This is a genomic window from Pseudomonas sp. PDM31 (assembly GCF_019218965.1).
Classification (GTDB): Bacteria; Pseudomonadota; Gammaproteobacteria; order Pseudomonadales; family Pseudomonadaceae; genus Aquipseudomonas.
Genome location: NZ_JAHUWS010000002.1, coordinates 1 through 113918 on the forward strand (window position 1 = coordinate 1; position 113918 = coordinate 113918).

A 113918-nucleotide genomic window follows, 5' to 3' on the forward strand; every position below is an offset into this window, starting at 1 on the left:
TTTCAAGGAATCCTTAACAACTTCAACCACTTGCGCTTTCGATCTCTCGTCAGCGGGAGGCGAATTCTACAGCGTTACACGCTGCTGTCAACACCTCTTTTTCAACTCCCTTTCGGCTTCGATGAACTGAAGCAACTTGCTGTCGAAAACTGCGTAACTCATTGTTTACCAAGGAGTTTTCCGTTTCGACTGCGCCGGAAGTGGGGCGAATTATAGGCTTCCAGAATCTGCCGTCAAGCGCTGATATTGCTTTTCTATCAATAACTTGTGAAAAGGGGCGAAACGGCCGGTTTCCCTCGTAGAAGGATGCCAAAAACACCTCTCTATATAGAAGGAGCCAATCAAAGTACCCCCGACTCCCTTAATGCAGCCACTTCGGCAACTCCCACTCCCAGGACTCGCTGCAAAACCTCCAGCGTATGCTCACCCAGCAAAGGAGGCGCATGTCGGTATTCCACCGGCGTCTCGGACAGTCGAATCGGGCTAGCCACCTGGGGCACCATTCCAGCCAGTGCATGGGGCAGCTCGATCGCCAACCCGCGCGCCTTGACCTGAGGGTCGGCAAACATCTGCGCCAGGTCATTGATTGGCCCGCACGGCACCCCGGCCTGCTCCAGCTGCGCCACCCATTCTGTCGTAGTCTTGAATACCGTTGCCTGGCGGATCAGAGGTATCAGCACCGCCCGGTTCGCCACCCGCAGCTTATTAGTAGCGAAACGCGGATCGTCAGCCCATTGCGGCTGGCCGGCCACTTCAGCGAACTTGCGGAACTGGCCGTCATTCCCGACCGTAAGGATGAAATCACCATCCGCTGTAGGAAAGTCCTGATAAGGCACGATATTCGGATGTGCATTGCCCAGTCGCTTTGGGGCATTGCCCGTCGTCAGGTAGTTCATGGCCTGGTTAGCCAGGCACGCCACCTGAACATCCAGCAGCGCCATATCAATATGCTGACCGCCACCATCGTGATCCCGGTGCGCGAGCGCCGCGAGGATTGCCACGGTCGAATAGAGCCCGGTCAGGATATCCGTCAGCGCCACGCCAACTTTCACCGGCCCCGCGCCGTCTTCGCCCTCAGGTCGCCCCGTCAGGCTCATGAGCCCGCCCAGCCCCTGGATCATGAAGTCATAACCCGCGCGCCTGGCATAAGGGCCGGTCTGGCCAAACCCGGTGATCGAGCAATAAATCAGGTCCGGGTTGATCGCCTTCAGTGATTCATAGTCCAGACCATAGGCCGCCAGACCTCCGACCTTGAAGTTTTCAATCAGGATGTCCGACTTGGCCGCCAGCTCACGCACTAACTTCTGCCCCTCGGGGCGAGTGAAGTCGATGGTGACCGATTGCTTGTTGCGATTGGCCGACAAGTAATAAGCAGCCTCGCTGGTGTTCTCGCCATAAGCGTCTTTAAGGAAAGGCGGGCCCCAGGCGCGCGTGTCATCGCCATTGCCCGGGCGCTCGACCTTGATCACCTCGGCGCCAAGGTCGGCCAGGATCTGTCCCGCCCATGGCCCGGCCAGCACCCTCGACAAATCCAGTACCCGTAGATGCGAAAGCGCGCCCATGCCCGTTCTCCTTAATAGAACGCCTGGATGCCGGTTTGCGCACGCCCCAGAATCAGCGCATGGACGTCATGAGTACCTTCATAGGTATTCACCACTTCCAGGTTGACCAGGTGGCGGGCGACGCCGTATTCGTCGGAGATGCCGTTGCCGCCCAGCATGTCGCGGGCCATGCGCGCGATGTCCAGGGACTTGCCGCAGGAGTTGCGCTTCATCATCGAAGTGATTTCGACGGCCGCGGTGCCTTCATCCTTCATGCGACCCAGACGCAGGCAGCCTTGCAGCGCCATGGTGATTTCGGTCTGCATGTCCGCCAGTTTCTTCTGGATCAACTGAGTGGCGGCCAGCGGGCGGCCGAACTGTTGACGATCCAGGGTGTATTGGCGAGCGGTGTGCCAGCAGAACTCGGCCGCACCCAGCGCACCCCAGGAAATGCCATAACGCGCCGAGTTGAGGCAGGTGAACGGACCTTTCAGGCCACGGACATCCGGGAAGATGTTTTCTTCCGGCACAAATACGTTGTCCATGACGATCTCACCGGTGATCGATGCCCGCAGGCCGACCTTGCCGTGGATCGCTGGAGCGCTCAGGCCTTTCCAGCCCTTCTCCAGCACGAAGCCACGGATATCGCCGGCGTCATCCTTGCCCCAGACCACGAACACGTCGGCGATCGGGCTGTTGGTGATCCACATCTTGCTGCCGGTCAGGCTGTAGCCGCCTTCCACTTTGCGTGCACGAGTGATCATCGCGCCCGGGTCGGAGCCATGGTCGGGTTCGGTCAGGCCGAAGCAACCAATCCATTCGCCCGAGGCCAGTTTCGGCAGATATTTCTGCTTCTGTGCTTCGGTACCGAACTCATTGATCGGAACCATCACCAGCGAGGACTGCACACTCATCATCGAACGATAGCCGGAGTCGATACGTTCGACTTCACGGGCAATCAGACCGTAGCTGACGTAGTTCAGGCCGCTGCCGCCGTACTGCTCGGGGATAGTTGCACCCAACAGGCCCACTTCGCCCATTTCCCGAAAGATCGCCGGATCGGTCTTCTCATGACGAAAAGCTTCGAGGACACGCGGTGCGAGCTTGTGCTGAGCGAATTGCGCGGCAGTGTCGCGAATCATCCGCTCTTCTTCGGTGAGCTGTTGATCCAGCAGAAGGGGATCGATCCAGTTGAAGCTAGCTTTACCGCCCATGAGTGTGTCCTCTCGAATCGGGTCAAATAACGTGGACTGATCCTAGGCCTGGCAAACCGTTACCGCAAACGAGGATTTTGCATACTGTTGTGCTAATTTCTCACTCCGTAACATCGTAAATGCGCGTTTGTGCGCTGTATTAGTGAGGCAGGAGTACATGCGCAGGAAGATACCCAGCACTACCGCCCTTATCAGCTTCGAAGCTGCGGCTCGACACGAGAGCTTCACAAAGGCTGCCCAGGAACTTTCGTTGACCCAGGGAGCGATTTGCCGGCAGATCGCCAGCCTGGAGGAATTTCTCGGCGTGGAACTGTTTCGACGCTCACGACGCGGAGTCAAGCTGACGGAAGCAGGACTTTCCTATAGCCGCCGCGTAGCCACGCAACTCGATGCCGTGGAGCGAGACACCCTCTCGGTGATGGGCCAACAGGGGACCAACGTGATCGAACTCGCGGTGGTGCCGACCTTCGGTACTCAATGGCTACTGCCCCGCCTCAAGGACTTCCAGCACAAGCATCCGGAAGTGACGGTCAACCTGACCAACCGCACCCGCCCCTTTCTGTTTGCCGATACCGATTTCGACGCCGCGATATATTTCGGGGACGCAGACTGGTCAGGTACCGAATCCCACAGGCTGATGGGCGAAAATCCGATGCCCGTGTGCAGCCCCAACCTGCTGGGGAACAAAGCAGCCCTGACGCCCGGTGAAATCGCCGATCTGCCTCTGCTGCAACAAACCACCCGCCCCTACGCCTGGCGCCAGTGGTTCGACTCCCAACATCTAAACGTCCCCCGCGACATGACAGGCCCCCGTTACGAGTTATTCTCAATGCTGGCCCAGGCAGCCATGCACGACATGGGCATCGCCCTGATCCCGCCCTTCCTGATTCAGAGAGAACTGACCGAGAAACGACTGGTGATCGCCAACCCCCAAGCCCTGTCGAGCATCAAGGCGTATTACCTGATGATTCCCGAAAGAAAGGTCGAATCAGCATCATTGAGGGCTTTCCGTGACTGGCTGGTGCATCAGGCACACAGCTACAGCCTAGAAGGATAAAGGCGCGCAACAGTTACTTGACCTCGTAGTCAGTAAAAAATGACACCTACAGATGTACGTATATGTCGCATAAACCTAACTGTGCGAAATCATCCTGAAAATCTCCTGGAAGCTACGGTAGGCACGGCTTTGAGCCACTATTACGCAGCAATGCCGCATCATTCATATGGCCGATGCGTAAAATCCACAAATCACCCAATATTCCCTGTAGCCCTTGATCTGCAAGGGATTGACCCGGGTAGTTGCGACATTCGGTCACGGGGTGACTTGTAGTTAATTTTCCGTCACCCATCATAATTCCTTGAAGGGTGCAAAGTTCGCCTGCAAAATGCCGCGCCCCGCCCTTTATTTGTGCGGGATCGTGCTGATCGGCCGCCCCAGCTGCGCCATCCGTAGTGCCTGGGTTTACTCAATAAGATCACGCAGGAGATTTGACGTGCACATTGGTGTTCCTCTCGAAACCCAGACCGGTGAAACTCGGGTTGCTGCAACCCCGGAAACCATCAAGAAGCTGATCAGCCAGGGTCATAAGGTCACAGTCCAAAGCGGCGCCGGCGTTAATGCCAGTGTTGTAGACAGTGCCTATGAAGCGGCAGGCGCAACCATTGGCAGCGCCAGTGATGCGTTTGGTGCAGAGCTGATCTTGAAAGTAGTCGCTCCCAGCGACAGCGAACTGGCGCTGATCAAAAGCGGCACCGTTGTGGTGGGGATGCTCAATCCTTTCAACAATGAAACCATCGCCAAGATGGCCGAATGCGGCATCACCGCCTTTGCCCTGGAGGCTGCGCCACGCACTTCCCGCGCTCAGAGCCTGGATGTGCTGTCCTCGCAAGCCAACATCGCCGGCTACAAGTCCGTATTGCTGGCCGCTCATTACTACCCTCGTTTCATGCCGATGCTGATGACAGCTGCGGGCACCGTAAAAGCGGCGCGCGTACTGATCCTTGGCGCCGGTGTCGCCGGCTTGCAAGCCATTGCCACGGCCAAGCGCCTGGGTGCGGTGATCGAAGCCTCGGACGTACGCCCTGCAGTAAAAGAGCAGATCGAATCCCTCGGCGCCAAGTTCGTCGACGTGCCTTACGAGACCGATGAAGAGCGTGAGTGCGCTGTCGGTGTCGGCGGTTACGCGCGACCAATGCCGGCCAGCTGGATGCAGCGCCAGGCCGTGGCCGTGCACGAACGCGCCAAGCAGGCCGACATCGTCATCACCACCGCCCTGATCCCGGGCCGTAAGGCACCGACGCTATTGAGCGCGGAAACCGTGGCACAGATGAAACCCGGCTCGGTGGTCATCGACCTCGCGGCGGCACAGGGCGGTAACTGCCCGCTGACCGTGGCCGATCAGGTGGTCGTCGAAAACGGCGTGACCATCGTCGGCCCGACCAACCTGGCGGCCGCGGTTGGCGCCGATGCCTCGGCACTGTACGCACGCAACCTGCTGGACTTCATGAAACTGTTGTTCGATAAAGAAGGACAACTGGTGATCAACCTTGAAGACGATATCGTCGCCGCGTGCCTGATGTGCCGCGACGGCCAGATCGTGCGCAAGAACGGCTGAGGATAAAAACAATGGAAGACATGCTGATCTCTCACGGTATCTACAACCTGATCATCTTCGTGCTGGCTATCTATGTGGGCTACCACGTGGTCTGGAACGTGACACCTGCACTGCACACACCACTGATGGCCGTGACCAACGCCATCTCGGCCATCGTCATCGTCGGCGCCATGCTGGCTGCCGCCCTTACTGTGACGCCGCTGGGCAAGACCATGGGCACCCTGGCCGTGGCCCTGGCCGCGGTCAACGTGTTTGGTGGCTTCCTGGTTACCCGGCGCATGCTGGAAATGTTCAAGAAGAAAGCTGCGGCAAAAGCTCCGGCAGCCAAGGCCGACGCAGTCAAGGCTGAGGTGCAGCAAGCATGAGCATGAATCTGGTTACCTCCCTGTATTTGATCGCCTCGGTCTGCTTCATCCAGGCGCTCAAGGGACTCTCGCACCCAACCACGTCGCGTCGTGGCAACCTGTTCGGCATGCTCGGCATGGGCCTGGCGATCCTGACCACGGTCGGCCTGATCTATAAACTGGGCTCCGAACTGGCCCAGGACGGCATCGTCTACGTGATCGTCGGCCTGCTGATCGGTGGTACCGCCGGTTCGATCATGGCCAAGCGCGTTGAAATGACCAAAATGCCGGAACTGGTCGCCTTCATGCACAGCATGATCGGCCTGGCTGCCGTGTTCATCGCCATTGCCGCAGTGGTTGAACCGCAGTCCCTGGGCATCGTTCAACAGCTGGGTGATCCGATTCCGGCGGGCAACCGTCTGGAACTGTTCCTTGGCGCCGCCATTGGTGCAATCACCTTCTCAGGCTCCGTGATCGCTTTCGGCAAGCTGTCGGGCAAGTACAAGTTCCGCCTGTTCCAGGGCGCACCGGTGCAGTTCCGCGGCCAACACAAACTGAACCTGTTGCTGGGCATGGCCACACTGGCCCTGGGCATCACCTTCATGCTGACCGGCGACCTCAACGCCTTTGCCCTGATGCTGGCCCTGGCCTTCGTCATGGGCGTGCTGATCATCATCCCGATCGGTGGCGCGGACATGCCGGTCGTCGTGTCGATGCTCAACAGCTACTCCGGTTGGGCTGCGGCGGGTATCGGCTTCTCGCTGAACAACTCGATGCTGATCATCGCTGGCTCGTTGGTAGGCTCCTCCGGTGCGATCCTCTCGTACATCATGTGCAAGGCGATGAACCGTTCCTTCTTTAACGTACTGCTAGGCGGTTTCGGCAATACAGCCGAAGCAGGTCCTGCAGGTGCCCAGGAGGCCCGCCCGGTGAAATCCGGCTCGGCCGACGACGCCACCTTCCTGCTGACCAACGCCGACACCGTGATCATCGTTCCGGGCTACGGCCTGGCGGTAGCACGGGCGCAGCACGCGCTCAAAGAGCTGACCGAGAAGCTGACCCATCGCGGCGTGACCGTGAAGTACGCCATCCACCCGGTTGCCGGTCGTATGCCTGGCCACATGAACGTATTGCTGGCCGAGGCTGAAGTGCCTTATGACCAGGTGTTCGAGATGGAAGACATCAACTCCGAGTTCGGCCAGGCCGACGTGGTGCTGGTGCTCGGCGCCAACGACGTGGTCAACCCGGCCGCCAAGAACGATCCGAAATCGCCGATTGCCGGCATGCCGATTCTCGAAGCGTTCAAGGCCAAGACCATCATCGTCAACAAACGCTCGATGGCCAGCGGCTATGCCGGCCTGGACAACGAACTGTTCTACCTGGACAAAACCATGATGGTGTTCGGCGACGCGAAGAAAGTCATCGAAGACATGGTCAAAGCCGTCGACTAAACCTCAGCGGCATACAGAACGCCCCGACTCGTCGGGGCGTTTTTGTTTGCGTAAATCGTCGGACAAAACTACGCTTTTGTTACCGATCCGGTAACGGTGTTTTGCTCTAAAGGCCCGGAATAGACACCTCTATTGCGACCTTGGTAGCGGGACAGAAGCCGGCGTAATTCACTAGACTGCACGCCCTGCTACCTGTTTCCCGAGATAACCATCCATGTACCGTGACCGAATTCGCCTGCCTTCCTTGTTGGACAAAGTGATGAGCGCTGCCGACGCTGCCGCCCTGATTGAAGACGGCATGACTGTCGGCATGAGCGGTTTCACCCGCGCGGGCGAAGCCAAGGCTGTACCTCAAGCACTGGCCGAGCGCGCCAAGGTCACACCGCTGAAGATCAGCCTGATGACCGGCGCCAGCCTGGGCAACGATCTGGACAAGCAACTCACCGAAGCCGGCGTACTGTCGCGACGCATGCCGTTCCAGGTCGACAGCACCCTGCGCAAGGCAATCAATGCCGGCGAAGTCATGTTCATCGACCAGCATTTGTCGGAAACCGTAGAGCAACTGCGCAACCAACAGCTGAAACTGCCCGACATCGCCGTCATTGAAGCCGTGGCGATCACCGAGCAAGGGCACATTGTGCCGACCACCTCGGTGGGCAACTCGGCCAGTTTTGCGATCTTCGCCAAACACGTGATCGTCGAGATCAACCTTGCCCACAACCCCAACCTGGAAGGTCTGCACGACATTTACATTCCGACCTATCGTCCGAGCCGCACGCCGATTCCATTGGTCAAGGTCGATGATCGCATCGGCAGCACCGCCATTCCGATTCCACCGGAGAAGATCGTTGCCATCGTGGTGACCAATCAGCCGGACTCGGCTTCCACCGTGCTGGCGCCGGATGCCGAGACCCAGGGGATCGCCGAACACCTGATCGGCTTCCTCAAGCAGGAAGTGGCCGCCGGGCGCATGACCAACAAGCTCGGTCCGCTGCAAGCGGGTATCGGTAATATTGCCAACGCGGTGATGTGCGGCCTGATCGATTCGCCATTCGAAGACCTGACCATGTACTCCGAGGTGCTGCAGGACTCGACGTTCGACCTGATCGACGCCGGCAAGCTGAGCTTCGCCTCGGGCAGCTCGATCACCTTGTCAAGCCGGCGCAATGCCGACGTGTTCGGCAACCTGGAGCGCTACAAGGACAAACTGGTGCTGCGCCCACAGGAGATCTCCAACCATCCTGAAGTCGTGCGCCGCCTTGGCATCATTGGCGTCAACACGGCGCTGGAGTTCGATATCTACGGCAACGTCAACTCCACCCATGTCTGTGGCACGCGGATGATGAACGGCATCGGTGGCTCGGGCGACTTCGCACGAAATGCACATCTGTCGGTGTTCGTGACCAAGTCGATTGCCAAGGGTGGGGCAATTTCCAGCGTGGTGCCGATGGTCAGTCATGTCGACCACACCGAACATGACGTCGACATCCTGGTGACCGAAATCGGCCTGGCGGACTTGCGCGGCCTGGCCCCAAGGGAGCGCGCGCGGGTGATCATCGATAACTGCGTACACCCGGACTATCGCCAGGCATTGAACGACTACTTCACCGCCGCCTGCGCTATCGGCGGGCATACCCCGCACATTCTGCGCGACGCCCTGAGCTGGCACATCAACCTGGAAGAAACCGGGCACATGCTCAAGAAGTAATTGGTACAGATAGCAGCTGGCACAAACACAGTTTCGTCAGCTGACTGTTACTAGCTCGAAACTCGCAAAAAACTGTACTTCTGTACTGGTCTTTTCCTACAGTAAATACCTACCACCTGAGCTAAAAACATCAAAAATGCACCATATAAGTGCAGACAGGTACAGTTGCCTCAATTTTGACCAGCACACCCCTCATAAACAGTTAACTGAGCTCTCACAATACAAATGAACTGTATCTACAGAGACTAGGCAAACAAGAGGATCATGGGCACCAGTTAACCACTACCTGATCCCGCCACAAGCGGAAGGATGCCCACCATGGAACGTACACTCAGTTCCGAACTGTTCTTCGAAGACACCGCTGCAAAATCCCAGGCTTCGATGCCTCTTCGCGTAATTGCCAGCCTGATGCTGTGGCAGCGCCGTATCTCCAGCCGCCATCAATTGGCTCGTCTGGATTCGCGTCTGCTGGCTGATGCCGGGATCAGCGAAGCACAACGCTACGAAGAGCTGAGCAAGCCGTTCTGGCGCTAAGTAAGCGTCGCTGGCTCTGACCTCAGGGTCCCTCGCCAGCAGCCCGAATTGAACAAACAAGACCCGTCGTGGGAAACCACGACGGGTTTTGTCGTTATGGGATCTATAACTGGCGGATAGTACAGTTTTCACAGGACCATATATCGACCAATACAGTTTCGTTGTAGACTCAGAAAACGACCGGTTCGTTGTATTTAATTCACGACTAGACTGTCGTAACCGGTTCACACGGGCCTAATATCACCGTAGACCGCGGGGAAGAGCGTTCGGGCTGACCCCAATTTGCTATATCTCTATCAAGCCTTCCAAAGGAGTTACACCATGTCCCGTCTTCGTCTGCTCAGCGCTGCAGCCCTGCTTGCCGTGGCTGCCAATTCCCACGCCACCAGTTTCGTCGTGACCACCGACGCTGTCGTCAACGCACTTAAAGCAACCTCCGATGCGACATCTAACGTCACATCTTCCTTCAAGGATGACAAAATTGTCCTTGCTGCCCGCGATGACGCTGCCAGCTATGTCGCCAGCGAAGGAGACATTCGTGGCGTCAAACTGGAAAGTGCTTTCGAACATATCCGCCAGCAGGCACCTCAACTGAATGCGACGGACGCTCAGTTGGCGCAGGCGATCCTGACCCTTTAAGCCAAACAGCGACATGGGACACGCTGGTCGTGTCCCATGCCTGGTGATCTGCGCACCCTCGACCATAAAAAGCTGCTTGCCGCCCAGGATGTCGTCACGGCGCTAATACCTGTGACGACCAACGCACAGACGCAAACTGGAATCGGCCCAGCAGTGCCTGCCCCGGACCAACCGAAACTTCGTGCCGGCAATCTTGAACTGGCGCAGGCTAATCTCGTCCAATAGATATCCTTTTTTTCTCCGGAGTCGTTCCATGCGTAACCCGCTGATTGCTGCCACCCTTGGCCTGTTGTTGTTAGCCGACATGGCCCAGGCACAGACCCTGGTTGCTACCAGTAACATATTGATCCGCGCCACCCAGCGCACACTGGATTTCACCTCCGACACCACCACTTCCATCCGCGATTCGAAAATTGTCCACGAAGCCCAGGACGATGCCGCCAGCTTCGTAGCCAGCAATGGCGACATACGTGGCGCCCACCTGGAATCCGCTTTCGACTTGTTGCGCACTCGGGTACCAGAAGCACGCGACGCCAGTGATCAGGATCTCGCCGAAGCCATCCTCGCACTGTGAGGCGCCCACGCACCTGGCTGCTGGCCGGGGCCTTGTTGCTGATCGGCAACATGGCCCACGCCGGACTTCAACTCAAGCTCAAGACCGAAGGCCTGAGCCCCGCACAACAGCATGCCAGCCAGGCATTGCTCGATGAAGCCATGCAGGCGCTACCGCCGCGCTTCATCGAGCAATTGGACCGGCGCATCGACGTCGGCTGGACCGATGACATGCCCGCCAACGCCTACGGCCAGGCGTCGCTGGTATCCGAGCTCGATCTGAACCACAACCTGTTGGCCAGCCTCACCGACGGCAGCGCGGCAAGCAAAAAAACCTATCGCCCCCATGGCACCGTCCGCCGGGAAATGCTGGCGACCGTGCTGCACGAATTGACGCACATCTACGATCGCTCGCGCCTGTGGCCGGATGAAGAACGCAGGCTCATCCAGCGTTGCACCCAGCGCAGCAGCACCTCAGGCTTGGTCGGCCTCCCGGACCAATGCCGCAGCCAGGCCGACCGGCGCTTTACGCTCAGCGACGATCCGCGCTTGCTCGACCTCGCGGGTTGGCAGCAATACGTCGGTCGTCGCGGTGAACGCGAACAGCACAACCGCCAGATCGCCCGCAGCCCGGACATCTATGAGATCAGCAGCCCGAAGGAGTTTGTCGCGGTCAACATGGAGTATTTCCTCCTTGACCCAAGCTATGCCTGCCGGCGTCCTGCACTGTACCGCTACTACAAAGAGCACTTCGGCTGGGCGCCCGCCGCCAAGGATAACTGCGGCAAAACCTTCGCCTTCCTCAATGCCGGCAGCGACTTCGCCAAAACACCTCTTGGGCAGGTAGATCCGGAACGGGTCTATGCCGTCGATTATCTTCTGGCCGAGGCCAACCAGAACTGGGTCAGCCGCTGGGGCCATAGCATGTTGCGGCTGGTGATCTGTGCACCGGGCCGCCCCCGGGGGCCAGACTGCCGACTGGATCTGGACCAGCACCTGGTATTGTCTTATCGCGCCTTCGTCGGCGATGTACAGCTGTCGAGCTGGGACGGGCTTGTGGGTAAATACCCGTCGCGCCTCTTTGTTCTACCGCTGGCCCAAGTGATCGACGAATACACCAAGACCGAACTGCGCAGCCTGGCCTCGGTGCCGCTGAACCTGTCGCGCAGCGAGATTGAAAACGTCGTGGCACGTGCCGCCGAAATGCACTGGAGTTACGACGGCAACTACTTCTTCCTGTCCAACAACTGTGCGGTGGAAGAGCTGAAACTACTGCGCAGCGGCACTGACAATGCGCGTCTGGTAGCACTCGACAACATCATGCCAAATGGTCTGCTCGAAGTGCTCAAAGGACGCGGACTGGCGGATACCAGCGTGCTGGACGACCCCCGGGAAGCCCTGCGCCTGGGTTATCGCTTCGACTCCTTTCGCGATCGCTACCAAGCCATGTTCGAGGTTCTGAAAAAGCAGTTGCCGATCAAACAGGAAACCGTCGAAGGCTGGCTGGACCTCAAAGCCGAGGAGCGGCGCAAATGGTTCGAGCAGGCTGATTTGCGTACCAGTGCGGCGTTGCTACTGCTGGAGCAGGCAAGCTACCGTCAGCAGTTGCTGCTGGCCCAGGATGAAGTGAAACAGCGTTATCTGGGTGCCCGCGAACTGAAAAACGGCGGCATGGACAAGGCCAATGAAACACTCAAGCAGATACTCGCCAATAGCGGCTTCCTCAGTCGTCCCGCGGAACTGCTCGGCAGCGGCGGTTATGGTTTGCCGCAACCGGGCGAGTGGCAGCATCTGGAATCAGAAAGCAGCGAGCGACAGAAGCAGCTGCTGGCGCTGTCCGGAGATCTCGACAAAGAGGTGAGGGCGCTGCTGGAACCGAGCCGCGCAGCCGAGATCGCCGCCAACGAAGCCAACGTGAAACAGATTGGCGGACATCTGCGCAAGTTACATAAGGCAGCGGGTGGGCTGGAGCTGCCCTGAGACCTCACGACACAGACAGCGAAAAGGGCCTCAAAACGTAGTCTTGAAGCCCTTTTTTGCTTTTCAGTCTTGTCGCAAGGCTCTGATTCCCTGTAGCAGGAACTTCACCCTCAGCTGACGCGAGCCTTGCGCACGCCTTCAGCCAATGCCGAGCACAGGCTCAGCACGCCATCCACGGCCTGCTCCGCTGTGGTGGCATTGGCAATGTGATCAATCAACGCCGATCCAACCACCACACCATCGGCCAGGCGGGCGATGGATGCTGCCTGCTCTGGCGTGCGGATGCCGAAACCGATGCTGATCGGCAGGTCGGTATGACGACGCAGACGGGCGACGGCCTCTTCAACGTGCTCCAGAGTGGCGGCGCCAGCACCGGTCACACCGGCCACCGACACGTAATAAACGAAGCCGGAGCTGCCATTGAGCACGGTTGGCAGGCGCACATCATCGGTGGTCGGCGTGGTCAGACGGATGAAATCCAGTCCCGCAGCCTGGGCCGGGTCGCACAGTTCGGCGTTATGCTCGGGCGGCAGGTCGACCACGATCAGCCCGTCAACGCCGGCCTCTTTGGCCTCGGCAATGAAGCGCGGCACACCGTACATATGGATCGGATTGAAATAACCCATCAACACCAGCGGCGTCTCGGTATTGCCCTGGCGGAACTCGCGGACCATTTGCAGGGTTTTCGCCAGGTTCTGTTTGGCACCCAGGGCGCGAATGTTGGCGAGCTGGATTGCCGGGCCGTCAGCCATCGGGTCGGTGAAGGGCATGCCCAGTTCGATCACGTCGGCGCCAGCGGCAGGCAAGCCTTTGAGAATCGCCAGGGACGTGTCGTAGCTCGGGTCGCCTGCAGTGACGAAGGTCACCAGGGCGGCGCGATTCTGTTCCTTGAGTTCGGCAAAACGGGTTTGCAGGCGGCTCATCAGTGTTTCTCCTGCTTCGACTGCTCTTGTTGAGAGTGTTCCATGTGGTGCATCACGGTCTGCATGTCTTTGTCGCCACGGCCGGACAGGTTGACCACCATCAGGTGATCCTTCGGCAGGGACGGTGCGCGTTTAAACACTTCAGCCAGGGCGTGGGCGCTTTCCAGGGCTGGAATGATCCCTTCCAGGCGGCAGCATTGATGGAACGCGGCGAGGGCTTCGTCGTCGGTTACCGAGGTGTACTGCACGCGGCCGATATCATGCAACCAGGCGTGTTCCGGGCCGATACCCGGATAGTCGAGACCAGCGGAGATCGAGTGGGCGTCGATGATCTGGCCATCGTCGTCCTGCAGCAGGAAAGTGCGGTTACCGTGCAGCACGCCCGGTACGCCGCCGTTCAGGCTGGCTGCGTGCTTGCCGGTCTCGATGCCGTAGCCAGCCGCTTCAACACCAATGATCTCGACGCTCTTGTCGTCGAGGAACGGATGGAACAGGCCCATTGCGTTGGAACCACCGCCGATGCACGCCACCAGGCTGTCTGGCAGGCGACCTTCCTGGGCTTGCAGCTGATCACGGGTTTCCTTGCCGATCACCGCCTGGAAGTCGCGAACCATTGCCGGGTACGGGTGCGGACCGGCCACGGTGCCAATCAGGTAGAAAGTGCTGTCGACGTTGGTAACCCAGTCGCGCAGTGCTTCGTTCATCGCATCCTTGAGGGTGCCGGTGCCGGCCACCACCGGGATCACTTCAGCGCCCAGCAGCTTCATGCGGAACACGTTGGCCTGCTGACGCTCGATGTCAGTGGTACCCATGTAGATCACACAATCCAGGCCGAAACGCGCAGCCACGGTAGCTGTCGCCACCCCATGCATGCCGGCGCCGGTTTCGGCGATGATGCGCTTCTTGCCCATGCGCCGCGCCAGGAGGATCTGGCCGATGCAGTTGTTGATCTTGTGCGCGCCGGTGTGGTTCAGCTCTTCGCGCTTGAGGTAGATCTTCGCGCCCCCGCAGAACTCGGTCAGACGCTCGGCGAAATAAAGCGGGCTTGGACGACCTACGTAATCGCGCTGGAAGTAGGCCAATTCTTCCTTGAATGCAGGATCTTCCTTGGCCACTTCGTATTCACGGGCCAGATCGAGGATCAACGGCATCAGGGTTTCAGCGACATAGCGGCCACCGAACGAGCCAAACAGGCCGTTGGTGTCAGGGCCGTTGCGCAGATTAGTCTGGGTCATGGGGCGCTCCAGTTGAATGCGATAAGTGATACGTAAAGAGACAATGGGCTTCACTGTACCCCTGCCGCCCCGGACTGAAAACCGATAAGATCGCCACAACCTGTCAGGAAAACTCACAGATAATGAGCCACGATCTTCCCCCGCTCAATGCCCTGCGCGCCTTCGAGGCCACTGCCCGATTGAACAGTGTCAGCCAAGCCGCCGACCAATTGCACGTCACCCACGGCGCGGTTAGTCGACAACTGAAATTACTGGAAGAACACTTGGGTGTGAGCCTGTTCATCAAGGAAGGCCGCGGCTTGAAACTCACAGATGCAGGTATGCGCCTGCGTGACGCCAGCAGCGAAGCGTTCGAACGCTTGCGCAGCGTCTGCGCCGAGCTCACACAAAGCACTGCAGATGCGCCATTCGTGCTGGGCTGCTCTGGAAGCTTGCTGGCTCGCTGGTTTATTCCGCGATTGGGGCGGCTGAATGCCGATCTGCCGGACTTGCGACTGCACTTGTCTGCCGGAGAAGGTGATCTGGACCCGCGCAGACCCGGCCTGGATGCCTTGCTGGTGTTTGCCGAACCACCGTGGCCAGCAGACATGCACGTCTTCGAACTGATCAGCGAACGCATAGGGCCAGTCATGAGCCCCCGCTTCGAAGGCTATGACAGGCTCAAAGGAGCGCCTGACACCGTGCTGGTGACGCAACAGCTACTGCACACGACCTCCCGCCCACAAGCCTGGCCCAGTTGGGCACAACAGCGCGGCCTCGACGCCAAGGCGTTGAATTACGGCCAGGGTTTCGAGCATTTGTATTACTTGCTGGAGGCTGCTGTCGCAGGCTTGGGTATTGCGATCGCTCCAGAGCCCCTGGTGGCGGAAGACTTGAAGGCCGGTCGCCTGGTTGCGCCATGGGGTTTCAGCGAAACCCCGGCGCAACTGGCATTGTGGTTACCCAAGCGCGCAGCGGATGGGCGCGCCCGGCAATTGGCGCAGTGGCTCAAGAACGAATTGTTTCGGCGGGATTAGTCACGCTTGCATAACAGATAAGCGGCCAGCAGGCCCAGCGCGCCCACGGCGACACCCGCTGTAGTCCAAGGGTGGTCCTGGGCGTAGTCCCGGGTCGCAATTCCGGTTTCGCGGGTTTTGACCTTGACCTCTTCATAGGCATCGCTAAGCAGATGACGAGAATGCTTGAGGGCATTTTCGGCATTGCTTTTCAGGTTTTTCAGGGTCTTGCGCGACTCGTCCGAGGCGTCGTCCTTCAGACTTTCCAATGACTTGAGCAGACTCTCGATCTCCGCTTCCATGCTTTGCAATGAGGCTTTACGTAACGAGGTGTTGGCCATGGTGGCTCTCCTGCATTGATGATCAGTGGCGTGTGTTGGTTGGGACTTCAGGGCGCCGAGAAAGTGCAGTAAATCTGAACTGCACCCAGGATCAACCAACACAAGAAATACGAAAAATCACTGCTAGGCTGTAATTCACACGCCCGAGGAGTACGCCATGTCTGACCACCACACCTACAAGAAAGTCGAACTGGTTGGCTCGTCCACCAGCAGCATTGAAGATGCGATCAACAACGCATTGGCCGAAGCCAGTAAAAGCCTCAAGCACATGGAATGGTTTGAAGTGATTGAAACCCGAGGCCATATCAAGGATGGCAAGGCGGCGCACTTTCAAGTCACCCTCAAGGTCGGATTCCGGATTGCCAGCAGCTGACGTTGGTCTAGTCTTCTGAACTTGCGCACTGGCCGAGTGCCGTAGGGATTGGCAAAGCGCTATTTGATAGCGTCCGGCTGACCGCTGGACCCAGTTGATCCGACCAGAGAAGGCAACCGATGAAGAAGTTTATTTTGGCGGTAGGTTTGTTGAGCCTTGCAGGTGGTGCGCTTGCGGGCGGCAAACCATGCGAAGAGCTGAAAGCCGAAATCGCAGCGAAACTCGATGCCAAAGGCGTATCCGGTTATTCACTGGAAATCGTCGATAAAAGCCCCGCAGTCAACGGAAAAGTAGTCGGCACCTGCGAGGCCGGTGCCAAAGTGATCGTTTATAAGAAGTAGGCAGATATGAAAGAAAAAGCCGACGCCCAAAGCGTCGGCTTTTTTGCCGCTGCCGTTGGGACGGTCAGCCTTGCATGACCTGCGCCAGCAACTCGTAGGAGTGCACTCGATCCGAGTGTTCGTACAAGTCGCAGGTGAAAATCAGTTCATCAGCCTGGGCTTGCTCGATCAGCACCTCCAGCTTGGCGCGAATTTTCTGCGGGCTGCCGACCATGGCCAAGCCAAGGAAATCGCGCACGGCATCTCTTTCATGGGGCAGCCACAGGCCGTCCATGGACTCCACCGGCGGGCGTTGCACCAGGCTCTGGCCTCGCATCAACGCGAGAATCCGCTGGTACACCGAAGTCGCCAGGTAGTCGGCCTGCTCGTCGGTGTCGGCAGCCACCAGCGGCACACCGAGCATGACGTAGGGTTTATCCAGCACCGCTGATGGCTTGAAGTGGTTGCGGTAGACGCGAATAGCTTCATGCATGTAACGCGGAGCGAAATGGGACGCGAAGGCGTAGGGCAAACCGCGTTCGCCCGCCAGTTGCGCGCTGAACAGGCTCGAACCCAACAGCCAGACAGGCACATTGGTACCGGTGCCTGGCATTGCGATAATCCGTTGGTCGGCAGTGCGCGGGCCGAGGTAGCGAATCAGTTCAGCCACATCGTCCGGAAAGTCGTCGGCACTGCCGGAGCGTTCGCGGCGTAATGCGCGGGCAGTCATCTGATCGGAGCCGGGGGCACGACCAAGCCCCAGGTCGATTCGGCCCGGATAGAGACTTTCCAGCGTGCCGAACTGCTCGGCGATCACCAGGGGTGCATGGTTGGGCAACATAACCCCACCCGAACCGACACGAATGGTTGACGTGCCACCGGCCAGATACCCAAGGAGCACTGACGTCGCGGAACTGGCGATACCGTCCATGTTGTGGTGTTCAGCGACCCAGAAGCGGTTGTAGCCGAATTTCTCGACGTGTTGCGCCAGGTCCAGGGAGTTGCGTAGCGACTGGGCCGGGCTGCCATTTTCGCGCACGGGTACCAGGTCGAGGGTCGAGAACTTGATATCGGACAGTCGTTTCATGAACCTGCTTCTCCAATGGCGGGGCGCAGGTTGGTCCTTGCGAACGGAAACCTGGCGAATTCAAAAGCGTGGTTAATGCAATGTGGGCATATACCCGAGTTTCAATAGCCGAGTAAAAATTCGTCGCAAAAAAACTGCCTGATCAGACCAGATGAACTTTGAGGCACCGTCTATCCTCACAACCCTGGTAATCGAAAACCACAAAGGCGCGATCTTCGCGCCACTCTTGAGGAGACAGGCATGGCTATCACAAAGAAAGCATCGGCTCATTGGGAAGGTGATCTGAAAACCGGCTTAGGCTCGATATCCACCGAAACCGGCGTACTCAGAGACGCGCCCTACGGCTTCAAGGCACGCTTCGAAGGGGGCAAGGGCACCAACCCCGAAGAACTGATCGGCGCAGCCCACGCGGGCTGTTTCTCCATGGCATTCTCAATGATTCTGGGCGACGCCGGCCTCAAGGCCGAATCCATCGACACCAATGCCGAAGTCACCCTCGATCAGGTGGAGGGTGGTTTTGCGATCACCGCAGTAAAACTGATCCTCAAGGCGAAAATTCCCGGGGCGACTCAGGCGCAGTTCGAAGAACTCAGCAACAAGGCCAAGGAAGGCTGCCCTGTGTCTAAAGTGCTGAATGCGAAAATCAGCCTGGATGCAACTCTAGTGAGTTGATAGGTGGCTGCCATAAAAAAGATCGCAAACCGCGATCTTTTTTATGGCCCGCAAGATTTGCCGGTCAAAATGTGGTCGAATAAATGACAGCAGACCGTTCGCGCTGCCTCAAATGGAGTTTGAACCATGAAACGTTTTGCCCTGGCGATTATCGGTTGCATGCTGGCCACTTCGGCTTTGGCCGCGCCGAAGCCTTGTGAAGAACTCAAGGCTGAGATTGAAGCCAAGATCCAGGCCAGCGGTGTTCCGTCTTACACGCTTGAAATCGTGAAGAATGACGAAGTGCACGATCAGAACATGGTCGTCGGCTCATGCGAAAACGGCACCAAAAAGATCATTTACCAGAAAAATGACCGCTGACTCGCTCACATCAGGCAATACGACTCCCGATCCTCGGCAACGATCTCGCGCTTGGCGTTATACAACCGGGCACCGGGCGTGAAGGCGATCGAACGGCCTTCGAGCACATAACGCTGGCCTGCCTCAAAGTGATCGTAGTTGATGGTCAGATAGCAAAGCCGCTCCGAAGGGCCGTTCATCATGCCCAGGCCACCCCCACCGGGCACTTCGAAGTCAAATCTTACGACCAGCTCATGGCTGCCGGGAGTGACCTCAAAAAAGCGCCCGTCACGTAATCGCTGTTTGTCCAGACGCTCGGCCATCAGCAATTTATCGTTGGGGAAGGGCGTCGAGAACTCGACCCAGGCCATTTGCGGATTATGCGCCGGCAACGGGCTCTGGCAGCCGGTGACAACGCTTACGGCGAGCAACAGCATTAACCTGCGCATGATGAACGTCCAAAAGGATTATGCGTTCAGCATAACGCCGATCAGGTGCGTTGGCAGCCCGCCGGTGTGGCCTGCCCAATCACTTTTCGCTGCTGATCGTAGAGTTTTGCCCAAGGCCGAAAACCAATGTTTCCCGCTTGCAGCTGATAACGCTCTCCGGCATTGAATTCCTTGAATTTCAAATTAAGCTGGCAATCGCGCCGTAGCGGCTCGGCGTCAGGGCCGATGTTGGTCGGCTGCACCTCGAACTGGTACCTAACCGTCAACTCATGACTACCGGGCTGAACCTCGAAGTAGCGCTTGTCCTCGGTGGCTTTGTCATCAACCTCCAGCGCTTGCAACGCCGTATCCTCTTGATGCGAATCAAGGTCGATCCACGCTTGCGCCGGGTCATGGCGGGGTATTCCAAATCCAGCACAGCCGGCCAGCATCAGCAGGCTTCCTGCCATTATCAACATGCGCATAGCGGAGCTCCAGTCAGGCGGGATAGTCTTGCGGGGCAGACTCTCCAGGGAAGATTTTATTTTGATCAGGCCGCCTCCAAGCCTTGGGTTACTTGATCGCGTTTTTCGCGTTTTGTTTCCGGGTGTGTTGTTTTTCTTGCTCAACGGTTGCTCCAGCATCAGCTATTACAGCCAGTTGGCCAGCGGTCAGCTGCAATTGCTGCGGGCGAGGGAGCCGGTCTCCAGTGTGATCGCCGATCCCGCCCGCGATCAGAAACTGCGTGCACATCTGACCCAATCGCAAAAAGCCCGGACCTTTGCCAGCCAGCACCTGCACCTGCCGGATAACCAGAGCTATCGACTGTATGCCGATATAGGTCGGCCCTATGTGGTGTGGAATGTCTTCGTCACCCCGGAGTTTTCCCTGACACCGGTGAACCATTGCTTCCCCATTGCCGGTTGCGTGGCCTATCGCGGCTACTACAGCCAGAGCGCGGCCCGGGGTGAGGCGGCGTTGCAGCGCCTGCAAGGCATGGACGTATCGATTGGTGGCGTCGAGGCTTATTCGACGCTTGGCTGGTTCAATGACCCGATCATGAGTTCGATGATAGGCTGGGGCGATGAGCGACTGGCCACTCTGATTTTTCATGAGCTGGCACATCAGCGCTTTTATGTGCAGGACGACACTGAGATCAACGAATCTTTTGCCACCTTCGTCGAGCAGGAGGGCACTCGCCAATGGCGCGCTTCACGCCATCTGCCACCCGACGACAATGCTCAGGCACGTCAGCGCGCCCGGTTCATCGAGTTGGTTCTTGATACCCGCATACGACTTGAAAAGCTCTACGCCATGGCGCTGCCACCGGAGCAAATGCGTCAACGCAAAGCTGCGCAGTTCGAGCGCCTGCGCAGCGAATACCGACAGTTGCGTGACAGCCAATGGGCAGGAGACAAGCGTTATGACGCCTGGATCAATGCGCCTATGAACAATGCCCGGCTACTGCCGTTTGGCCTGTATGACCAGTGGGTGCCGGCATTTGCGGCATTGTTCCGGCAGGAGCAGGGGGATTGGCTGAAGTTTTATGCGGCAGTGGCGAAGCTTGGCAAATTGCCGGCGGGTGAACGCAAGGCTGCGCTGCAGGCGCTGGCGAATCCCCCAAACTAGCCTCATTGCCAGCGCCACCGGCAGCAACCTCACTGCTGCGGGAGTTGGCGGTTAGCCGAAGAACCAGTAACACACCCAGATCGCACCCAGCACCCCGGCCAGTTCCGCCAGCAATGCACAGCCGACCGCATGCCGCGCCCGCTGGATTCCCACTGCGCCAAAATACACCGCCAACACATAGAAGGTCGTTTCAGTACTGCCCTGAACCGTTGCCGCAACCAACGCCGGGAAGCTGTCCACACCGGACGTCTTCATGGTTTCAATCAGCATCGCCCGGGCGGCGCTGCCTGAAAAGGGTTTGACCATAGCCGTCGGCAACGCATCGACGAAGCGCGTATCCCAACCGGCCCACTCCACCAAGTGGCGAATCCCGTCCAGACCGAAGTCCAGTGCCCCGGACGCACGCAGCACACCCACCGCACAAAGCATCGCCACCAAATAGGGCAGCAGGTTCTTCGCCACGTCGAAGCCTTCTTTGGCGCCTTCGACGAAGGCCTCGTAAACCTTCACCTTGCGCAGCGCGCCGATCAGCAAAAACAGCATGATCAAGCCAAACAGCGTCAGATTGCCGAGGATTGAGGACAGGCCGGCCAGGGCAGTTGCCGATAGGGTCGCCAGTAACGCCATGAAGCCGCCGAGGACGAGGGCGCCTGGAATCAGATAAGCCAGCACCACCGGGTCCCAGATGCGCAGACGTTGCATGAACGCCACCGACAAGAAGCCGACGATGGTCGAGCAACTGGTGGCCAGCAGAATCGGCAGGAACACCAGCGTCGGATCCGGCGCGCCTTGCTGGGCGCGGTACATGAAAATGGTCACCGGCAGCAGGGTCAGGGAAGACGCGTTGAGCACCAGGAACAGAATCTGCGCGTTACTGGCGATGGTGGCGCTGGGGTTCAGCTCCTGCAGGGCTTTCATCGCCTTGAGGCCGATCGGTGTGGCGGCATTGTCCAGCCCCAGGCCGTTGGCGGCGAAGTTCAGGGTGATCAAGCCGATCGCCGGGTGACCGGGCGGAACTTCCGGCATCAGGCGTAAAAACAGCGGCCCCAACGCCTTGGCCAGCCACTCGACAATTCCGGCTTTCTCGGCGATACGCAGAAACCCGAGCCAGAGGGTAAGGGTGCCGAACAGCAGCACCATAACTTCGACCGACAGCTTGGCCATGGCGAAAATGCTTTCGACCATAGCGGCGAAAATCCCGGCGTTACCACCCACCAGCCACTGCGCCAGCGCCGAAACGGCGGCCACGATGAAGAACCCAAGCCACAGGCCATTAAGCATCAGTCAAATCCCCCAAAAGATGGGCGAATGATAGCGGGGTGGCCAGAAACGACAAACCCCGGATTTCTCCGGGGTTTGTTTGTAACGGCTGGCTCGGGTCACTGTAGGAGCGAGCCTGCTCGCGATGACGTACTCACAGGCAACATTGATATCGACTGATCTACCGCTATCGCGAGCAGGCTCGCTCCCCCAGGAAAGCCAAGTTCCACATGGCTGTGCATTAGCTGCTGGTAGTCTCACCAGCTGGCAGCTTCTCTTTGCTGCGCCAGTGCGGCAGGGAGTTCCAGTAGCGCTGGCCCTTGGCATCGTCGTACATGCCTTCCCAACGGGCGATAACCAGCACGGCCAGGGCGTTGCCGATCACGTTCAGCGCGGTACGGGCCATGTCCATGATGCGGTCGACACCGGCAATGAACGCCAAGCCTTCCAATGGAATGCCGACACTGCCAAGCGTCGCCAGCAGCACCACGAAGGACACACCCGGAACGCCAGCGATGCCTTTTGAGGTGACCATCAGGGTCAGTACCAGCAGCAATTGCTGGCCGACCGACAGGTCAATGCCATACAGCTGGGCAATGAAGATCGCCGCGATGCTTTGGTACAGGGTCGAACCGTCTAGGTTGAACGAGTAACCGGTCGGCACGACAAAGCTGCAGATGGCCTTCGGTGCACCGTAGGCTTCCATCTTCTCGATCACCCGTGGCAGCACGGTTTCGGAGCTGGCGGTGGAGTAAGCCAGCACCAGCTCATCCTTGAAGATGCGCATCAGCTTGATCACCGAGAAGCCGAACAGGCGAGCGATCAAGCCCAGGACTACGAAAGCGAAGAAGGCGATGGCGACATAAACCAGAATCACCAATTTGGCCAGCGGCAGCAGGGAAGCGAAACCGAAGTTGGCCACGGTCACCGCGATCAGTGCGAAAACGCCGATCGGGGCGTAGTTCATGATCATGTGAGTGACCTTGAACATGCTTTCCGACACGCCCTGGAACATCTTCACCAGCGGCTCGCGCAGATCCGACTGCAGGCTCGACAGACCGAGACCGAACAGCACGGAGAAGAAGATGATCGGCAGCATTTCACCCCGAACCATGGCCGCGAAGATGTTCGACGGAATCAGGTTGAGGATGGTCTGGATGAACGCATGTTCATGCTGGACTTCGGCAGCTGTAGCCTGGTACTTGGAGATGTCCACAGTACCCAGGGTGCTCATGTCGATGCCGGCACCTGGGTGGAACAGGTTAGCCAGAAGCAGACCCACCACGATGGCGATAGTGGTGACGATCTCGAAGTAAATGATGGTCTTGAGGCCGATGCGCCCCAATTTCTTGGCGTCACCAACACCCGCGATGCCGACAATCAGAGAAGAGATCACGATTGGAATCACGATCATCTTGATCAGACGGATAAAGATATCGCCCGCTGGTTGCAGCACGTTGCTGATCCACCAGGCTTTTTCGGCACTGAAATGGTTGAGCAGCGCACCGATTGCAATCCCCAATACCAGACCGATGAGGATCTGCCAGGCGAGGCTAAGCTTTGCCTTCTTCATATCTTTACCCTTACTTGCGTTTGACTCAGGGAGATGCGCGAACTGGAACGCTTGTGGCGCAAAAGTCTGTGCATCTGCCCCCCGTATAAGGTGCCCCCGGAACGCGTATTTACGGCTCTCTGGCAGGCGAAAAAAGGCGCAACTATTCCGATGCAAGGAAGCGACGTCTAATGCCGTAAACGCCTACCCCATGCCGAATCGGCATGAGGTTTTATTTGCGAAACGCGCGTCCCAACTGGTTCGAATGCGACATTTCGGCAGGCATAAGTGCCGTGAACCGGCCATCACAGGGGAGTTTGGTTGTTTTTTGAACAGCTCAAGAAAGAGGGATTTTTTACAAAAACAGGAGTCAGGCTGGGCGCAGTTGCGGTTAAAAAAGGGAGATTTTTCGCGATATACGGTCGCGGATTCGATACCGGAGGAGAGATTTTAGAGGGCACTTGCGGGGAGTAGGACGAAAAGGGTAACTAATTGAGTCGCGCTGTCGCGGGTCAAGCCCTTCGCAAGTCCGTCGAGCCATGGGGTCGGCGAACCTGCGACGCAGCTTTTTCCTGACCTGGCCCTTGCGCAGGTACTCCCTGTACCCGTAGGTCACTCCGCCCCTGCAACAGGCAAAGCATCCCGACCCCTTGGTCATGCACCAGCCTTCCTCAGGTGGTGCAGGCGCAAAGAAGCGGTGAGGCCTCCTTCGTGTACGGACTCAATACCACTTCGGGTCTTTTTTCAGTTGCTCCATCAGCAGACCCTGCATGCCTTCGTCTGGCTTGCCGAGAAAACGGTAGCCGGCATGCCGCGTAGGCGATTTGTCAGCCGGCAATCCGGCAGGCACGTCTACCAGCATGGCGTAGGCGTCCTTCTTGTCAAAGCTGACGGCTACGATCAAGCGTTGGTTCAGGCACGTCGCCGAGGATTCACACAGCGGTCCCACCAGATACTTGTCGCCATCCTCTTCAACGGCATTCATTTGTTCGGCGTCTCCGGTCAGGTTCAGCACCCATTCCGGCAGGCGTTCTTCTTTCTGCACGACCCCTTGCCAAGTATCGCGGTATTGCGGGTCTGAATCCAACAGCTCGTTGACCCGCGCCTGGCCGTCACTGGCCGCTATCGCCATGGCACTGCCGCCCAACAGCAGGGCGGCTGCCACTGTCTTCAAAGCACTCATGTCAACCTCGACCGCGACGGCCAAAGAAGAACGAAACAATGAACATCACCAGGAACACGACAAAGAGAATCTTGGCGATACCCGTGGCGGTGCCCGCGATACCACCGAAGCCCAATACGGCGGCGATGATGGCTATGATCAAGAATGTGATTGCCCAGCTCAACATGGTGATTCTCCTTACGCATCTATTAAGTGGTGCTGCGGTTCCCGACGCATCAATTGCGCCGGTGTAATGCCTAGAACACCCAACGCTCCTGATGGCGTACTTCACCCACAGGTAATGCCTGATCGACATCCATCATGCGCATTGGGGTGCTGTCGGGCTGATTGATCCCCACAGCGCTGAAATGTGTCTGGGTCGGATGCTGAATCGGCTGCAGTGGCGCCTCTTGCTGCTGGCTCAACTGCCAGAGCTGAAACTGCTGGCCGCCGATTAACGTGATCAACAGTGCCAAAACAGCAAACAAGCCTTGCTGAATGTGCAGAGGTGAGAGGCTCAAGCGAGCGGCACGTTGACGGTTCATCCTGGAGCTCCTCCCAATCGCGGGATTTGGTGACGGGCGTTGTTATTGAATGCCCTGGTTAACCAGACAATTGCAGCCTGCGTGCCAATTTTTTATATGATTTAATTTCCTTATAAATCAATAACTTAATGACTTAATGAATTTCATTCCGGACGCAACCTGCACGATGGCGTCCGTGCGGTCGTGCGTATTGCACGATCGCTTTGATCGCTGACGTAAAATTTATGGAATTGAGCGTGGGCGGCAGCTGTCAGAAATGGACGCAGGTGCTTGTCTGAAATCCGGATGTGCTTTAAAAGCCACGTAAAATCAGGCAGCTGACCGCTACCCATGATCAGAGCTACCCTGCCAAGGCAGTAATGGCTCAGAATCGACCATGCAACTTGCCCGACTTCTCCGGGACTAAACCAAGAACATTCTTAAAGGAGCGTAGGAAAATGGAATCCGCCACTGAGCATCAAGGCCGCATTCTTCTGGTGGACGACGAATCCGCCATCCTGCGTACTTTTCGTTATTGCCTCGAAGATGAAGGCTACAGCGTAGCCACCGCCACCAGTGCTACGCAGGCGGAGGCGTTGCTGCAACGGCAGGTCTTCGATTTGTGCTTTCTCGACCTGCGTCTGGGCGAAGACAATGGTCTGGATGTGCTGGCACAAATGCGCGTTCAGGCACCCTGGATGCGCGTGGTAATAGTCACCGCGCATTCGGCTGTCGACACCGCCGTAGACGCCATTCAGGCTGGCGCGGCTGATTATCTGGTCAAACCGTGCAGCCCCGATCAACTGCGGCTGGCCACGGCCAAGCAGCTGGAGGTGCGACAGCTGTCTGCGCGACTGGAAGCCCTGGAAGGTGAAATTCGCAAACCCAAAGACGGCCTCGACTCTCACAGCCCTGCGATGAAAGTGGTACTCGAAACCGCACGCCAGGTCGCTACTACCGACGCCAATATTTTGATTCTCGGTGAGTCCGGCACCGGTAAGGGCGAGCTATCCCAAGCTATTCACGGCTGGAGCAAGCGCGCGAAAAAATCCTGCACAACGATCAACTGCCCCTCTCTTACCGCCGAACTCATGGAGAGCGAATTGTTCGGCCACAGCCGTGGCGCCTTCACCGGTGCCAGTGAAAGCACGCTCGGGCGAGTTAATCAGGCGGACGGCGGAACGCTGTTTCTTGACGAGATCGGTGACTTCCCGCTGATTTTGCAACCCAAGTTGCTGCGCTTCATTCAAGACAAGGAATATGAGCGAGTCGGCGACCCGGTCACCCGTCGCGCCGATGTTCGAATCCTCGCCGCCACCAACCAGAACCTTGAAGACATGGTTCGCGACGGTCGCTTCCGCGAGGACCTTCTTTATCGCCTGAACGTCATCACCCTGCACCTGCCGCCGTTGCGCGAACGCCGCGAGGATATCCTCACTCTGGCTGACCGCTTTCTGGCACGGTTCGTCAAGGAATACGCGCGCCCGGCTCGGGCCTTCAGTGATGAGGCACGGGAAGCACTGCTGAGCTATCGCTGGCCGGGTAATATCCGCGAACTGCGCAACGTGATCGAACGGGCGAGCATCATTTGTCCACAGGAGCGGGTCGAGATCAGCCACTTGGGCATGGCCGAGACACCCGCCAACAACGCACCGCGCATTGGCGCGGCACTGAGCCTGGACGAACTGGAAAAAGCCCACATCGGCGCAGTGCTTGCCACGGCCGACACCCTCGATCAAGCGGCGAAAACCCTCGGAATCGATGCCTCGACGCTGTATCGAAAACGCAAGCAGTACAATTTGTGAGCTACATCCGATGAAACTGGCGATGAAGTTGCGGACCCGGCTTTTCCTGAGTTTCTCCGCACTGATCACGGTAGCGTTGCTCGGGCTGTTGCTCGGACTGGTCAGCGTGATACAGATGGCCAGCAACCAGGAAGCGCTGCTGCGTAATAACTTCACCACCCTGGACATAGGTCTCAAGCTGCGTCAGACCCTGGGCGATCAACTGATCATCATGCTTCGCGAGCAACCGGATTCCGCCGCCTTCGCGGCCTCGAAGCAGCATTACTTCGAGCTGCTGGAAGAAGGCATCGCCCAGGACCCTGCGCACGAGGATAGCGAATTCGGTTTCCGAAAAGCCAAGGCGGACTACCTGAGTTTCATACAAGCCTACGAAATGTCCCCCGACCCCTCGAATGCGCTCAACCGCAACGATGATCTGACCAACAAATTCAATGCGCTGCGCAACGGCCTGATCGCTGAACACAAGCGCGCACTCGCTACCATCAACGAAACGGAGCGCCTGGCCCGCGAACGCGCACTGCTGATTGCCGGCCTGTTGGGACTGGTGGGGCTGGCGGTACTGATCATCGGTTTCGTCACGGCTCACGCCATCTCCCGGCGATTTGGTGCGCCCATCGAGGCACTGGCCCAGGCTGCGGATAACATCGGACAGGGTAACTTCGATGTCACGCTGCCGATCTCGTCGGCGGTGGAGCTGAACCAGTTGACCCGGCGGTTCGGGATCATGGCCGAGGCATTGCGAGAACATCAGGCTACCAACGTCGATGAGCTGTTGGCGGGTCAGCAACGCTTGCAGTCCGTGCTCGACAGTATCGACGACGGCCTTCTGATGATCGACCGTCAGGGCCAGCTGGAACACCTTAATCCCGTGGCCCAGCGCCAATTGGGCTGGGACACCGATCGACTGGGTCAAGGACTGGGGTCCGCGCTGGGACGTCCCGAGCTCGATGAACAACTGCAACTGGTGTTGCGTGGCGGTACCCTGGAACGGGCACCGGAAGACTTGAGCATCGAAGTCGACGGCGAGTCGCGACTGCTGACATTCAGCCTGACCCCGGTCAGCCATACCCAGGGCCATATTCTCGGCGCGGTGATGGTGCTGCATGATGTAACCGAGCAACGTGCCTTTGAACGGGTTCGCAGCGAGTTTGTATTGCGCGCGTCCCATGAATTGCGCACGCCAGTCACCGGCATGCACATGGCCTTTGGTCTGTTCCGCGAACGCGCGCACTTTCCCCAGGATTCCCGGGAAGCCGACCTGCTGGACACGGTGAATGAAGAAATGCAGCGTCTGATGCAACTGATCAATGACCTGCTGAACTTCTCCCGCTACCAGAATGGATTGCAGAAGCTCACCCTGGCACCCTGTTCCATCGAGGATTTGCTGGAACAGGCCCGCGCACGCTTTACCGAGGTGGCCGAGCAGAAAGAAATCGATCTATTGCTCGAACTGCTGGAGCCATTGCCGCGATTGCAGGCCGATCAGCCGCAACTTGAACGAGTGCTCGACAACCTGATCGACAATGCGTTGCGCCATACGGGCCCAGGCGGGCGAATCCGACTGCACGCCCGGCGCCATGGTGACCGGGTAATCATCAGCGTCGAGGACAACGGCGAAGGTATTGCCTACGGTCAGCAAGGCCGCATCTTTGAACCGTTCGTTCAGGTCGGGCGCAAGAAGGGCGGGGCCGGACTCGGCCTGGCATTGTGCAAGGAAATCGTGCAATTGCACGGCGGACGCATGGGCGTGTATTCACGTCCGGGGCAAGGTACCCAGTTCTACATGGCGCTGACGGTGTAAAGCGATTTCACGCCTCATCCTCTACGCGTCGACCGGCCCGTCGGCGCCCCCGCGTGATCAGTTCGATAAACTGCACCGCACTCAGCGCATGGGCGAACAGCCAGCCTTGACCGAATTTCACCCCTTCGCTGCTCAGGAGTGCGGCCTGGGACTCAAGCTCGATACCTTCGGCAATCACCTTCAGGTGCAATGACTGCGCCATGTGAATGATATGGGGAGCCACACCGCTGCTGGCAGCATCATGACCCAGAGCATCGATAAACGCCTTGTCGATTTTCAGGCAATCCACCGGTAGCGTTTGCAGGTAGGCAAGACTGCAATAGCCGGTGCCAAAGTCATCGATCAGCACCTGGTGCCCGACGTCCCGCAAGGCCTGCAGGTTTTCCCGGGCCACCACCACATCAATCAAACCGCGTTCGGTCACTTCAAAAGCAATTTGCCTCGCCGCAACCCGGTGCAGGGTCAGAAGACGCGCCATTACCTGGCCGATCCGCGGCACCATCACATCACACGCGGCAAGATTCACCGAGATGTACAGTTGAGGGTTGGCGCGCAGTAACTGCCCGAGTTGCTCCAGCAGGCGCTGCAGAACGAAGTCTGTCATCTGGCGAATCTGCCCGGAATTTTCCGCCATCGGGATAAACAGATCAGGACTGGTCAGGCTACCGTCCGGCCGCCGCCAGCGCAGCAAGGCTTCGGCTCCCACGCAGTTGCGGCTGTCGAGGTCGAAGATAGGTTGGTACAGCACCTGCAATTCGCCTCGACGAATGGCACCCGTCAACTCGGCGTCCAGCGATTGCCGCTGACAGGCCAGCAGATACACCAGGAAACCCACAAAAATACCCAGCGTCAGGCTCGCCGGCACCAGCCACCACCAGACCGCTGGAATATGCAGGCCGGTGCGCGGGGTGATCAACACCAATTGATATTCCGGGTTGTCCGTGGGCATACGGTAAATCAGACGAGTCTGAGTAACTTGCAGCGCATCACGTTTTTTCGGTGGCCATGCTTCGGTCGGCGGCCAGACCTGTGAGACACCCAGGACCGGAATCGCCCGTTTGCCATGGTCGAGCACCACCAAAAGGCTGCTACCCGGCGACAGATCGACCATATCGGTCAGATGCCCGCGCGATGTTGCTACCCTGAAATTGCCCCGCCCGAGCATCAGCGCCGCGCGGTTTTCATCAGGTTCGGTGGTGGTATTGAGCCAATAGCTGTAGGTGGGGCCCTGAATATCCGGCGCGCGTATCAGCGACAGCCCTTCCTGTCGGGGCCGATTGGAACAGATCCGCGAATCGTCCATGTACGCAGCTTCGTAGACGAAGCGGTAATTGAAACTGACCTGCTGCAACGTCGCGATCATTTCATAGTCGCAGGCTCGCAGCGGCTGTGCCTCAAGATCATCGAGGCTTTCACGCAGTTGTCCGAAAAGCTGCTCCAGGCGGGCGAGGAATCGCTCGCCCTGGGCATTCATTTCCAGGCTTTCATTCTGTTCCACCTGATGCATGGCGACGAACAGGCTGCCGGTCATCAATAACGTTGCGCTCACGGCAGCAGCCAGCAGCCCCAGAAACCAGGGGCGATAGAACCAGCTACGGAAGGTTTCTCGAGCAGCAGTCATCATGGAATATCCGATGGATTACCAATGAGTTATAGCTGCTGATGGAGAAAACGCCCGAACCGTCCGGCGGGCGTCATTATTTTGTCTGGTTCAACACCAGTAACAAGGCCGCGGTTTGCGCATCCGGAGTACCGTCGAAGCGGGAAGGGCGGAAATGCATCTGGAATGCCGCGATCACATGACGCGTTGCTACATCCAGCTCACCGGTTTGCGGCGTGGCATAACCCAACCGTGCCAATTGCGCCTGAAACCAGCTGACGCTCGGCAATCGGTCGGCGAACTGCATCTGCTGACGTGCAACCGCCTGTTCATTCGGCCAGATGCCCATGCCTTCGGCAGCCAGACGCTTCCAGGGGAACAAGGGTCCCGGGTCAAGCTTGCGCAGCGGCGCGATATCGCTGTGACCGATAATATTGCGAGGGCTGATGTTGTAGCGCTTGCTGATGTCTTTGAGCAGTACGATCAAGGACTGCACCTGATCGTCGGTGTACGGATACCAAACGCGCCCCGTCGGAGTGTCGGTGAAGCCCGGATTGACGATTTCGATGCCGATGGAGCTGGAGTTCAGCCAGGTACGCCCATCCCATTCACTTTCCCCCGCGTGCCACGACCGCAGGTTTTCGTCCATCAGCTTGTAGATGGTTGCCCCCTTGTCGTCACCGATCAGGTAGTGGCTGCTGACTTCACCATGGGTCAACAACTGCAGCGAGCGCTCCAGTGAGGCGCTGGTGTAGTGGACCACCACAAACTGAATGCGGCTGTCGTGATTGGCCGAAGCATGACTGGTGTCGAACCGGGGGCCACTGGCACAGCCGGCGAGAAGTATCAGCGATAGGATTAGAGCGAAATATTTCATGGCTGAAGGTGATGCACGCAAGTCAATAATGCAACAGTGTAACGTACTGCCTTGGTTGCGGATGGCAATCGCCTTGAATTAAACCAAATGAAACGATTGGCGATCAGCCCGGCTCCACCCGGTTACGACCGGCATATTTTGCACGGTACAGTGCCTGATCGGCTCTTTTAAGCACTTGATCGCTGTGCTCACCGGATCTGAATGCGGTCATTCCGCTGGAAATGGTGACGGTCACCGGTTCGCCCTTGAAATGAAACGGGCAGGCTTCTATCGCGGCACGCAGACTTTCCAGCAACTTCAGGCCAGCCGCCGGCGCGGTGGACGGCATCAGCAGTACAAACTCCTCTCCGCCGAACCGGGCAATGAAATCTGTTCTGCGCAGGCGCTTGCGCAACACACTGGCGATAATTTTCAACACTTTGTCGCCGGCCAGGTGCCCATAGTTGTCGTTGATGCGTTTGAAATGATCGAGGTCGAGCATGGCCAGCAGCAGCGTATCGCCCTGTTGCTGCCATTGGCTGATGTCATGATCCAGTCGCTCACTCCAGGCGGCCCGGTTGGGCAAGCCGGTCAAGGGGTCCACCAAGGCCTTCTGGCGCTGTTCTTCAAGGTGCTCGCGGTAACCCTGAGCCTCCTGCTCCATGTGAGCGACACGCTCCGCCAGGCCGTGCAGACGCGCCGCAACTTCCTGCTCGCGCTCGTCACGCTGCTTCTGATGTTGGTCCATGGTTCCAAGCAGGCCTTCGAGATGGTTCTCAAGCACACGCTTGAGATCATCCAGGTCGGCCGCCTCCTGCATGCTGCTCTGCAAACCGTCGACCTGCTCGCGGATCTGCGTGTCCATCGCGCGCGCGGCCGAATGGTTCTCGGCGTGGCCGGCTGTGGCTGCCTGCAAATTGCTCTGGAACGACTCCAGGCGCTCGTTCAGCCGCTGCAGATAGGCTTCGAACTCATGTTGGCCACTGTCAGTGATGGCCAGCATCAGGGTGGCGAAATCGTCGAGTATGGGTAGTAATTCGTACCAGTTCATCCCGTTTTTCAAGCGATAACGCATCGCCTCGGCTTGCGGACGATGGCGCTCGGGTAGCGTCAGGTCGTCGAGCAGTCCCAGCAATGTTTCTTCGATGTGAAGTGCTACCGAGCTGTAGGAAGGCTCGGGGGAATCCGGGAGGGAATAATGAAAATCGGGGTCTGGATGCTCCGGATCGACGGCGGTTATCTTCTCCAGGACCGGCGCTGGCATCAGCAAGCTTGACGGGAGAACTGCCGGCATCAATTCGTCAGGATTGATTTCCTGCTCGCGAACAGTGGGCGCGTCGATACTGGAGGCCTGCAACCCGGTGGCCTCGGCCACCGCCAAAGCGGCCATTGCCGACTCAACGCGCGCAGGTGGTGGAGCGACATGGTCCACCGCTGCGTCGGTTAGCGCGCCAGCCGCAGTTGCAACGGTTTGTGGGGCCTTGGCCGCGACCGTTTCGGTGGCTTCCTCCAGTTGCTGGTGGCCGAACAACCGTTGCAATAAACCAGGCCGACCGGGTTCTGTCGGGGTTTCCAGTTGACTCAAGGCCTTGCCCTGCAAGCCGCTCAGCTCACTTAACAGTAACGGGATCTCACGCGCGTGGCCGACCCTGGCGCCCAGTTGTTTGGCGAAACCCTTGAGCGGTCGACTCACTTCCCGTGGCAGGGGCAATTTCTGCAGCTGTGTGACCAGTGCTGTCAGGGCGGCGCTGGTCTGATTGATCCGGGTTTCGCGACGCTGCTCGGAATCGAGTACGGCTTTTTCCAGACGCGGGATAAGGGCGGCAAGACCGGCGTCCATGTCATCGGTGCGCACGACTTCACGCATTTCCTTCATGCATAGATCAACGGCACGATCGGTACCCTCCGCCGCCAGGGTGCTGCGCACCAGGCCACGACGCAACAAGTCGAGCCGTGCGTCCCATCGACGCTCGAGCTTTTCCTGTTGTTCAATGCTTTTGAGGTATTTCTCTTTCCAGCGCTGTGCGTCGTCACTCATTCATCGGATCCGCGAAGGGCAGGGCTCAACGCGGGCAATGCATCGGCCGTGAGGGAACCCGGCAGACGAATCTCTACCGCGACCGGCAGGTGATCGGAAATGGGCTGGGCCAGCACCTCGACCTTCTCCAGGGTCAGGCTCGGGCTCAACAGGATATGGTCAAGGCATCGCTGGGGCCGCCAGCTTGGGAACGTCGCTTCCAGTTGCGGGGCGAGCAGTCCAAGGTCGCGTAGAGGTGAATGTTGCAGCAGATCGCTGGCGTGGGTGTTCATGTCGCCCATGAGCACCTGATGCTTGTAGCCGCCAATCAACTCGCGGATGTACGCCAGTTGCAGGCTGCGGGCACGGGCTCCGAGCGCAAGGTGCATCATGACTACCACCAGCGCTTCAGGGCCCTCGCCAAAGCGCACCAGAATGGCCCCGCGACCTTTTGGACCGGGCAACGGATGGTCCTCGATCGCCCAGGGGCGCAGACGGCTGAGCACGCCATTGCTGTGCTGGCCAAGACGGCCGAGATTGCGATTGAGCTGCTGATACCAGTAAGGAAAGGCCCCGAGCTGAGCCAGGTGCTCGACTTGATTGACGTAGCCGGAACGCAGGCTGCCGCCGTCGGCTTCCTGCAAGGCAACCAGGTCGAAGTCGCCCAGCAGACTGCCGATTTTCTGCAAGTTGTCGGAACGCCCGGTGTGCGGCAGCAGATGCTGCCAGCCCCGGGTCAGGTAATGCCGATACCGCTCTGTGCTGATGCCTACCTGAATATTGAAGCTGAGCAGGCGCAGCCGGCTATCAGCCGGCAAACCTGTCGACTCCAGGTGATGCTCGTTGACCCGCGGATCATGCAGGCCTACAACGCGTTCAGTGCCCCAGCGGCGCATGGCAGCAGTTCGCTTAGTTGGCAGCAGCCTTGGCAGCCGCTCGCTCTTTGTCGATCAGTTTATCGGCCAGTTGCAGAGCTTGTTCGGCGCCCCCGGCAGAACCCACGTCAAAGCGGTACTTGCCGTTGACGATCAAGGTTGGCACACCAGTGATTTCGTACTTTTTGGCAAGGTCAGTGGCCTTGACGATCTGGCCCTTGATGGCGAAAGAGTCAAAGGTCGCCAGGAACTTTTCCTTGTCGACGCCCTGGGTAGCCAGGAAGTCTGCCATGTCATTTTTGTCGGTCAGCTTTTTGTGTTCTTTCTGGATCGCTTCGAATACCGCAGTGTGAACCTTGTGCTCAACGCCCATGGCCTCCAGGGTCAGGAACATCTGGCCGTGCGCGTTCCACGGACCGCCGAACATGGCCGGAATACGCACGAAGTTCACGTCCGAAGGCAGTTTCTCGACCCATGGGTTGATCACCGGCTCAAAGGAGTAGCAGTGCGGGCAACCGTACCAGAACAGCTCTACCACCTCGATCTTGCCAGGTACTGCCACCGGAACCGGATTGCTCAGTTCGACATAAGGTGCAGCGGGGGTTTCAGCGGCCTGGGCAGTCATGCCGAACAGGCTGGCAGCGACAAATGCGGCGCTGATGATCAGATTACGCATGCTTTACTCCTGGACAAATTTTATGGCCTCGCGCGGCCTGTTTTCAGACAGGCCGGGGCGGGCTGAGTTCTGTAGTGTAACGGTAGCGGCCACAAAAAAGGGCGGCCAAAGCCACCCTTTTTATACTTGCTGTGACGGATTAATCGAGCGTTAACGTTGCAAGAAATATCCGCCCCGTTCAACGCCCGATCCGCCGGCCTCAGTGCAGGCCTTGAATGTAGCTCGATACCGCCGCGATATCTTCGTCGCTCAGTCGCTTGGCGATGGTCTGCATGGTTTTGGCGTCGCCATCGTTGGTGCGACCACCTTCTTCCTTGCGGAAGTCGGTCAGTTGCTTGGCGATGTATTGAGCGTGCTGGCCACCCAAATGCGGGAAGCCGGCGGCAGCGTTACCCGCGCCATTAGGCGAGTGGCAGCCGGTGCAGGCTGGCAGGCCCTTGGCCAGGTCACCACCACGGAACAGGGCTTCACCGCGAGACACCACTTTCGGATCGGCTGCACCCACGCTGCCATTCTGGCTGGCGAAGTAGGCGGAGATATCCGCCAGGTCCTGATCGCTCAGGTTGGTCAGCAGGCCGGTCATTTCCAGAACGGTGCGCTTGCCCGACTTGATGTCGTGCAATTGCTTGGTCAGGTAGCGTTCACCCTGACCCGCCAGCTTCGGAAAGTTTGGCGCCATGCTGTTGCCATCCGGGCCGTGGCAGGCGCCACATACGGCGGCTTTTGCCTGGCCGGCGGCTTTGTCACCAGGTTTTACTGGCTCACCTGCAGCATGGGCCATGCCGGAGATGCCCACGGTCAACAGCAGACTCACGATCAATTTCTTCATCAGCTAATCCAACTACGGCTAAGGGTTAAGAGTTATGGGCCGGGCTTACTCGCTCATCCAGTGGATGATGGCTTGGTAATCCTCGGCACTGCAGTCCATGCACAAACCACGCGGCGGCATCGCCTTGAAACCCTGGGTCACGTGTTGCACCAGCGTCTCCATACCTTTCGCCAACCTCGGCGTCCAAGCTTCCTGATCGCCTTTTTTCGGCGCCATGGGTAGTTGGCCGGAATGACAGGCTCCACAAACACGGTTGTACACAGCTTCCGGATCCTGTGTAGCCTGAGCGCTGTAAAGCGGCATCAAGACACCGGCAGCTAGCAGCCATTTCGTCATAAAACGACCTTTTCAGGGTAGAGAGCGTGCTGCGTTCTGGTGCGCAATCAAGGTCTGTCGCTCTCGTGAACTTCATCCTACGCTGGGACAAAGCGCACACAAAATCTGCGGCATTATATACTGGCGTCACTGAAACGGAAGCGACACCGCTTGCCGCACCTATTCCTGGCGCCGCCCACATCGGAAATCCCATGCAACTCAAGAATCCCATCCTCGGTCTGTGCCAACAGTCCACCTTCATGCTCAGCGCCGCCAAAGTCGACCAATGTCCGGATGACGAGGGCTTTGAAGTCGCCTTCGCCGGGCGTTCCAACGCTGGCAAGTCGAGTGCCTTGAACACCCTGACCCACGCCAGCCTGGCGCGAACCTCGAAAACCCCGGGGCGCACGCAACTGTTGAATTTCTTCAAGCTAGACGATGAACGCCGTCTGGTCGACCTTCCGGGCTACGGTTATGCAAAAGTTCCGATTCCGCTCAAGCAACATTGGCAGCGTCACCTCGAAGCTTATCTGGGTGGCCGCGAGAGTTTGAAGGGTCTGATTCTGATGATGGACATCCGTCATCCAATGACCGACTTCGACCTGCTGATGCTCGACTGGGCCGTGGCCGCAGGCATGCCGATGCACATTCTGCTGACCAAAGCGGACAAACTGACCTACGGCGCAGCCAAGAATACGCTGCTCAAGGTTCAGTCCGAGATCCGCAAGGGCTGGGGCGACAGCGTGACGATTCAGCTGTTTTCGGCGCCCAAACGCCTGGGCCTGGAAGATGCCTACACGGTATTGGCGGGCTGGATGGAACTGGCGGACAAGGGTGCCGAGGTAGAGCCTCAGTAAGCTGCAAAAACTGCCTGAGATGCGCTCGGGCAGTTTTCTGCGGGCAAAAAAAACCCCGGACTTCATATGGGGAGGGAGAAGTTCCGGGGTTCAAGCTCTAGACCGTTAGGGCGGGGTCCAGATATCTGCCAACACTTAACACAACATAGGAGCATTGAAGGGCTTCACCAGCCATTCAGTAAATCTGACTGGTGAATTGCCAGATTAGTTCAGATTTTTTTCCAATGGGTTTGGAATAACCTGAAAAACGATCGGGACTAAATGCTCCAAACCCCGCTGCCGCGGCACTATGCCGCAGCCAAAACGATGCTGATATGCCCCCTGCAGGAGCGTAATGCTGTTCACTTAAGCGGGGCAATACACCTTGTGGCGAGGGGGCTTGTCGGAACGCCGCATCGCCCCGTTGGGCCGCGAAGCGGCCCCAAAACCTGCCACCGAGGCGTACCAGATACACAGTGTGCAATGGTTTTACGACTGCTTCGCAGCCGAACGGGGCGATGCGGCGCTCCGACAAGCCCCCTCGCCACATGTGTGTGCCCAGCTTAAGTGAACAGCATTCCCCTGTAGGAGCGAGCCTCCGGGCGGGGTTCCGACGAAAGTCGTTTACGATAACGCGGGGCCTCTGACTTCCATCGGCGCTCTCGGGTTCTTCGCGAGCGTGCTCGCTCCTTCAGGGGGGGCAACAGGTTTAGTGAGCCTCGTCCCAGTTGTTGCCGACGCCCACTTCCACCAGCAGCGGAACATCCAGCTTCACCGCTTCGCTCATGTGCAGGCGAATTTCTTCCCGAACCTGATCGACCAGATCTTCACGGACTTCAAGCACCAGTTCGTCGTGCACCTGGAGGATGACTTTGGCATCGAGGCCTGAGGTTGTCAGCCAGTTATCCACCGCAACCATGGCTTTCTTGATGATGTCGGCGGCAGTGCCCTGCATCGGCGCGTTGATCGCCGTACGTTCGGCACCTTTGCGCAGGGCCGGGTTTTTCGCGTTGATCTCGGGCAGGTACAGGCGACGGCCGAAGATGGTTTCTACAAAGCCTTGCTCGGCCGCCTGCGTCCGCGTGCGCTCCATATACGCCAGAACGCCCGGGTAGCGGGCGAAGTAGCGGTCAATGTAGGCCTGGGACTGCTTGCGGTCGACACCGATCTGCTTGGCCAGGCCGAATGCGCTCATGCCGTAGATCAAACCGAAGTTGATCGCCTTGGCGCTGCGGCGCTGGTCGGTAGTGACATCAGCCAGCTCGACGCCGAAGACTTCGGCAGCGGTGGCCTTGTGCACGTCCAGGTCGTTGCGGAAGGCGTGCAGCAAACCCTCGTCCTTGGCCAGATGCGCCATGATCCGCAGTTCAATTTGCGAGTAATCCGCCGCCAGTAGCTTGTAGCCCTTGGGCGCGACGAACGCCTGACGGATCCGGCGGCCTTCGGCGGTGCGGATCGGAATGTTCTGCAGGTTCGGATCGCTGGACGACAGGCGCCCGGTCGCTGCCACGGCCTGGTGATACGAAGTGTGGATGCGCCCGGTTCGCGGGTTGATCTGCTCCGGCAAACGATCTGTGTAGGTGCTTTTCAGCTTGCTCATCGAGCGGTACTGCATCAGCACCTTGGGCAGCGGAAAGTCCTGCTCGGCCAGCTCCGCCAGCACGGCTTCGGCAGTGGAGGCCTGGCCCTTGGCGGTTTTGCTGAGGATCGGCATGCCGAGCTTTTCGTACAGGATCACACCCAATTGCTTCGGTGAACCGAGGTTGAACTCCTCGCCGGCAATGGCGAACGCCTCACGCTCCAGTGCGACCAACTTGTCGCCCAGCTCAACGCTTTGAATGCCCAGCAGGTTGGCGTCGACCAGCGCACCCTGGCGTTCGATGCGCGCCAGCACCGGTACCAGTGGCATTTCGATTTCGTTCAATACCTTGCTCAGGCTCGGGATGGCGTTGAGCTTCTCCTGCAGGGTCTGATGCAGACGCAGCGTCACATCAGCGTCTTCGGCAGCGTAGGGTCCGGCCAGTTCCAGAGAGATCTGGTCGAAGGTCAACTGCTTGGCGCCTTTACCGGCGATGTCCTGAAAGCTGGTGGTGGTGTGATTCAGGTACTTGAGCGCCAGGCTGTCCATGTCATGGCGGGTCGCCGTGGAATCCAGCACATAGGATTCAAGCATGGTGTCGAAGGCGATGCCTTGCACCGTGATCCCGCAGCTCTGGTCGCCACCAATGGCGCAGTTGGCCAGGATGTTCATGTCGAACTTGGCGTGCTGGCCGACCTTTAGCTTGTTCGGGTCTTCCAGGATCGGTTTGAGTGCACGCAGCACAGTGTCGCGATCCAGTTGCTCCGGTACTCCCATGTAGGAATGGGTCAACGGGATATAGGCCGCTTCATTGGCCTGTACCGCAAAGGACAGCCCGACCAGTTGCGCCTGCTGTGCGTCGATGCCGGTGGTCTCGGTATCAAAGGCAAACAGCTTGGCGTCGTTGAGTTTCTTCAGCCACAGGTCGAAATCCGCCTGGGTCAGGATGGTGCTGTATTTGAGCTCGGTCCCGGCGACTGTTTCTTCGACCACGGGTGCAATGACCTCCTGGCCGGAGCGCTTGGCATCGCGCTGGTTCTCGTCGAACCAGCTCTTGAACTCCAGCAGGGTATACAGCTCGGCCAGCTTGTCGTGGTCTGGCTTGCCCATTTGCAGGTCGTCGAGGCCGATTTCCAGCGGCACGTCGACCTTGATGGTCGCCAGCTGATAGGAGAGAAACGCCATCTCTCTGTGCTCTTCGAGCTTGGCCGGCAGGGTCTTGGCACCGCGAATAGGCAGGGTCGGCACGATGTCGAGCTGCGCGTAAAGCTCGGTCAGACCGCCGTTCACGCCAACCAGCAGGCCGGAAGCGGTTTTCGGGCCGATACCCGGAACGCCCGGAATGTTGTCGGAAGAGTCGCCCATGAGTGCCAGATAATCGATGATCTGCTCGGGAGCGACGCCGAATTTCTCCTTCACGCCCTCTACGTCCATGCTGCTACCGGTCATGGTATTGACCAAGGTAATGTGGCGATCGACCAGTTGCGCCATGTCCTTGTCGCCGGTGGAGATGATTACAGGGCGATCGGCCGCGGCGCTGCTGCGGGCCAGGGTGCCGATCACGTCATCAGCCTCCACGCCTTCGACGCACAGCAGCGGGAAACCCAAGGCGATCACGCTCTGGTGCAACGGCTCGATCTGCACACGCATGTCGTCCGGCATGCTCGGGCGGTTGGCTTTGTATTCGGCGAACATCTCGTCGCGGAAAGTCCCGCCCTTGGCGTCGAACACCACGGCGAACGGACTGTCCGGGTACTGCTTGCGCAGACTCTTGAGCATGTTCAGTACGCCCTTGACCGCACCGGTCGGCAGGCCTTTGGAGGTGGTCAGCGGTGGCAGCGCGTGAAAGGCGCGGTACAGGTAAGACGAACCGTCCACCAGGACGAGGGGGGCTTGGCTCATGAGCAGGATCAACCTTTTCGGCGGGTCCGGCGCTAGAATAGCGGGACCGTTGACGACAAAGGGACAAGGTTATCATGCGTACACTAAATCGCTTCCTGCTGGTCAGTTTGATTGCGGTTGCACCATTGGCGGCGATCGCGGCGGATGACGCGCCGTCACCGGAGCCGGATGTAACCATTCGCACCGAAGGCGACAAAACGATCAAGGAATACCGCCAGAATGGCTTCCTGTATGCCATTCAGGTCACACCGAAGGGCGGCAAGCCGTACTTTCTGGTGCGCGCCGATGGATCGGACGGTAACTTCATCCGCTCGGATCAGCCGGATATGCTGATTCCGTCGTGGAAAATCTTTGAGTGGAAGTAGTTTCTTAATTTCAATTGGCGCCTGCTCAAGAGCGGCGCCCGTACTGGCAGTTAAAACATGTCTGTGTTCACCCCCCTGGCTCGGCCCGAGCTGGAAGCTTTTCTCGCCCCTTATGGCCTCGGCCGCCTGCTTGATTTCCAGGGGATTGCCGCCGGTAGCGAAAACACCAATTTCTTCATCAGCCTGGAGCAGGGCGAATTCGTCCTGACCCTGGTCGAGCGTGGCCCGGTCCAGGAAATGCCGTTCTTCATCGAACTGCTCGATGTGCTGCACGACGCCGACCTGCCGGTGCCTTATGCCTTGCGCACTACAGACGGCGTGGCCTTGCGCGAACTGGCCGGCAAGCCTGCGCTATTGCAGCCGCGCCTGGCCGGCAAGCACATCAAGCAAGCGAACGCGCAACATTGTGTCCAGGTCGGTGAACTGCTTGCTCACCTGCACCTGGCAACCCGGGCGAACATGATCAAGCGCAAGACCGATCGCGGCCTGGACTGGATGCTCGAAGAGGGCACGCAGTTCTTGTCGCATCTGGAGGCCGGGCAAAGTGATTTGCTGAAACGGGCACTGGACGAGATCGCACAGCAGAAGGAAAAAATTCTGGCACTGCCGCGAGCCAATATCCACGCAGACCTGTTCCGCGACAACGCCATGTTCGAAGGCACCCACCTGACCGGGTTGATCGACTTCTACAACGCCTGTTCAGGACCGATGCTCTACGACGTGGCAATTGCCTTGAACGACTGGTGCTCGGACGACGACGGGTTGATCGACGGACCACGAGCGCGGGCCTTGCTGGGCACCTATGCGGCATTGCGCCCGTTTACCGCTGCTGAAGCCGAGTTGTGGCCGACGATGTTGCGGGTGGCTTGCGTGCGGTTCTGGTTGTCACGGCTGATCGCAGCGGAGTCTTTTGCCGGCCAGGACGTGCTGATTCACGATCCGATGGAATTCCAGTTGCGCCTGGCGCAACGGCAGACAGTCAGTACGCCACTGCCGTTCGCCCTTTAAATCGAGGCGATGGGGGCGTGCCTGGGCCAGGTTCGCCTGTGGCGAGGGGGCTTGCCCCCGCTGGAGTGCGAAGCGCTCCCATGCGATGTAGCTGATGAGCTGATTGGGGCTGCTGCGCAGCCCAGCGGGGGCAAGCCCCCTCGCCACAGGCAACTCCCCTCACCACAGGCAACCCCCTTGCCACAGGTATTGAGCCAGTTACAACGACTCCAGACACCCAGCCAAATCGCTCCCAAGCTTCTCAAGTAACTGCTCATAGCCCTGAGCAGTCGCCGGTGTGTACCCACCCAGCGCATCCAGTTCCGCCAGTTTTACCGGCAACCCCGCCACCAGGGTTTGCGCCAGGCGTGGGCGCAGCGGCGGTTCGCTGAACACGCAGGTTTTGCCGACTTCCTGCAATCGCGTACGCATCGCCGCGACATGTTGGGCGCCGGGCTGCACTTCCGCTGCAACGCTGAATACGCCCGCGTGCTTGAGGCCATAGGCATCTTCGAAGTAATCGAAGGCTTCGTGGAAGACGAAGTAGGGCTTGCCTTGAATACGTGCCAGACGCTTCTTCAAGCGCTGATCCAGGGCATCGAGGCGCTCGTCGAATGCCTTCAGGTTGCTTTGATAACGCCCGGCGTTGTCAGGATCGGCGGCACTCAGGTCCGCAGCCATTTTGGCAGCGATGACCCTGGCGTTGGTTGGTGACAACCACAAATGCGCATCCAGACTGCCCGGGCGATGATCGTGATCATGTTCATCGGCTTCTTCGGCATGGGAGTGGTTATCTTCGGTGAAATGGCGCAATTGCAGGCCCGGCAGGTCCTGCACGGCGACGCTGGGCAAGGTTCGACCATTAAGTACACGGGGCAGGAAACCTTCCATGTCCGGACCGATCCAGTACAACAGATCCACCGACTGCACTTTGCGTACGTCGGAAGGGCGCAAGGCATAGTTATGCGGCGAAGCACCGGGCGGCAGCAATACTTCGGGAGTGACCACTCCGTCCTGCACCGCTGCTGCAATCAATTGCAGGGGTTTGATGCTGGTGAGCACTTTGACTTCGGCCTGGACCGTGCCGATCAACAGAAAACTGGCGATAAATGCGACAAAAACTGAAAAAAGTCGGGACACGATGACCACTCGATGAGGCGAGAACGAGTAACATAATAACGTCTCTCACAAATCCCGTCGCCGCTCATGCCTAAAACACCGATTGCCAGCCGTCCCCACGACCACTCTCATTGCGTTCACAGCGCTTTGTCCGAGGCCGATGCCCTGTGCTTACGGCAAGGGTTGCGTCTGACTGCCTTGCGTCGGCGGGTGCTGGAGCTCGTGTGGCAGAGCCACAAGCCCTTGGGGGCGTACGACATTCTCGCAGTCCTCAGCGAGCAAGACGGTCGTCGCGCCGCGCCGCCGACGGTGTATCGAGCTCTGGATTTCCTCCTGGAGAACGGCCTTGTGCACCGGATTTCCTCACTTAACGCTTTCGTCGGCTGCAATCACCCGGGACACGCCCATCAGGGCCAGTTTCTGATTTGCCGCGAATGCCATGCCGCTATCGAGCTCGAACAGAAGTCGATCAGCGACACGATCATCATCAGCGCCCAGGATGTCGGGTTCATCGTCGAAGGCCAGACCGTCGAAGTGGTCGGGCTCTGCTCGGGTTGCCAGGGGGTTTGATGAGCAACACTTTGATCCGCCTTGAGGAGGTTACTGTCACGTTCGCCGGGCAAAATGTGCTGGACAACATCGAGCTGAGTGTCGAGCCAGGGCAGATCGTGACCCTGATCGGCCCCAATGGCGCCGGCAAGACCACCCTGGTGCGCGCCGTGCTCGGCCTGCTGAAGCCCGACAGTGGCAGTGTCTGGCGCAAGCCGAAACTGCGGGTTGGCTACATGCCGCAAAAACTCCACGTCGATCCGACCCTGCCACTGTCTGTACTGCGCTTCCTGCGCCTGGTACCCGGCGTGGACCGAGCCATGGCCCTGGCGGCACTCAACGAGGTCGGCGCCGAGCAGGTCATCGACAGCCCGGTGCAGAGCGTCTCCGGTGGCGAAATGCAGCGGGTGTTGCTGGCCCGCGCCTTGTTGCGCGAGCCGCAACTGCTGGTGCTCGACGAGCCGGTACAAGGCGTCGACGTTGCAGGGCAGGCCGAGCTGTACAGCCTGATCACCCGTCTTCGAGATCGTCACGGTTGCGGTGTGTTGATGGTTTCCCATGACCTGCACCTGGTCATGAGCACCACAGACCAGGTGGTGTGCCTGAATCGTCACGTCTGCTGCTCCGGGCATCCCGAGCAAGTCAGCGGTGACCCGGCTTTCGTCGAGCTGTTCGGCAAGAACGCGCAAAGCCTGGCGATCTATCACCACCACCACGACCACGCCCACGACCTGCACGGCTCGGTGGTCAAGGCGCCCGCGTCGGGCCATACCCATGTTCACGGAGATAGCTGCAAGCATGGCTGATTTTCTGCTGTACGCCCTGCTTGCAGGCCTGGCTCTGGCGGTTGTCGCAGGTCCCCTGGGTTCCTTTGTGGTCTGGCGACGCATGGCCTATTTCGGCGATACACTGTCCCATGCCGCGCTGCTCGGTGTGGCACTGGGTTTCCTGCTGGATGTCAGCCCGACCGTCGCGGTCACCGTAGGCTGCCTGCTGCTGGCCGTCTTGCTGGTGACCCTGCAACAGCGTCAACCGCTGGCGTCCGACACGCTCTTGGGAATTCTCGCACCCAGCACGCTCTCTTTGGGCCTGGTGGTACTAAGCTTCATGCACGAAGTGCGGATCGACCTGATGGCCTACCTGTTCGGCGATTTGCTGGCGATCAGTCCGACTGACCTGGCCTGGATTCTCGGCGGCAGCGCAGCCGTTCTGGCGTTGCTGGTTACCTTGTGGCGGCCATTGCTGGCGATTACGGTGCACGAAGAGCTGGCCAGGGTCGAAGGTTTGCCGGTCGCGGCATTGCGCCTGGCCCTGATGCTGTTGATTGCAGTAGTCATTGCAGTGGCGATGAAAATCGTCGGTGTGCTGCTGATCACTTCGTTGCTGATCATTCCGGCGGCTGCGGCACAGCGTCATGCTCGCTCACCGGAGCAGATGGCACTGGGCGCGAGCCTGCTGGGCATACTCGCCGTGTGTGGCGGGCTGGCGTTGTCCTGGTTCAAGGACACCCCTGCCGGCCCCTCGATTGTGGTGGCGGCCGCTGCGCTGTTTCTGCTGAGTTTTGTTCTGCCCCGTCGAGGGGTGTAGACTTGCTCGTTTTTTGCGCAAATAGAGAGTCGCAGGAATGAAGTCGTCCGCTTCCCGTTATCTGCTCCTGGTTGCATTTTCCTTGCTGCTGGGCGCCTGCCAAAGCACGCCACCGGCGGCCACCCAGGCCATCGATGCGCGGGCCACGGCCATCACACAGCTTGAACAAAGCCTGGCCAGCGATGAACTGGCTACGGCCGAAGGTCAATTGGCGGCACTGCAAGCCGAATCGCCCAATGATCAGTCCCTGGAGCAATACCAGCGTCAACTGGCCGAAGCCTATCTGCGCCGCAGCCAGATCGTGCTGCAAAAAGGTGACGTCAACGCCGCCGCTACCGCCCTCAGCAGGGCCCGCGTCCTGATGCCCAAGGCTCCGGCCCTGACTGGTGGCGTCAATGGCGCCATTGCCGAGGCTCGCAAGGCCGAGCTGGACAAGGCTGAGGCCGCCCTCAAGGCTGCGGAAGCCATGCCCAAGGCAAAAGTTATCGACCCCTCAGCTGAAAGCACCACAGTGGCGCTGAATATCAGCGATATGGGCAAACTGCGTCGCCAACTGGATGCCATTGCCGCCGATGTGGTGAATTATCAGTGCGACGTGAGCATTCAGGCGCCGAGAACCGATGACTATCCGTGGCTGGCGAACCTGCTGACCAAGCGGGTGACGAAACTCGATCCTGATTTCGATCTGAAACTGGAGCGACAGATTCTGCGCAGTGTTCCCGCGCAGATGGTTCTGACCCCTCGCAAACCTTAAAAGCATCGCGGGCAAGCCCGCTCCTGCATTGGAACTGCATCGTTCACAGAACCTGTGTGGGAGCGGGCTTGCCCGCGAAGGCGCCCTACCCTCAACCAAGATCCTCAGGCCGGAATCGCCTTGGCCTTGGCCTCCCTATCCCAAACCCGATGCTGCCCGATCGCGGCAAAAAACGGCTTGATCAGTTTGGTATCAACCCCAACGACCAACCCTGCATCTACCTCCAGCTTCAATACATCCAGCAACTGCTTCGCCTCACCGTGCAAGGCAATGGCTTTCAGATGCTTGTAGGCCTCCAGCAAGTAATGCAACGCCACGCCGTCAGCGCTCAGCGCCTTGATCGAAGCCGCCCCGCCAGGCACGAACACCGCATCGAACGCCACCGAAGGCATCCCTTCCATCGATGCGTCCACGGGCAATGCCTTGCCATCGGCGCTCGTCACCGGAGCGGAAGTCGGACCCAGCAACTTGGCATGCGCCCCTTCTGCCGCCAACGCCTTCTTCATTGCATCAATCGCTGCGCCATCCACACCATTGGCTGCCAGTATCGCCACCTTGCGGGTCTTGATATCGGCCGGCAGCAAATTGGCCTGGCTCAAGGCTGGCGAGCGATCCAGTGAGGTTTTACGGACTTCGACCGTCCCGGCCTTGGGCGCAGGCAAGCCGAGGTTCTGCGCCACACGCTTGGCCAGTTCCAGATCAATATTGGCGAGGATCTCATTCACTTCACGAGCGCGTATGGCCTCACGCTCGACCTTACCCAGCTCAAAGCTGTAGGCCGAGATGATGTGCTCCTGCTCGTGCTTGCTCATGCTGTGGAAAAACAGGCGCGCCTGGGAGAAGTGATCGCTGAACGACTCGCTGCGCTGGCGGATCTTGTTGGCGTCGATTCGCTCCGGGTAGCTCTCGAAACCACCATCCTGTGCTGCCGGCGGAGTTTCTTTGGGCCAGCCGCCATCGATGGAATTGGGCTCGTAGGAAGCCCGGCCCTTATCGATAGTCGTGCGGTGCAGGGCGTCCCGTTGACCGTTGTGGAACGGCGCTACCGGACAATTGATCGGAATTTCGTGAAAATTCGGCCCACCGAGTCGGCTGATTTGTGTATCGGTGTAAGAAAACAACCGCCCCTGGAGCAGGGGGTCATTGGAAAAATCGATCCCCGGCACGATATGCCCCGGGCAGAAAGCGACCTGCTCGGTTTCGGCGAAAAAGTTGTCCGGATTACGGTTCAGCACCATTTTGCCCAACGGCGTGATGGGCACGATTTCTTCGGGAATGATTTTGGTCGGGTCGAGAATGTCGAACTCGAAGTCGTGTTCGTTTTCTTCTTCCACAACCTGCACGCCTAATTCCCACTCAGGATAGTCGCCTGTCTCGATCGACTCCCAAAGATCACGGCGGTGGTAGTCGGTGTCTTTTCCCGCAAGCTTCTGTGCCTCATCCCACACCAGCGAGCAAGTACCTGCCGTTGGGCGCCAGTGGAATTTGACGAAGCGCGATTTGCCCTCGGCATTGATCAGGCGAAAGGTGTGCACGCCAAAACCCTGCATGCTGCGCAGGCTTTTCGGGATCGCCCGGTCGGACATCGCCCACATCACCATGTGCGCCGACTCCGGTACCAGCGAGACAAAGTCCCAGAAGGTGTCGTGGGCCGAACCGCCCGTTGGGATCTCATTGTGCGGCTCGGGTTTTACCGCGTGCACAAAGTCGGGGAACTTGATCGCATCCTGGATGAAGAACACCGGCATGTTGTTGCCTACCAGGTCGAAATTGCCTTCGTCGGTGAAAAACTTCACGGCGAAACCCCTGACGTCGCGCACGGTATCACCAGAACCGCGAGGCCCTTGCACTGTGGAAAAACGCACGAAGACCGGGGTTTTTTTCGCCGGGTCCTGAAGGAAGCCGGCCTTGGTCAGCACCGAGTGATTTTCGTAGCTCTGGAAATAGCCGTGGGCACCCGTCCCGCGAGCATGCACGATGCGCTCGGGGATGCGCTCATGGTCAAAATGCGTGATTTTTTCGCGCATGATGAAATCTTCAAGCAGCGAAGGCCCGCGGGCCCCGGCTTTGAGGGTGTTCTGGTTGTCCGCCACTTTCACGCCCTGATTAGTGCGCAAGGCCTGTGCAGTGGCGTCGGAGCGGAAGGTTTCCAGGCTGTCGAGCTTGGCATTGGTGTTACTGCGGTCCGGGGTATCGGTCCCGGCCATCGCGCTCTTGGTGGTATTAGGCTTCTTGATACTCATCAGGCATGAACTCCTTGGGCGGTTTCGAGTTACTTAAGTAGTGACTGATGAGCCTCTTTGGCCGTTCCTTTTTTCTAACCTTTGATCGCGTTATTGCCAAAAGACAGGACAAATGCGAAATAAATGCTAAGAACCTCTATACGGACAGGCTAAAATGCGCGCCCGGCTAACCGCTGATCCTTTTTCAACGCGCCCCACAAGGTTCGCTACGTGATCGAGTTTCAAAACGTCCACAAAACCTACCGCGTCGCCGGTAAGGAAATCCCCGCCCTGCATCCGACCAGTCTGACGATTGAGAACGGTCAGGTTTTCGGCTTGATTGGTCATTCCGGCGCAGGAAAAAGTACCCTGCTGCGTCTGATCAATCGCCTGGAAAACGCCAGTGGCGGCAAGATCACCGTCGACGGTGAAGAAGTCACCGCCCTCGACGCCAATGGCCTGCGGCGCTTCCGCCAGCAGGTCGGGATGATCTTCCAGCACTTCAACCTGCTGGCCTCCAAGACCGTCGCCGACAACGTCGCGCTGCCGCTGACCCTGGCCGGCGAACTGTCGCGCAGCGAGATCGACTCGCGCGTAGCCGAGTTGCTCGCCCGGGTTGGCTTGTCCGACCATGCGAAAAAATACCCGGCGCAACTGTCTGGCGGGCAAAAGCAGCGTGTGGGCATTGCCCGCGCCTTGGCGACCAAGCCAAAAATCCTGCTTTGCGATGAAGCCACCAGCGCCCTCGACCCGCAGACCACTGCATCGGTCCTGCAATTGCTGGCCGAGATCAATCGCGAGTTGAAGTTGACCATCGTCCTGATCACCCACGAGATGGATGTGATCCGTCGGGTCTGCGACCAGGTGGCGGTGATGGACGCCGGCATGATCGTCGAGCAAGGCTCGGTGGCCGAAGTCTTCCTGCATCCGAAACATCCGACCACCAAGCGCTTCGTGCAGGAAGACGAGCAGATCGATGAAAGCGAGCAGCGTGACGATTTCGCCCACGTGCCAGGCCGCATCGTGCGTCTGACCTTCCAGGGCGATGCGACCTACGCGCCGTTGCTGGGCACCGTCGCCCGGGAAACCGGTGTGGACTACAGCATCCTGGCCGGTCGTATCGACCGCATCAAAGATATCCCCTACGGGCAACTGACCCTGGCCGTGACCGGCGGTGACATGGAAGCAGCCTTCGCCCGCTTCACCGCGGCCGACGTCCACATGGAGGTCCTGCGCTGATGGAAGCCCTGACTAGTTTCTTCGCCAATATCGACTGGTTCGAAATCTGGCTGGCCACCGGCGACACCCTGCTGATGCTGGGTGGTTCGCTGCTGTTCACCGTATTGCTCGGCCTGCCGCTGGGTGTACTGCTGTTCCTGTGCAGCCCGCGCCAGTTGCTGGAAGCCAAAGGCATCTACGCGATGCTGTCGCTGGTGGTGAACATCCTGCGTTCGCTGCCGTTCATCATCCTGCTGATCGTCATGATTCCGTTCACCGTGTTGATCACCGGTACCTCCCTCGGTGTCGCCGGTGCAATTCCGCCGCTGGTGGTAGGTGCCACGCCGTTCTTCGCGCGACTGGTGGAAACCGCCTTGCGCGAAGTCGATCGCGGCATCATCGAAGCGACCCAGGCCATGGGCGCAACCACGCGCCAGATCATCACCAATGCGCTGCTGCCGGAAGCGCGCCCGGGCATCTTCGCGGCAATTACCGTGACGGCTATTACACTGGTTTCCTACACGGCGATGGCCGGTGTGGTCGGCGCCGGTGGCCTGGGTGACCTGGCGATCCGTTTCGGTTACCAGCGCTTCCAGACGGATGTGATGGTAGTGACGGTGGTGTTGCTGCTGGTGCTGGTGCAGGTGCTACAGACCGTCGGCGACAAACTGGTTGTCCACTTTTCCCGTAAATAAGACATGAGCAGGCCATTCGCTGGCAGGCGCCGAACGGGCGCCGCAAGCGGGCACCCACAAGGAGTTAGCTGAATGAAAAAACTACTCGTCGCCTTCGCTGCCGTTGCAGCCTTTTCCGCCCATGCCGATACCCTGACCGTCGCGGCCACCCCGGTCCCGCACGCGGAAATCCTCGAATTCGTCAAACCGGCCCTGGCCAAGGAAGGCGTGGACCTGAAGGTCAAGGTCTTCACCGACTACATCCAGCCAAACGTACAGGTTGCGGAAAAACGTCTGGACGCCAACTTCTTCCAGCACCAGCCGTACCTGAATGAATTCAACAAGGCCAAAGGCACCAACCTGGTGTCCGTGGCAGGCGTGCACCTGGAACCCCTGGGCGCATACTCCAGCAAGTACAAGACCGTCGCCGAACTGCCGGGCGGCGCCAACGTGGTAATCCCTAACGACGCCACCAACGGTGGCCGCGCGCTGTTGCTGATGGCCAAGGCAGGCCTGATCAAGTTGAAGGATTCCAACAACATCCTGTCGACCGTGAAGGACATCACCGAAAACACCAAAGACCTGAAAATCCGCGAACTGGAAGCCGCCACCATCCCGCGCGTGCTGACCCAGGTCGACCTGGCGTTGATCAACACCAACTACGCGCTGGAAGCCAAGCTCGATCCGGCCAAGGACGCGCTGTTCATCGAAGGCAGCGACTCGCCATACGTGAACATTTTGGTCGCCCGTCCAGACGACAAGGACAGCGCCGCGATGCAGAAGCTGGTTGCTGCATTGCACAGCCCGGAAGTGAAGGCCTTCATCCTCGAGAAGTACAAAGGCGCGGTCGTGCCGGCGTTCTGATTTAACGGGGACGCAGAGCGTCCCTGACTGCATTCCCACGCAGAGTGTGGGAAGGATCAAAAAATGGGGCGCATTGAATGCGCCCCATTTTTTATGCCTGAAACACCACCCCTTGTAGGAGCCGGCTTGCTGGCGATGGCGTACGTGAGATCGCCATCGCCAGCAAGCCGGCTCCTACAAGGGTTTTACGGTGTTATTTGCGTTTGAGCATCACCGGCAACTGCGCCACCAGCTTCACATTGTTCAACGGCGCCCGGATAAACCCACGCTGTGTCCCGTCCGGCCCGATCACCGCGAGGTTGCCGCTGTGGTCGACGGTGTAGTTGGGCTTGCTGGTGTCAGCCGGGATGAACGGAATGCTCACCGCGTTGGCGACTTTCTCCAGCTCGTCTGTCGAGGCCGGGGTCAAGCCTATGAATTGCGGGTCGAAGTAACCCAGGTACTGCTTCAGCTGCTGCGGGGTGTCTCGGTGCGGGTCGACGCTGACCAAAACGATCTGCAGCTTGTCCACGACATCCTTGGGCAACTCGCTCTTGATCTGCCGCAGTTGGGCGAGGGTGGTCGGGCAGATGTCCGGGCAGAAGGTGTAGCCGAAGAACAGCAGGCTCCACTTGCCTTTCAACTCGTTGATCGTGACCGGCTGGCCATCCTGGTTGGTCATTGTCACGTCCGGCAGGTTGCGGCTTTGCGGCAGCAAAATGATACCGGCGTCGATCAGTGCCGTCGGATCGCCCTGGCCCTTGCCGGAGAGCACTTTGTTGATGGTCAGGCCCAATACCAGCGCTATCAGGGCGACGAGGATGAAGACGGTTTTCTGGGTTCGGGTCATAGGTTCAACAACAAGTAATGGTCAACGAGGAGCGCGATAAACAACAGGAACAAGTAGTAGATAGAGTACTTGAAGGTGTTGATCGCGGCGTGCGGTCGAGTGCCACGGTACAACACCACGGCCCATTGCAGAAATCGCGCGCCCAGGCCGAGGGCGCAAACCAGGTAGAGCGTGCCGCTCATGTGGATCACATAGGGCAACAGGCTGACGGCCAGCAACGCGAAGGTGTAGAGCAGGATGTGAATCTTGGTGTAATGCTCGCCGTGGGTCACCGGCAGCATCGGGATGTCGGCCTTGGCGTACTCCTCTTTGCGGTGAATCGCCAGCGCCCAGAAATGCGGAGGGGTCCAGGCGAAGATGATCAGCACCAGTAGCAATGGTTCGGCGCTGACGTGACCGGTGGCCGCAGTCCAGCCGAGCAGTGGCGGCGCAGCACCAGCCAGGCCACCGATCACAATGTTCTGCGGCGTCGCGCGTTTGAGGAAGCCGGTATAAACCACCGCGTAGCCGAGCAGGGAGGCAAGGGTCAGCCAAGCGGTGAGCGGGTTGGTAAAGGCCAGCAGCAAGGCTTGTCCGAGGGCCGCCAGGATCAGGGCGAAGGTCAGCGCTGCGGTCGGTGAGACCCGGCCTTCAGCCAATGGCCGCTTGCGGGTGCGCGCCATGATCGCGTCAATACGCCGGTCCACCACATGGTTGACCACCGCCGCGCCACCCGCGCACAGGGCGATCCCCAAATTGCCGAACACCAGCACGGTCCATGGCACCCCGGCGCGGGTCGCGAGGAACATCCCGACCAGTGAAGTGATGAGCATCAGCACCACCACTTTTGGCTTGGTCAGCTCCAGGTAGTCACGCCAAAGCGCCTGTCCGGGATGTGCGCCGATCAAAGTCGCCATGGCATCTCTCCTTTTATTGTTATGGGTCCGGCTGAATGTTTACGCAGGCTGAAGCGCCAGCGTGACGGCTGCTTGACCCGGACCAGACTGGTCCGGGCGTGGTAATTGACCAGCACCATTGTCAGCAACAGTGCCGCGCCCCCTGCGTTATGGGCGACGGCTACCGGCAACGGCAGGTGAAAAAGCACATTGCTGATGCCCAGGGTGATTTGAGCGGCGAGGGCGACCAGCACCAGGCCTGCCAGACGTGTCATGCCGACTCTTTTCAATTGCCAGGCCAGGCCCAGCAGCACCAGGGTCACCAGCAAGGCACCGATACGGTGGGTCAGGTGAATCGCCGTGCGGGCATCGCTGTCCAGTTGTCCGCCGAGGTAGTTCGGGCCGATGTGCTGGGTCAGGTGGAAGCCATTGGCGAAGTCAGCCGCCGGCAACCACTGGCCGTGGCAGGTAGGGAAGTCGATACAGGCGACAGCGGCATAGTTGGAGCTGACCCAGCCACCAAGGGCGATTTGCCCGATCACCAGCAACAGCCCCGCAGTCGCCCAATACTGCAGACGTCGTGGCACCGTCAGCGCCGGCAGTACGCCGGACAGGCGCAAGGTCAGCAGAAAAAGAAGGCTCAACGTCGCAAAACCGCCGAGCAGATGCCCGGTGACCACCTGGGGCCAGAGCTTGAGCGTAACCGTCCACATGCCGAACGCGGCTTGGGCGACGACCACCGCCAACAAAAACAACGGCAGCTTCACCGGTTGTCCGGGATGACGACGATGCACCCAGGCACGGCCGGCCAGCACCGCAATCAACATCCCCAACGTGCCGGCGAAGTAACGGTGGTTCATTTCGTTCCAGCCCTTGTGGGCCTCGACCGGCGCTTCCGGAAAGTGCAATTCGGCATGGGCCAGCTGGGCTTCGCTTTTCGGCACGCTGATGAACCCATAGCAGCCAGGCCAGTCCGGGCAACCGAGGCCGGCATGAGTCAGGCGGGTGTAGGCCCCGAGCAACACCACAATCAGTGCCAGCAGGGTGGCAAACAGCGCGAGGCGAAATCCAGGTTTGGCCATGACGATGCCCTTATCCGATGTTCGACAGTTTCAACAGGTGGCGCAGATCGTTCAGCAGGTCCTTGCCTTTCACCGACGGGTCGTAGCGCAGCACCAGATTGCCGTGGGGGTCGATGATCCACAGCTGCGGTGCGGTCTTGTCGCCGGTGGTTCGGCTAAAGATGGTCAGGTCCAGGGGATAACGTTGCAACTGCGGATATTCGCGTTGCAGCTTGGCGTCGTAATCGGCGTTCAAGGGTTGCGCAGCGGCCAGGGCGTGGCTGGCGCGGGACGCATCACGACCCAGACCGATCTGGATTTGTCGCACCAGGTACACCAATTGCTGGCAGTCCACCGCGCAGTCGCTGGGCGCCGTCACCAGCAGTTGCCAGCGATCTTCCTGAGCCTGCACGCCGATATCGGCGCGGGTCTGGCCGTTGCCTATCAGTTCACCGTGATAACTGCGGCCCTCGGGCACCCAGAAATTCAGCTTGTACATGCCGGTGGCGAGGATCATCGGACCGATCACCCCGAGCAGAATCAACAGCAGCTGCAAACGCCCCTTGCGCCGGCTTGCCGACGGTTTCGCTTCAGACATGCTGGGTGGATTCATGGCCGCTCCCATGGTGTTTCTCCTTTGCGTTATGCCAACCGAGGTAGAGATAAAGACCGAACAGAGCGAGCGCCATGGCGAACCACTGAACGGCATAAGCGATGTGTTTTTCCGGCCCCATGGCCACCACCGGCCAATCGGCCTGATAGATCGCCGGGCCGTTTTCGGCGCGCAATTGGTAGGCGAACCCTTCACGATTGAGCGCAGCCCAGAGTTTGTTCGGGTCAACCGCCGTCACCACTTGCGGCCAGGTGGTGCTGTCCGGGTCGGCGTGCAACTGGAAAGTGGCGCCGGGCGAGACATACACCCAGGCATCGAAGCTCAAGGTTTGAGTGGGAGTGGTGAATTGCGGCGCAGTACGGCGGTCCGGCCATGGCAACCAGCCGCGATTGACCAGCAGCCAGAGTCCACTGGCCCGGTCCTGGAATGGCTGCAGTAGCTCGACCCCGACCTTGCCGTCATGCTGTCGGTTATCCAGCAGCAGGCTGTGCTCGGCATCGAACTCGCCCTGCAGACGAACCCGGCGAAAGGCTGGATCTTCGGTATGTGGCAGCTCGGTACTGGCCATCGGCTCGGCTGCCCGGCGCTCGGCGTAGCTTTGCAGCAGCGCGCTTTTCTCCGCGCCCCGGCTCAATTGCCAGAACCCCAGGTATACCAGCAGCGGCAGCAACAGCGCGACCACCAGTGTTGGCACGATACCCGGCCGAAAACGCTTCATGGCATCGCCAGAAAGTCGGTCATCGCGATAGCTATACTCAAATGCATCGCTTGTTCCCCCGGAGTCTCACCATGCTCAAAGCAGCCATCGTCCTGATGCTGATTGCCACGGTTGTCAGCCTGTTCAGCGGCCTGTTTTTTCTGGTCAAGGACGACAGCAGCTCTAACCGCCTCGTCATTGCCTTGAGTGTTCGTGTTGCTCTGGCCGCCATTACCGTGGCTTTGATCGCTTGGGGTTTTTTCAGCGGCCAGTTGGTGTCTCATGCTCCCTGGTAGTTGGGTGGTGTGTCAGCGAGGCAAGCGTTGCCTGACACACCATCGCGAGCAGGCTCGCACCTACAGCACATAGACGAAAACAAACAACCCGATCCACACCACATCAACGAAGTGCCAGTACCAGCTCGCCGCTTCAAAGCCGAACTGATGCTCGTTGTCGAAATGCCCACGCATGACCCGCATCAGCATCACGAACAGGATGATGGTGCCGATGGTCACGTGAGCACCGTGAAAACCGGTGAGCATGAAGAACGTGGCGCCATAAATGCCCGAACCGAGGGTCAGACCCAGTTCACGATAGGCGTGTATGTACTCTTCAGCCTGAAAGCCGAGGAATGCGCAACCGAGAAGCACGGTAATTGCCAGCCAGAGTTTCAACGCGCCGCGATGGCCTTTTTTCAGGGCATGGTGGGCGATGGTCACGGTGACGCTGGAACTCACCAGCAGCACGGTGTTGAGCAGCGGCAGGCCCCAGGGGCTGATGACGTCCTTGGGTGGCGGGAAAAGTTTAGAATCCGGATTGTTCAGCAGCGGCCAGGTGAACTGGAAGTTCGGCCACAGCATGTGCGCGATGCCTTTCGCACCGTCACCGCCAAGCGCCGGGCCGGACACATGGCGCACATAAAACAGCGCGCCGAAAAAAGCGATGAAGAACATCACTTCCGAGAAAATGAACCAACTCATGCCCCAGCGAAACGAACGATCCATTTGCGCGCTGTACAGGCCGCCGCGGCTTTCCTTGATCACCGTGCCGAACCAGCCGAACAACATGTAGGCCAGCAGCAGGCCCCCGACGAAGAAGATCAGCGGCCCGTGGGATTCCGGGCGCGCGGCCTTCAGGTCGTTAAACCAGGTGGCCAGGCCCAATACCGTAACGAACATACCGACCGTGGCAATGATCGGCCACTTGCTCTGGGCCGGTACGTAATAGTGTTCATGAGTTGCCATTTATTGTTCTCCTTATCGGGCACGCTCAGCCGCCAGTGTTTACAGCTACCGGTGGATGTCGGGCGGTGATATCGAACAGCGTGTAGGACAGCGTCAGGTGCTTCACATCCTTGGGCATGTCACGGTCAACGATGAAACGTACCGGCATCTCGATCCGCTGACCGGGCTGCAGCACTTGCTGGGTAAAGCAGAAACATTCGGTCTTGTGGAAATAGGCCGCCGCCGTGCTCGGCGCAATGCTCGGCACGGCCTGGGCGCTCATGGGCCGGTCGGTGGGGTTGTGGGCGATGAAGATCATCTCGTTCACAGCCCCCGGATTGGCTACCAGTTCTGCGCCCTTGGGATAGAAATCCCAAGGCATGTCGGCGGTGTTGGTCGACAGGAACTGCACGCGGACCTGCCGCGAGGTGTCGACCGTCTGTTCTCCCTCGTATTGCCCGGCGGTCTTGCCGTTGATGCCGAAGGCCTTGCACATCACGTCGTAGATCGGCACCAGGGCGAACCCGAACACAAACATTGCTACCACCACCAGTAACAGGCGGGTGACCAGTTTCTTCATGGAAATCGAGTCAGCCATGGTTTCCAGCCCCCACCGAGAACCCTGTGGGAGCGGGCTTGCTCGCGAAGCAGACGCCGCAGTCCGTCAGATAAACTGCGTTATCGTTCTTCGCGAGCAAGCCCGCTCCCACATAGGGTTGCGTGTTCATTTCACTTCCGGCGGCGTGGTAAAGGTGTGATACGGCGCCGGTGACGGAATGCTCCACTCCAGGCCTTCAGCACCATCCCACGGCTTGGCCGGTGCCGGTGCACCGCCGCGAATGGTCTTGATCACGATGAACAGGAAGAAAATCTGCGTGGCGCCAAACATGAATGCGCCGATCGACGACACCATGTTGAAGTCGGCGAATTGCAGGTTGTAGTCCGGAATCCGCCGCGGCATGCCCGCCAGCCCTACGAAGTGCATGGGGAAGAAGGCCATGTTCATGCCGATGAACGACAGCCAGAAATGCAGCTTGCCGAGGGTCTCGTCGTACATGTGGCCGGTCCATTTCGGCAACCAGTAATAGGCCGAAGCGAAGATCCCGAAGATCGCCCCCGGCACCAGCACATAGTGGAAGTGCGCGACCACGAAATAGGTGTCCTGGTACTGGAAGTCCGCCGGGGCGATGGCCAGCATCAACCCGGAGAAACCGCCAATGGAAAACAGGATCACAAAGGCCACGGCAAACAGCATCGGCGTCTCGAAGGTCAGCGAGCCCTGCCACATGGTGCTGGCCCAGTTGAACACTTTCACTCCGGTGGGTACGGCAATCAGCAGCGTGGCGTACATGAAGAACAATTCGCCCACCAGCGGAATGCCGACCACGAACATGTGGTGGGCCCAGACGATGAATGAAAGGAACGCGATGCTCGCCGTGGCGTAGACCATCGAGGTATAGCCGAACAGCGGCTTGCGCGAGAAGGTCGGGATGATCGAGCTGACGGCACCGAAGGCCGGCAGGATCATGATGTACACCTCGGGGTGACCGAAGAACCAGAACACATGCTGGAACAGAACAGGGTCACCGCCACCGGCGGCACTGAAGAAGCTGGTGCCGAAGTGGATATCCATCAGCATCATCGTCACGCACCCGGCCAGTACCGGCATCACCGCGATTAGCAGGAATGCGGTGATCAGCCAGGTCCAGACGAACAACGGCATTTTCATCAAGGTCATGCCGGGGGCACGCAGGTTAAGGATGGTGGCGATCACGTTGATCGCGCCCATGATCGAACTGATGCCCATCAGGTGGATGGCGAAAATGAAGAAGGTCACGCTTTCCGGCGCATAGGTCGTCGACAGCGGGGCGTAGAACGTCCAGCCGAAGTTCGGCCCGCCTCCGGGCGTGAACAGGGTCGACACCAACAGGATGAACGCCGCCGGCAACAGCCAGAAGCTGAAGTTGTTCATCCGCGGCAGCGCCATGTCCGGCGCGCCGATCATCAGCGGGATCATCCAGTTGGCGAGGCCGACGAAGGCTGGCATCACCGCGCCGAAGACCATCACCAGACCATGCATGGTGGTCATCTGGTTGAAGAATTCCGGCTGGACGATTTGCAGGCCCGGCTGGAACAGCTCGGCGCGAATCACCATCGCGAACGAACCGCCAAGCAGGAACATGGAGAATGCAAACCACAGGTACAGCGTGCCGATATCCTTGTGGTTGGTGGTCAGTACCCAGCGCATCAGGCCTTTGGCGGGGCCGTGGGCGTGGTCGGCGTGACCATGGTCATCAATGACGGCGCTCATGGTTTGTCTCCTGCAAGCAGATGGGCTGGGATGGCCGGGGCGTGCTGCCCCGACCGGTTCCGTACATGCGCAATAGACCGGGTCATTTGCTTTCCGCCTGTTTCAGCTCCAGCACTTCTTTTGGCGTGACCATGTCGCCTTTGTTGTTGCCCCAGGCATTACGTTCGTAGGTCACGACCGCTGCGATATCGACTTCCGACAGTTGCTTGCCGAACGCCGCCATGGCGGTGCCGGGCTTGCCGTGGAAGACTATGCCCAAGTGATCCTTGATCGGTCCGGTGGCAATTTTCGAGCCCTTGAGCGCCGGGAACATCGGCGGCAAGCCCTGGCCTTCGGCCTGGTGGCAGGCCACGCAAGCGGTATGATAGACCTTGTCGCCGCGCTCCTTGAGCTCGTCGAGGGTCCATTCCTTGCTGGTCAATTCTTTGAGCTGCGCAGCCTCGGCCTTGCGCTCGGCCAGCCACTTCTCGTAGTCGGCTTTCTCCTTGACCTCGACCACGGTCGGCATGAAGCCGTGATCCTTGCCGCACAGTTCGGCGCACTGGCCACGGTAGATGCCGGGTTTGTCGACGCGGGTCCAGGCTTCGTTGACGAACCCCGGGATCGCATCGCGCTTGACTGCGAAGGCCGGCACCCACCAGGAGTGAATAACGTCGGCGGAGGTCACCAGGAAGCGCACCTTGGCACCGACCGGCAAGACCAATGGCTTGTCGACCTCGAGCAGATAATGCTCGCCCTTGGCTTCCTTGTTGTGGATCTGATCGGCGGGAGTGGCCAGGTTGCTGAAGAACTCGACATCCTGACCCAGGTATTTGTAGTGCCACTTCCACTGGTACCCGGTGACCTGGATATCGATCTCCGGCTCACTGGCGTCGTACATCTTGATCAGGGTCGCGGTAGCGGGAATCGCCATCGCCACCAGGATCAGGAAGGGCACGATGGTCCAGAGGATTTCAACGGTGGTGCTTTCATGAAATTTAGCAGCCACCTGCCCGGTCGAGCGGCGGTGGAGAATCATCGACCAGAACATGGCACCAAAGACGATGATGCCTATCACCACACATATCCAGAAAATGGTCATGTGCAGGTCGAATACTGCGTGACTGATCTCAGTCGCTCCAGGCGCCATATTCACAGTCCAGGCTGCTTGTGCCTGACCGAAAATCGACCACAACAGGAGGCCCATCCAGACATGTGGATGTCGCATCATTGCGGGTTCCCCTTATCGTTCTTGTTATCCCGCCGGCTTTCACCTGCGGCAAGGGAGCGGCTGCATCAGACTACGAACTTGAGCACCGGGCCTTGCTGCATATGCAGTCGGGCGTCATCAGCTAACTCCATTCCACCCCGAGTATAGACAGCGACTCTCACCTCGCAATGTGAAGGCGTAAATGATCTGAAACAGCATTCACTTGCATTGCAGGTCACGAATGGAGAAGGATGTGGACGAGTGGTGGCAAATGGATATAACGGAGGCGTCTCAAGGATGAAATAATTATGACAAATGCGTCTTAGCATTTTTCGTAAGCCAGCTAAGTTATGTCTTCCCTATTTCATTGCCTTGTTTCCTGGAGTTTTCATGAACACCGCCGCATTGCGCGAGCAGATCCAAAAAGCCCAACAACACGAGAAAGAGACCGGCCTGCTGACACGTCAGCTGCAAACCCAACTGCCTCACCTGCACCCTGCCATCCAGCTACCCGAGGCCGATGCCAACGGCGTGCTGGCGCGTTTCGTTACCACCTACATCGAAGAAGTGCCTGACCTGCTGGACGCAGCCAATGAAGTCGCCAGGGAAGCGGGCATTGAGTCGCAGATCAAACCGGTGCTGAAAATCGCCGAGCAGTATTTCCTCCAGCCGCCGGCGATCATGGCCGGGCACGTCGGGCTCGACAGCCTGCTGGACGAAGCCTATCTGGCGCACCGCTTCGTAGAAGAGGTCAATGACCTGTACATCAAGCATTTTGGCCAGCCGCTGATCCCCTTGGACATGACTGTTGCCAACCTGATTGCTCACCAATTGATCGGTGAGTCGTTCGCCAACCAACTGGATGAAGTGGTGCATCACGCCATCGACGAGATGCTCAACGACGAAAGCTTCGCCCTGGAATCGGTGGAAGCCTACCGCGACAAGCTCAACAGCCCGGACACCGGTGCCGCGTGGAAACGCTGGCCGTGCATGTCCCGCCGTCTGGGTGTAGGCCTGGAGCTGGATCAGCCTGCAGCCTGATCTCAATACCTGTGGGATCGGGCTTGCTCGCGAATGCGGTCAATCATTCAACGTTGATATCGACTGATACACCGCTTTGGCGAGCAAGCCCGCTCGCACAAGGACACTCAGCCAGCCGCACCAATGCCCGTGTTGGTACGAACCCTGCCTTCGAGCCTGCGTTTCAAGCCGCGCGACTCGATCAGCAGCTTCGCGCCCTTGGTGGCGTTCGCCCGGCCCCATTCTTCCAGCAACTCCAGACACGAATGATCGATGTAGGTCAGATTATTGAGCGGTACATGCAGCGTCGTGTCCGGTGCAATGCTACCCAGTACCCGGGTCAGTGCCGGCACTTTGAGGAACGTCGCCGCGCCCACCAGGCGCAACTCCATTTCCCCTTCCTGCGGTAAATCGATCAGGCTGATTTTCAGGCGCGAAGCTTTCAGCGCCAGCTTCACCAGGGTCAGGCCGAAACCGATCAGCACGCCGGTCAGCAGGTCCGTGAAGACAATGGCCAAGGCCGTCGCCGCGTAGGTAAACATCGGCATCCGGCCATATCGGCCCAAACCGCGAAAAGCCTTGAGGTCGACCAGTTTGAAACCTGTGTAGACCAGCACACCCGCCAGACTCGCCACCGGAATGCTTTGCAGGACACTGGACAACAGCAAGACAAAACCCAATAGCCACAGGCCATGGAAAATGCTCGAGAAACGTGTGGTTGCGCCTGCCTGGACGTTGGCCGAACTGCGCACGATCACCCCGGTCATTGGCAGCGCTCCGAGCAGGCCACAAAGCATGTTACCGACCCCTTGGGCGGACAATTCCCGGTCGAAATCGGAACGCTGACCGCTGTGCATGCGGTCGACCGCCGCGGCCGAGAGCAAGGTTTCGGCGCTGGCGATAAAGGCCACGGCAAACGCGGCAATCAGCAGTGCCGGATCAGCCAGGTTGAGCAGGTCCGCAGGCTTGAGCCAGTCGATCGCCTCACTCAGGTTGGCTGGCACCTCTACCCGCTTGACCTGCAACGCCAGCGCCAGGCTGGCGAAGGTGGCCAGCCCGACTCCGAGCAACGCACCAGGAATAAAGCGCAGGGATTGCGGGCGCAATTTTTCCCAAAGCCACATGACGGCAATCGTCGACAGCCCGAGCAAACCGGCCTGCCAGCCGAAGGTCGGCATCGCTTGAACCAACGCGCCCGGGAAGGCTGCCAGATTATCCAGCCCCGAAGGCTTGGGCACGGCATCGAGCATCACATGCACCTGGGAAAGCACGATCAGTACACCGATCCCGGCCAGCATGCCGTAAACCACCGCCGGTGCCGTCACCCGAAACCAGCAGCCCAGTTTCAAACGCCCGGCCAGCAATTGTAGAAATCCCGCCAGCAACAGGATCGGCCCGAGCATGACGACGCCGTGTTGGCGTACCAATTCAAATACCAGAACAGCCAGCCCCGCCGCTGGACCGCTGACTTGCAGCGGCGAACCGGCCAGCCAGCCGACTACCAGCCCGCCGATGATACCGGTGATCAAGCCTTTGGCGGGCGGCAGCCCTGAAGCGATGGCAATGCCCATGCACAAGGGCAGGGCGACCAGAAACACCACCACTGAAGCCAGCAGCTCCCGTGGCAGAACAGTTTTGAGTTGCGCAGCACGCATGAGGTCTCTCCCGAGCTTTTCTTCAGGCATGGCAAAGCCAAGCTGCCTGATCGGCAGCCTCGGCTGAACCACACCGGGATTTAGGAGTGTTTAGAAGCGCGCTTTGGGCGTTGCCACCGGAATCGGATGGCTGCCATCGAGCGGCAGGAAACAGCCTTGATCAGCATCGTAGGCTTTGATCTGGCTGGTCTCGATGTTGTAGACCCAACCGTGGATAAACAGCTGACCGTTGGCCATGCGCGAGGCCACCGATGGATGGGTGCGCAAATGCTGCAACTGGGCAATCACGTTTTCCTCGGTGAGGATGTGCATGCTTTCGCTTTCATTGGAGCAGTTGCAGTTTTCCTGCACCATGGTTTTTGCCACTTCGGCATGGCGCAACCAGGCTTTGACCGTCGGCATTTTTTCCAGGCTTTGCGGGTTGAGTACCGCGCGCATGGCGCCACAATCGGAGTGCCCGCAAATGATGATGTGATGCACGCCGAGGGCCAGCACCGCGTACTCGATGGCAGTGGAAACACCACCGTTCATTTGTCCGTAGGGCGGCACGACGTTACCGACGTTACGGGTTACGAAGAGGTCGCCGGGGGAGCTTTGGGTGATCAGTTCGGGAACGATGCGTGAATCGGCGCAGGCGATAAACATCGCTCGTGGCCGCTGGGCCGTGGCGAGTTTCTTGAAGAGTTCTTCCTGCTGGGGAAAGACCTCATGATGAAAATGCAAAAAGCCGTCAACGATATGCTGCAACGCTGCATCGGCGGTTTCGGCCTCGGGCTGGGCGGAAGCCGACGCAGCCAACGGCTGTTTATCCTTGTCACTCATGAATTCATCCTCATTTGACGGAGCCAGGGAATCTTCCCGTTTTGTCCGGCGTGAAGCCAGTGGCTGGTTAAAAAACATCCAGATCGAAAATGTCGACCGGTCAGTCACTCGATGAACAAGGTAGCCGCCGAATCTTAACTCAAACTGAATCAAGCGCTCTAGAACGTGTGTTCCAGGTCACAAAAAACGTGACCCGCCTAATGTCCGTGAGCGTTTACCAGTCTCAACCATAGGCCAATTGTCCTCAAATCAATGACATTTGGCGACCCGGCGGACAAAAGGCTTCGCAGTCCAGGTTAAAACCCTCCCGGTGATTGAGCCCTAACCGTTTGATGGTCTTGGCAAAGCGTTGCCCCAGCAGGTCGGCAAACGGACCTTCACCCCGCATACGGGCGCCAAAACGGCTGTCGTACAACTCGCCACCTCGACTCTGGCGAATCAGGCTCAACACATGCGCGGCGCGCTGCGGATAGTGGGCAGCCAACCATTCTTCGAACAGCGGCGCCACCTCCAGCGGCAGGCGCAACATCATATAGGCCGCGCTCTGCGCCCCAGCCGCATGGGCCTCGGTGAGCAAGCTTTCGAGTTCGCTGTCGTTGATCATCGGAATCATCGGTGAACACAGGACGCCGACCGGGATACCTGCTTCACGCATCACCCGGATGGCCCGCAATCGCGCCTTCGGCGCCGCAGCGCGGGGTTCGAGGATGCGTTTGAGTTCGTCGTCCAGGGTGGTCAGGCTGATCATCACCGCTACCAGCCGCTGCCGGGCAAGTTCGGCCAGCAGGTCCAGGTCGCGCAGAATCAGCGAGCCCTTGGTGACAATGGTCACCGGATGCCGGTAGCGCAGCAGCACTTCGAGGGTCTTGCGGGTGATCTGGTATTCGCGCTCGATCGGCTGGTAAGGGTCGGTGTTGGAGCCGAGGTTGATCGGCGCGCACTGATAGCCACGTTTGGACAACTGCTCCTCAAGGACGTCCGCTGCATTGGTTTTTGCGATCAGCCGGGTTTCGAAATCCAGCCCCGGTGACATGTCCCAATAGGCGTGGCTCGGTCTTGCGTAACAATAGATGCAACCGTGCTCGCAGCCACGATAGGGATTGATCGAGCGATCGAATGGCAGGTCCGGCGAGGTATTGCGGGTGATGATGGTTTTCGCGGTTTCAATGCGCACCTCGGTACCTTGGGTTACCGGCACTTCCTGATACCAGCCGTCATCCTCGCCCACCGAACGATTTGGCGCAAAACGGTTATGCGGGTTGGTGGCGGTGCCGCGACCGCGGGGTGGCAAGGGCGTGTTCATGATCAACTCTCCAAGCTGTATATGCATACAGTATAGGGGAATTGATTCACTGCCCAGTGCCGTTTGGCGCCTTGATCTTCATGACCACCTGAGTGCGCTTGGTTGAACAAACAATGAAGTGATGCGCGTAGCAGGGATCATCGAATGTCACACAAAAATAATGGAATAATAACTAAAACGCTCAGTATATTTTGTTCGCAGCAAATACAACTTCGAATTTACTTAAAAAGGATTTTGTAATGTCGTATTTCAATCGTCGTGGAATATTTCTTCAAAAACTGGGCCCCACCATTGTTGATCCGCGCGAGGTACTTGTTTCCATGCAGTTCGCGTTGAAAGAATCGGATCATGATGAACATGGAGCACCCACCGACAAGCTTTTGGATTCCAGTGTATTCATTGCGTCGTCTTACGATGGCGGCCAGACGTTCAAACTAAACAACGCCAGAGACGTGGATGGAGATGGCGACATCGATCATGCTGACAAAGAAAAATTACTGGCGCTGGCCAAGGCCTATGCGAGTATCGTTAACCCATAATGGATAACTGGCGCTCAAGCTGGAATATTGTTGCTGTCAACGGCCAGCGCCGTTCGGCACCTTTATGCTTATTATTTCAAGTGCGCGCAAGGCAACCAAGAGAAACAAACAAAGCCTGGCGACCACTCAGGAAATGCGACTAATATTTTTCTCGCTGCAACTTCAATTATTGATACTAAAAAGGAATTTATCTATGTCACTTTTGAATGATCATGGCATTTTTTTGCATAAACACGTACCAGGCTCTGTCAAGCCGAACGAAGTAATTGTTTCGATACGCTTTGCATCCAAAGAGGATGATGGAAGCGTAGCGCTGGACTCTAAGATCATGACTGCATCTTCTTATGATGGCGGTAAAACTTACAGCCTCAGTAAAACCGGTGGACTCGTCGATGGATACGCCAATGATGAAGAAAACGCACAACTTTTGGCCTTAGCGAAAGCCTATGCAGCAATAAAAAGTTTTGATCGAATCGTATTACCACCTATTGAGCTCTGATTGATAAAGACTGGCATGTAACCTCCAGTGACTCGCCTGGTCAATCCACGGCAGTCACTGGAGCTACAACAAAGAGATCGGCACCGAATCAGTGTTGCTCGTCAGGCTTTTTCTGCAGTTTCGGATTCGGAAAAAACTGTACCGCCTGCACGGTCTTGTCCGGCGCAGGCTTGAGTGCGCTGGTGTTGACCCGTGTACCCAACTCCTTGGGCACCGACAGCCCTTGTTCGTTGAGTGTGTCGGAGTAACCGCAGGCCACGCACTCACGGTGCGGGACCTGGTCCTCGTTCCACATCATCAACTTGTCCGGCTCGCTGCATGCCGGGCAGACCGCCCCGGCGATAAAGCGTTTTTTAGTAATCACAGGTCCCTCACTCATGCTGCCGCGCCCTCACTCAGGCCGCTATGGCGCAAGAGTGCGTCAATCGACGGCTCACGACCACGGAAGTCGACGAACAGCACCATTGGCTCCTGGGATCCGCCGCGCGCCAGGATCGCTTCCCGGAACGCGCGACCGGTTTCGGCATTCAGCACGCCTTCTTCCTCGAATTTCGAGAAGGCATCGGCCGAGAGAACTTCAGCCCATTTGTAGCTGTAGTAACCAGCCGCATAACCGCCGGCAAAAATGTGCGCAAAACTGTTGGGGAAACGGTTATAGGCTGGCGGACGCATGACCGAAACCTCGTCGCGCACGCCTTCGAGCACTTGCGCCACGCTGCGACCGTCACCATGGGTGGCATGCAGTTCGAAGTCGAACAGCGAGAACTCCAGTTGGCGGACCATCATCAGGCCGGACTGGAAGTTCTTCGCCGCGAGCATTTTTTCGAGCAGGTCCTGCGGCAGCGGTTCGCCGGTTTCATAGTGACCGGAGATCAATGCCAGGCCTTCCGGCTCCCAGCACCAGTTTTCCATGAACTGACTCGGCAGTTCGACCGCATCCCAAGCCACGCCGTTGATACCGGATACGCCAGCGTGCTCCACGCGGGTCAGCAAGTGATGCAAACCGTGACCGAATTCGTGGAACAGGGTGGTGACTTCATCATGGGTCAACAGCGCAGGCTTGCCGCTGTCAGCCGGAGTAAAGTTGCACACCAGGTTGGCCACCGGGCTTTGCAACACGTCGCCAGCAGTACGTCGACGGTCACGGGCACCGTCCATCCAGGCACCGCCGCGCTTGTTGGCGCGGGCATACAGGTCGAAGAAGAAGCGACCGACGTGCTGGCCGTTTTCCTTGATTTCAAACAGGCGCACGTCCGGGTGCCAGGTATCGAAACCTTTGAGTTCGGCGATCTCGATGCCGTACAGGCGCTGGACGATGGCGAACAGGCCGCCCAGCACCTTGTCGATCGGGAAGTAGGCGCGCAGGGTTTCCTGGGCCACGCTGTAGCGTTGTTCACGGAGTTTTTCGCCGTAGAAACCACTGTCCCAGCTCTGCAGGTCGGCGCAGCCTTGTTCAGCGGCGTAGGCCTTGAGCTGCTCAAGGTCCTGGGCAGCGAATGGCTTGCTGCGCTTGGCCAGGTCACGCAGGAAACCCAGCACCTGATCGCTGGACTCGGCCATCTTGGTGGCCAGGCTCAGCTCGGAGAAACTGGCGAAGCCCAACAGTCTGGCCAGCTCCTGGCGCAGGTCGAGGATCTCTTCCATGACCGGTCCGTTATCGTTCTGACCGGCGTTCGGGCCCTGATCCGACGCGCGGGTGCAGTAGGCCGCATAGACTTCTTCGCGCAGGGCGCGGTCCTGGGCGTAGGTCATCACCGCGTAGTAGCTCGGGAATTCCAGAGTAATCAGCCAGCCATCAAGGCCTTTAGCCTGAGCGGCGGCGGCCATTTGTGCCTTGGCCGAATCGGTCAGGCCGGCCAGCGCCGACTCGTCGGTGATGTGCTTGGTCCAGGCCTGGGTGGCGTCGAGCAGCTGGTTGGAAAAGCGACTGCCCAGCTCGGACAGTTTGCTCTGCACTTCGGCATAGCGTTTCTGCTCGGCTTCCGGCAGGTCGATACCCGACAGACGGAAGTCACGCAGGGAGTGTTCCAGAATAGTTTTCTGCGCCACGTCAAAGCCGGCCGCTTCCGGGCTGTTGGCCAAGGCCTCGAAGGCCTGGAACAGTTCGCGGTTCTGGCCCAATTCAGTGGAATAGGCGCTCAGGGCAGGCAGACAAGCCTCGTAGGCTTCGCGCAGTTCGGCGCTGTTGCACACGGCATTCAGGTGGCTGACCGGGCTCCAGGCTGCGCCGAGACGATCATTGAGTTCGTCCATCGCCAGCACCAGACCGGCCCAGGTCGGTTGTGTGCCCTGGGTCTTGAGGATCTCGACGATGGCGGCACGGTTGTCAGCCAGTATCTGTTCAATGGCCGGTTGTACGTGTTCGGCACGGATTGTGGAGAACGGCGGCAGGTCGTACGGCTGTAAAAGAGGGTTCACGCTCACGGTTTGACACCTTGGCTGGAAGAAACATGCAGCCATCTTAATTACAATCGACACTCACCGCAGCTATCAGCGACAGAGAGAGAACCTATCGTGTCCCTTCGCAAGTATCAGAACCATACGCCGCTGCTCGACAAAGGCGCTTTTGTCGACGGCTCGGCGGTAGTGATCGGCGACGTTGAAATCGGCCCGGACAGTTCCGTCTGGCCGTTGACGGTGATCCGTGGCGACATGCACCGCATCCGTATCGGTGCGCGCACCAGCGTGCAAGACGGCTGCGTGCTGCACATCACCCACGCCGGCCCGTTCAACCCCGATGGTTTTGCGCTGCTGATCGGCGATGACGTGACCATCGCCCACAAAGTCATGCTGCATGGCTGCTCGGTAGGCAGCCGGGTGCTGATCGGCATGGGCAGCATCGTCATGGACGGTGCCGTGATCGACGATGACGTGATCATTGGTGCCGGCAGCCTGGTGCCACCGGGCAAGCATCTGCAAAGCGGTTTCCTGTACGTCGGCAGTCCGGTGAAGCAGATCCGCCCTCTGACCGACAAGGAGCGTGCCTTTTTCACCTACAGCGCGGCGAACTACGTGAAGCTCAAGGACCTGCATCTGGCCGAAGGCTACGATCAGCTGTAAACCGTCATGCTATAGCCCAGGAAATTTCATGCATTACCAGACCGTTTTGTTCGACCTTGATGGCACCCTGACCGACCCGCGCGAGGGCATCACCCGATCGATCCAGTTCGCCTTGAGCAAACTGGGCATCGATGAGCCCGACCTGAGCAAGCTCGAGCACTTCATCGGCCCGCCGCTGCTCCAGGCGTTCATGCAGTTCTACGACTTCGACGAGGCCAAGGCCTGGGAGGCGGTGAATTTCTACCGCGAACGTTTCAAGATCACCGGCCTGTACGAAAACCGCGTGTTCGACGGCGTCACGCCACTGCTGGAAACCCTCGGCGGACAAGGACGACAGCTGTACATCGCCACGTCGAAACCCTGGGTGTTCGCCCGGGAAATCGCCCGGCACTTCGACTTCGCCAAACACTTCAAGGTGATTTACGGCAGCGAACTGGACGGTACCCGAACCAACAAGGTCGAGTTGATCGCCCATCTGGTGGCTGAAGAGAAACTGGACCCGGCCACCACCTTGATGATCGGCGACCGCAAGCACGACCTGATCGGCGCACGCAGCAATGGGCTGGACGCGGCAGCGGTGGGTTACGGGTTTGGCAGTTACGAAGAGCTGAGTGCCGAAGCGCCGGCGTATCACTTTGAAACGCTGGAGCAGATGCATCAGGCGTTCTTGCAGCGTTAATTGAATCAACTCGATCAAAATGTGGGAGCGGGCTTGCTCGCGAAGGCGGTGTGTCAGTCACCATTGATGTCGAGTGACACACTGCCTTCGCGAGCAAGCCCGCTCCCACTTTGAGCCCCGGTTGGCTGCAAGGAATCTGATCGGACTCAAGGCCGTGGCGACGGCGCTAGCCTCTGCCCCTGCTCAACCGCCCAATTCACCACCTGCACCGTCAACTGGTCATTCGCCCGGCCAAACCCGGCGACCACCGCCGGCACCTGCACATCGCTCAACGGCTGGCGCACTTCAAAGCGCCGGCTCGCGAGGATGCGCTGGTCATAACTGCGCACCAACAACGCATCCAGGCGCACGACAACGCTCGCACTGGCGCCTTGGTATTCAGTCTGGAACGCCTGCAGCGTGCCGCCCAGCTCCAGGTCGGTCTGGAAAAGACTGTCATCGGTACTCAACAGCGACACCCGACCGTCACGCTGAAAGCCGTCCAGCAGTCGATTGCGCAGCAACACCGGTGCCGGGTCGCTCCAGCGCGCACCTTTGTAGCTGCTGATCACATCGCCCAGGGGAACCACCGCAATGTTCGGGCTGTTCAACGCCTCGCTGGTTTGCAGTTTGGTCAGGCGCAACGACCAGTGCTGCGCTGTGCCACGGCTGGCAGGCCCAGCGCTTTGGGCCGAAGGCAGGCGATAGACATCGAAAGGTTCCGGCTTGGGCAAGATCGAGCACGCACTGATCAGCGTGAAGCCGGCGAGCAGGGCAGTACGAATCAGCTTCATGGGGTGAACTCCTTGTTCTTGTCGCTGCCCAGCAGGTAACCGCTGGGGTTGGCCTCCAGGCGTTGAGAAATGGCCCGCAACGAAGTCAGGGTTTCGCGCAGCTCCCGCACCGCCGGGGCCAGGCCATTGAGGCCTTGCATACCGTTGTTCAGCGAATCCTGATTGCTCACCAGCAACGTGTTGATGGTGGCAGTGCTCTGTTCCAGGGATTTCATCGCCTGCTCGGCACTGCCCAGTGCCTGCTTGCCATGATCGTTGAGCAGGCCGTTGGCATTGCGCATCAACGCCGTGGTCTGCTCCAGCATGTTATTGGCCTGCTTGCCGACCGAGGCCAACTGCTGCATGGCCTGACGGATATCGTCACGCTGCTCGGCAATGGTCCCGGTGGTCTGTTCCAGATGCTCCAGGATCTTGCTGATGCGCTCGATGTTTGCCGTTGAAAACATCGAGTTCGCGTTTTGCATCAGCGCGTTCACCCCGGCCATCAGGTCGTTGCTGTCATTGAGCAGTCGGGCGATGGGCGAGGGCGCAGCAATGATGGTCGGTAGATTGCCATCCTTGCCCTTGAGCGTCGGGCTCTGGGGTGTACCGCCGCTGAGCTGGATGATCGAGGTGCCGGTGACACCGGTCAGCGCCAGTTTGGCCTCGGTGTCTTCCTTGACCGGGGTTTCACCGCCCAGGCGAATCCGCGCCAGCACCCGGCGCGGGTCTTTCGGATCGAGGCGTAGCGACACCACATCGCCGACCTTGATCCCGCTGTACTGCACGGAACTGCCCTTGGACAAACCACTGACCGCCTCGTTGAACACCACCTCGTAATCCTTGAACTCGGTGTCGACGCTGGACTTGGCCAGCCAGAGACCGAACAACAGCGCGGCCGTCACCACAATGACGGTGAACAGGCCGATCAACACATGATGGGCTCGGGTTTCCATGTCAGACCTCGTTGAGCTGTTGGGCGGCTGTCAGCGCCGCGCGGCCGCGGGGGCCGTGGAAGTATTCGTGAATCCATGGGTCGTCGGTTTCCGAAACCTTGTCGATCGCGTCCGCCACCAGCACTTTTTTCTGCGCCAGAACCGCAACCCGGTCGGTGATGGTGTAGAGCGTGTCGAGGTCGTGGGTCACCAGAAAAACACTCAGGCCCAAGGCGTCACGCAGGGTCAGAATCAATTGATCAAACGCGGCAGCGCCAATCGGATCGAGACCGGCGGTGGGCTCGTCGAGAAACAGTATGTCCGGGTCCAGGGACAGCGCCCGGGCCAGCGCGGCGCGCTTGATCATGCCACCGGACAGTGACGCTGGGTATTTGTCTGCCGCCGACAACGGCAACCCGGCCAAGGCCATTTTCACCGCCGCCAGGTGTTCGGCGTCGTTGCGGCTCAGGCCGGCGTGCTCGATCAGCGGTAGGGCGACATTCTCGGTCACCGTCAGCGACGAGAACAGCGCACCTTTCTGGAACAGCACGCCAAAGCGCCGTTCAATCAGTGAGCGCTCGTGCTCGGCCAGGGTCGGCAGGTTTTGGCCGAAAACCTTCACCACGCCTTCGCTCGGTTGGCGCAGCCCGATAATGCTGCGCAGCAATACCGACTTGCCACTGCCAGAACCACCGACCACGGCAAGGATTTCGCCTTTATACAAATCCAGGTCAAGGTTCTCGTGCACGCTCTGGCGACCGAAGCGATTGCACAGGCCACGCACCTCTATCACCGCCTCGGCGGGCGCCCTGGGTAAACGACTCACCAGCCCATCTCCATGAAAAACAGCGCGGCCACCGCGTCGAGCACGATCACTACAAAAATCGACTGCACCACACTGGACGTAGTATGAGCGCCGACAGACTCGGCACTGCCGCTGACCTTGAAGCCTTCGAGGCAACCGATCGCGGCGATCAGGAAAGCGAAAATCGGTGCTTTGACGATGCCCACCAGAAAATGCTGAACGCCGATGTCCGATTGCAGCAGCGACAGGAACATCGCCGGCGAGATATCCAGCGACACCGCACAGACCACGGCACCGCCGATAATCCCCGACAGCATCGCCAGGAAGGTCAGCATCGGCAATGCGATCAACAGGGCAAGGACCCGTGGCACTACCAACAGCTCCATGGGGTCGAGGCCCAGGGTGCGAATGGCATCGATTTCTTCATTGGCCTTCATCGAGCCGATCTGCGCGGTGAACGCGCTGGCCGTGCGCCCGGCCATCAGGATCGCGGTCAGCAACACACCGAACTCACGCAGGAAGGCAAACCCGACCAGATCCACAGTGAAGACACTGGCGCCGAAAGTGGCCAGCACCGTCGCCCCGAGAAACGCCACCACCGCGCCCACCAGAAAGGTCAGCAGAGCGACGATGGGGGCGGCATCAAGGCCAGTCTGTTCGATGTGCGCCACCATTGGCGTGATGCGCCAGCGCTTTGGGCGGAAAATGCCACGGGCGATGGTTTCCAGGATCAGCCCGACAAAGCCCAGCAATTGCAGGGTATCCTGCCAGACGGTGTCCACCGCCCGGCCAATACGGGTCAGCAGTTGAATGCTGACGCTGACCTCCGGCTCTTTGATCGGCACACAGAAATCGGTCAAAGAGCGGTAGACCGTTTGCAGCAAGGCGCGATCGGCGGCGCTGATGGTGCAGTCGGGGTGCTCGGCGGACTGGCCGAGACGTTCAGAGCCCAGCAGCTCGACCAATAACGACGCACCGGCGGTGTCGAGTGCGCCGAGGCCATTGAGGTCGATGGCGGTATCAGCGTCGTACTGACCGAGGAGCGTTTCACTCAGTAGCTTGAGGTCGGCGTAGTGGGCAAGCGTCCAGTCGCCCGTCACCCGCAACTGCGCGGGGGTCAGCGAAGTATCTAATTGGGCATTGCCGGCCATCGCGCTGCTGATCATAAGCTCCGTGCTTGTCTGCTGGTTACGCAATCCTTCGTAATAGCACGAACCGGATTACTTTTCTTGAACCGCTGTGCTGTCCCTGACGACGAAGCGCAGCACCCCGATGAGCTGTCCGTCTTCGGTCAGCACCCGGACTTGCCACTTGCCAGCCGGATTGCCGGGGAAATTCTGTTTATGGGTCCAGGCGCGATAGCCTTCCTTGCGGCCGCCGTGAATATCCAGCGGGATGCGGTCGACCTCTTTGCCGTTGAACTGCCAGACGTGATAAATCCGCTCGTCCAGACCCCGCGGGGCGTTGATCGCCGTATAGGCATAGAGGCCGCCACCGCGAATCTGCTCGGTGCTGACCTCGTCGAGGCTGGCACCCGGAGTGCGGTCCTGCATTTGCGTGCTGATGGCCACATCGGTCATCCACAGTGTCGCGGGCGGTACCCATGAGCGCAGTTCCCAGCCGACCGCGCCGATTCCCAAGGTGATGCTCAGGATTGCCAGCGCGTTGCGCAGGGTGCGGATCGGGAAGATCGATGCCAGGCTCGGGAACGACAGCAGCACCGCAATGCCCAGCGCCCACTTGAAGCTCTGCGAAGTGGTGAGGTGCATGATCACCGGCAGTGCCGTGAGCAGGGCCGCGAACAGCGTCAGGGTATGCAACGCCAGAAACGCCCAGCGCCGTGGCGCCAGCCATTTGTAGTAGAGCGGATCGACGATGGATATCAGCGCCGCGATGCTCAGTAGCCCGGTGAAAAACAACTGGCCGCTGTTCCAGGTCGTGGTGATGAAAAAGAACGGCAGGACGAAGAAAAGGCTTTCCTGGTGAATCATCTGCGTCGCGTAACGCAACAAAGGTTGCGGAATCTCGCGCTTGAAAATGCGCGCGAACAGCTTGGTCAGACTGTTTTCCAGCATCAGCCAGATCCAGCTGATCAGCATGATGGTGGTGATCCAGCTCGCCAGGCCTTGCTGACGATCAACCAGGATGAAACTGCCCACCCCGGAGATAAAACCACCAGCCGCGATGACCCCGGGATAGCGCTTGATCAATTCAAGGATGCGCTGAACGAAAAGGGTCAGGTTCGGCATTCGGGCTTTTCACAGTAGTAGTAGGAAAAATCCTCGACAGGGTACCGCTGGGACGGCGGTGTGGCGAGGGGGCTCGTCGGAACGCCGCACCGCCGTTCGGCTGCCAAGCAGTCGTAGAGCGATTATCTGAATTGACCGTGATCGTTAATTTGGGGCCGCTTCGCGACCCAACGGGGCGGTGCCGCGGTCCGCCAAGCCCCCTCGCCACAAAAGCCTGTGCCACAGCGCGTGGTTAATTTCTGCGGCTGATGCGCCACCCCAACAACCCAAGCACGATCAACCCCATGATCCCGGCAATCCCCCACACCAATTGGTCGTCACTCACCAATGGCTTTTCGATCCGCAGATAACCAGGCTGCAGAAGCAACTCGCGCATGGCCTTGTTCGCCTCTTCCAGAGACACCGCTTGCAGCTCCCGGGCCGGATTGACGAAGCGGCCATCCTCGTAATCGCCAATGGCGCTCCAGTAGTAATCGGCCAGTGCACTGTTACCTTGCACGGCCCAGGCCTGGCGGGCGATGGCAGCCTGTTTGAGGCGGTTGAAGGTGTCGGCATTGAGGCCGTCCTTGAGCAACCCGGCCTTCAACTCTTCCAGCACCTGCTCAGCTTCGGCAACATCGCCGCGCTCGAGGTCGGCATTGAGGCTCATGAAACCTACACCGCCGAACACCTCGCGCTCCGCCCACGGGCCATAGGACAAACTGTGGGCCAGTCGCAGCTGGCGATACAACGCCCAGTCCAGATAGTCCTTGAGCAGGTCGAAGGTTTGGTCGTGCTGGTCCTCCAGCACCGGCTCTGGCACCAGCCAGTGCAGCTTGGCCCCGTCGCCGACAAAACCGCGGATCAGGCTGCGCTCATGGGCGGCACTGGCCTGAATTTGCGGCAGCGGTGGATGTTCGCTGGGGTTGATCGCTTCAAGCGCGCCATACGCCCGCTCCAGATAGGCCGGCAGCAACTTGTCCAGGTCACCGACCACGATCAGGGTCATGTTGTTCGGCGCATACCAGCCGTTGCGCACGCGCTCCAGTTGTTCGCGGGTCAGACTGTCGACTTGCGCCCGCTCGGGGCATTTGAGGCCTAATTCCACCGCCAGTTGACTGCTGGCGGTGTGGCCCAGGTCCTGGCGATCCAGCCAGCGTTGCAGATGTGAGTAATGCCCGCCATCTTCGCGCTCGACCACTTGCTTGGCAGCGTTGATGGCATTGTCGTCGAACCGGGTCTGGGTCAGCAGCGCCAGCAGCAGGTCGAGCACCTTGCGCTGGTTTTTCGCCGGGGCCTCGATGACGAACGTGGTATCGGCGTTGCTGGTGAACGCATTCCACTCACCCCCCAAGGCCTGCATGCGCTCCTCCAGGCCGCCTTCGCCACTGGCGTCGATACCGCTGAACAGCAAGTGTTCGAGCAGATGCGGCAGTTCTTTTTCTTCGCAGCTGAAATCATCCAGGCCAACCCCGATCACCAGGCGAATCGCCACATGCCCGCGCTCGGTGCCGGGCTTGAGCAGCAACTGCAAACCGTTGCGCAGCGTATAACCCTCGACCTGGAAACGATCCAGGGCAAGCGTGGGGAATGAGCCAAGCAACAGGCAGGCGAGTAGCAGACAACGCATAAAAAGCTTCCAGGCGGCTGATTGGAGATCCGTGTCGTCAGTCATGCCGACTTGCCCGCGAAAGCGGCCTCAAGACTGAATCAATACTACTGACTGATCACCATGCCATACGTTCAAGGTGAATGTGTGGTGTCAGCCAAATCGTCGACCACCAGAGCACCTGTGTCGGAAGTTTCCAGCACCACATAGGCACTGCTGCAAAACAGCGAGTTCAAACGTTTCATGTCGGCGATCAGCTCCAGGTGCAACGAACTGGTTTCGATACTCTGCACGATCTTACGTTGTAGCCGGCTGACATGTGCATGGGCCAGGCGGCGTTCCTGTGCACGAAAACGACGTTTCTCACGCACCAGTTGCCGGGCGCTTTCCGGGTCGGCACTGAGAAACACCGACATCCCCAGGCGCAGGTTGGAAATCAACTGACTGTGAAGCCCGGCCAGTTCATCCAGCCCCACGTCGGAAAATGACCGACGCTGTGAGGTTTTCTGCTGCTGCACTTTGCGCAGCATGCGTTCGATGAGGTCGCTGGCAAGTTTCAGGTTGATCGCCAACTCGATGATTTCCGCCCATCGCCGGCTGTCCTGATCGCTGAGATCCTCGCGGGGCATCTGCGCCAGATACAGCTTGATCGCGCTGTACAGGGCTTCCACATCATCGGTCAGGCGGCGCATTTCCTGAGTCACCGCGGTATGTTGGCCGCGTAATACGTCGAGCATGGCTTCAAGCATGCTGTCGATCAGATCGCCTATGCGCAGGGTTTCCCGGGCTGCGTTGGCCAGCGCCAGGCCGGGGGTGGCCAATGCTGTGAGGTCCAGATGCCGGGGTTTGGCTGTACCGTTGGCTTGCAGGCGTTCGGGCAGTACCCAGGCACAAAAACGCGCCATCGGCCCGACGCTCGGCAGCAATATCAGGCAGCGCGTGGTGTTGTAGAGCAGGTGGAAGCTGATGACCATCTCCTGCGGGCTGAAATCCAGGCTGTCTAGCCAGTGCACCAACGGGTCGAGCACCGGAATCATCAGCATCAGGCCGATCAGTTTGTACAACAGGCTGCCCAACGCCACCTGCCGTCCGGCGGCGTTCTGCATACTGGTGCTGAGGAACGCAAGAATGCCGCTGCCGATATTGGCGCCGATGACCAGGCCGATGGCCACCGGCAGGCTGATCACATTGGCGCCGGCCAGGGTTGCCGTGAGCAGCACAGCCGCCAGGCTGGAGTAGGAAATCATCGCGAACAGCGCGCCAATCAAGGCGTCCAGGAGAATGTCGCCGGTCAGCGAGGCGAATATCACCTTGACCCCTTGGGCGTGGGTGATCGGCGCCGCCGCCTCGACAATCAGTTGCAACGCCAGAATGATCAGCCCCAGTCCGATAGCGACGCGGCCCATCTGCCCCACCCTTGTCTGCTTGCGCGACAGGAAGAAGATCACCCCGATAAAGATCAGCAGCGGCGACAACCACGACAAATCGAGGGTCAGCACTCGCGCCATCAGCGCCGTACCGACATCGGCACCGAGCATGGTCGACAGCGCCGGGGTCAGCGCCATCAGGCCCTGGCCGACAAAGGAAGTGACGAGCATGGCGGTGGCGTTGCTGCTCTGGACCATGGCCGTCACGACGATCCCGGCGACGAAAGCCAGCCCGCGCTTAGACATGTTCCGGCCGATGACATGGCGCAGATTGGAGCCGTAGACCCGCAGGATGCCGGTACGGACGATGTGCGTGCCCCAGATCAGCAGGGCCACGGCGGAGAGCAAATTGAGCAGGGTGAGCATACAGACCCCCTGTGGTGCAGCGCTCCAAAGGAGCAAGTTGACGGTGCCGCGCGACGTTCTACGTTCTGATACTTAAGCTGTAGTTGGCTAACGGTCTGAGCGCCAGCATCGCATAGCTAAAGAAGTGATTGAAACAAAACTGTCATGAACACAAATTCAGACAATCCCACAAAAACAATGTGGGAGCGGGCTTTTGTGGCGAGGGGGCTTGCCCCCGTTCGGCTGCGAAGCAGTCGCAAAACCATTGCACTGGGAAGTACTTGGTACTGCGCGATAATGGGTTTTGGGGCCGCTGCGCGACCCAACGGGGGCAAGCCCCCTCACCACAAAGGCTTGCTCCCACAGGTTTTTGCGTTGTCACTACATCCGGGTTACTGGCCCGGAATGTCCTTGCGCAGCTTCACCGGATCCTGCTGCTTGCGCTTCTTCGCAATAGCAGTGCGCATCTTGATATTGATCGCTTCCACCGCCAGCGAGAAGGCCATGGCGAAGTAGACGTAGCCTTTTGGTACGTGCACGTCCAGGGATTCGGCAATCAGCACGGTACCGACGATCAACAGGAACGACAGCGCCAGCATCTTCAGCGACGGGTGCTTGTCGATGAATTCGCTGATTTTGCCCGAGGCCAGCATCATCACCAGCACTGCAACGATGATCGCCGCAACCATGACCGGTACGTGGGAGACCATGCCGACAGCGGTAATTACCGAGTCCAGCGAGAACACAATGTCGATGATCGCGATCTGGATGATGGTGTAGATGAAACTGCCGCCAGCGCCCTTGGGTTCCTCGTTGGTTTCGTCTTCGCCTTCCAGCGCGTGGTACATCTCTTGCGAGCTCTTCCACAGCAGGAACAGACCACCGAAGAACAGGATCAGATCGCGCCCGGAAATGCCTTGGCCAAACACTTCGAACAGATCGGTGGTGAGACGCATGACCCAGGTGATCGACAGCAGCAACAGGATTCGCGTGATCATGGCCAGTGCCAGACCGAAAATCCGGGTGCGCGCCTGCAAGTGCTTGGGCATGCGGCTGACCAGGATCGAGATCATGATGATGTTATCGATGCCCAGGACGATTTCCAGAGCGGTCAGGGTAAAGAAGGCAACCCAGATTTCAGGGTTGGTCAGCCATTCCATGTGTATTCCTTTGAGGATGCGTTAAACCACGAAGGGCCCGGGCTTCAAACAACGAAGCCCTGGACCCGAAGTGGTGAGTCTTGGGCTTATAGAGTGCTGAACATCGGAAAAGTCCCCAGCACCAGTGCAGCAACCAGTATGCAGATACAAACCAATACAGCCCACTTCAGCGTGAAACGCTGATGATCACCGAAGTCGATACCGGCCAGAGCTACCAACAAGTAAGTCGATGGCACCAGCGGGCTCAACAAGTGGACGGGCTGACCTACGATCGAGGCACGTGCCATTTCCACCGCGGTTATACCGTAATGACTAGCGGCTTCGGCAAGTACCGGTAACACGCCGTAATAAAATGCATCGTTCGACATGAAAAACGTGAACGGCATGCTCACCAGCGCAGTAATCACCGCCAGATACGGGCCGAGGAAGTCCGGAATCACCGCCAGCAGGCTTTTTGACATGGCATCGACCATACCGGTGCCCGACAGGATACCGGTGAAAATACCTGCCGCGAAGATCAAACCGACCACCGCCAGCACGCTGCCGGCGTGGGCCGCGACGCGATCCTTCTGCATTTGCAGACAAGGGTAGTTGACGATCATCGCAATACTGAACGCCACCATGAACAGCACAGGCAACGGCAGCAGACCGGCAATCAGGGTGCACATCAGGCCCAGGGTCAGGGCACCGTTGAACCAGATCAGCTTGGGACGACGGGCATCCGGGAACTGCGAAACGCTGATTTCACTGTGGTCGATTTCATCGCCCACCAGGTGCAACTCACCCAGACGCGCACGCTCACGCTTGCCGTAGAAGTAGGCAATCAACAGGATCGCCACCACACCGGCCGCCATCGCCGGGATCATCGGCACAAAGATGTCGGACGGGTCGACGTGAAGCGCACTGGCGGCACGGGCGGTCGGGCCACCCCATGGGGTCATGTTCATCACGCCACCGGCAAGGATGATCAAGCCGGCCATGATCCGCGGGCTCATGCCGATACGGCTGTATAGCGGCAGCATGGCGGCCACGCAGATCATGTAGGTGGTCGCGCCGTCACCATCGAGGGAAACGACCAGCGCCAGGACGGCGGTGCCGACTGAAACCTTCAACGGGTCGCCCTTGACCAGTTTGAGGATCTTGCGCACGGCCGGGTCGAACAGGCCGGAGTCGATCATCAGGGCGAAGTACAAAATGGCAAACATCAGCATCACGCCGGTCGGCGCAAGCTTGGTGATGCCTTCGAGCATCATCGGGCCGATCTTCGGCGCAAAACCGCCGAACAGGGCGAAGACGATCGGAATGATGATCAGGGCGATCAGCGCGGACAGGCGCTTGGTCATGATCAGGAACATGAACGTGATGACCATGGCGAAGCCAAGGAAAGTCAGCATGGGAATACTCCAGGCATAGCGCGGCTAGTGAATGGGCGGATCGGGCGGGATCAGCGCAGAACGGGAAGCACGAAGCGTATGGGCGGAGTGACAGCGAAGCGGCGGGTAGGAGAGGGCATCAGAATCACCATTGTTGTTGTTAAATGGACCTGGCGAGCACTTGAACACTCGCATTGGCCAACCGGTCTTTTGCCGGTAGTGACGGCGATCCTAATCGGGGAAGCTTTCAGCCAGCTTTCGAGAATGAAAGCATTGAGCGGTTGTGCAACCGGTCGTCGGACGGGACACAGAGGAAATGTCATGAGTGAATTTCACAACGGCGGCTGCCACTGCGGGCAATTGCGTTACCAATTCAGCGGGCCGCTTCACGATATTGCCCACTGCCACTGCTCGATTTGCCGAAAGGTCAGCGGTGGCATTGTGACCACCTGGATCACCGTGCCCGCGTCAGCGTTTCGATGGCTGGCAGGAACGCCGGCGCGGTACGACTCCTCATCAACCTGCGCACGATATTTCTGCGGCCACTGTGGTGCACACCTGGCGCTGGTGACGCACCTGAGCCCGCAAACCATCGATGTGACCACTGCCACCCTCGATCATCCCGAACAGGCACCCGCCGAGCGTCACATCTGGACCAGCAGCCGTTTACCGTGGTTGCACCTGGACGAACAGCTGCCCGGCGAGGCCGAAGAAAGCATCTGATCAAAAATTAGACAGATCCAGCGGACGGATTGCGCCCATCCAGATCGCATGGTCGGTGTGGTCCAATAAATCGTTGCCCGTGTCCGGGTGCAGGAATACCACCAAGCCCTTGCGATTGAGCGCCAGCCACGGCAGCAGGTCGCCGATCAATTCAGGTCCGAAGGCCAGCTGGCAGCTCCAGTCCGGGTGCGGGCCGACCGGGCGCTCATGCACGCGACCCATTTTCAGTGGAAATAACTGTGCTGCGTGCTCACACAGGGCCCGCGCCTGATCGATGGTTGTGGCATCGAAATAGACGTGGGCGTGATAACCCTTGATCTGCTGCATTTGAATCCCTCTGAAAGCTGTTCGAACCCTCACCGTTTCCTGCGGGTCACACGCCATATAGACAGGAAAACAGAGAATCCAGCCATGAAAAATGCCGAAACCCCCGTCGTGAAAGTGGTGCTTTATGGTGCCATGAGTAGCCTGGGCAGTGCGCTGATGGCTGAAATGCTGCGGCGTCAGCATGAAGTGATCGCGATACTGGATGACCTTACGGCGCTCGCGCCGCGCCCGGGGTTGCGCACCAAGAGCGGCGACCTGTTTAAAGCCGAACGAGTCAAGCAAAGTGTGGCGGGCGGCTCGACCGTCATCTGTCTACTGGACGCACCAGGGCTGCCATTCAATAGCGAACAGGTGGAAAAAACCATCTTGCCTGGCCCGGTCGAACAGGTGCTGGCGGTGGATGCGCTGATCGAGGGCCTGCAAGGGGCAGGCATAAACCGCTTGTTTCTCGTGGGTGATTTTGACGTTCTGGACGAACCAGACATGGAAGACCGCCTGCATTTGCATGCCGCGGAAGAAATCCGCGAAGCGCTGCAAAGCAGTCCCTTGCACTGGACGATGGTGAATGCCCCAAGGGCGGTGGCGGGGCTCACCATCGAGCATTTCAGCCAGGTCAGCAGTAGTCTGGAACCCGGGCTGGGTGAGAGCCTGGAACGATTGACCCGAGTGGCAACCGGTATTGCCGATGAGATGCGGCTGAATTTGCATGTGGGTGAACATGTGAATTTCGTTGCTGCTTCAAACCCGTAAAAGATCTTCACACCGCAATCGAAGGCAACGCCAAGCCAGACAATGATTGCGCGCTGCTGGACTGCTCGGCCATCAACCAGTCGACAAATTGCTCAATCAACACCCCGCGTCGTTTGCGTTGGGGCAGTACCACGTAATAACCGAGCCGGGACATCACTGTTTCGGCGATCGGTCGACACAACAAACCCTGCGCCAGCAAGTTATCCACAAGGTGGCGCCAGCCGATGGCTACGCCCTGACCGCCAATCGCCGCCTGAATCAGTAAAGTGTAATTGTCGAAGCGCAACTGACCCGGCGCCGGAGGTGATGTAATCCCCAATTCACGGAATACACCGCTCCAGTCGAACCAGTTGCTACTGTTTTCGCCGCGCAGGTGCAGTAGCGGAAACTCCAGGAGAGCCTTGGCCGGTAAAGGCAGTGGGCGGTCGTTGAGCAACTGCGGGCTGCACACCGGGAACACTTCTTCGCTGAACAGCCAATGGCTTTCACCTTGTTTGAAACGCCCGTCACCGAACAGCACTGCCACGTCGATATCGGTACGCAGCATGTTGTGGCTGCGCTCACTGGTGACAAGGCTGACATCCACCTGCGGATTGGCCGCATGAAACCTGTGCAGACGCGGCATCAGCCAATAAGCGGCGAAGGCAAAATCCGTAGCGACTTGCAGCACCTCATGCTGCTGTTGCGCACTGATTGCGCCCAATCCTGCGTCGATATGCTGCAAACCGAGCTGAACTTGCTGAAAAAGCAGCGTTCCCGCCTCCGTCAGCTCGATGCCTCGATAAATACGGTCGAACAGTCGAACCGCCAGTTGCTCTTCTAAACGCTTGATTTGCTGGCTGATGGCCGGTTGTGTGGTGCCAAGCTCCACGGCAGCGGCGGTGAAGCTGCGCTGACGGGCTGCCGTTTCGAAGGTGCGGAGTAAATCCAGAGACAGGTCACCAAGAGACTCATACATAAGATGTGCTTATCCTAGTCATTGCCGCACGTGGGCTTTACCGCAGAGTTCATGGGTTACATCCTCGACCCAAGCACTCTCGCATAAATATCCACTATGGAATGCCGCGATCACATGAAGCGCAAGAACATTCTTTTCATCATGGCCGATCAAATGGCCGCGCCAATGTTGCCGTTCTACGGTCCTTCGCCAATCAAGATGCCCCATCTCAGCCGCCTCGCCGCACAAGGCGTGGTGTTCGACTCGGCTTATTGCAACAGTCCCCTGTGCGCGCCGTCGCGCTTTACCCTGGTCAGTGGTCAGTTGCCGAGCAAGATCGGCGCCTACGACAACGCTGCGGATTTCCCTGCCGATGTTCCGACTTACGCCCACTATCTGCGTCGCCTCGGCTACCGCACCGCACTCTCGGGCAAGATGCACTTCTGTGGCCCGGACCAGTTGCACGGCTACGAAGAACGCTTGACCAGCGATATTTACCCGGCCGACTACGGCTGGGCGGTGAACTGGGACGAGCCGGATGTGCGGCCAACCTGGTATCACAACATGTCGTCCGTACTGCAGGCCGGGCCGTGCGTGCGTACCAATCAACTGGATTTCGACGAAGAGGTAGTGTTCAAGGCCCAGCAGTATCTGTTCGACCACATCCGTGAGGATGGCGACCAGCCGTTTTGCCTGACCGTTTCGATGACTCACCCACACGATCCGTACACGATTCCCAAGCAATTCTGGAATCTGTATGACGATACCGACATCCCGCTGCCTGCAACGCCAGGTCAGCACGAACTCGATCCGCACTCCCAACGCTTGCTCAAGGTCTATGACCTGTGGGACAAGCCGCTGCCTGTGGATAAGATCCGTGACGCGCGTCGCGCCTATTTCGGAGCCTGCAGCTATATTGACAGCAACGTCGGCAAACTCCTGCAAACACTCGAGGATACGGGTCTCATCGATGACACCATCATCGTTTTCTCCGGCGATCATGGCGACATGCTGGGCGAGCGTGGCCTCTGGTACAAAATGCATTGGTATGAAATGGCGGCGCGGGTGCCGCTGATGATCAGCGCCCCGGGGCATTTCGGTGCCAGGCGGGTCAGCGCCAGCGTCTCCACCGCCGACCTGCTGCCGACCTTCGTTGAATTGGCCGGTGGCTCGCTGGAACCGGGGTTGCCGCTGGATGGCCGCTCGCTGGTTGCGCACCTGCATGGGATGGCCGGTCACGACGAGGTGTTCGGCGAATACATGGCCGAAGGTACCGTCGGCCCGCTGATGATGATTCGCCGCAGCGCTTATAAATTCATTTACAGCGAAGACGACCCCTGTCTGCTGTTCGATGTACACAATGACCCCCTCGAACTGGAAGATCTAAGCCATTCGCCGCAACATCGCCAGCTGTTCGACGATTTTATCGCCGAAGCGCGAGCCAAGTGGGATGTCCCGGCGATTCACCAACAGGTGCTCGCCAGCCAGCGGCGCCGGCGTTTCGTCGCCCAGGCCCTGACCTTCGGCAAGCTGAAGAGCTGGGATCACCAGCCGCTGGTGGATGCCAGTCAGCAGTACATGCGCAACCACATCGACCTTGATGATCTGGAACGCAAAGCACGTTATCCACAACCCTGCCAAAACCAATAATGTTAAGGGGAAGTCCATGCAAAGGTTATCCACAGTACTGACGGTCGGGCTCATGGCACTGGGAAGTGCATCGGCGTTTGCAGATCAGAGTTGCGAAACGGTAAGGATGGCCGACCCTGGCTGGAGCGACATCGCTGCGACCAACGCCATCACCGGTTTCCTGCTCGATGGCATGGGCTACAAGGCCAAGGTCGATACCCTCGCGGTGCCAATTACCTTTGGCGGGCTCAAGGATGGCCAGGTCGATGTTTTTCTGGGTAACTGGATGCCGGCGCAGCAAGGCTTCTACGACAAGTTCGTCGCCACCGGCGATGTCACGCAATTGGCTAAAAACCTCGACGGCACCGAGTTCACCCTCGCCGTCCCCGACTATGTGTGGGATGCGGGTGTGCATGATTTTGCCGACCTGAACAAATTCGCGGACAAGTTCGACCAAAAAATCTACGGCATCGGCTCCGGAGCACCGGCGAATATCTCCCTGCAAGAGATCATCAAGAAAAACGATTTCGACATGGGCCAGTGGAAACTGGTCGAGTCCAGCGAGCAGGCGATGCTGGCGGAAGTGTCTCGTGCAGTGAAGAAACAGAAATTCGTGACTTTCCTCGGCTGGACGCCGCACCCGATGAACGTGCAGCTGAAAATGCATTATCTCAAGGGCGGCGAGAAGTACTTCGGCGACACCGGCAGCGTGCATACCCTGACCCGCAAAGGTTATGCACAGGCCTGTCCGAACGTCGGCAAACTGCTTACGAACCTGAGCTTCACCCAGGAGATGGAGAACAGCATCATGGCCGAGGTGGCGAACAAGAAAGTCAGCAACGCCGATGCGGCCAGGGCGTGGATCAAGGCAAACCCGGCGGTGCTGGATAAGTGGCTCGATGGCGTGAAGACTGCGGATGGCAAGGATGCGTTGCCGGCGGTGAAGGCGAAGCTTTGATCGGGTGAATTTTGAGGAAAGTGGCGGACTTGAGATTTCCCCCCTCACCCCAGCCCTCTCCCCCCTCGGGGGGGCGAGGGGGGAAAGGGAGCCGATCTTCGTGTCCTTCAAATCCTGAGTTCCACGTGAGATTCCCGGGTGATGTAACTCCATGGAACTCCGTCAGTCCCCTCATCCCTGCCGGGAGAGGGTATGGACGCCGATCTTCACGGGCCTCAGTCCTGAGTTCAACTCGGTATTTCAGGTCGATGTAGCTAAATAGGCAACCCGGTCAGTCCCCCTCCCTGCCGGGAGAGGGTATGGACGCCGATCTTCACGGGCCTCAGTCCTGAGTTCAACTCGGTATTTCAGGTCGATGTAGCTAAATAGGCAACCCGGTCAGTCCCCCTCCCTGCCGGGAGAGAGTATGGACACCGATCTTCACGGGCCTCAGTCCTGAGTTCAACTCGGTATTTCAGGTCGATGTAGCTACATAGGCAACCCGGTCAGTCCCCATCCCTGCCGGGAGAGAGTATGGACGCCGATCTTCACGGGCCTCAGTCCTGAGTTCAACTCGGTATTGCAGGTCGAGGTAGCTACATAAGCAACCCGGTCAGTCCCCCTCCCTGCCGGGAGAGGGTATGGACGCCGATTTTCACGGGCCTCAGTCCTGAGTTCAACTCGGTATTTCAGGTCGATGTAGCTCCATAGTCTACTCGGTCAGTCCCCTCGCCCCTTTGGGGAGAGGGTTAGGGTGAGGGGGCGTTCCAACTGACACACCACTTCAAAACCTCACCCTGATACCCTTGCACAAAATCCCACCCGAGAGGATCCATGGCCCTTCCCAGTCGCCATTCACTGTTCCCCTTCCTCGCCTGGTTGCCCAAGCAAACCCGGGCAAGTGTCGGACGTGACCTGATTGTCGGCCTCAGTGGTGCGATTCTGGCGTTGCCGCAATCCATTGCCTACGCACTGATTGCCGGCCTGCCACCTGAATATGGCCTGTACGCGGCAATCATCCCGGTGCTGATTGCCTGCCTCTGGGGTTCGTCGTGGCATTTGATCTGCGGTCCCACGGCCGCCATCTCCATTGTCCTGTATGCCAGTGTCAGTCCACTGGCCGTCCCTGCCTCACAGGACTACGTCACCCTGATTCTGTTGCTGACCTTTCTCGCGGGAATTTTCCAATGGCTTTTGGGCCTGTTGCGCTTTGGCGCGCTGGTGAACTTCGTCTCGCATTCGGTGGTGCTCGGTTTTACCCTCGGCGCAGCAGTGGTGATCGCCATCGCCCAACTGCCGAATCTGCTGGGGCTGGATCTGCCGGGCGAAGCGACGGCGTTGGCCAGCCTGATGAGTTTGCTCCAGCATCTGGAGGCTGTGGATAAACCTTCGCTGGTACTGGGCTTGGCCACCGTACTGGTCGGTATGCTGCTCAAACAGCTGTTGCCACGCTGGCCGACGCTGCTCATGACCCTGGTACTGGGCGGCCTGTTGGTGTGGTTGTGGCCAGCGATGTTTGGTCACGTACAGTTGGTCAGTGCATTTGTCGGCCGGTTGCCGCCTATCAGCGCACTACCGCTGGATCTGGACCTTATTCTGCGGCTGCTGCCCAGTGCGGTGGCGGTGGGTATGCTCGGGCTGGTCACCAGCCTGTCGATTGCCCGCTCGATTTCCGCGCGCTCCCAGCAGATGCTCGACGCCAATCAGGAAGTCCGCGCTCAGGGTCTATCCAACATGGTAGGTGCGTTTTTTTCCGGTTCACTGTCCGCCGGCTCCTTCACCCGCTCGGGTCTTAGCTATGAGGCCGGCGCCTGTTCGCCTCTGGCGGGGGTTTTTTCGGCGATGTGGGTGGCGTTGTTCGCCATTTTCGCTGCGGGGCTGATCGCCCACATCCCGATCCCGGCCATGGCCGGCAGCATTCTCCTGATCGCCTGGGGGTTGATAGACCATCGCGGCGTTCGCGCATTGTGGCGAGTCAGCCACTCCGAGTTCGCAGTCATGGCGCTGACCTGCCTCGCCACGTTACTTCTGGAACTGCAGACTGCCATCTACGCCGGAGTGCTGGCCTCGTTGTTTTTCTATCTCAAACGTACTTCGCGCCCGCGGGTCCAGCATTGGCGGGACGGTGAGGAAGACATTCTGCGGGTCGGCGGCTCAATCTTCTTCGGCGCCAGCCACTACCTGCAAACGCGCCTGCAACGGATGCACGGCGTACGCGTGGTGATCGAAGCACAGCAGATCAACTTCATCGACTATTCCGGCGTTGAAATGCTGCACCAGGAAGCCCGGCGACTGCTGCGCCAGGATCGCAGCCTGACCTTGCGCCAGGCACGGCCGCAGGTGGTGGAAGAGTTGAGAAAGCTGGAAGGCGCGGAGAAATGCCCGATCCGGTTTGAGGATTGAAACACCACGGCATGACGAACGCATTAACTGTGGCGAGGGGGCTTGCCCCCGTTCGGCCGCGAAGCGGTCGTGGATTTTTTGGGGGACGGGGGCAAGCCCCCTCGCCACAGCAAGCCTTCTCGCCTCAGCAAGCTCCCTCGCCACAAAAAATACTACAGCGCCAGTTGGCGGCGAAGTTCGGCCAGCACTGGAGCCGTATCCGGCCGCACACCGCGCCACAGGAAAAACGCTTCCGCCGCCTGTTCAGCGAGCATGCCCAAGCCATCCATCGCCACCGCCGCGCCGTGTTCGCTGGCCCAGCGGCAGAACGAGGTCGGCTCCTTGCCATACATCATGTCGTAGCAAACCGTCTTGCCCGGTTCAATGAGGCTGCTGGCAATCGGCGGAACATCACCTGAGAGGCTCGCCGACGTCGCATTGATGATCAGGTCCACCGACTCCTGCAACCAGTCATACCCACTGGCCGATACGGGCCCCAGATCGCAGAACAATTCGGCCAACAGCTCGGCTTTTTCCACGGTACGGTTGGCGATGATCAGGGATGCCGGTTGCTCGGCCAACAAGGGCTCCAGCGCACCACGCACCGCACCACCGGCACCCAGCAGCAGGATGCGTTTACCCTTGAGGCTGAAACCGGCGTTGACCGTCAGGTCCCGCACCAGTCCGGCACCGTCGGTGTTGTCGCCCAGCAGGCTGCCATCCGCCAGCTTGCTCAACGTATTAACCGCACCGGCTCGCTGCGCCCGCGCCGTCAGGTTGTTCGCCAGCCGATAGGCTTCCTCTTTGAACGGCACCGTCACATTCGCGCCGCGACCTTCCAGGAAAAACGTCCGGGCACAGGTGGAAAAGTCGTCCAGGGGCGCCAGCAAAGTGCTGTAGTCCAGCTTCTGTGCCGTCTGCTCAGCGAACAGACGATGGATCAGCGGCGACTTGCTATGGCCAATCGGGTTGCCGAATACGACGTAACGGTCCATCAGGAATCCTCGTTCAGGCCTCGGCCAACCAATCGCGATCTTGCAGGAAGTACTCGGTCAGGCGCGCTTCTTCGCTGCCGGGCTCGGCTTTCCAGTCGTAACCCCAGCGCACCTGCGGCGGCAGGGACATCAGGATCGACTCGGTGCGCCCGCCCGATTGCAGGCCGAACAGCGTGCCACGGTCGTAGACCAGGTTGAATTCAACGTAGCGCCCACGACGGAATTCCTGGAACTCGCGTTGCTCGGCAGTAAAGGCATCGTCCTTGCGGCGCTGCACGATTGGCAGATACGCGTCGATGTAGGCATCGCCAATGGCGCGCATGAAGGCGAAGCTGGTGTCGAAATCCCACTCGTTCAAGTCGTCGAAAAACAACCCGCCGATGCCTCGTGGCTCGTGACGGTGCTTGATGTGGAAATAGCTGTCGCACCAGGCCTTGTAGCGCGGGTAAACCTCCGGTCCGAACGGTGCGCAGGCTTGCTCGGCGATGCGGTGCCAGTGCACGCAGTCAACGACGTTACCGTAGTAGGGGGTCAGGTCGAAGCCGCCGCCGAACCACCAGACCGGTTCCTCGCCTTCTTTTTCGGCGATGAAAAAGCGTACGTTGGCGTGGGAAGTCGGCACATGCGGGTTATGCGGATGGATCACCAGCGACACGCCCAGCGCTTCGAAGCCCCGGCCGGCCAGTTCCGGTCGGTGCGCGCTGGCGGACGGTGGCAGACCGCTGCCGAACACATGGGAAAAGTTGACGCCGCCCTTTTCAATCACCGTGCCGTTTTCGATCACCCGGGTACGCCCGCCACCGCCGGCAGGCCGGGTCCAGGCGTCTTCAACGAAGCGCGTACCGCCGTCTTCGGCTTCCAGGGCAGCACAGATACGGTCTTGCAGGTCGAGCAGGTAGGCTTTTACGGCCTCGGTGCGGGTCGTCATGTCATCACCTTGTATCGGGCAAAACTACGCGCTGCTCCATTGGAGCTCAGCCTGCGCAAATGGGCGCGTAGCATAACACTGCAGATGGACCTGCCACAGTTGACGAAGATCAAGCTTGGGAGTTCGATAGGGCGCTTCGCGCTACAACTCAAGTAGCTGAGTCCCAAGGAGAGTGAGATGGCAAAGCGTATTCAGTTCCGCGCCCATGGCGGCCCCGAAGTGCTCGAATATGTCGATTACCAGCCCGCCGAACCCGGCCCGCAGCAGGTCCGCGTGAGCAACAAGGCCATCGGCCTGAACTTCATTGATACCTATTACCGCAGCGGCCTCTATCCGCCGCCGTCCCTGCCATCGGGCGTTGGTTCCGAAGGGGCGGGGGTGGTCGAGGCGGTGGGCAGTGAAGTGAGCCGTTTCAAGGTTGGTGATCGCGTGGCCTATGGCAGTGGCCCGCTGGGCGCGTACAGCGAGGTTCACGTGTTGCCCGAAGCCAATCTGGTGCACCTGCCGGACGCCATCAGCTTCGAACAGGCGGCTGGCGTGATGCTCAAGGGCCTGACCGTGCAGTACCTGCTGCGTCAGACCTATGAACTCAAGGGTGGCGAAACCATTCTGTTCCACGCCGCGGCCGGTGGCGTCGGTTCGCTGGCGTGCCAATGGGCCAAGGCCCTGGGTGTGAAGTTGATCGGCACGGTGAGCTCGGCAGAGAAAGCCGCACTGGCAAAAGCCAATGGCGCCTGGGCAACCATCGACTACAGCCATGAAAACGTCGCACAACGCGTGCTGGAGTTGACTGACGGCCAAAAGGTCCCGGTAGTTTACGACGGCGTCGGCAAAGACACCTGGCTGACCTCCCTCGACAGCGTTGCGCCGCGTGGTCTGGTGGTGAGCTTCGGTAATGCATCCGGGGCGGTAGACGGGGTCAACCTGGGAATTCTGGCGGGGAAGGGTTCGCTGTACGTGACACGGCCGACCCTGGCGACCTATGCCAACAACGCCGAGAACCTGCAGCGGATGGCCGACGAACTGTTCGAGATGATTATCAGCGGCAAGCTGCACGTGGACATCAGCCAGCGTTATCCACTGGCTGATGCGGCAAAGGCGCAGACCGAGTTGTCAGCGCGGCGTACTACTGGTTCGGTGGTGTTGTTGCCTTAACCTGTGGCGAGGGGGCTCGCCCCCGTTCGGGTGCGCAGCACCCGCCCTCAACTGGGGCCTGCTCCGTAGTCCAACGGGGGCAAGCCCCCTCGCCACATCAATCCGGGCGCACAACCTGCCCTGTCGCCAGATCGCGGATCACGCTGGGATTCTTGCGCCCGCCCAGATTGCCGCCGAGTACCAGATCAACCTGGCCACGGAAATACTGCTCCACGCGAATCCGCGTGCGTGCTGCCGGACGGCCCTGTGGGTTGGCCGACGTTGACACCAGCGGCCCAACCAGCGCACACAACTCCCTCACTTGCGGGTGATCACTGACTCGCAACGCCACCGTTTCGTGCACCCCGGTAATCCATTCCGGCAGCATATTCTGATGCGGCACCAGCCAGGTATTGGGACCGGGCCAGGTACTGGCCATGCGGTCCATCCACAATTCGGGGAAATCCTCGAACAGGAAGTCGAACTGGCGGATGTTGTCGGCAACCAGAATCAGCCCTTTATCCACAGACCGGCCCTTGATCAGCAGCAGACGATCCACTGCTTCTTCGTCCCACGGGTCGCAACCCAGCCCCCAGACTGCTTCGGTTGGGTAGGCAATCACCGCTCCGGCACGAATTGCTTGCGCGGCTTGTTGCACACGCCAACTGTTGACCATGAAAAACTCTCCAGAATAAGGCTCTGTGCAGTTTACCGATCTTGTTTATAAAACCTAGCTCACCCGTGCAAACCAGCGTCCACTTTCACAGACCGCACGGCCGTCCATTTCCAGCTCAGTCAATGCCACCAGCACTTTGGGCAGGGTCCAGCCGCTCGCTCCGGCCAACGCTTCACTGGTGTGCGGTGCGGCAAGCAGCAACTGCAAAAGTGGATGAGTGGTCGCTACCACGCTCGATTCCGTGGGGAAGGGCAGTTGTTGCCAGCCGCGCAAGGCTTCAAGGATATGTTCGATGGTTTCCACCAGGGCTGCGCCGTCGCGGATCAACTGATGACAACCGCGCGCTCCGGGATGATGGATCGATCCGGGAATCGCGAATACCTCGCGGCCTTGCTCCGCCGCCAGCCTCGCGGTGATCAACGATCCGCTGGCAACACTGGCCTCGACCACCAGCACGCCGAGGGACATGCCGCTGATGATCCGGTTGCGTCGGGGAAAGTTTGCGGCGCTGGGAGCTGCATCCAGCGGAAACTCCGAAACTACCGCGCTGCCGGACGCGATCATGGCGTCCGCCAACCTTCGATTGCGCTGTGGATAAAACTTTTCAAGACCGGTACCAAGTACCCCGACCGTTTGCCCGCCAACATCCAGAGCGGCCTGGTGGGCGGCAGCATCAATGCCCAGGGCCAGACCGCTGGTAATGACAAAACCGGCACCGGCCAGACTGCGGGAAAACGCAGCAGCGGTGTCCATGCCGGGTCGAGAGGCCCGACGGCTGCCGACCATCGCCAGTTGCGGTTTTTCCAGAATTTCCGGATTGCCCGCAACGAACAATAACGGCGGTGCATCGCTGATTTGAGCGAGCAACGCCGGGTAATCAGGTTGGTCCCACATCAGTAAATGCTGGTTCGGACGCTCCAGCCAGGCCAATGCGTAGTTGGCACCGTCACGTACTTCAGCTGTGCGTCTGGCCTGCGCACAGGCCAGTGGCAACCCCAGCGCTCGCCAGGCACTGGCCGGTGCGCTGATGGCTTTGGACGCAGAGCCGAAGGCCTCGAGCAATTTCCTGAAACGTGCCGGACCTAGCTCCGGCAAACGATGCAAGCGCAAACGAGCTTCAAGTTCCGCAGGCGAAACGGGTATGGCAGCAGACGGCGGCATGGATCATCCTTGATCGTTGTGAGGGCTCAGTCAGAGCGGAACAAGCTGTGGATAACTCTGTTGGTAACTTGTGAAGCCAGCTAAGGATTTCGCACCTTGTCCATCACCGCCAACGACCGTGATGCGTTCAGTACCAGCCCGTAGCTGAGCTTGTCGTAGGTGCGAAAAACCATCAGCAGTCCCGCACGCTCATCAGGAATTTTCAGGGGTTGGCCGCTGATCCGGTCGCGTACGGTTTCACCGGTTTTCATTACCGCCAACACATTGCCGGCAACCAGACCGTCACGTTGCCCCTTGTTCAGCGTGACCACGTCCAGCGCACCAACCTGCGTAACACCCCGCGGCACATCGATGATCAGGCCATTGACCTCGGTACCGGGCGCGCTGGGTATGAACGTCGAGTTGATCGAGCGCTCTTCGCTGCGAAACAAACGGTCGCCCAGGCGCACTTCCTGTGTCGTGCGTTGCAACAGCAGCGTGCCGACTTCGCCTTCAGTGGCCACCACTTCGCCGCCGCCAATGTCATCGGCGTTGATCCCCAAAAATTCCTTGCTCTGCGGATCGGTGTAGACCTTGCCCTGGCGAAAGACGTCATATCGATGATTGGCCGGATCGAATTTGCCCCGGGCGAAAACCCGGTCACCGGTGCCGGCCAGCACACGCTCGGCATCGCCGGCAACTATATAAGGTGCCTTATCGAAATCCTCGGCCTTGTCGACGATATGGTTGTTCAGTAAAAAACTGTTGATCGATTTCAGCGCAATGCCGGGAATGGCCTCGGTCATCGGGCTGCTGCGCACCTGTGGCGACAGCTTGATGGTGCCTTGGGGCGCAGGAGAACTTCCCCCGATTTGCACCTGCCCGAACGCCAAACCGGCCGGGACCAGAAGCAGCAGGGCGAGTAGTGATTTCCTCATGCGGTGAATCCCTTTATTATGTGCGTTCGCGTGAAACGCCAGAGCCCTCGGCGGCTCGCTCCCGGCTTGCTAATGGAAAGAAGGGAGCTACGTTTTACATAGGTAGCCTGCATCTTCGGACCGCCAGGCCATCGATCCGACCTACTTCACACGTGCATCAATCAAGCTTATGGCCATTTTAGACATCCTCGAATTCCCCGACTCGCGCCTGCGCACTATCGCCAAACCTGTGGCCGTAGTGGACGACGAAGTGCGTCAGTTGGTCGACGATATGTTTGAAACAATGTATGAAGCGCCAGGCATCGGCCTCGCCGCTACCCAGGTCAACGTGCACAAACGTATCGTCGTGATGGACCTCTCCGAAGACCGCACCGAACCGCGAGTGTTCATCAACCCCGAGTTCGAACCCCTGACTGACGAAATGGAGCAATACCAGGAAGGCTGCCTTTCGGTACCGGGCTTCTATGAAAACGTCGATCGCCCGCAAAGGGTCAAGGTCAAGGCTCTGGACCGTGACGGCAAGCCTTACGAGCTGATCGCCGATGGCCTGCTCGCAGTGTGCATCCAGCACGAATGCGACCACCTCAACGGCAAATTGTTCGTCGATTACCTGTCAACGCTCAAACGCGACCGCATCAAGAAGAAGCTGGAAAAACAGCATCGCCAAAACGCTTGATGCCCTCCTTCAAAGGCTTGCTGCGGCAAGCCTTTTTCTTTTCAAGATGCTTTGCAATCGAGAGTTTCCATGACTGAGCCACTGCGCATCGTCTTTGCCGGCACCCCGGAATTCGCCGCCGAACACCTCAAGGCCCTGCTCGCCAGCCCTTACGAGATCGTCGCGGTCTACACCCAACCGGATCGTCCGGCCGGTCGTGGGCAAAAACTGATGCCGAGCCCGGTCAAGCAACTGGCGCTGGAAAACAACATCCCCGTGCTGCAACCGCCAACGTTGCGCAACGAAGAGGCGCAGGCCGAACTGGCCGCCTTGAAGCCGGATTTGATGGTAGTGGTCGCCTACGGCCTGATCCTGCCGCAAGTGGTGCTGGATATTCCGCGTCTGGGTTGCATCAACAGCCATGCTTCGTTGCTGCCACGCTGGCGCGGTGCCGCGCCGATCCAGCGCGCCGTGCAAGCGGGTGACGCCGAAAGTGGCGTGACCGTGATGCGCATGGAAGCCGGTCTCGACACCGGGCCGATGCTGCTCAAAGTCACCACGCCGATCGGCGCCGACGACACTGGCGGCAGCTTGCACGATCGGTTGGCCGAAATGGGCCCACCGGCCGTGGTTCAGGCAATTGCCGGACTCGCCGCCGGTACCCTGGAAGGCGAAGTGCAGGACGATAGCCTGGCCACCTACGCGCACAAACTGAACAAAGACGAAGCGCGCATCGACTGGACCCGTCCGGCAGTTGAACTTGAGCGCCTGGTTCGCGCCTTCAATCCATGGCCGATCACCCACAGCACGCTGAACGGCGAAGCGCTGAAAGTGCTGGCGGCGAATCTCGCTGAAGGCAAAGGCGCGCCGGGTGAAGTCCTCGGCGCCAGCAAGGAAGGCCTAATTGTCGCTTGCGGCGAGCACGCCCTATGTCTGACCCGCCTGCAATTGCCGGGCGGCAAGGCGCTGAATTTCAGCGACCTGTTCAACAGCCGTCGTGAGAAATTCGCCATCGGCACTGTCCTCGGTCAAGCGGCGGAGGCTCAATGAACCCGCGTCTGGCCGCCGCCAAGGCACTCGCCGCTGTTCTGAGCGGTAAAGCCTCGCTCAACAGTTCGCTGCCGACGCAACTGGACAAGGTCGAAGACCGTGATCGCGGCTTCACCCAGGACCTGGCGTTCGGAACCGCACGCTGGCAGCCGCGCTTGTCGGCGCTGGCGGCCAAACTGCTGCAGAAGCCATTCAAGGCCGCTGACGCCGATGTCGAAGCGTTGTTGCTGGTCGGCCTCTATCAATTGCTCTACACCCGCGTGCCGGCCCATGCCGCCATTGGCGAAACGGTCGGCTGTGCCGACAAGCTGAAAAAGCCTTGGGCCAAGGCCTTGCTCAACGCCGTACTGCGCCGCGCCCAACGGGAAAGCGAGACGCTGCTGGCCGAGCTGGAACACGACCCGGTGGTGCGCACTGCTCATCCGCGCTGGCTGCAAAAATCCCTCAAGGCGTTCTGGCCCCAGCAGTGGGAAGCCATTTGCGCGGCAAACAACGCGCACCCGCCAATGATTCTGCGGGTCAACCGAAGACATCACACCCGCGATGCTTATCTTGGGTTGCTCAGTGCAGCGGGCATTGCCGCGACAGCGTGCGTTTACAGTCGAGACGGCATCATCCTCGAAGCAGCTACCGACGTGCGCAGCCTCCCGGGTTTCGCCGAAGGCTGGATCAGCGTGCAGGACGAAGCCGCGCAACTGGCCGCCGATCTGCTGGATCTGACGCCGGGTCAACGGGTGCTTGACGCCTGCTGCGCGCCGGGCGGCAAAACCTGCCACATCCTTGAAGCACAACCGGCGCTGGCCGGTGTGGTGGCGGTCGACCTGGAAGCCAAGCGCCTGGTGCGGGTGCGGGAAAACCTCGAACGCCTCAAACTCAGCGCTGAACTGATCGCTGCCGACGGTCGCGACACTCAGGCCTGGTGGGACGGCAAGCCGTTCCAGCGCATACTGCTGGACGCTCCGTGTTCCGCTACCGGGGTGATTCGTCGTCATCCGGACATCAAGCTGACCCGTCAACCTGACGACATCGCTGCGCTGGCTGTGCTGCAGGGCGAACTGCTCGACGCCATGTGGATAACTCTGGAAGTGGGCGGCATTCTGCTTTACGCCACCTGCTCCACGCTGCCGACCGAGAACACCGAAGTCATCGAAGCCTTTCTCGACCGCACGCCGGGCGCCCGTGAGCTGGACCTCGCGACAGCGGCCGGGATCAAGCAGCCCCATGGACGTCAGTTGCTGGCCCAGGAAGGCGGGCATGACGGGTTCTACTACGCCAAGCTGATCAAGATCGCCGCCGCGCGCGGTTAAATGGATTCAATGGAGTGACTGGATGAAAATCATCATCCTCGGAGCGGGACAGGTCGGCGGTTCGCTGGCGGAACACCTTGCAAGCGAAGCCAATGACATCACCGTGGTCGATACCGATGGCGAACGCCTGCGCGACCTCGGTGACCGCCTGGACATCCGCACGGTGCAGGGTCGCGGTTCGTTTCCGACCGTGTTGCGCCAGGCCGGGGCCGACGACGCCGACATGCTGGTGGCCGTGACCAACAGTGATGAAACCAATATGGTCGCCTGCCAGGTCGCCCACACCTTGTTCCACACGCCAACCAAGATCGCCCGGGTTCGCGAAGCCGCGTACCTGACCCGCGAAGAGCAGCTGTTCCAGAACGAAGCGATTCCGGTGGACGTACTGATCAGTCCGGAGCAAGTGGTCACCAACTACATCAAGCGCCTGATCCAGCATCCCGGCGCCTTGCAGGTGATCGACTTTGCCGAAGGCAAGGCGCAACTGGTAGCAGTGCGGGCCTACTACGGCGGTCCGCTGGTGGGCCAGCAACTGCGACAGTTGCGTGAGCACATGCCGAATGTCGAAACCCGCGTCGCTGCGATTTTCCGTCGCGACCGGCCGATCCTGCCCCAGGGCGATACGGTGATCGAAGCGGACGATGAGGTGTTTTTCATCGCCGCCAAAGCCAACATTCGCGCGGTGATGAGCGAAATGCGCCGTCTCGACGAAACCTACAAGCGCATCGTCATTGCCGGTGGTGGGCAGATCGGCGAACGCTTGGCCGAGGCGATCGAAAGCCGTTACCAGGTGAAGATCATCGAGATGAACCCGGCCCGCTGCCGCCATCTCTCCGATACCCTGGACAGCACCGTGGTGTTGCAGGGCAGTGCCTCCGACCGCGATCTGTTGATGGAGGAAAACATCGCCGATGCAGACCTCTTCCTGGCCCTGACCAACGATGACGAAGCCAACATCATGTCATCGCTGCTGGCCAAGCGCCTGGGCGCAAAGAAGGTAATGACCATCATCAACAACCCGGCCTACGTGGATCTGATTCAGGGCGGCGACATCGACATCGCCATCAGCCCGCAATTGGCGACTATCGGTACCTTGCTGGCCCACGTGCGTCGTGGTGATATCGTGAGCGTGCACTCACTGCGCCGGGGCGCTGCCGAAGCCATCGAGGCCATTGCCCACGGTGATGCGAAATCGAGCAAGGTGATCGGCAAGGCCATCGAAAATATAGGTTTGCCGCCGGGTACTACGATTGGCGCCATTATTCGCGACGAAGAGGTCATTATCGCGCACGATGATACCGTGATCGCAGCGGGGGACCATGTGATCCTGTTCCTTGTGGATAAAAAGCATATTCGCGATGTGGAGAAGCTGTTCCACGTAGGGCTGAGCTTCTTCTGATCCGGGTTTTTTGCTGCCAGCAAGGGCCTCTTCGCGAGCAAGCCCGCTCCCACATTCGATCTTTGGTGAACAAAAAACCAATGTGGGAGCGGGCTTGCTCGCGAAGGCGGCCTCACTAATCCGGATGAACGCCTGACACCCCTAAGATAAGGAATCCACCATGCTCGAATCCCTGGAAAAAATGCTCGCCAAGGGTGTGGATAACTCGCTGCTGCGCTTCGGCCTGGGCAAGGGTTATCTGGATCTGGGGGAGAACGCCAAGGCGGTGGAGCATTTCCAGCGCTGTGTAGAAATCGATCCGAAGTATTCGGCGGCCTGGAAATTACTCGGCAAGGCCTATCTGGCGCTGGCCGACCATGGGGCTGCACGGCAGGCCTGGGAACAAGGCCTGGAAGCTGCTCGCGCCCATGGCGACAAACAGGCCGAAAAGGAAATGACGGTGTTCCTGAAAAAGCTCGATCGTCAGGCGCACTGATCAGAGGTAGCGCAAGCCAATGCCTTCGGCATCCACCAACACCACTTCCATGCGCACTCGCGGGGCGCCTGTGGGTAAGTCCTGCACCTGACCGTACACCACCGCACCCCGGGGTAGCGCCGACAGTTTCGGATGCTTGACGTAGACGCCGGTGGTCGACAGGTTGCGCGTCTGGCCCAGACAGTCGCCGACGCTGTCATGGCTGATCTTGATGCGGAATGACTTGCGGTGTTCGGACATCTTCTGCGCCCTTTAGAACAGGTTGAGGATACGTGTAGGAGCGAGCATGCTCGCGATGCATGCAAAGGCGCCGCGTTCAACCTGGCAGCCCACATCATCGTTAACGTCCAACTCGAGCAAGCTCGGTCCTACAGGTTATCCACAGAACGTGCCAAAGCTTTAGTACCAGCGCGCTTCGCCGGGCGGACGCTTTTTGAAACGCTTCATGCTCCACATGTACTGGCTCGGGTAGGCACCGACATAACGCTCGATCACTTTAGACATGGCCGCACATGACTCCGCCGTATCGGTGCTGTACATGGCCTCTGGTGCGGCTTCAAGAATCACTTTGTAGCCCGAACCGTCCGGCAGCCGCAGGGCATGCAGGAACACGCCAACGGCTTTGCCGCCGGCCAGCATGTTCGGCACGAACTTGCTGGTCAGTGCCTGAGTGGCGAAGAACGGTACGAAGATCCCGGCGGATTCGGACGGTTCCGGGTCAGCGGGAATGCCCACTGCACCACCTTTGCGCACTTCCTTGATGACGCTGAGGATGCCTTCCTTGGTGGACGCCGCGACTTTGTTACCCAACTGTACCCGCTGCTTTTGCAGCAATTCATCCACCGCCTTCAGCTTTGGCGGACGGTAGAAAATGATCGGTTTGCATTGGCTGCAATAGAAGTGATTGAGCACCTCCCAATTGCCCAGGTGGCTGGTGATGCCAACCACGCCTTTACCGGAGGCGAGGGCGTCTTTCAAGATGTCGAGGCCTTCGACCTCGCGCACCAGATCGATGGAGCGCTGGGCCGGCCAGATCCAGGCACAGGCACTTTCGGTCAGGGACTTGCCGATGTCTTTCAGGCTTTGCCCGACCAGACGCTCACGCTCGCCAGGGTCCATGTCCGGAAAGCATTTGGACAGATTGATCCGCACCACGTCGCGGGAGCGGTTCGGGGTTTTCCACATGACCCAGCCAATCGCCGAGCCCGCGGCCTGCACGGCCCACCACGGAAGCAGGGCAAACAGCCGCAGAGCGCCTACCAGCAAGGCGCCTTTAAACTTATCCACAGGTCACTCCTGATCTTGTGCTGTGTGCGAGGCGGTCATTCTACCCGGCGTTCACCAGCAGCGAGTAGCGGTCGCAATCCTGAGTGTGGTCCATGACCATGCCCGAGGCCTGCATAAAGGCGTAGCAAATGGTCGGCCCGACGAAGGTAAAACCGGCCTTTTTCAGACCTTTGCTCATCTCCACCGCTTTTGGCGTAATGGCCGGCACTTCGCTGCGGTCCTTGAAATGATTGATCACAGGCGTGCCGCCGACGAATGACCAGAGAAACGCCACCGGATCTTCCAGCGCCAGCCAGGCTTGGGCATTACGCCGGGCCGCGTTGAGCTTGAGACGGTTGCGAATAATGCCTGGATCGAGCATCAATTGATTGATTTCGGCATCGCTCATCTGCGCCACGCGCTGGACATCAAACCCAAACATCACCTGACGATAATGCTCGCGTTTGCGCAGCACAGTGATCCAGGAAAGCCCGGCCTGGAACCCTTCGAGCAAAAGCAACTCGAACAAACCCTGCGCATCGCGTAGCGGCGTGCCCCACTCCTTATCGTGATAAGCCATGTACAGCGGATCTTCGGAACACCAAAAGCAGCGTGGCATAAGGCTCCAGGGGGCGTGCGCAGCAATGAATCGGGTATACTCCCGCTCTTTAAATCGCAGCCCAAGAAACAGGTGAATTTCGTGAGCCAGCCTACGCCAGCCGTGCGTACCTTCCAAGACTTGATCCTCGCCCTCCAGCAATACTGGGCCGAGCAAGGTTGTGTGGTACTTCAGCCCTACGATATGGAAGTAGGCGCCGGCACTTTCCACACCGCTACATTCCTGCGCGCCATTGGCCCGGAAACCTGGAACGCCGCCTACGTGCAGCCAAGCCGTCGTCCGACTGACGGCCGCTACGGTGAAAACCCGAACCGTCTGCAGCACTACTACCAGTTCCAGGTAGTCCTGAAGCCGAACCCGGACAACTTCCAGGAACTGTACCTGGGCTCGCTCAAGCACGTCGGCCTGGACCCATTGGTGCATGACATCCGTTTCGTCGAAGACAACTGGGAATCGCCGACCCTCGGCGCCTGGGGTCTGGGCTGGGAAGTCTGGCTCAACGGCATGGAAGTGACCCAATTCACATACTTCCAGCAAGCGGGCGGCATCGAGTGCTACCCGGTGACCGGCGAGATCACCTACGGTCTCGAGCGCCTGGCCATGTACCTGCAAGGCGTGGACTCGGTCTACGACCTGGTCTGGGCTGACGGTCCGATGGGCAAAGTGACCTACGGCGACGTGTTCCACCAGAACGAAGTGGAACAGTCGACCTACAACTTCGAGCACGCCAACGTCGAGAAGCTGTTCGAACTGTTCGATTTCTACGAAAGCGAAGCCAAGCGCCTGATCGAACTCGACCAGCCGCTGCCGTTGCCGAGCTACGAAATGGTGTTGAAGGCTTCCCATACCTTCAACCTGCTGGATGCGCGCCGGGCGATTTCCGTGACCGCGCGTCAGCAATACATCCTGCGTGTACGCACTCTGGCGCGTTCCGTTGCGCAAGCCTACCTGCTGGCTCGGGCCAAGCTGGGCTTCCCGATGGCGACCCCGGACCTGCGTGACGAAGTACTGGCCAAGCTGGAGGCTGCACAATGAGTGCTCTGGATTTTCTGGTTGAACTGGGCACTGAAGAACTGCCACCCAAGGCCCTGAACACCCTGGCCGAGGCGTTCCTTGCCGGTATCGACAAGGGCCTGCAAGCTGCCGGCCTGAACTACGAGACCAAAACCGTTTATGCCGCCCCGCGCCGTCTGGCGGTGCTGATCACCTCGCTGGCCACCCAGCAGCCTGATCGCAGCATCAACCTCGATGGCCCGCCACGTCAGGCCGCGTTCGATGCCGAAGGCAACCCGACCCAAGCGGCACTGGGCTTTGCCAAGAAGTGCGGCGTCGACCTGAGCGAAATCGATCAGAGCGGCCCGAAACTGCGCTACAGCCAGAGCATCGCCGGCAAGCCGACCACGAGCCTGCTGCCGACCATCGTCGAAGATTCCCTGAACGACTTGCCGATCCCCAAGCGCATGCGCTGGGGTGCTCGCAAGGAAGAATTCGTTCGCCCGACCCAATGGCTGGTGATGCTGTTTGGTGACCAGGTCATCGACTGCACCATCCTCGCTCAGAAGTCCGGCCGCGACTCCCGTGGTCACCGCTTCCATCACCCGGAAAACGTGCGCATCGGTTCGCCGTCCAGCTACCTGGCCGACCTGCGCGCCGCTTATGTGTTGGCCGATGCCAACGAGCGTCGCGACATCATCAGCAAGCGCACCGAAGAACTGGCGACCCGCCAGGAAGGCACCGCAATCGTGCCGCCTGACCTGCTCGACGAAGTGACTGCACTGGTCGAATGGCCTGTGCCGCTGGTGTGCTCGTTCGAAGAACGCTTCCTCGACGTGCCGCAAGAAGCACTGATCACCACCATGCAGGATAACCAGAAGTACTTCTGCCTGCTGGATGCCGACGGCAAGTTGCTGCCACGTTTCATTACCGTGGCCAACATCGAAAGCAAAGACCCGCAGCAGATCATCGCTGGTAACGAGAAAGTGGTTCGCCCACGCCTGACGGACGCCGAGTTCTTCTTCAAGCAAGACAAGAAGCAGAAACTCGAAGACTTCAACCTGCGCCTGCAAAACGTAGTGTTCCAGGAAAAACTCGGCAGCGTCTACGACAAGGCCGAGCGCGTTTCCAAACTCGCTGCGTTCATCGCACAACGCATTGGCGGCAACGCTGCTTGGGCTTCCCGTGCCGGCCTGCTGTCCAAGTGCGACCTGTCGACCGAGATGGTCGGTGAGTTCCCGGAGATGCAAGGTGTCGCCGGTTACTACTACGCCCTCAACGACGGCGAGCCGCAAGAAGTCGCCCTGGCGCTGAACGAGCAGTACATGCCGCGCGGCGCCGGTGCTGAGCTGCCAACCACCCTGACCGGTGCGGCCGTGGCCATCGCGGACAAGCTCGACACCCTGGTCGGCATCTTCGGTATCGGCATGCTGCCAACCGGCAGCAAAGACCCGTATGCCCTGCGCCGCGCCGCACTGGGCGTGCTGCGCATCCTGATCGAGAAGCAACTGGATCTGGACCTGAACGACGCCGTGGCCTTCGCCGTGGAGGCATTCGGTACCAAGGTCAAGGCTGCCGGCCTCAATGACCTGGTGCTGGAGTTCATCTTCGACCGTCTGCGTGCCCGTTACGAAGACGAAGGTGTCGACGTTGCAACCTATCTGTCGGTACGTGCCCTGAAGCCGGGTTCCGCCCTGGACTTCGACCAGCGCGTGCAGGCGGTGCAGGCGTTCCGCCAACTGCCGGAAGCGGCGGCCCTGGCTGCGGTGAACAAGCGCGTATCGAACTTGCTGAGCAAGGTTGAAGGTTCGGTGCCGACCGTGGTGGAAGCCAAATACTTCGACAACGCCAACGAGTTCTCCCTGTACTCGGCGATCCAGCAGGCTGACCAGGCTGTCCAGCCAATGGCTGCTGCTCGTCAATACAGCGAATCGCTGGCACGCCTGGCGGCGTTGCGCGAGCCGGTGGATGCGTTCTTCGAAGCTGTGATGGTCAACGCTGAAGATGCCAACGTCCGCGCCAACCGTTATGCGTTGCTGGCGCGCCTGCGTGGTCTGTTCCTCGGCGTCGCCGACATTTCGCTGCTGGGTTAAGGGGCTGCTGTTGAAACTGCTGATTCTCGATCGCGACGGGGTGATCAATTACGACTCCGACGCTTATATAAAGTCGGTGGAGGAGTGGATACCGCTCCCCGGTTCGATCGAAGCGATCGCGCAGTTGAGCAAGGCCGGCTGGACGGTAGCGGTCGCTACCAACCAGTCGGGCATCGCTCGCGGCTATTACGACCTCGCCACCCTGGACGCCATGCATGAGCGCTTGCGCTCACTGGTGGCGGAGCAGGGCGGTGAAGTCGGGCTTATCGTCTACTGCCCGCACGGGCCGGACGAAGGCTGCGAATGCCGCAAGCCAAAACCCGGGATGTTGAAAACCATCGCCGAACATTACAACGTGTCGCTGACCAATCTTTGGTTCGTTGGCGACAGCCTTGGTGACCTGGAAGCCGCCAAAGCCGTCGATTCTCAGCCAGTTTTGGTAAAGACCGGGAAAGGCGAAAAGACTCAGGGCAAGACCCTGCCGGTGGGCACCTTGATTTTTGACGATCTGGCGGCGATTGCCGCAGAACTTATCCACAATTAGAGCGTTTTCGAGATTCCTGACCAGGATTGATCGGGAGTGCGCTTTATATAGACGGGCATTGCCCGCACGGTAAACGTCACCATGTTGATATTGCAGGCCATCAGAACCTTCCTCTTTTACCTGCTGCTGGGCACCAGCTCTTTGCTTTGGTGCAGCCTGAGCTTTTTTATCGCGCCATTTCTGCCGTTCAAGGCGCGCTATCGTTTCATCAACGTCTACTGGTGCCGTTGCGCCTTGTGGCTGAGCAAAGTGTTTCTGGGCATCAGCTATGAAGTGAAAGGTGCCGAAAACGTACCTGAGCGGCCCTGCGTGATTCAATCGAACCACCAGAGCACCTGGGAAACGTTCTTTCTCTCTGCCTATTTCGAACCTCTGAGCCAGGTGCTGAAACGCGAACTGTTGTTCGTGCCGTTTTTCGGCTGGGCCATGGCCATGTTGCGACCGATCGCCATCGACCGCGACAACCCGAAAGCCGCACTCAAGCACGTCGCCAAGAAAGGCGATGAGTTGCTTAAGGACAACGTCTGGGTGCTGATCTTCCCCGAAGGCACCCGCGTTCCCTACGGCACCGTCGGCAAATTCTCCCGCGGCGGCACGGCACTGGCCGTGAATGCCGAGCTCCCGGTACTGCCGATTGCGCACAACGCTGGCAAGTTCTGGCCAAAAACAGGCTGGAAGAAGAAGCAGGGTGTCATCACCGTGATCATTGGCGCACCGATGTATGCCGAAGGCAGCGGCCCACGTGCCATTGCTGAATTGAACGACCGCGTCCAGGCCTGGAATGAGCAAATGCAGCGGGATATGGGGTCTCTGCCTCCCGCTCCACAAGCCCCGGCAGCCAATGATCAGATGGCTGTCTGAGATTCTGTGGATAACCTGTGTACGGTTTCACCAAAAAATGTTGTTATCTAACTATAAGATAATGATTTATATACATATTTTATAAAACGATAAAACACCGAAAAACGTGCATAAGTTTTTTTCGGGCGCAAAAAGACCGGCTGATATAGCCGGTTTTTTTATGCCCGTTTCACCGCCTGTAGACACAAAAAAAGGCCAACGCATAACGTTGGCCTTTTTTCGTGTAGCGGGTTAACCGGGATCAGAAGTCCAGGTTGGAAACCGCCAAGGCGTTGCTTTCGATGAAGTCACGGCGAGGTTCGACCGCATCACCCATCAGGGTGTTGAAGATCTGGTCTGCGCCAATGGCGTCTTCGATGGTCACTTTCAGCATCCGGCGCGAGCTCGGATCCATCGTGGTTTCCCACAGTTGATCCGGGTTCATTTCACCCAGCCCTTTGTATCGCTGAATGGTGTGACGCTTGGTGCTTTCCGCCATCAGCCATTCAAGGGCTTCCTTGAACTCGGTCACGGCTTTCTTGCGCTCACCACGCTGGATGTACGCGCCATCGTCAAGCAGGGTGCTCAGTTGAGCGCCCAGGGAGACCACGGTCTTGTAGTCGTTGCTGCCGAAGAAGTCGCGGTTGAACGTGACGTAGTTCGACAGGCCGTGGGAGATCAGTTCAACCTCTGGCAGCCAGACGGCACGTTCACGGTCTTCACGCAGGCTGGCCTTGTAGACCAGGCCCGACTTCTCGACGGTGCGCAGGCGCACTTCGTACTGGGCCAGCCAATCCTGCATTGCTGCGTGATCGGACAACTGCTCCAGGCTCACGGCCGGCAGGTAGATGAAGTGCTCGGTCAGTTCCTGTGGATACAGGCGCGACAGACGCTTGAGGGTCTTCATCACCAGGCGGAAGTCATTCACCAGGCGCTCGAGGGCTTCGCCGGAAATACCCGGTGCTTCCTCGTTCAAGTGCAGGCTCGCATCTTCCAGGGCCGACTGCGTCATGTACTCTTCCATGGCGTCGTCGTCTTTGATGTATTGCTCTTGCTTGCCTTTCTTCACTTTGTACAGCGGTGGCTGAGCGATGTAGATGTAGCCACGCTCGATCAGTTCCGGCAACTGACGGAAGAAGAACGTCAGCAGCAGGGTACGGATGTGCGAACCGTCGACGTCAGCATCGGTCATGATGATGATGTTGTGATAACGCAACTTGTCGATGTTGTACTCTTCGCGGCCGATGCCACAGCCCAGGGCGGTGATCAAGGTGCCCACTTCCTGGGAAGAGATCATCTTGTCGAAACGCGCCTTCTCGACGTTCAGGATTTTACCCTTAAGGGGCAGAATCGCCTGGGTCTTGCGGTTGCGTCCCTGCTTGGCGGAGCCGCCAGCAGAGTCACCTTCCACGAGGTACAGTTCGGACAGGGCAGGGTCCTTTTCCTGGCAGTCAGCCAGTTTGCCCGGCAGGCCGGCGATGTCCAGCGCGCCTTTACGGCGGGTCATCTCACGGGCCTTGCGTGCCGCTTCACGGGCACGGGCCGCGTCGATCATCTTGCCGACGACCAACTTGGCTTCGTTCGGGTTCTCCAGCAGGAAGTCGGAGAAGTACTTGCCCATTTCCTGTTCAACAGCGGTCTTCACTTCGGAAGACACCAGCTTGTCTTTGGTCTGGGAGCTGAACTTCGGATCCGGTACTTTTACCGAGATGATCGCGGTCAGGCCTTCACGCGCGTCGTCACCGGTGGTGGCGACTTTGTGCTTCTTCGCCAGGCCTTCAGCTTCGATGTAGGTGTTGAGGTTACGCGTCAGTGCAGAACGGAAACCCACCAGGTGAGTACCGCCATCGCGCTGCGGAATGTTGTTGGTGAAGCACAACAGGTTCTCGTTGAAGCTGTCGTTCCACTGCAGGGCGATTTCCACGCCGATGCCGTCTTCACGCTGGATGTTGAAATGGAACACCTGGTTGACCGGGGTCTTGTTGGTGTTCAGGTATTCAACGAACGCACGCAGGCCGCCTTCGTACTTGAACAGTTCTTCCTTGCCGCTGCGCTCATCCTTAAGGACGATGCCGACACCGGAGTTCAGGAAGGACAGTTCACGAATCCGCTTGGCCAGGATGTCCCAGCTGAAGTGGATGTTCTTGAAGGTTTCGCTGGAGGCCTTGAAGTGGATCTGAGTACCGGTGGTTTCACTGTCGCCAACGATCTTCATCGGTTCTTGTGGAACACCGTGAACGTAAGTCTGTTCCCAGATCTTGCCGCTACGGCGAACCGTCAGTACCAGCTCTTCGGACAGCGCGTTCACTACCGACACGCCTACACCGTGCAGGCCGCCGGATACTTTGTAGGAGTTGTCATCGAATTTACCGCCGGCGTGCAGCACGGTCATGATGACCTCGGCTGCCGAAACGCCTTCTTCTTTGTGCACGTCTACCGGGATGCCACGGCCGTTGTCTTTAACGGTGATGGATTCATCCGGGTGAATGATGATGCTGATGTCGTCACAGTGGCCGGCGAGCGCTTCGTCGATCGAGTTATCGACCACTTCGAACACCATGTGGTGCAGACCGCTGCCATCGTCGGTGTCGCCAATATACATACCGGGACGTTTGCGTACGGCATCCAGGCCTTTCAGCACTTTAATGCTCGTTGAGTCGTACGTATTTTCTTCGCTCAATGCCTTCACTCCCGATGGTCGTGGGTCTGGGTGATACGGCCCTGTTCCACGTGGAACAGTGCGACTGGCGTTTCCGTCTGCCAGCCTTCCCTCAATAATTCGTGATCTACACAGGTGATAAACACCTGGCAGCGTAAGTCTTCCAGCAAGCGGCAAAGCGCGCGACGGTGGTGCTCGTCCAATTCGGACGGCAAGTCATCCACCAGATAAATACACTGTCCGCGTCGGGCCTGGCTAACCAAATGCCCCTGGGCAATTCGCAACGCACAGACCACCAACTTCTGCTGACCGCGGGACAAGATGTCCGCCGCATTGTGCGCACCTAACCGGAGACGCAAATCAGCACGTTGTGGACCGGCCTGGGTATGACCCATCTGCTGGTCCCGCTGCAGGGAACCGGCGAGCACTGCACTCAGTTCGCGGTCTTTGTCCCACCCGCGGTAATAACTGAGCGTCAAGCCTTCCAGCTCAACCAGTTCGCTCAGGGTTTGTTCAAAGACTGGTTTCAAGGCTTTGATATAAGCGCGGCGGTATTCATCGATTTCAGCGCTGGCCTGGCACAGTTCCCTGTCCCAAACCGCTTGCGAAACGGCGTCAAGTGTACCATGCCGCAGCCAAGAGTTTCTCTGACGCAGGGCCTTCTGCAAGCGCTGCCAGGTTGACATGAAGCGTGGTTCCACGTGGAACACACCCCAGTCCAGAAACTGCCGGCGAATCTTCGGTGCACCTTCCAGCAGCCGGAAGCTGTCCGGGTTGATCAGTTGCAGGGGTAGTATCTCGGCCAGTTGCGCCGCACTGCGGGCATTCTGTCCGTCGATACGGATCTGAAATTCGCCCTGACGATCGCGGGAAATACCCAGAGCGTTGTGGCCACCCTCGGCCAGTTCAACCTGGCCAAACACCGTACACGCCAATTGTTCGTACTGGATCACCGGCAACAAGCGGGTGCTGCGAAACGAACGGGCAAGCCCCAGCAGGTGAATGGCTTCCAGAACACTGGTTTTGCCGCTGCCGTTGGCGCCGTAAAGGATGTTGATGCGAGGGGAAGGGGAGAAGGTCACCGGGTGCAGATTGCGCACCGCGGTGACCGAGACGCGACTTAAGGACATCTAGCTTCTGCTGAGCATGATTACAGACGCATCGGCATGACAACGTAAGCCGAGTCGTCGTTGTCAGACTCTTGCACCAGCGCACTGCTGTTGGAGTCGGACAGGATCAGGCGAACCTGCTCAGTGGTCATCACCCCCAGTACGTCGAGCAGATAACTCACGTTGAAACCGATTTCCAGCGAGCCACCGTTGTATTCAACGCCAACTTCTTCTTCCGCTTCTTCCTGCTCCGGGTTATTGGCCTGAATCTTCAGTTGACCCGTTGCCAGTTGCAGGCGGATGCCGCGGTACTTCTCGTTGGACAGAATCGCGGTACGGCTAAAGGCTTCGCGCAATGCCTGACGGTCACCGAGTACCAGTTTGTCGCCACCTTTTGGCAGTACACGCTCGTAGTCCGGGAATTTACCGTCGACCAGTTTCGAGGTGAAGGTGAACTCACCGGTGGTTGCGCGGATGTGATGCTGACCCAGCACGATGCTGACGTTACCGTCCGGTTCAGTGAGCAGGCGCGCCAATTCAAGAATGCCTTTGCGCGGTACGATGACCTGGTGACGATCCGGCTGACCGATATCGGCCTGCATCGAACACATCGCCAGGCGGTGACCGTCGGTGGCCACGGCGCGGATCACGCCAGCGGAGACTTCCAGCAACATACCGTTGAGGTAGTAGCGAACGTCTTGCTGGGCCATGGCGAAACTGGTGCGCTCGATCAGGCGACGCAGTTTGCTCTGCTCGAGGCTGCAGGTCAGAGAACCCGGGCCTTCTTCCACAGTCGGGAAATCGTTGGCAGGCAGTGTCGACAGGGTGAAGCGGCTACGGCCGGCTTTGACCACAAGCTTCTGCTCATCCACCTTGATGTCGATCAGGGCATCGTTCGGCAGGCTTTTGCAGATATCCATCAGCTTGCGCGCGGGCACAGTGATAGAACCCGGATCAGCCGGCTCTTCAAGTTGAACACGACCAACCAGCTCGACTTCCAGGTCGGTACCGGTCAGCGACAGTTGCTGGCCTTCGACAACCAGCAGCACGTTGGAAAGCACCGGCAAGGTCTGTCGGCGTTCAACGACACCTGCGACCAGTTGCAGGGGTTTCAACAAGGCTTCGCGTTGAATGGTGAAATGCATGGTCTAGTCCCTTGCCTTAATAAGCTGCGCTGGTGTTCATCAAGTGGTCAGCGTCCGCAGCAGGTTCTTGTAGTCCTCGCGGATGTCCGCGTCGGATTCCTTAAGTTCATTGATCTTGCGGCATGCGTGCAAAACGGTCGTGTGGTCGCGACCACCAAACACATCGCCGATTTCCGGCAGGCTGTGGTTGGTCAACTCCTTGGACAAAGCCATGGCGACCTGACGTGGTCGGGCAACCGACCGCGAACGACGTTTGGACAGCAAGTCGGAAATCTTGATCTTGTAGTACTCGGCGACGGTGCGCTGAATGTTATCCACAGAGACCAGTTTATCCTGTAATGCCAACAGGTCCTTCAGGGATTCGCGAATCAACTCGATGGTGATATCGCGGCCCATGAAGTGCGAGTGGGCGATAACGCGTTTGAGCGCGCCTTCCAGCTCACGGACGTTGGAGCGAATGCGCTGGGCAATGAAGAACGCCGCATCGTGAGGCAGGTCGACTTTGGCCTGGTCGGCCTTCTTCATCAAGATCGCCACACGGGTTTCCAGCTCCGGCGGCTCGACGGCAACCGTCAGGCCCCAGCCGAAGCGGGATTTCAAGCGTTCTTCAAGGCCTTCAATTTCTTTCGGGTAGCGGTCACTGGTGAGAATGACCTGCTGACCACCTTCAAGCAGGGCGTTGAAGGTGTGGAAAAACTCTTCCTGGGAACGCTCTTTGCGGGCGAAGAACTGAATGTCATCGATGAGCAACGCATCTACCGAACGGTAGAAACGCTTGAACTCATTGATCGCGTTCAGTTGCAGGGCCTTGACCATGTCCGCCACGAAGCGCTCGGAATGCAGGTACACAACCTTGGCATTCGGGTTCTTCTTTAGAAGGTGGTTACCCACAGCATGCATCAAGTGGGTTTTACCCAGACCAACGCCGCCATATAGGAAGAGCGGGTTGTAACCGTGCTTGGGATTGTCTGCTACCTGCCAGGCGGCAGCGCGCGCCAGCTGGTTGGATTTACCTTCCACGAAATTCTCGAAGGTAAAGGTGCGGTTCAGGTAGCTGGTGTGCTTGAGCGCACCTTCAACCTGCACGGTACGTTGTTCGGAACGGACCGGGGCCTGTTGCGAACTGGCGCCGGCCATCGGATCGAAGCTGTCACGGGAAGGTTCTTCCTCGGTGACTTCGGCAACTTTCTGCGCGGCACGTTTGGTCGTTGCTGCCGGAGCTTGCGCTGTCGGGCTGGCAGGAGCCTGGGCAGCCTGGGCCTGTGAGGCCGCAGCGGCCAACGGCGCATTCGGCGCAGCACGCGGAGCCGAGCTGCGTTTGCTGCCTATTAATAAGGAAAGCGCCGGCGCCAAGCCATTGCCATGCTCATCGAGCAGCTCGAGCACACGCCCCAGGTACTTTTCGTTGACCCAGTCCAGAACGAAACGATTGGGTGCATAGACACGCAACTCGTCGCCTTCGGCTTCGACCTGTAGTGGACGGATCCAAGTGTTGAATTGTTGGGCAGGCAGCTCTTCGCGCAAAAGCTCCACGCACTGCTGCCAAAGTTCCACTGACACGGATATCCCCTAAGTTGAAAGCCGGTGAGGCAAAAACAAGCAGCCATTGTAGCGACCAGACGCCGACTTATCCACACGTAGGTGGGTCATCAACCAAGAACAAGCAAGGTTGCATACCCTAAAAAGTCGACCAGCGGTCTGTGCATAAGCTCTGTGGATAACCACGCTTAAGGTCGTTGCACAACTGGGGGCGAAACTCGGTGGATAACCGGGCTGTGGATAACCATGCATTCCACACACAGGTTATCCGACACTGCAGCACAGGCTGAACACTGTTTTCCACTGTAGTTGTCATTCTCTGTACATCACGTGATACAAGGGCTCAATAGAGTTATCCACAGAGGATGGCGTGCCTAGCTTTTATAAGCTTTACAGAAAAGCTTTAAATACTTTCCTTTCTTATTTTTATATTTGGCCAAGGTCTTCGTACCAGAAAACCGCTGGCGATCTATTTATAAGGAAACGCTGGTTGGAAATTGACCTAGAGGCTTGCTTTCTCTAGAATCCCCGGTCTCTTAAAACGGGGGCCATTCCGGCCCGTTGTGGACGAACCAGGTAACACGACAATGAAACGTACTTTCCAACCAAGCACTATCAAACGCGCTCGTACCCACGGTTTCCGTGCTCGCATGGCTACCAAGAACGGTCGTGCCGTCCTGTCGCGTCGTCGCGCCAAAGGTCGTGCGCGTCTGGCAGTTTGATAATCCGGCACTGGAGGTGAGTCAGGACTTCAGTCGGGAAAAGCGTCTGCTTACCCCCCGGCATTTCAAGGCAGTCTTTGACTCCCCTACCGGCAAGGTTCCGGGGAAAAATCTCCTGCTCCTTGCGCGCAACAACGATCTTGATCACCCCCGTCTCGGGCTGGTTATCGGGAAAAAGAGCGTAAAGCTCTCCGTCGAGCGCAATCGTCTCAAACGTCTGATGCGCGAATCGTTTCGCCTGCACCAGGATTCACTGGTCGGCTGGGACATTGTTATCGTCGCGCGCAAAGGTTTGGGGGACGTAGAAAACCCCGAATTGATTCAGCATTTCGGCAAGCTCTGGAAGCGTCTGGCTCGCAGCACGCCAGTACCAGCAGTCAAAACCGAAACTGTAGGGGTAGACAGTCCAGATGCGTAAACTGGCACTCGTTCCGATCCAGTTTTACCGCTATGCCATTAGTCCCCTGATGGCCAGTCACTGTCGTTTCTACCCCAGTTGTTCCTGCTACGCGTTAGAAGCCATCGAAAATCATGGCCTTCTTCGCGGTGGCTGGCTGACCTTTCGTCGTTTAGGTCGCTGTCATCCGTGGAATCCCGGTGGTTATGACCCGGTTCCACCTATCCCTACCTCCCGCTCTTCTTCGATGGCCGAGTAATCATGGATATCAAACGCACGATCCTGATCGTCGCCCTGGCAATCGTGTCCTACGTTATGGTTCTTAAATGGAACCAGGACTATGGCCAGGCTGCCCTGCCGACTCAGAATGTTGCTTCCAGTACGACCGCACCGGGCCTCCCGGATACGGCAACTGGCAATAAAGCGTCCGTCAGTGACGACATTCCACACGCCGCAAACGATACCAGTGCACCTGCCGAAACTCCGGTAGCGGTAAGCACCGACCTCATCCAGATCAAAACGGATGTGCTCGATCTGGCTATCGATCCACAAGGTGGTGATGTCGCCCAGCTGAAATTGCCGCTGTATCCACGTCGCCAGGACCATCCGGAAATTCCGTTCCAGTTGTTCGATAACGGCAACGAACGCACTTATCTGGCTCAAAGTGGCCTGATCGGCAGCAACGGTCCGGACGCAAGTCCTGCCGGTCGTCCGGTTTACTCCTCGGAGAAGAAGGTTTATCAACTGGCTGACGGTCAGGACCAATTGGTCGTAGACCTCAAGTTCAGCAAGGACGGCGTCAACTACATCAAGCGTTTCACCTTGAAACGCGGCCTGTACGACGTAACCGTTTCCTACCTGATCGACAACCAGAGCGCTCAGCCATGGTCCGGCGCGATGTTCGCGCAACTGAAGCGTGACGCCAGCTCCGATCCATCTTCCAGCACCGCCACCGGTACCGCGACTTACCTGGGCGCTGCCCTGTGGACAAGTTCCGAGCCGTACAAGAAAGTGTCCATGAAGGACATGGACAAGGCACAGCTGAAAGAAACCGTTACCGGTGGTTGGGTTGCCTGGTTGCAGCACTACTTCGTAACTGCGTGGATTCCGGCCAAGGGCGAAAACAACGTCGTCCAGACCCGTAAAGACAGCAAAGGCAACTACATCATTGGTTACACCGGCCCGTCAGTGACTGTCGCGCCAGGTGCCAAGGCTGAAACCAGCGCAGTTCTTTATGCCGGTCCGAAAAGCCAGGCTGTGCTCAAAGAGTTGTCCCCAGGTCTGGAACTGACTGTCGACTACGGCATTCTGTGGTTCATCGCTCAACCGATCTTCTGGTTGTTGCAACATATCCACGCCCTTGTGGGTAACTGGGGTTGGTCGATCATCTTCCTGACCATGCTGATCAAAGGGATCTTCTTCCCATTGTCGGCTGCCAGTTACAAATCCATGGCGCGCATGCGTGCAGTGGCGCCAAAACTGGCTGCACTGAAAGAGCAACATGGCGATGACCGGCAGAAAATGTCGCAGGCCATGATGGAGCTGTACAAGAAAGAGAAGATCAATCCGCTGGGTGGTTGCTTGCCAATCCTCGTGCAGATGCCGGTTTTCCTCTCGCTGTACTGGGTTCTGCTGGAAAGCGTGGAAATGCGCCAGGCGCCATTCATGCTGTGGATTACTGACCTGTCGATCAAGGATCCGTTCTTCATCCTGCCGATCATCATGGGTGCAACCATGTTCATCCAGCAGCAGT

At 58.9% G+C, this 113918-nt stretch carries 111 protein-coding genes and 1 pseudogene (1 of these 112 running past the window's edge); 52 read left to right on the forward strand and 60 right to left on the reverse strand.

The genetic code is table 11. The annotated features are described in order from the left end of the window. Positions 1 to 341 precede the first annotated feature (341 nt). Together KW839_RS03240 and KW839_RS03245 are read right to left on the reverse strand one after the other, a co-directional pair. Positions 342 to 1562 carry a CaiB/BaiF CoA-transferase family protein gene (locus KW839_RS03240; RefSeq protein WP_060540404.1) on the reverse strand — a complete coding sequence of 407 codons (1221 nt, stop codon included), beginning with the start codon at positions 1560 to 1562 and terminating at the stop codon, positions 342 to 344. Between the two features lie 11 nt (positions 1563 to 1573). Beyond that, positions 1574 to 2755 carry an acyl-CoA dehydrogenase gene (locus KW839_RS03245; RefSeq protein ID WP_060540403.1) on the reverse strand — a complete coding sequence of 394 codons (1182 nt, stop codon included), beginning with the start codon at positions 2753 to 2755 and terminating at the stop codon, positions 1574 to 1576. 157 nt (positions 2756 to 2912) lie between these two features. Between KW839_RS03245 and KW839_RS03250 the strand changes: the two genes are divergently transcribed. The 9 genes from KW839_RS03250 to KW839_RS03290 all read left to right on the forward strand — a co-directional run bounded on the left by KW839_RS03250 (position 2913) and on the right by KW839_RS03290 (position 12578). Continuing rightward, positions 2913 to 3812, forward strand: a complete 900-nt coding sequence (locus tag KW839_RS03250) for a LysR family transcriptional regulator (RefSeq protein ID WP_060540402.1) — start codon at positions 2913 to 2915, stop codon at positions 3810 to 3812. 436 nt (positions 3813 to 4248) lie between these two features. Further along, positions 4249 to 5370 carry a Re/Si-specific NAD(P)(+) transhydrogenase subunit alpha gene (locus KW839_RS03255; RefSeq protein ID WP_060540401.1) on the forward strand — a complete coding sequence of 374 codons (1122 nt, stop codon included), beginning with the start codon at positions 4249 to 4251 and terminating at the stop codon, positions 5368 to 5370. 11 nt (positions 5371 to 5381) lie between these two features. Further along, a complete protein-coding gene (locus KW839_RS03260) occupies positions 5382 to 5735 on the forward strand; it encodes an NAD(P) transhydrogenase subunit alpha (protein ID WP_218423418.1) in 354 nt (117 codons plus the stop codon). Next, entirely contained in the window at positions 5732 to 7165 is a 1434-nt protein-coding gene (locus tag KW839_RS03265) for an NAD(P)(+) transhydrogenase (Re/Si-specific) subunit beta (protein WP_218423419.1), read from the forward strand. Before KW839_RS03260 ends, KW839_RS03265 begins: the two co-directional genes overlap by 4 nt. A gap of 214 nt (positions 7166 to 7379) precedes the next feature. Next, positions 7380 to 8873: an acetyl-CoA hydrolase/transferase family protein gene (locus tag KW839_RS03270; protein ID WP_060540398.1), complete on the forward strand. Its 1494-nt coding sequence runs from the start codon at positions 7380 to 7382 to the stop codon at positions 8871 to 8873. A gap of 318 nt (positions 8874 to 9191) precedes the next feature. Further along, positions 9192 to 9407, forward strand: a complete 216-nt coding sequence (locus KW839_RS03275; RefSeq protein ID WP_060540397.1) for a DUF1127 domain-containing protein — start codon at positions 9192 to 9194, stop codon at positions 9405 to 9407. Positions 9408 to 9728: 321 nt separating this feature from the next. Further along, positions 9729 to 10046 carry a DUF2388 domain-containing protein gene (locus KW839_RS03280; RefSeq protein WP_060540396.1) on the forward strand — a complete coding sequence of 106 codons (318 nt, stop codon included), beginning with the start codon at positions 9729 to 9731 and terminating at the stop codon, positions 10044 to 10046. A gap of 253 nt (positions 10047 to 10299) precedes the next feature. Beyond that, a complete protein-coding gene (locus tag KW839_RS03285) occupies positions 10300 to 10620 on the forward strand; it encodes a DUF2388 domain-containing protein (RefSeq protein ID WP_060540394.1) in 321 nt (106 codons plus the stop codon). Positions 10621 to 10670: 50 nt separating this feature from the next. After that, a complete protein-coding gene (locus KW839_RS03290) occupies positions 10671 to 12578 on the forward strand; it encodes a DUF4105 domain-containing protein (protein WP_218423755.1) in 1908 nt (635 codons plus the stop codon). A gap of 110 nt (positions 12579 to 12688) precedes the next feature. On the opposite strand, the gene trpA is transcribed toward KW839_RS03290, so the two are convergent. Beyond that, positions 12689 to 13501: a tryptophan synthase subunit alpha gene (gene trpA / locus KW839_RS03295; protein WP_060540393.1), complete on the reverse strand. Its 813-nt coding sequence runs from the start codon at positions 13499 to 13501 to the stop codon at positions 12689 to 12691. After that, positions 13501 to 14736 carry a tryptophan synthase subunit beta gene (gene trpB, locus KW839_RS03300; protein WP_218423420.1) on the reverse strand — a complete coding sequence of 412 codons (1236 nt, stop codon included), beginning with the start codon at positions 14734 to 14736 and terminating at the stop codon, positions 13501 to 13503. The genes trpA and trpB overlap by 1 nt, the downstream gene beginning before the upstream one ends. A gap of 122 nt (positions 14737 to 14858) precedes the next feature. Here trpB and KW839_RS03305 point away from each other — a divergent pair, with 122 nt between their 5' ends. Continuing rightward, entirely contained in the window at positions 14859 to 15752 is an 894-nt protein-coding gene (locus KW839_RS03305) for a LysR family transcriptional regulator (RefSeq protein ID WP_060540391.1), read from the forward strand. Here the strand turns inward: KW839_RS03305 and KW839_RS03310 are convergent. Next, positions 15749 to 16072 (reverse strand): YqjD family protein, encoded by a 324-nt coding sequence (locus tag KW839_RS03310; RefSeq protein ID WP_060540390.1) that lies wholly within the window; start codon positions 16070 to 16072, stop codon positions 15749 to 15751. The genes KW839_RS03305 and KW839_RS03310 overlap by 4 nt on opposite strands. A 157-nt stretch (positions 16073 to 16229) precedes the next feature. On the opposite strand from KW839_RS03310, the gene KW839_RS03315 reads away from it, so the two are divergent. Then, entirely contained in the window at positions 16230 to 16445 is a 216-nt protein-coding gene (locus tag KW839_RS03315) for a dodecin (RefSeq protein WP_060540389.1), read from the forward strand. 119 nt (positions 16446 to 16564) lie between these two features. Beyond that, on the forward strand, positions 16565 to 16786 hold the full coding sequence (locus tag KW839_RS03320; protein ID WP_060540388.1) for a DUF1161 domain-containing protein: 222 nt from the start codon (positions 16565 to 16567) through the stop codon (positions 16784 to 16786). 64 nt (positions 16787 to 16850) lie between these two features. On the opposite strand, the gene KW839_RS03325 is transcribed toward KW839_RS03320, so the two are convergent. Then, entirely contained in the window at positions 16851 to 17852 is a 1002-nt protein-coding gene (locus tag KW839_RS03325) for an LLM class flavin-dependent oxidoreductase (RefSeq protein ID WP_218423421.1), read from the reverse strand. 240 nt (positions 17853 to 18092) lie between these two features. Between KW839_RS03325 and KW839_RS03330 the strand changes: the two genes are divergently transcribed. Together KW839_RS03330 and KW839_RS03335 are read left to right on the forward strand one after the other, a co-directional pair. Continuing rightward, positions 18093 to 18524, forward strand: coding sequence for an OsmC family protein (locus KW839_RS03330; RefSeq protein WP_060540386.1), 432 nt, complete (start codon positions 18093 to 18095; stop codon positions 18522 to 18524). Between the two features lie 126 nt (positions 18525 to 18650). Next, positions 18651 to 18884, forward strand: a complete 234-nt coding sequence (locus KW839_RS03335) for a DUF1161 domain-containing protein (RefSeq protein WP_060540385.1) — start codon at positions 18651 to 18653, stop codon at positions 18882 to 18884. A 5-nt stretch (positions 18885 to 18889) separates the two neighbouring features. On the opposite strand, the gene KW839_RS03340 is transcribed toward KW839_RS03335, so the two are convergent. Continuing rightward, a complete protein-coding gene (locus tag KW839_RS03340; protein ID WP_060540384.1) occupies positions 18890 to 19312 on the reverse strand; it encodes a hypothetical protein in 423 nt (140 codons plus the stop codon). Positions 19313 to 19353: 41 nt separating this feature from the next. Next, a complete protein-coding gene (locus KW839_RS03345) occupies positions 19354 to 19776 on the reverse strand; it encodes a hypothetical protein (RefSeq protein ID WP_218423422.1) in 423 nt (140 codons plus the stop codon). Between the two features lie 61 nt (positions 19777 to 19837). Between KW839_RS03345 and KW839_RS03350 the strand changes: the two genes are divergently transcribed. Beyond that, positions 19838 to 20920: an aminopeptidase gene (locus tag KW839_RS03350; protein ID WP_218423423.1), complete on the forward strand. Its 1083-nt coding sequence runs from the start codon at positions 19838 to 19840 to the stop codon at positions 20918 to 20920. Positions 20921 to 20971: 51 nt separating this feature from the next. On the opposite strand, the gene KW839_RS03355 is transcribed toward KW839_RS03350, so the two are convergent. The 5 genes from KW839_RS03355 to KW839_RS03375 form a co-directional block, all read right to left on the reverse strand. Next, a complete protein-coding gene (locus KW839_RS03355; RefSeq protein ID WP_060540381.1) occupies positions 20972 to 22201 on the reverse strand; it encodes a nucleoside recognition domain-containing protein in 1230 nt (409 codons plus the stop codon). A 220-nt stretch (positions 22202 to 22421) separates the two neighbouring features. Then, positions 22422 to 23753, reverse strand: coding sequence for a glutamate/aspartate:proton symporter GltP (gltP, locus tag KW839_RS03360; RefSeq protein WP_060540380.1), 1332 nt, complete (start codon positions 23751 to 23753; stop codon positions 22422 to 22424). A 700-nt stretch (positions 23754 to 24453) separates the two neighbouring features. Continuing rightward, positions 24454 to 24915, reverse strand: a complete 462-nt coding sequence (locus KW839_RS03365) for an inhibitor of vertebrate lysozyme family protein (protein WP_218423424.1) — start codon at positions 24913 to 24915, stop codon at positions 24454 to 24456. Position 24916: 1 nt separating this feature from the next. Next, positions 24917 to 25081: a DUF1328 domain-containing protein gene (locus KW839_RS03370; RefSeq protein WP_009041538.1), complete on the reverse strand. Its 165-nt coding sequence runs from the start codon at positions 25079 to 25081 to the stop codon at positions 24917 to 24919. Positions 25082 to 25151: 70 nt separating this feature from the next. Then, a complete protein-coding gene (locus KW839_RS03375; RefSeq protein ID WP_060540377.1) occupies positions 25152 to 25439 on the reverse strand; it encodes a hypothetical protein in 288 nt (95 codons plus the stop codon). Positions 25440 to 25876: 437 nt separating this feature from the next. Here KW839_RS03375 and algB point away from each other — a divergent pair, with 437 nt between their 5' ends. Next, a complete protein-coding gene (gene algB, locus KW839_RS03380; RefSeq protein WP_060540376.1) occupies positions 25877 to 27223 on the forward strand; it encodes a sigma-54-dependent response regulator transcription factor AlgB in 1347 nt (448 codons plus the stop codon). Between the two features lie 10 nt (positions 27224 to 27233). Beyond that, positions 27234 to 29024, forward strand: a complete 1791-nt coding sequence (locus KW839_RS03385; protein WP_218423425.1) for a KinB sensor domain-containing domain — start codon at positions 27234 to 27236, stop codon at positions 29022 to 29024. A 7-nt stretch (positions 29025 to 29031) separates the two neighbouring features. Here KW839_RS03385 and KW839_RS03390 read toward each other — a convergent pair whose 3' ends face one another. The 7 genes from KW839_RS03390 to KW839_RS03420 all read right to left on the reverse strand — a co-directional run bounded on the left by KW839_RS03390 (position 29032) and on the right by KW839_RS03420 (position 36213). Continuing rightward, positions 29032 to 30645 carry an EAL domain-containing protein gene (locus KW839_RS03390; RefSeq protein ID WP_177336948.1) on the reverse strand — a complete coding sequence of 538 codons (1614 nt, stop codon included), beginning with the start codon at positions 30643 to 30645 and terminating at the stop codon, positions 29032 to 29034. A gap of 76 nt (positions 30646 to 30721) precedes the next feature. Then, a complete protein-coding gene (locus tag KW839_RS03395; RefSeq protein WP_218423426.1) occupies positions 30722 to 31501 on the reverse strand; it encodes an N-acetylmuramoyl-L-alanine amidase in 780 nt (259 codons plus the stop codon). A 103-nt stretch (positions 31502 to 31604) separates the two neighbouring features. Next, positions 31605 to 33518, reverse strand: a complete 1914-nt coding sequence (locus tag KW839_RS03400; protein WP_218423427.1) for a GGDEF domain-containing protein — start codon at positions 33516 to 33518, stop codon at positions 31605 to 31607. Beyond that, the gene (locus tag KW839_RS03405) at positions 33515 to 34393 is read right to left on the reverse strand and encodes an endonuclease/exonuclease/phosphatase family protein (protein WP_060540371.1); all 879 of its coding nucleotides are present in this window, start codon (positions 34391 to 34393) and stop codon (positions 33515 to 33517) included. Before KW839_RS03405 ends, KW839_RS03400 begins: the two co-directional genes overlap by 4 nt. Positions 34394 to 34406: 13 nt before the next feature. Beyond that, entirely contained in the window at positions 34407 to 35048 is a 642-nt protein-coding gene (locus KW839_RS03410; protein ID WP_060540370.1) for a thiol:disulfide interchange protein DsbA/DsbL, read from the reverse strand. A gap of 199 nt (positions 35049 to 35247) precedes the next feature. Beyond that, entirely contained in the window at positions 35248 to 35877 is a 630-nt protein-coding gene (locus KW839_RS03415) for a cytochrome c (protein ID WP_060540369.1), read from the reverse strand. A 45-nt stretch (positions 35878 to 35922) separates the two neighbouring features. Continuing rightward, a complete protein-coding gene (locus KW839_RS03420; protein WP_060540368.1) occupies positions 35923 to 36213 on the reverse strand; it encodes a cytochrome c5 family protein in 291 nt (96 codons plus the stop codon). Positions 36214 to 36404: 191 nt separating this feature from the next. On the opposite strand from KW839_RS03420, the gene yihA reads away from it, so the two are divergent. Beyond that, positions 36405 to 37049: a ribosome biogenesis GTP-binding protein YihA/YsxC gene (yihA, locus tag KW839_RS03425; RefSeq protein ID WP_060540367.1), complete on the forward strand. Its 645-nt coding sequence runs from the start codon at positions 36405 to 36407 to the stop codon at positions 37047 to 37049. Positions 37050 to 37737: 688 nt separating this feature from the next. Here the strand turns inward: yihA and polA are convergent. Beyond that, positions 37738 to 40509 carry a DNA polymerase I gene (polA, locus tag KW839_RS03430; RefSeq protein WP_218423428.1) on the reverse strand — a complete coding sequence of 924 codons (2772 nt, stop codon included), beginning with the start codon at positions 40507 to 40509 and terminating at the stop codon, positions 37738 to 37740. 74 nt (positions 40510 to 40583) lie between these two features. On the opposite strand from polA, the gene KW839_RS03435 reads away from it, so the two are divergent. Both KW839_RS03435 and KW839_RS03440 read left to right on the forward strand, forming a co-directional pair. After that, positions 40584 to 40874, forward strand: coding sequence for a DUF2782 domain-containing protein (locus tag KW839_RS03435; protein ID WP_060540365.1), 291 nt, complete (start codon positions 40584 to 40586; stop codon positions 40872 to 40874). 57 nt (positions 40875 to 40931) lie between these two features. Further along, the gene (locus KW839_RS03440) at positions 40932 to 41882 is read left to right on the forward strand and encodes a homoserine kinase (protein WP_218423429.1); all 951 of its coding nucleotides are present in this window, start codon (positions 40932 to 40934) and stop codon (positions 41880 to 41882) included. A gap of 198 nt (positions 41883 to 42080) precedes the next feature. Here KW839_RS03440 and znuA read toward each other — a convergent pair whose 3' ends face one another. Then, on the reverse strand, positions 42081 to 43001 hold the full coding sequence (gene znuA / locus KW839_RS03445) for a zinc ABC transporter substrate-binding protein ZnuA (RefSeq protein ID WP_218423430.1): 921 nt from the start codon (positions 42999 to 43001) through the stop codon (positions 42081 to 42083). A 66-nt stretch (positions 43002 to 43067) separates the two neighbouring features. Between znuA and KW839_RS03450 the strand changes: the two genes are divergently transcribed. The 4 genes from KW839_RS03450 to KW839_RS03465 are packed head-to-tail and all read left to right on the forward strand — an operon-like array spanning position 43068 to position 45870. Further along, a complete protein-coding gene (locus tag KW839_RS03450; RefSeq protein WP_218423431.1) occupies positions 43068 to 43550 on the forward strand; it encodes a Fur family transcriptional regulator in 483 nt (160 codons plus the stop codon). Next, positions 43550 to 44335, forward strand: coding sequence for a zinc ABC transporter ATP-binding protein ZnuC (gene znuC / locus KW839_RS03455; protein WP_218423432.1), 786 nt, complete (start codon positions 43550 to 43552; stop codon positions 44333 to 44335). The genes KW839_RS03450 and znuC overlap by 1 nt, the downstream gene beginning before the upstream one ends. After that, positions 44328 to 45116 carry a zinc ABC transporter permease subunit ZnuB gene (gene znuB, locus KW839_RS03460; RefSeq protein WP_060540360.1) on the forward strand — a complete coding sequence of 263 codons (789 nt, stop codon included), beginning with the start codon at positions 44328 to 44330 and terminating at the stop codon, positions 45114 to 45116. The genes znuC and znuB overlap by 8 nt, the downstream gene beginning before the upstream one ends. A gap of 37 nt (positions 45117 to 45153) precedes the next feature. After that, a complete protein-coding gene (locus tag KW839_RS03465; RefSeq protein WP_060540359.1) occupies positions 45154 to 45870 on the forward strand; it encodes a PA5502 family lipoprotein in 717 nt (238 codons plus the stop codon). A gap of 104 nt (positions 45871 to 45974) precedes the next feature. Here the strand turns inward: KW839_RS03465 and katE are convergent, their stop codons facing one another. Then, complete coding sequence (gene katE, locus KW839_RS03470) at positions 45975 to 48113, reverse strand: catalase HPII (protein WP_218423433.1); 2139 nt, start codon at positions 48111 to 48113, stop codon at positions 45975 to 45977. Between the two features lie 210 nt (positions 48114 to 48323). Between katE and KW839_RS03475 the strand changes: the two genes are divergently transcribed. The 3 genes from KW839_RS03475 to KW839_RS03485 all read left to right on the forward strand — a co-directional run bounded on the left by KW839_RS03475 (position 48324) and on the right by KW839_RS03485 (position 50848). Further along, positions 48324 to 49331 (forward strand): methionine ABC transporter ATP-binding protein, encoded by a 1008-nt coding sequence (locus KW839_RS03475; protein ID WP_218423434.1) that lies wholly within the window; start codon positions 48324 to 48326, stop codon positions 49329 to 49331. After that, positions 49331 to 50005 (forward strand): methionine ABC transporter permease, encoded by a 675-nt coding sequence (locus KW839_RS03480; RefSeq protein ID WP_057712603.1) that lies wholly within the window; start codon positions 49331 to 49333, stop codon positions 50003 to 50005. The genes KW839_RS03475 and KW839_RS03480 overlap by 1 nt, the downstream gene beginning before the upstream one ends. Positions 50006 to 50077: 72 nt before the next feature. Continuing rightward, entirely contained in the window at positions 50078 to 50848 is a 771-nt protein-coding gene (locus tag KW839_RS03485) for a MetQ/NlpA family ABC transporter substrate-binding protein (protein WP_218423435.1), read from the forward strand. A gap of 193 nt (positions 50849 to 51041) precedes the next feature. Here the strand turns inward: KW839_RS03485 and KW839_RS03490 are convergent, their stop codons facing one another. The 5 genes from KW839_RS03490 to KW839_RS03510 are packed head-to-tail and all read right to left on the reverse strand — an operon-like array spanning position 51042 to position 54944. Next, on the reverse strand, positions 51042 to 51677 hold the full coding sequence (locus KW839_RS03490; RefSeq protein WP_218423436.1) for an SCO family protein: 636 nt from the start codon (positions 51675 to 51677) through the stop codon (positions 51042 to 51044). Then, a complete protein-coding gene (cyoE, locus tag KW839_RS03495; RefSeq protein WP_060540354.1) occupies positions 51674 to 52573 on the reverse strand; it encodes a heme o synthase in 900 nt (299 codons plus the stop codon). Before cyoE ends, KW839_RS03490 begins: the two co-directional genes overlap by 4 nt. Continuing rightward, positions 52561 to 53634: a heme A synthase gene (locus tag KW839_RS03500; protein ID WP_218423437.1), complete on the reverse strand. Its 1074-nt coding sequence runs from the start codon at positions 53632 to 53634 to the stop codon at positions 52561 to 52563. Before KW839_RS03500 ends, cyoE begins: the two co-directional genes overlap by 13 nt. Positions 53635 to 53644: 10 nt before the next feature. Further along, positions 53645 to 54238: a hypothetical protein gene (locus KW839_RS03505; RefSeq protein ID WP_060540352.1), complete on the reverse strand. Its 594-nt coding sequence runs from the start codon at positions 54236 to 54238 to the stop codon at positions 53645 to 53647. Beyond that, positions 54204 to 54944 (reverse strand): SURF1 family protein, encoded by a 741-nt coding sequence (locus KW839_RS03510; protein ID WP_218423438.1) that lies wholly within the window; start codon positions 54942 to 54944, stop codon positions 54204 to 54206. Before KW839_RS03510 ends, KW839_RS03505 begins: the two co-directional genes overlap by 35 nt. A 71-nt stretch (positions 54945 to 55015) precedes the next feature. On the opposite strand from KW839_RS03510, the gene KW839_RS03515 reads away from it, so the two are divergent. After that, positions 55016 to 55219: a twin transmembrane helix small protein gene (locus tag KW839_RS03515; protein ID WP_060540350.1), complete on the forward strand. Its 204-nt coding sequence runs from the start codon at positions 55016 to 55018 to the stop codon at positions 55217 to 55219. Positions 55220 to 55279: 60 nt separating this feature from the next. On the opposite strand, the gene KW839_RS03520 is transcribed toward KW839_RS03515, so the two are convergent. From KW839_RS03520 to coxB, 4 genes are all read right to left on the reverse strand, one after another. After that, positions 55280 to 56167, reverse strand: a complete 888-nt coding sequence (locus KW839_RS03520; RefSeq protein ID WP_218423439.1) for a cytochrome c oxidase subunit 3 — start codon at positions 56165 to 56167, stop codon at positions 55280 to 55282. A gap of 25 nt (positions 56168 to 56192) precedes the next feature. After that, positions 56193 to 56744, reverse strand: coding sequence for a cytochrome c oxidase assembly protein (locus tag KW839_RS03525; RefSeq protein WP_060540348.1), 552 nt, complete (start codon positions 56742 to 56744; stop codon positions 56193 to 56195). A 126-nt stretch (positions 56745 to 56870) separates the two neighbouring features. Beyond that, positions 56871 to 58457, reverse strand: coding sequence for a cytochrome c oxidase subunit I (ctaD, locus tag KW839_RS03530; protein ID WP_060540347.1), 1587 nt, complete (start codon positions 58455 to 58457; stop codon positions 56871 to 56873). A gap of 82 nt (positions 58458 to 58539) precedes the next feature. Further along, complete coding sequence (coxB, locus tag KW839_RS03535) at positions 58540 to 59667, reverse strand: cytochrome c oxidase subunit II (protein WP_060540346.1); 1128 nt, start codon at positions 59665 to 59667, stop codon at positions 58540 to 58542. A gap of 369 nt (positions 59668 to 60036) precedes the next feature. Here coxB and KW839_RS03540 point away from each other — a divergent pair, with 369 nt between their 5' ends. Continuing rightward, a complete protein-coding gene (locus KW839_RS03540) occupies positions 60037 to 60687 on the forward strand; it encodes a hypothetical protein (RefSeq protein WP_218423440.1) in 651 nt (216 codons plus the stop codon). Positions 60688 to 60794: 107 nt separating this feature from the next. On the opposite strand, the gene KW839_RS03545 is transcribed toward KW839_RS03540, so the two are convergent. The 3 genes from KW839_RS03545 to KW839_RS03555 all read right to left on the reverse strand — a co-directional run bounded on the left by KW839_RS03545 (position 60795) and on the right by KW839_RS03555 (position 64446). Continuing rightward, entirely contained in the window at positions 60795 to 62321 is a 1527-nt protein-coding gene (locus tag KW839_RS03545) for a SulP family inorganic anion transporter (RefSeq protein ID WP_060540344.1), read from the reverse strand. A gap of 90 nt (positions 62322 to 62411) precedes the next feature. Then, a complete protein-coding gene (locus KW839_RS03550) occupies positions 62412 to 63143 on the reverse strand; it encodes a carbonic anhydrase (protein WP_060540343.1) in 732 nt (243 codons plus the stop codon). Positions 63144 to 63387: 244 nt separating this feature from the next. Continuing rightward, positions 63388 to 64446: a PA0069 family radical SAM protein gene (locus tag KW839_RS03555; protein ID WP_218423441.1), complete on the reverse strand. Its 1059-nt coding sequence runs from the start codon at positions 64444 to 64446 to the stop codon at positions 63388 to 63390. 239 nt (positions 64447 to 64685) lie between these two features. Here KW839_RS03555 and KW839_RS03560 point away from each other — a divergent pair, with 239 nt between their 5' ends. Both KW839_RS03560 and KW839_RS03565 read left to right on the forward strand, forming a co-directional pair. Further along, on the forward strand, positions 64686 to 64985 hold the full coding sequence (locus KW839_RS03560) for a hypothetical protein (RefSeq protein ID WP_218423442.1): 300 nt from the start codon (positions 64686 to 64688) through the stop codon (positions 64983 to 64985). Between the two features lie 193 nt (positions 64986 to 65178). Then, positions 65179 to 65484, forward strand: a complete 306-nt coding sequence (locus tag KW839_RS03565) for a hypothetical protein (protein WP_060540340.1) — start codon at positions 65179 to 65181, stop codon at positions 65482 to 65484. 88 nt (positions 65485 to 65572) lie between these two features. Here KW839_RS03565 and KW839_RS03570 read toward each other — a convergent pair whose 3' ends face one another. Both KW839_RS03570 and prlC read right to left on the reverse strand, forming a co-directional pair. After that, positions 65573 to 65863: a YheV family putative zinc ribbon protein gene (locus tag KW839_RS03570; protein ID WP_060540339.1), complete on the reverse strand. Its 291-nt coding sequence runs from the start codon at positions 65861 to 65863 to the stop codon at positions 65573 to 65575. Continuing rightward, positions 65860 to 67908, reverse strand: coding sequence for an oligopeptidase A (gene prlC / locus KW839_RS03575; protein WP_162237381.1), 2049 nt, complete (start codon positions 67906 to 67908; stop codon positions 65860 to 65862). Before prlC ends, KW839_RS03570 begins: the two co-directional genes overlap by 4 nt. A 90-nt stretch (positions 67909 to 67998) precedes the next feature. On the opposite strand from prlC, the gene KW839_RS03580 reads away from it, so the two are divergent. Both KW839_RS03580 and KW839_RS03585 read left to right on the forward strand, forming a co-directional pair. Continuing rightward, positions 67999 to 68544, forward strand: a complete 546-nt coding sequence (locus KW839_RS03580) for a gamma carbonic anhydrase family protein (RefSeq protein WP_218423443.1) — start codon at positions 67999 to 68001, stop codon at positions 68542 to 68544. Positions 68545 to 68572: 28 nt separating this feature from the next. Beyond that, complete coding sequence (locus KW839_RS03585) at positions 68573 to 69223, forward strand: HAD family hydrolase (RefSeq protein ID WP_218423444.1); 651 nt, start codon at positions 68573 to 68575, stop codon at positions 69221 to 69223. Between the two features lie 146 nt (positions 69224 to 69369). Here the strand turns inward: KW839_RS03585 and KW839_RS03590 are convergent, their stop codons facing one another. The 9 genes from KW839_RS03590 to KW839_RS03630 form a co-directional block, all read right to left on the reverse strand. After that, the gene (locus KW839_RS03590) at positions 69370 to 69996 is read right to left on the reverse strand and encodes an ABC-type transport auxiliary lipoprotein family protein (protein ID WP_218423445.1); all 627 of its coding nucleotides are present in this window, start codon (positions 69994 to 69996) and stop codon (positions 69370 to 69372) included. Further along, positions 69993 to 70931: an MlaD family protein gene (locus KW839_RS03595; protein WP_218423446.1), complete on the reverse strand. Its 939-nt coding sequence runs from the start codon at positions 70929 to 70931 to the stop codon at positions 69993 to 69995. Before KW839_RS03595 ends, KW839_RS03590 begins: the two co-directional genes overlap by 4 nt. Before the next feature lies 1 nt (position 70932). After that, entirely contained in the window at positions 70933 to 71736 is an 804-nt protein-coding gene (locus tag KW839_RS03600; RefSeq protein WP_218423447.1) for an ABC transporter ATP-binding protein, read from the reverse strand. Further along, positions 71733 to 72881: an ABC transporter permease gene (locus KW839_RS03605; RefSeq protein WP_060540325.1), complete on the reverse strand. Its 1149-nt coding sequence runs from the start codon at positions 72879 to 72881 to the stop codon at positions 71733 to 71735. The genes KW839_RS03600 and KW839_RS03605 overlap by 4 nt, the downstream gene beginning before the upstream one ends. A gap of 54 nt (positions 72882 to 72935) precedes the next feature. Further along, positions 72936 to 73964: a DUF5924 family protein gene (locus KW839_RS03610; RefSeq protein WP_060540323.1), complete on the reverse strand. Its 1029-nt coding sequence runs from the start codon at positions 73962 to 73964 to the stop codon at positions 72936 to 72938. Positions 73965 to 74196: 232 nt separating this feature from the next. After that, positions 74197 to 75573, reverse strand: a complete 1377-nt coding sequence (locus KW839_RS03615; RefSeq protein ID WP_218423448.1) for a pitrilysin family protein — start codon at positions 75571 to 75573, stop codon at positions 74197 to 74199. 113 nt (positions 75574 to 75686) lie between these two features. Continuing rightward, positions 75687 to 77345, reverse strand: a complete 1659-nt coding sequence (locus KW839_RS03620; RefSeq protein ID WP_060540319.1) for a Na/Pi cotransporter family protein — start codon at positions 77343 to 77345, stop codon at positions 75687 to 75689. A 371-nt stretch (positions 77346 to 77716) separates the two neighbouring features. Continuing rightward, the gene (locus KW839_RS03625; RefSeq protein WP_060540317.1) at positions 77717 to 78484 is read right to left on the reverse strand and encodes a TerC family protein; all 768 of its coding nucleotides are present in this window, start codon (positions 78482 to 78484) and stop codon (positions 77717 to 77719) included. A gap of 86 nt (positions 78485 to 78570) precedes the next feature. Next, complete coding sequence (locus KW839_RS03630; RefSeq protein WP_060540315.1) at positions 78571 to 79878, reverse strand: CitMHS family transporter; 1308 nt, start codon at positions 79876 to 79878, stop codon at positions 78571 to 78573. Between the two features lie 300 nt (positions 79879 to 80178). Between KW839_RS03630 and KW839_RS03635 the strand changes: the two genes are divergently transcribed. Continuing rightward, positions 80179 to 80580 carry a GFA family protein gene (locus KW839_RS03635; protein WP_060540313.1) on the forward strand — a complete coding sequence of 134 codons (402 nt, stop codon included), beginning with the start codon at positions 80179 to 80181 and terminating at the stop codon, positions 80578 to 80580. Here the strand turns inward: KW839_RS03635 and KW839_RS03640 are convergent, their stop codons facing one another. Further along, positions 80581 to 80907 (reverse strand): DOPA 4,5-dioxygenase family protein, encoded by a 327-nt coding sequence (locus KW839_RS03640; protein WP_060540311.1) that lies wholly within the window; start codon positions 80905 to 80907, stop codon positions 80581 to 80583. It lies immediately after the preceding gene. 84 nt (positions 80908 to 80991) lie between these two features. On the opposite strand from KW839_RS03640, the gene KW839_RS03645 reads away from it, so the two are divergent. Beyond that, positions 80992 to 81657: an NAD(P)H-binding protein gene (locus tag KW839_RS03645; protein WP_218423449.1), complete on the forward strand. Its 666-nt coding sequence runs from the start codon at positions 80992 to 80994 to the stop codon at positions 81655 to 81657. Positions 81658 to 81664: 7 nt separating this feature from the next. Here KW839_RS03645 and KW839_RS03650 read toward each other — a convergent pair whose 3' ends face one another. Beyond that, positions 81665 to 82615, reverse strand: coding sequence for a LysR family transcriptional regulator (locus KW839_RS03650; RefSeq protein WP_218423450.1), 951 nt, complete (start codon positions 82613 to 82615; stop codon positions 81665 to 81667). Between the two features lie 114 nt (positions 82616 to 82729). On the opposite strand from KW839_RS03650, the gene betC reads away from it, so the two are divergent. From betC to KW839_RS03665, 3 genes are all read left to right on the forward strand, one after another. Further along, a complete protein-coding gene (betC, locus tag KW839_RS03655; RefSeq protein WP_218423451.1) occupies positions 82730 to 84244 on the forward strand; it encodes a choline-sulfatase in 1515 nt (504 codons plus the stop codon). A gap of 16 nt (positions 84245 to 84260) precedes the next feature. After that, positions 84261 to 85181 carry a choline ABC transporter substrate-binding protein gene (gene choX, locus KW839_RS03660; protein ID WP_218423452.1) on the forward strand — a complete coding sequence of 307 codons (921 nt, stop codon included), beginning with the start codon at positions 84261 to 84263 and terminating at the stop codon, positions 85179 to 85181. Between the two features lie 813 nt (positions 85182 to 85994). Beyond that, a complete protein-coding gene (locus KW839_RS03665) occupies positions 85995 to 87563 on the forward strand; it encodes a SulP family inorganic anion transporter (protein WP_218423453.1) in 1569 nt (522 codons plus the stop codon). A 152-nt stretch (positions 87564 to 87715) separates the two neighbouring features. Here KW839_RS03665 and aroE read toward each other — a convergent pair whose 3' ends face one another. Both aroE and hemF read right to left on the reverse strand, forming a co-directional pair. Next, complete coding sequence (gene aroE, locus KW839_RS03670) at positions 87716 to 88537, reverse strand: shikimate dehydrogenase (RefSeq protein WP_060540303.1); 822 nt, start codon at positions 88535 to 88537, stop codon at positions 87716 to 87718. A gap of 13 nt (positions 88538 to 88550) precedes the next feature. Further along, entirely contained in the window at positions 88551 to 89465 is a 915-nt protein-coding gene (hemF, locus tag KW839_RS03675) for an oxygen-dependent coproporphyrinogen oxidase (protein ID WP_218423454.1), read from the reverse strand. A 177-nt stretch (positions 89466 to 89642) separates the two neighbouring features. Here hemF and KW839_RS03680 point away from each other — a divergent pair, with 177 nt between their 5' ends. Next, on the forward strand, positions 89643 to 90620 hold the full coding sequence (locus KW839_RS03680) for an NADPH:quinone reductase (RefSeq protein ID WP_060540301.1): 978 nt from the start codon (positions 89643 to 89645) through the stop codon (positions 90618 to 90620). Between the two features lie 97 nt (positions 90621 to 90717). Here KW839_RS03680 and KW839_RS03685 read toward each other — a convergent pair whose 3' ends face one another. The 3 genes and pseudogenes from KW839_RS03685 to KW839_RS03695 form a co-directional block, all read right to left on the reverse strand. Continuing rightward, on the reverse strand, positions 90718 to 91275 hold the full coding sequence (locus KW839_RS03685; protein ID WP_060540300.1) for an L-threonylcarbamoyladenylate synthase: 558 nt from the start codon (positions 91273 to 91275) through the stop codon (positions 90718 to 90720). A gap of 54 nt (positions 91276 to 91329) precedes the next feature. Continuing rightward, positions 91330 to 92436, reverse strand: coding sequence for a DNA-processing protein DprA (gene dprA / locus KW839_RS03690; protein WP_060540299.1), 1107 nt, complete (start codon positions 92434 to 92436; stop codon positions 91330 to 91332). An 80-nt stretch (positions 92437 to 92516) separates the two neighbouring features. Continuing rightward, positions 92517 to 93263: pseudogene (locus KW839_RS03695) on the reverse strand (peptidoglycan-binding protein); the annotation flags it as partial. A gap of 259 nt (positions 93264 to 93522) precedes the next feature. Between KW839_RS03695 and def the strand changes: the two are divergent. From def to KW839_RS03720, 5 genes are all read left to right on the forward strand, one after another. Beyond that, the gene (gene def / locus KW839_RS03700; protein ID WP_060540297.1) at positions 93523 to 94029 is read left to right on the forward strand and encodes a peptide deformylase; all 507 of its coding nucleotides are present in this window, start codon (positions 93523 to 93525) and stop codon (positions 94027 to 94029) included. Between the two features lie 69 nt (positions 94030 to 94098). Beyond that, positions 94099 to 95058 carry a methionyl-tRNA formyltransferase gene (gene fmt / locus KW839_RS03705; protein WP_060540296.1) on the forward strand — a complete coding sequence of 320 codons (960 nt, stop codon included), beginning with the start codon at positions 94099 to 94101 and terminating at the stop codon, positions 95056 to 95058. After that, positions 95055 to 96365: a 16S rRNA (cytosine(967)-C(5))-methyltransferase RsmB gene (rsmB, locus tag KW839_RS03710; RefSeq protein WP_218423456.1), complete on the forward strand. Its 1311-nt coding sequence runs from the start codon at positions 95055 to 95057 to the stop codon at positions 96363 to 96365. The genes fmt and rsmB overlap by 4 nt, the downstream gene beginning before the upstream one ends. 22 nt (positions 96366 to 96387) lie before the next feature. Beyond that, positions 96388 to 97764 (forward strand): Trk system potassium transporter TrkA, encoded by a 1377-nt coding sequence (gene trkA / locus KW839_RS03715; RefSeq protein WP_060540294.1) that lies wholly within the window; start codon positions 96388 to 96390, stop codon positions 97762 to 97764. A gap of 160 nt (positions 97765 to 97924) precedes the next feature. After that, the gene (locus KW839_RS03720) at positions 97925 to 98239 is read left to right on the forward strand and encodes a tetratricopeptide repeat protein (RefSeq protein WP_218423457.1); all 315 of its coding nucleotides are present in this window, start codon (positions 97925 to 97927) and stop codon (positions 98237 to 98239) included. Here the strand turns inward: KW839_RS03720 and KW839_RS03725 are convergent, their stop codons facing one another. The 3 genes from KW839_RS03725 to tag all read right to left on the reverse strand — a co-directional run bounded on the left by KW839_RS03725 (position 98240) and on the right by tag (position 100124). Further along, on the reverse strand, positions 98240 to 98479 hold the full coding sequence (locus KW839_RS03725; RefSeq protein ID WP_060540292.1) for a PilZ domain-containing protein: 240 nt from the start codon (positions 98477 to 98479) through the stop codon (positions 98240 to 98242). Between the two features lie 159 nt (positions 98480 to 98638). Next, complete coding sequence (locus KW839_RS03730; protein WP_060540291.1) at positions 98639 to 99526, reverse strand: lysophospholipid acyltransferase; 888 nt, start codon at positions 99524 to 99526, stop codon at positions 98639 to 98641. 40 nt (positions 99527 to 99566) lie between these two features. Further along, complete coding sequence (gene tag, locus KW839_RS03735; protein WP_218423458.1) at positions 99567 to 100124, reverse strand: DNA-3-methyladenine glycosylase I; 558 nt, start codon at positions 100122 to 100124, stop codon at positions 99567 to 99569. Positions 100125 to 100205: 81 nt separating this feature from the next. Between tag and glyQ the strand changes: the two genes are divergently transcribed. The 4 genes from glyQ (at position 100206) to KW839_RS03755 (ending at position 104615) form a co-directional block, all read left to right on the forward strand. After that, positions 100206 to 101159 (forward strand): glycine--tRNA ligase subunit alpha, encoded by a 954-nt coding sequence (gene glyQ / locus KW839_RS03740; protein WP_008155694.1) that lies wholly within the window; start codon positions 100206 to 100208, stop codon positions 101157 to 101159. Beyond that, a complete protein-coding gene (gene glyS / locus KW839_RS03745; protein WP_060540289.1) occupies positions 101156 to 103210 on the forward strand; it encodes a glycine--tRNA ligase subunit beta in 2055 nt (684 codons plus the stop codon). The genes glyQ and glyS overlap by 4 nt, the downstream gene beginning before the upstream one ends. A 4-nt stretch (positions 103211 to 103214) precedes the next feature. After that, complete coding sequence (gene gmhB, locus KW839_RS03750) at positions 103215 to 103754, forward strand: D-glycero-beta-D-manno-heptose 1,7-bisphosphate 7-phosphatase (protein ID WP_177336949.1); 540 nt, start codon at positions 103215 to 103217, stop codon at positions 103752 to 103754. Positions 103755 to 103835: 81 nt separating this feature from the next. After that, a complete protein-coding gene (locus KW839_RS03755) occupies positions 103836 to 104615 on the forward strand; it encodes a 1-acyl-sn-glycerol-3-phosphate acyltransferase (RefSeq protein ID WP_218423459.1) in 780 nt (259 codons plus the stop codon). 241 nt (positions 104616 to 104856) lie between these two features. On the opposite strand, the gene gyrB is transcribed toward KW839_RS03755, so the two are convergent. The 4 genes from gyrB to dnaA are packed head-to-tail and all read right to left on the reverse strand — an operon-like array spanning position 104857 to position 111067. Next, positions 104857 to 107274, reverse strand: a complete 2418-nt coding sequence (gene gyrB, locus KW839_RS03760) for a DNA topoisomerase (ATP-hydrolyzing) subunit B (RefSeq protein WP_060540286.1) — start codon at positions 107272 to 107274, stop codon at positions 104857 to 104859. 5 nt (positions 107275 to 107279) lie between these two features. Then, on the reverse strand, positions 107280 to 108383 hold the full coding sequence (gene recF, locus KW839_RS03765; RefSeq protein ID WP_060540285.1) for a DNA replication/repair protein RecF: 1104 nt from the start codon (positions 108381 to 108383) through the stop codon (positions 107280 to 107282). 20 nt (positions 108384 to 108403) lie between these two features. Further along, positions 108404 to 109507 (reverse strand): DNA polymerase III subunit beta, encoded by a 1104-nt coding sequence (dnaN, locus tag KW839_RS03770; protein WP_060540284.1) that lies wholly within the window; start codon positions 109505 to 109507, stop codon positions 108404 to 108406. A gap of 39 nt (positions 109508 to 109546) precedes the next feature. Next, positions 109547 to 111067 (reverse strand): chromosomal replication initiator protein DnaA, encoded by a 1521-nt coding sequence (dnaA, locus tag KW839_RS03775; protein WP_060540283.1) that lies wholly within the window; start codon positions 111065 to 111067, stop codon positions 109547 to 109549. A gap of 566 nt (positions 111068 to 111633) precedes the next feature. On the opposite strand from dnaA, the gene rpmH reads away from it, so the two are divergent. The 4 genes in view from rpmH to yidC are tightly spaced (at most 16 nt apart) and all read left to right on the forward strand, a layout consistent with a single transcriptional unit that may run on beyond the window. Further along, positions 111634 to 111768, forward strand: coding sequence for a 50S ribosomal protein L34 (rpmH, locus tag KW839_RS03780; protein ID WP_003213577.1), 135 nt, complete (start codon positions 111634 to 111636; stop codon positions 111766 to 111768). A gap of 16 nt (positions 111769 to 111784) precedes the next feature. Beyond that, the gene (gene rnpA, locus KW839_RS03785; protein ID WP_027926203.1) at positions 111785 to 112186 is read left to right on the forward strand and encodes a ribonuclease P protein component; all 402 of its coding nucleotides are present in this window, start codon (positions 111785 to 111787) and stop codon (positions 112184 to 112186) included. Further along, a complete protein-coding gene (gene yidD / locus KW839_RS03790; RefSeq protein ID WP_010207715.1) occupies positions 112179 to 112424 on the forward strand; it encodes a membrane protein insertion efficiency factor YidD in 246 nt (81 codons plus the stop codon). Before rnpA ends, yidD begins: the two co-directional genes overlap by 8 nt. Before the next feature lie 2 nt (positions 112425 to 112426). Further along, on the forward strand, positions 112427 to 113918 hold the 5' portion of the coding sequence (gene yidC / locus KW839_RS03795) for a membrane protein insertase YidC (protein WP_218423460.1). Its footprint extends 188 nt past the window's final position; 1492 of the gene's 1680 nt are visible here — the first part of the coding sequence; its start codon is at positions 112427 to 112429; its stop codon lies beyond the right edge, outside the window.

Coding starts and splice junctions, on each gene's coding strand:
- KW839_RS03555 (WP_218423441.1), bottom strand. CDS start 64,446: ATGAACACGCCCTTGCCACCCCGCGGTCGCGGCACCGCCACCAACCCG.
- hemF (WP_218423454.1), bottom strand. CDS start 89,465: ATGACGACCCGCACCGAGGCCGTAAAAGCCTACCTGCTCGACCTGCAA.
- polA (WP_218423428.1), bottom strand. CDS start 40,509: ATGAGCCAAGCCCCCCTCGTCCTGGTGGACGGTTCGTCTTACCTGTAC.
- KW839_RS03250 (WP_060540402.1), top strand. CDS start 2,913: ATGCGCAGGAAGATACCCAGCACTACCGCCCTTATCAGCTTCGAAGCT.
- KW839_RS03570 (WP_060540339.1), bottom strand. CDS start 65,863: ATGAGTGAGGGACCTGTGATTACTAAAAAACGCTTTATCGCCGGGGCG.
- algB (WP_060540376.1), top strand. CDS start 25,877: ATGGAATCCGCCACTGAGCATCAAGGCCGCATTCTTCTGGTGGACGAC.
- yidD (WP_010207715.1), top strand. CDS start 112,179: ATGCGTAAACTGGCACTCGTTCCGATCCAGTTTTACCGCTATGCCATT.
- KW839_RS03685 (WP_060540300.1), bottom strand. CDS start 91,275: ATGGTCAACAGTTGGCGTGTGCAACAAGCCGCGCAAGCAATTCGTGCC.
- KW839_RS03385 (WP_218423425.1), top strand. CDS start 27,234: ATGAAACTGGCGATGAAGTTGCGGACCCGGCTTTTCCTGAGTTTCTCC.
- trpB (WP_218423420.1), bottom strand. CDS start 14,736: ATGACCCAGACTAATCTGCGCAACGGCCCTGACACCAACGGCCTGTTT.
- KW839_RS03565 (WP_060540340.1), top strand. CDS start 65,179: ATGTCACTTTTGAATGATCATGGCATTTTTTTGCATAAACACGTACCA.
- yihA (WP_060540367.1), top strand. CDS start 36,405: ATGCAACTCAAGAATCCCATCCTCGGTCTGTGCCAACAGTCCACCTTC.
- cyoE (WP_060540354.1), bottom strand. CDS start 52,573: ATGGCGACTTTGATCGGCGCACATCCCGGACAGGCGCTTTGGCGTGAC.
- glyS (WP_060540289.1), top strand. CDS start 101,156: ATGAGTGCTCTGGATTTTCTGGTTGAACTGGGCACTGAAGAACTGCCA.
- KW839_RS03615 (WP_218423448.1), bottom strand. CDS start 75,573: ATGCGTTGTCTGCTACTCGCCTGCCTGTTGCTTGGCTCATTCCCCACG.
- KW839_RS03375 (WP_060540377.1), bottom strand. CDS start 25,439: ATGAACCGTCAACGTGCCGCTCGCTTGAGCCTCTCACCTCTGCACATT.
- KW839_RS03345 (WP_218423422.1), bottom strand. CDS start 19,776: ATGCGCATGTTGATAATGGCAGGAAGCCTGCTGATGCTGGCCGGCTGT.
- KW839_RS03605 (WP_060540325.1), bottom strand. CDS start 72,881: ATGATCAGCAGCGCGATGGCCGGCAATGCCCAATTAGATACTTCGCTG.
- KW839_RS03545 (WP_060540344.1), bottom strand. CDS start 62,321: ATGCGTGCTGCGCAACTCAAAACTGTTCTGCCACGGGAGCTGCTGGCT.
- znuB (WP_060540360.1), top strand. CDS start 44,328: ATGGCTGATTTTCTGCTGTACGCCCTGCTTGCAGGCCTGGCTCTGGCG.
- KW839_RS03540 (WP_218423440.1), top strand. CDS start 60,037: ATGAACACCGCCGCATTGCGCGAGCAGATCCAAAAAGCCCAACAACAC.
- KW839_RS03395 (WP_218423426.1), bottom strand. CDS start 31,501: ATGAAATATTTCGCTCTAATCCTATCGCTGATACTTCTCGCCGGCTGT.
- KW839_RS03725 (WP_060540292.1), bottom strand. CDS start 98,479: ATGTCCGAACACCGCAAGTCATTCCGCATCAAGATCAGCCATGACAGC.
- KW839_RS03480 (WP_057712603.1), top strand. CDS start 49,331: ATGGAAGCCCTGACTAGTTTCTTCGCCAATATCGACTGGTTCGAAATC.
- coxB (WP_060540346.1), bottom strand. CDS start 59,667: ATGATGCGACATCCACATGTCTGGATGGGCCTCCTGTTGTGGTCGATT.
- KW839_RS03275 (WP_060540397.1), top strand. CDS start 9,192: ATGGAACGTACACTCAGTTCCGAACTGTTCTTCGAAGACACCGCTGCA.
- KW839_RS03630 (WP_060540315.1), bottom strand. CDS start 79,878: ATGCTGACTTTCCTTGGCTTCGCCATGGTCATCACGTTCATGTTCCTG.
- KW839_RS03620 (WP_060540319.1), bottom strand. CDS start 77,345: ATGCTCACCCTGCTCAATTTGCTCTCCGCCGTGGCCCTGCTGATCTGG.
- KW839_RS03400 (WP_218423427.1), bottom strand. CDS start 33,518: ATGAGTGACGACGCACAGCGCTGGAAAGAGAAATACCTCAAAAGCATT.
- KW839_RS03550 (WP_060540343.1), bottom strand. CDS start 63,143: ATGAGTGACAAGGATAAACAGCCGTTGGCTGCGTCGGCTTCCGCCCAG.
- KW839_RS03590 (WP_218423445.1), bottom strand. CDS start 69,996: ATGAAGCTGATTCGTACTGCCCTGCTCGCCGGCTTCACGCTGATCAGT.
- trkA (WP_060540294.1), top strand. CDS start 96,388: ATGAAAATCATCATCCTCGGAGCGGGACAGGTCGGCGGTTCGCTGGCG.
- KW839_RS03450 (WP_218423431.1), top strand. CDS start 43,068: ATGCCTAAAACACCGATTGCCAGCCGTCCCCACGACCACTCTCATTGC.
- KW839_RS03520 (WP_218423439.1), bottom strand. CDS start 56,167: ATGGCAACTCATGAACACTATTACGTACCGGCCCAGAGCAAGTGGCCG.
- KW839_RS03595 (WP_218423446.1), bottom strand. CDS start 70,931: ATGGAAACCCGAGCCCATCATGTGTTGATCGGCCTGTTCACCGTCATT.
- def (WP_060540297.1), top strand. CDS start 93,523: ATGGCCATTTTAGACATCCTCGAATTCCCCGACTCGCGCCTGCGCACT.
- KW839_RS03650 (WP_218423450.1), bottom strand. CDS start 82,615: ATGTATGAGTCTCTTGGTGACCTGTCTCTGGATTTACTCCGCACCTTC.
- KW839_RS03755 (WP_218423459.1), top strand. CDS start 103,836: ATGTTGATATTGCAGGCCATCAGAACCTTCCTCTTTTACCTGCTGCTG.
- trpA (WP_060540393.1), bottom strand. CDS start 13,501: ATGAGCCGCCTGCAAACCCGTTTTGCCGAACTCAAGGAACAGAATCGC.
- KW839_RS03270 (WP_060540398.1), top strand. CDS start 7,380: ATGTACCGTGACCGAATTCGCCTGCCTTCCTTGTTGGACAAAGTGATG.
- KW839_RS03280 (WP_060540396.1), top strand. CDS start 9,729: ATGTCCCGTCTTCGTCTGCTCAGCGCTGCAGCCCTGCTTGCCGTGGCT.
- KW839_RS03490 (WP_218423436.1), bottom strand. CDS start 51,677: ATGACCCGAACCCAGAAAACCGTCTTCATCCTCGTCGCCCTGATAGCG.
- KW839_RS03440 (WP_218423429.1), top strand. CDS start 40,932: ATGTCTGTGTTCACCCCCCTGGCTCGGCCCGAGCTGGAAGCTTTTCTC.
- KW839_RS03355 (WP_060540381.1), bottom strand. CDS start 22,201: ATGCTTAATGGCCTGTGGCTTGGGTTCTTCATCGTGGCCGCCGTTTCG.
- KW839_RS03330 (WP_060540386.1), top strand. CDS start 18,093: ATGGCTATCACAAAGAAAGCATCGGCTCATTGGGAAGGTGATCTGAAA.
- KW839_RS03325 (WP_218423421.1), bottom strand. CDS start 17,852: ATGAAACGACTGTCCGATATCAAGTTCTCGACCCTCGACCTGGTACCC.
- dprA (WP_060540299.1), bottom strand. CDS start 92,436: ATGCCGCCGTCTGCTGCCATACCCGTTTCGCCTGCGGAACTTGAAGCT.
- KW839_RS03260 (WP_218423418.1), top strand. CDS start 5,382: ATGGAAGACATGCTGATCTCTCACGGTATCTACAACCTGATCATCTTC.
- KW839_RS03240 (WP_060540404.1), bottom strand. CDS start 1,562: ATGGGCGCGCTTTCGCATCTACGGGTACTGGATTTGTCGAGGGTGCTG.
- KW839_RS03625 (WP_060540317.1), bottom strand. CDS start 78,484: ATGGAATGGCTGACCAACCCTGAAATCTGGGTTGCCTTCTTTACCCTG.
- KW839_RS03335 (WP_060540385.1), top strand. CDS start 18,651: ATGAAACGTTTTGCCCTGGCGATTATCGGTTGCATGCTGGCCACTTCG.
- rsmB (WP_218423456.1), top strand. CDS start 95,055: ATGAACCCGCGTCTGGCCGCCGCCAAGGCACTCGCCGCTGTTCTGAGC.
- betC (WP_218423451.1), top strand. CDS start 82,730: ATGAAGCGCAAGAACATTCTTTTCATCATGGCCGATCAAATGGCCGCG.
- KW839_RS03310 (WP_060540390.1), bottom strand. CDS start 16,072: ATGGCCAACACCTCGTTACGTAAAGCCTCATTGCAAAGCATGGAAGCG.
- dnaN (WP_060540284.1), bottom strand. CDS start 109,507: ATGCATTTCACCATTCAACGCGAAGCCTTGTTGAAACCCCTGCAACTG.
- KW839_RS03525 (WP_060540348.1), bottom strand. CDS start 56,744: ATGGCTGACTCGATTTCCATGAAGAAACTGGTCACCCGCCTGTTACTG.
- KW839_RS03680 (WP_060540301.1), top strand. CDS start 89,643: ATGGCAAAGCGTATTCAGTTCCGCGCCCATGGCGGCCCCGAAGTGCTC.
- KW839_RS03390 (WP_177336948.1), bottom strand. CDS start 30,645: ATGACTGCTGCTCGAGAAACCTTCCGTAGCTGGTTCTATCGCCCCTGG.
- KW839_RS03510 (WP_218423438.1), bottom strand. CDS start 54,944: ATGAAGCGTTTTCGGCCGGGTATCGTGCCAACACTGGTGGTCGCGCTG.
- KW839_RS03720 (WP_218423457.1), top strand. CDS start 97,925: ATGCTCGAATCCCTGGAAAAAATGCTCGCCAAGGGTGTGGATAACTCG.
- KW839_RS03290 (WP_218423755.1), top strand. CDS start 10,671: ATGGCCCACGCCGGACTTCAACTCAAGCTCAAGACCGAAGGCCTGAGC.
- KW839_RS03410 (WP_060540370.1), bottom strand. CDS start 35,048: ATGCGTAATCTGATCATCAGCGCCGCATTTGTCGCTGCCAGCCTGTTC.
- KW839_RS03370 (WP_009041538.1), bottom strand. CDS start 25,081: ATGTTGAGCTGGGCAATCACATTCTTGATCATAGCCATCATCGCCGCC.
- KW839_RS03265 (WP_218423419.1), top strand. CDS start 5,732: ATGAGCATGAATCTGGTTACCTCCCTGTATTTGATCGCCTCGGTCTGC.
- KW839_RS03645 (WP_218423449.1), top strand. CDS start 80,992: ATGAAAAATGCCGAAACCCCCGTCGTGAAAGTGGTGCTTTATGGTGCC.
- KW839_RS03405 (WP_060540371.1), bottom strand. CDS start 34,393: ATGCGCCGCTGGGGCACTGAACGCGTTGTAGGCCTGCATGATCCGCGG.
- KW839_RS03610 (WP_060540323.1), bottom strand. CDS start 73,964: ATGCCGAACCTGACCCTTTTCGTTCAGCGCATCCTTGAATTGATCAAG.
- choX (WP_218423452.1), top strand. CDS start 84,261: ATGCAAAGGTTATCCACAGTACTGACGGTCGGGCTCATGGCACTGGGA.
- KW839_RS03245 (WP_060540403.1), bottom strand. CDS start 2,755: ATGGGCGGTAAAGCTAGCTTCAACTGGATCGATCCCCTTCTGCTGGAT.
- KW839_RS03435 (WP_060540365.1), top strand. CDS start 40,584: ATGCGTACACTAAATCGCTTCCTGCTGGTCAGTTTGATTGCGGTTGCA.
- KW839_RS03315 (WP_060540389.1), top strand. CDS start 16,230: ATGTCTGACCACCACACCTACAAGAAAGTCGAACTGGTTGGCTCGTCC.
- KW839_RS03560 (WP_218423442.1), top strand. CDS start 64,686: ATGTCGTATTTCAATCGTCGTGGAATATTTCTTCAAAAACTGGGCCCC.
- tag (WP_218423458.1), bottom strand. CDS start 100,124: ATGCCACGCTGCTTTTGGTGTTCCGAAGATCCGCTGTACATGGCTTAT.
- fmt (WP_060540296.1), top strand. CDS start 94,099: ATGACTGAGCCACTGCGCATCGTCTTTGCCGGCACCCCGGAATTCGCC.
- KW839_RS03585 (WP_218423444.1), top strand. CDS start 68,573: ATGCATTACCAGACCGTTTTGTTCGACCTTGATGGCACCCTGACCGAC.
- recF (WP_060540285.1), bottom strand. CDS start 108,383: ATGTCCTTAAGTCGCGTCTCGGTCACCGCGGTGCGCAATCTGCACCCG.
- KW839_RS03320 (WP_060540388.1), top strand. CDS start 16,565: ATGAAGAAGTTTATTTTGGCGGTAGGTTTGTTGAGCCTTGCAGGTGGT.
- KW839_RS03485 (WP_218423435.1), top strand. CDS start 50,078: ATGAAAAAACTACTCGTCGCCTTCGCTGCCGTTGCAGCCTTTTCCGCC.
- KW839_RS03515 (WP_060540350.1), top strand. CDS start 55,016: ATGCTCAAAGCAGCCATCGTCCTGATGCTGATTGCCACGGTTGTCAGC.
- aroE (WP_060540303.1), bottom strand. CDS start 88,537: ATGGACCGTTACGTCGTATTCGGCAACCCGATTGGCCATAGCAAGTCG.
- KW839_RS03415 (WP_060540369.1), bottom strand. CDS start 35,877: ATGAAGAAATTGATCGTGAGTCTGCTGTTGACCGTGGGCATCTCCGGC.
- KW839_RS03420 (WP_060540368.1), bottom strand. CDS start 36,213: ATGACGAAATGGCTGCTAGCTGCCGGTGTCTTGATGCCGCTTTACAGC.
- KW839_RS03505 (WP_060540352.1), bottom strand. CDS start 54,238: ATGGGAGCGGCCATGAATCCACCCAGCATGTCTGAAGCGAAACCGTCG.
- KW839_RS03640 (WP_060540311.1), bottom strand. CDS start 80,907: ATGCAGCAGATCAAGGGTTATCACGCCCACGTCTATTTCGATGCCACA.
- KW839_RS03305 (WP_060540391.1), top strand. CDS start 14,859: ATGAGCCACGATCTTCCCCCGCTCAATGCCCTGCGCGCCTTCGAGGCC.
- katE (WP_218423433.1), bottom strand. CDS start 48,113: ATGAGTATCAAGAAGCCTAATACCACCAAGAGCGCGATGGCCGGGACC.
- rpmH (WP_003213577.1), top strand. CDS start 111,634: ATGAAACGTACTTTCCAACCAAGCACTATCAAACGCGCTCGTACCCAC.
- KW839_RS03340 (WP_060540384.1), bottom strand. CDS start 19,312: ATGCGCAGGTTAATGCTGTTGCTCGCCGTAAGCGTTGTCACCGGCTGC.
- KW839_RS03285 (WP_060540394.1), top strand. CDS start 10,300: ATGCGTAACCCGCTGATTGCTGCCACCCTTGGCCTGTTGTTGTTAGCC.
- KW839_RS03665 (WP_218423453.1), top strand. CDS start 85,995: ATGGCCCTTCCCAGTCGCCATTCACTGTTCCCCTTCCTCGCCTGGTTG.
- KW839_RS03500 (WP_218423437.1), bottom strand. CDS start 53,634: ATGGCCAAACCTGGATTTCGCCTCGCGCTGTTTGCCACCCTGCTGGCA.
- gltP (WP_060540380.1), bottom strand. CDS start 23,753: ATGAAGAAGGCAAAGCTTAGCCTCGCCTGGCAGATCCTCATCGGTCTG.
- KW839_RS03465 (WP_060540359.1), top strand. CDS start 45,154: ATGAAGTCGTCCGCTTCCCGTTATCTGCTCCTGGTTGCATTTTCCTTG.
- KW839_RS03635 (WP_060540313.1), top strand. CDS start 80,179: ATGAGTGAATTTCACAACGGCGGCTGCCACTGCGGGCAATTGCGTTAC.
- ctaD (WP_060540347.1), bottom strand. CDS start 58,457: ATGAGCGCCGTCATTGATGACCATGGTCACGCCGACCACGCCCACGGC.
- znuC (WP_218423432.1), top strand. CDS start 43,550: ATGAGCAACACTTTGATCCGCCTTGAGGAGGTTACTGTCACGTTCGCC.
- KW839_RS03365 (WP_218423424.1), bottom strand. CDS start 24,915: ATGAGTGCTTTGAAGACAGTGGCAGCCGCCCTGCTGTTGGGCGGCAGT.